Source organism: Vibrio olivae, from assembly GCF_042428525.1.
Taxonomy (GTDB): Bacteria; Pseudomonadota; Gammaproteobacteria; order Enterobacterales; family Vibrionaceae; genus Vibrio; species Vibrio olivae.
This window is the reverse complement of the sequence record NZ_JBHMEP010000005.1, coordinates 1-115,343: the sequence shown is the minus strand read 5'-3', so window position 1 is coordinate 115,343 and position 115,343 is coordinate 1. Positions and strand designations below refer to the sequence as shown.

Here is a 115,343-nt window from a genome sequence, read left to right as displayed (position 1 = left end):
GTTTCCTCGGTAGCGCCGATAAAACGCACTTCATGCTCCAAATGAATTTGATACGTTTCCCACACGGTGTCTCTAACTTTCGCTGCCAGTTGAATCACATCATTGGCACTGGCCTTAGCCACATTCACAATCACTAACGCTTGATTGGGATGAATCTGAGCACCGCCGAGCTTAAGGCCTTTCAATCCACAGTGATCAATCAACCAACCCGCAGCAACTTTCACACCGCCTTCCACCGAGAACCCGACTATGTCTGGAAAACGCGGTTTCAGGGCCTGAAACTGTTGCTCGCTAATTACTGGGTTTTTAAAAAAGCTTCCCGCATTCCCTTGGCGCTCTGGGTCGGGCAATTTCTCACGCCTCACAGAGCACACTTGGTCAAAAATCATATTGGCGGTGAGAGCGTGTTGAGGCAACGCTTTGAGCGGCCCGTATTCAGCCTTTGGCTGCCACTGCTTATCAAGCTTAATGCCAACCGCAGTAATCATTACTCGTTGATACAGCTGATGTTTGAAGATGGAATCTCGATAGCCAAACAGACATTGCTCGCGAGTTAAACGCTGAGTTTGAAACGTGGTTAAATCAAGAAACTCAACGTATTCGCAAACGTCTTTAAATTCCATGCCATAGGCACCGATATTTTGAATCGGTGCAGAACCCGCACAGCCAGGGATTAACGCGAGGTTCTCTAAACCGCTAAACCCTTGTTCCAAGCTCCACGCCACCAATGACGGCCAATCTTCTCCTGCTTGAATATGAAGATGCCAAGCATCCGTAGACTCAGTCACCGTTTTCCCGAGCAGTTGATTCACTAACACTACCCCTTGATAGGGCTGAGTAAACAGCATATTGCTGCCTTTACCAAGAATGAGTTTGGGCAGGGTTTGCCACTCACGATGCTGATAGACATCAATAATTTCTTGAACACTTTGAACGTGAACTAAATGCTGACACGTTTGGTCAATACCAAACGTGTGATAAGCGGATAAATTGGCTTGAGTTTGTGATTGCATCGTCTTGGCTAATGTCATGAAACTGTGGCTTATTCTACAGGATAGCCAAAGCTGCGAACAACATACGCGTGTCAGAGAAACCGGCTATCGACTCAATATCACATCACAAAGCGTCGTTTTAGGGCTGAAAAACACGGCAAGACACTTTATTATCGCCTGCCTGCACCCGTATGAAGGTGTGGTTCGTTCATTTCAATAAGGAAAATACGATGCCAACGCTTACCATTTCTCGTTTAGACCCGATTAAAATGCCGTTGGTTACGCGTTTTTATAAATCTTATTACCCATCGACCAAAGCCAAGCGAGATGAGTTAACCTATGTTGGCTACTATCAGCAGCAACTCGTTTGCGTTGTACGTTTTCGCTCAGTCGACACATTTCGGCTGTTAACCGGCATGGTGACCGCAGAATCGTCTCGAGGGCAGGGCTTTGCGCATCAATTAATGGCCTATTGTCAAAACCAAGTATTAACCACAACCGACTACTGTTTTGCGTATGCCCATTTGAGCAACTTCTATGCCCAGTATGGATTTAAAGCCATAGAAGTCGACCAATTGCCCAATTCGTTAAAAAATTTGTTTCTCCGCTATACAAATAGCGGTAAAAATTTGATTCCGATGCATTACTTGATCGACACTCACTGAATTGATGGGGATTTCTGGTAATCGTCAAATGAGATTTGATACTATGCGGAGTCTGCAATTTTGCACACAGTTAAGGTATACCATCGCACATGATAAGCAATAGGAACTTATTCAATCAGCTACCAACCATTGCCCAAGATCCTGCTCAGTTTGAGACGCTATTTACCGCGCGTGATTTTAGAGAGCGTTTGATCAAAGCAATTCGGGAGGCCAGCAAACGAATCTACCTTGTTGCGCTTTACCTCGAAGACGATGAAGCAGGCCGAGAAATTCTTTCTGAGTTGTACGCAGCAAAGCAGCGTATCCCCGATCTAGAAGTGAAAATTTGCGTTGATTGGCACCGAGCGCAGCGCGGCCTCATTGGCTCAGCTCCGGGCGATACCAATGCCACCATGTACCAAGAGTTCGCCGATAAGCATCAACACAAAATACCGGTTTATGGTGTGCCCGTACGTGGGCGTGAAGTGTTTGGTGTTTTGCACTTAAAAGGCTTTATCATCGATGATAGCGTGATTTATAGCGGCGCAAGCTTAAATAACATCTATCTGAATTATAAAGAACGTTACCGTTTTGACCGCTACCAAGTGATTGGCAATTCAACGCTGGCCGATAGCATGGCTAACTTTGTCGACCAAGAGATGATTGCCCACCAAGCGGTGCACAATCTCGCGAATGCAGAAAAACCAAGCACCAAAGACATTAAACTCGATATCCGGCAGTTTAGAACGTTACTGGGTAAAGCGATGTATCAGTTTGACTCTCAGCCTGTGTCTGACCAGCAAGTCGCCCTGACGCCGATGGTTGGTGTTGGTAAAAAACGCAATCGACTGAATCAGGGTATTAATCACCTATTGTCGATTGCGCGTGATGAGATTTTCATCTGCACGCCATATTTTAATTTCCCACGCAGTGTGGCTAAGGAAGTGCGCCGAGCCCTACGTCGCGGCGTAAAAGTCACCATTGTGGTGGGTGATAAAACCGCGAATGATTTTTATATTCCCCCAACTCAGCCGTTTAAAACCATTGGTGGTCTGCCGTATTTATATGAGCGTAACTTACGTCAATTTGCCAAAAATAATGAAGCGAATATTGCCAGCCGCAAGCTCTCTATTCACCTTTGGAAGCATAATGATAACAGCTTCCATCTCAAGGGGATTTGGGTCGATAAACGCTACATGCTGCTAACGGGGAATAACCTCAACCCTCGAGCTTGGAAGTTGGATCTTGAAAACGCCATTTTGATTCAAGACCATTATCATCACCTTACTCCGCAGTTTGAGAAAGAAGCGGAGAATATTCTTCAGCACACTCAGCTCATTTGTACCTACAAGCAGCTTGAGAAAGTCGAAAATTACCCTGAACCAGTACAAAAACTGATTCGAAAAATTACCAGAGTAAAAGCAGACCGCGTCCTGAAACAGATTCTATAAACGATAAAGGCCAGCATCATGCTGGCCTTTTTACTCACTCACGACGCTATGCTATAAGGTCGTCCCCCTACCAACAAAAAAAGGCGTCTTCCTGCCCACAAAAAAACCATCACCCTTCCCACAAAAACGCCGTCACCCCCGCCTACAAAAAGATCGTCACCCTGAACTCGATTCAGGGTCTACTCAACCATCAACCAGATTCTGAATCTACGCTGCGCTTGTTCAGAATGACGTATCAGCGAAGTCGAATCATGAACAGCCACTAAACACAAAAACATCGTCATCCCATCCCCAAAAAAAGCCATCACCCTTCCCACAAAAACGCCGTCATCCCCGCCTACAAAAAGATCGTCACCCTGAACTTGATTCAGGGTCCATCCAACCATCAACCAGATTCTGAATCTACGCTGCGCTTGTTCAGAATGACCCATTATAGAGATTCGTATAAGTCGTCCCATCGTGGATTCATTGAGACAATCAGTTCATCTTTCCAACTACGACGCCACCTTTTTAACTGCTTTTCTCGCTCTATTGCTTCTTTCATTGAACCGAATAACTCGTAGTATACGAGGTCGCAAACATTATATTTGGCAGTAAAACCAGCACTCACTTTATGTTTATGTTGCCACACTCTTTGTTTCAACTGGCTTGTTACACCAATGTACAAAACCTTTCTATTACGAGAAGTCAGGATATAAACACACGGCTGCTTTTCAAAATTCGTACCGACCATAAATGGCAACTATCCTCTGGCATCACAAAAGAAGACCGTCATCCCACCCCCAAAAAGCCATCACCCTATCCACAAAAACGCCGTCACCCCCGCCTACAAAAAGACCGTCACCCTGAACTTGATTCAGGGTCTATCCAACCATCAACCAGATTCTGAATCTACGCTACGCTTGTTCAGAATGACGTATCAGTGAAGTCGAATCATGAACAGCCACTAAACACAAAAACACCGTCATCCTGCCTACAAAAAGCTATCACCCTACCCACAAAAACGCCGTCATCCCCGCCTACAAAAAGATCGTCACCCTGAACTTGATTCAGGGTCCATCCAACTATCAACCAGATTCTGAATCTACGCTGCGCTTGTTCAGAATGACGGAATACAGACACTACTTAGTAACAGAGAACCCTAACTCCGTCAGTTGCGTATAAAGTGAGCGTTTACTCTCTTGCTCTCCATGGAGCAGGTGAATCTGCCTTGGTTTGTGTTTAATCCCAGTGACAAACCTTATTAAGTCACTTTTATCAGCATGCGCACTATAGCCAGACATCGAGTGAATTTGCGCATTCACTTTTACTGGCTGATCATCAATATCAACCGACCTTGCGCCTTCTTGTAATAACCTACCTAACGTCCCTTCAGCTTGATAACCGGAAAAAATCACATCGGTACGTTTGTCAGGAAGTAGCGCTTGTAAGTAAGCCATCACTCGTCCGCCCTGGCACATACCAGAAGCCGCAACAATAATGCTTGCTTCACCGGTGGATGCTAAACGGTTCACTAACTTCTGATGGCTACGGTAATCTTCAACAGTGATGCACTGCTCAAACTCTAATGGATGCCGATGAGCTTCTAATCGAGCTTTGGCTTCACTCCCCCATAATTGCTTAAACCGTTGATAAGAGCGTGTCACTTCTTGCGCCATTGGGGAATCCAAGATAATCGGAATGTCTCCGTCTAATTGAGAGGCATGGATAAGTTGCTCTATATCAAACAGCAATTCTTGGGTTCGGCCAACGCTAAATGCGGGAATAATAATGCTGCCGCCATCAACTAACGAGCGCTCTATAATTCGCTGTAAGCGCTGGCTACGTTGAGCAATCGATTCATGCTGTTTATTGCCGTAAGTAGATTCAAGAAAAAGGATATCCGCGCGAGGAGGAGAGATGGGGTCTGGAAGAAGCGGTGTATCACAAGAGCCGAGATCGCCAGAAAATACCACGACGTCATGATTAGGAAGCTCGAACTCAATGAAAGCAGAGCCAAGAATGTGCCCAGCGGGACTAAATCGAATACGATAGCTTTGCTCAAACTGAGCAAGCGGATGCCAAACGCCATATTCCAAAGGGACGATTAAGCGGCGAATGGTATTTAGCACCTGTTGACGATAAGCCCGCTGCATTCCTAAGTGCAATCGCAGGCCATCATCTAACATTAACGGCATCAACTCGGCTGTTGCAGCAGTGCAATAAATAGGGCCTTTAAAACCCGCTGCAAGCAGCCAAGGAATGCGCCCGATGTGATCAATATGAGCGTGAGTCACCAATAACGCTTGCACTTGTTCGACAGGGAAATCGATATCTAGCGGCTTTTCATCACGCCCTTGAAACTGGCCACAATCGATTAATAGACTTCCGCCCTCAAAAACCAGTTCATGACACGAACCTGTGACAGTATCCTTACCGCCGTGGTGAATAATATCAACATCCATAATGAGCACCTAAGCTCTTAGAAACCAACAGTAGCTAGATCCAAGCATATTTGAGTGTAGAATTTTATTGCAAGAATGAATAAATGCGATGAAGGGTTAGAAAGAACTCATTGATGAAAATGTTTATTAAATAACTTTGTGAGAAACGTCTGAAATTTTAACTGAGATCACTAACACATGATGAAAACTAAAAAGAACATAAAACAAAGCTTCCTCCTTACTCACAGATCTTCTAAAATACCGTCAGATATAAAGTTAAAAGGCTCTGTTCGTGCTCATTCCTGTTGTTGATCTCGCTTTTCTATTTTTCTTCTCCTTAGCTACCCTATTTTTGATGCGTAAAGTTGCTAAAAAAGTAGGCCTCGTTGATAAACCTAACGAACGTAAACATCATAATGGCGCTATACCACTTGTTGGTGGCATAAGCATTTGCCTAACTATTTTATATTTTCTCTTCAACAATAGAGAAATTATCCATAACACTTTTTTATACGCTGGCTGTATTAGTATTTTAGTTATTATCGGCGCATTAGACGACAAATACGATATTAGTTACAAAATTCGCTTTGCGGTGCAAGCCGTGCTGTCCATCGCTATGATGAGTTTGGGAAATATTGAATTAAAAACAATAGGTGATGTATTTGGTACTGGGGAAGTCATCACATTAGGTTGGTTTGGATATTTCGTTACGGTATTTGCTGTAATTGGAGCAATAAATGCTTTTAATATGGTAGATGGTATTGATGGGTTACTTGGAGGATTATCAGTTGTAACATTTGGTGGCCTTGGGATCATGCTTGCCCACGATGGCCAATATAATATCTCTTACCTATGCTTAGTTATGGTTGTAATTATTGTTCCCTATATATTACTCAACTTAGGTTTTTTTGGAAGAAAACGCAAAGTGTTTATGGGTGACGCAGGTAGTATGCTAATAGGCTTTACCGTTATTTGGTTCTTACTACTTTCTAGTCAAAATGGAAAAACACCACCGTTGCGACCTATAACTGCGTTATGGTTAATTGCTGTACCTTTGATGGATATGGCTGCAATTATGATCCGTCGAATTCAACGAGGTGATTCACCATTCAAACCTGACCGAGAGCATTTACATCATATATTTCAACGAATGGGACTAACTTCTACTCAGACTTTGATAATAATTTGCATAATTTCTGCAATTTTAGCGGGGATAGGGATATATTCAGAAATATTTAACATTCCAGAATATATTATGTTTTACTTATTTTTGTTTATGTTTTTTATATATCTAGCCTTGGTTATTAAGACTAATAATATAAATAAATAAAATAACTTATTTATATTATTTAGCGATTATAGAGCTTTTCGGTTTTACCAAGCCTGATTTAGAAAGTAAAAATCTAAAAACACTAGAAATATGCCAGTAAAAATGTCTAGAAAATAATTTTCTATTAGCATGTTTTGCTAAATGAAGTCCAGTAAAATTAGGATAATAGACAACAGGTTCTCCTTCATTTTTACTTCGATAGCAAATGTCAATATCTTCACAGTACATAAAATATCCTTCATCAAAGCCAGAAAGACTTTTATAATGTTCACTCCTGAATGCCAAAAAAGACCCGGCAGCCCAGTCTACGATGTATTTTTCTTTAATTAAATTTTTATCCAATACTGCATCATTACCAAGACCAAGGAAAGATTTTACAAAATCCATTAAATTAGGAAATTTTCTTATTGAATTATCATAAACTTTCTTTTCTTCATCTTTATACAAGTTAATAGCTGCAATAGAAACATTTTCATCTTCCATTTTAGAAACGAGATTATATATAACGTCACTATCTATATATAGATCAGGGTTAAGAACAATAAAGTAGTCATCATTATTTATCCCTAAATTATCAATACAATATTGATATACTATATTATTATTTTCCCCAAAACCTTTATAATATAGATCATTTATCCATGTAATATTTCTCTTGTCGCTAAAATAATCAAAATTTTCGTTAGGTTTATTACTTTTGACTATTATTTTAAACTGTTCTGAAAAATTATCGACACAACCCATTTCTTTAATTAAATGATCATGCCCATGAGATACTATTGATAAGTATATAGTCATAGTGAAATACTATTCCTCGCAGAAAATAATTCTCCATTTCTATCCTTTTCAGATAGTTCTGGCTGTTGTGATAAAGGCCATATTATATTTAATGACGTATCATCCCATTTTATAGATACTTCCGAATTCGGATTATAATAATCCGTACATTTATATACAAACTCCGCCTCTTCGCTCGTGACGTAAAAACCATGAGCAAACCCTTCCGGAATCCATAACTGCCGCTTATTCTCTGCAGAGAGATATTCTCCAATCCATTGCCCAAATGTTGGTGAGTTTTTCCTTACATCAACAGCTACATCAAATACTTCCCCTGATACAACACGGACCAGTTTCCCTTGTGTGTTCTCAGTTTGATAATGTAGCCCCCTCAAAATACCTTTTTTAGACTTGGAGTGGTTATCTTGTACAAATACTGTTGGTTTTCCTGTTACTAACTCTTCAAAACGTTTATGGTTCCATGTTTCCATAAAAAAGCCACGCTCATCACCAAAAACAGAAGGTTCAATAATTTTTACATCAGGGATCTTGGTCTCAATTACTTTCATAATGTCATTACTTATAAGCTTGAATATTATTTAAGGCTCTCTTCCAATCACTCGGCTTAATACCAAATTGACTTTCTATCTTAGTACAATTTAAACGAGAGTTTTCTGGGCGCTTAGCAGGCGTTGGGTAAGCGGATGTTGGGATAGCAGTAACTGCAGGTTGCTTTTGTAATACATTAGAATCTTCTGCTACTTGAAATATTGCTTTAGCAAAGTCATACCAACTCGCATAGGGCATACCCGAAAAATGATAAACCCCCCACGCTGGCTTATTCCCTGCTTCAATATATTCCACCATAGCGATAAGCGCATCAGCAATGTCTCCTGCATAGGTTGGTCCGCCGAACTGATCACCAACAATCGTTAATTCATCATGAGTTTGCGCAAGTCGAAGCATCGTTTTAACAAAATTATTACCATGCTCACCAAACACCCAAGCAGTACGTAGTATAAGATGCTTAGGGCAATATTCAGCAACAGCGATTTCACCTGCCAGTTTACTATGCCCATAAACACCTTGAGGATTGGTACTATCAATTTCTTGGTAAGGCAATTGCCCCTCACCATCAAAAACATAGTCAGTAGAAATATGAAGGATAACAGCACCACATTCGCTTGCTGCTTGAGCCAAATGCAGCGGACCATCTTGATTTATAGCATAAGAAAGCTCAGCTTCCTGCTCTGCACGATCAACAGCCGTATGCGCGGCGGCGTTAATGATATAATCAGGATTAAAGTCAGCAACAATCTTTTGTACCGCTTTTTTATCCGTTATATCTAACCCCTCGTAGTCTAAGCTTAAAATGGTCGCTTTTTCTTCTAAACGCTGGGTTAAGCAATAGCCTACTTGACCATTCGAGCCAGTAATTAAAATTTTCACATTAACTCCCGACTACTTAAGCAATGAATTTAAATACTGCCCATAAGCATTTTTTAGCATGGGCTGAGCAATATTCGTTAGGGCTTCATCACTTAACCAACCATTCCGCCAAGCGATTTCCTCGAGGCAAGCAACTTTCAAACCTTGCACATTTTCAATGGTTTGAACGAATGAAGAGGCTTCATGCAAACTTTCATGTGTTCCAGTATCTAACCAAGCAAAGCCTCGCCCTAATAACTCAACATTTAGAGAATCATCATTAAGATACATATGGTTTAGAGACGTAATTTCTAGCTCACCACGCTCAGATGGTTGCACTCTTTTCGCCATTTTAACAACACGATTATCATAGAAGTAAAGCCCTGTAACCGCATAGTTAGATTTAGGCCTAACAGGCTTCTCCTCTATAGAAACAGCTTTCATATCTTGGTCAAATTCCACTACACCAAAACGCTCAGGATCTTTGACTTGGTAACCAAAGACGGTTGCGCCATGCTCTCTGGTAGCTGCACTTCGCAATGTTTTACTAAAGGATTGTCCGTAAAAAATATTATCACCCAGTACTAAACAAACACTATCATCGCCAATGAATTCTTCACCGATGATAAAAGCTTGCGCTAAACCATCTGGACTCGGTTGAATGGCATACTCCAACTCGATACCCAAATCACCACCGTCTCCTAATAGGCGTTTAAAACTTTCATTATCTTCTGGTGTAGTAATGATGAGTATTTCGCGAATTCCGGCTAGCATTAGCGTAGACAACGGATAATAGATCATGGGTTTGTCATACACTGGGAGTAATTGCTTAGATACACCACGAGTAATTGGGTATAAGCGTGTACCTGACCCACCTGCGAGAATAATTCCTTTCATTTCAATGCAACCTTAACGCTATTTATTTTTAATACCTATAATCTGTTAACTTACATAGTGATTTAAAACCATTTCATATGCATTAAACGTTTGTTCTGCCGTCTTGTCCCAAGTATATGTATCGAGTACATATTCACTCATTTCTTTTTCAGTACGTTCATTTTCAAGAGCGTTAAATACTGCCTTTTCAATACTTTCAACAGAATCAGGAGAACAATATGTCGCCATTACTCCAAAATATTCTTCAGCAGAACCACGATCTGTACTGACTATATTACAGCCACATGCAGCGGCCTCTAACTGAGATAACCCTGGAGTTTCCAGCCATGAAGGCAGTATATGTAACCTGTACTTTCTATATATATTGGGTAAAGATTCACTTTCAATAAAGCCTTTTAATTTAACATTTTCTTTTTTATTATTCCTAACACTTTCATAATAATCATTGTGCAGTGGAGTTTTACCTCCATAAACATCTAAGTTTATGGGGAGGTTTGCACTGACTAGATTTCTGATATTTTTCCTTGGGTCAATTCGTGCTGCAATTATAGCATCCTTTCGAACATTTCCGTATGACAAAACATTAAACTTATCTTTATCAACAGCATTGTAAACTGGAATGTATTTTGCTGATTTTAATATGCAACTTTTTACTAACTCACCTTCTTTTACAGAATTGGGAAGAAATAAACTGACATCAAGCAAAGTTGTTTTAAAATCACTTAATAAATAATTACAAAATTCAACGTTATTAGAAAATCGCTTACCACGGATGAACTCTTTAATTTTTTCAACTTGAAACTCATTCAACCACTTATGTAAACCAGAGTGGATTCTTGAACCTCTACCGACTTGATTAAACTCACTAAAATCCCAATAAATACTAGAACAAACTATAGGAACCTTGGCCTTTTTGGCTCCCCATATAGCCATTGTTGTCTCAAAAGGGCGCATTAAATTAAAAACATGGACAATATCATAGTTTCGGTAATCTTTTTTTCCATCTAAGCAAACATCAACAATTATACCTTTTTTTTCTAGTGCTTTTTTAGTGTTAAGCATCTGAACAGTATCACCGCCAGGCACCTGCAATGCATCAAATCTATTTTTAAAAAGAACTCTCATACTTTTTCGTCTTAAATATTGTTGAAAATAATGGAATAAGAAACATATAAAAAAGGCTGTAACCACCAACAAAGAAAAAACTTAACAATAGGCAAAGAAAAGATCGGTTAAAATTATAAACCCTCCACAAGATTAATATCATGATACCCATACCAATTAATCCTGACTCTGCCAGCAATTGTACATATAAATTACCAACATTTGCCACCCCTCCATCATATAAACCATTCTGCACTATATATTCCTTCAAGTTCCCCAAGCCGATACCTAAAATTATATTATCAGAGAAAACCTCGATTCCTGAAACTAACAGGGATAACCTTTCATAGGTAGAAGCATCAATACTTCTACTAGCATCAGAAAATAATTTTATATTATCAAAGAAGTAATAAAGCAAAAGCACAGAGGCAAAGACAAAAACAAAAAATAATTTCTTTACAAATCCCTCAGAGAGAAACTTAGCACTTATATCATATATAGAAACAAGAAAAAGAACTACAAAACCACTTCTAATCCCCAATATATATAAGAAAAGTATATTAAAAATCAATATGATATACCTATATTTTTCTTCTCTATCTAAAATAAAAGACATATACATACACAAGAAGAAACCTAGAAATGATGGCTCAGCATAGAAAGCATTGGGCCTAAATGATTCATTCCAACCAGAAACAGGATTATTCAACACTTGCGAATAAATCCCAGAAGTTAAATAAACAAAGTCTGGTATTAACTTAACCCCTCCAAAAAAATAATAATAAAAAACTTGAAATCCACAAATAACTAAAGTGATAATGTAAACCAATAATAGCATTTTACATATTTTATCTTCATTACTAAAAATCAAAAAGCTATAATTATACCTAATAAACAATATAATTAAAATATAAAACAGGATAGAACACACCTGCGTAATTTGACTACCAATAAAAAAAAGATACCAAACAAAAACTACACATGCACACAATTTATAAAAAATCTCTTTTTTTAATTTCTTAGTTTTAAATATTTTAAAAAAAGCAATCGGTAGCAACAAAGTAAAAACAATCTGATATATCGGAGGGATTTTTACATATAAAAATGGTATAGCCATCATCGGAAAAATAATAAAAAAGATAGCTAATTTAATTAGCTTAAATACCACTTACAACTCCTCTTATAAAGGAAAGGAATGGATTTAACTTTCTTATCTTTATAGATAAAAATAATGAATAAAGAAGGCTGCTTCCTAAATAAAATAAAAGATATCTAAAGCTAAACCTATCTTTAAATTTAGCGTGTAATATTTTACTATTTCTGGCGGAAAAGTATATAGCATTAGCTGACCTATCACTAGAATTCGATTTCCTAAAAATATGACTTTTTGTAGTACTTACTAATTTTTTACCATTTAAAATAATTCGGATTGATAAGTCAACTTCTTCCCAATACATAAAGTATCTTTCATCGAATAAACCTATCTGGTCAACTAGCTCCCGTTCAATAATAAAACATGATCCAGCTACGTAATCAGTTTCACAAATTTCTTCGTTACAAGATATATATTTTTGATAAAAACCATTAAGCCTTATTGCATCATATAGCTTATCACCATTATCATTCATAGTTCTAATCATTGCTGCACCAATACTAGAACTTGTATTCAACGCTCGAACTAGACATTCAATAGTATTGGGTCGAACCGTGATATCAGGATTTAATATTAATATATTACCCATTAATTTTTTTTCTAATAAATATTTATATCCCGCATTATTTCCACCTGCATAACCTAAATTAAACTCATTGAATATAATGTGAGTTTCATATTTTTCTTTATATTCAAAATAAATCTCTTCCATACAAGACTTATCATCCGTAGCATTATGAATAAGGAGAAGCCTGAAGTTCTTATATGTAGATGTTTCTATTGATTCTAGTAGTTGCTTAACATCCTCTGCACTATTCCAGTTTAATATAATGATATTCAACTTTTCAATCATTACAATTTCCCTTGCTTAGACCTTAACAAAGACCCTAAAAAGCTTTTGAAATTTTTATACAAACCTATTTCCAATGCGGCAGAAAAACCTCTTTGCCCCGAAAATCGGGGAATTGTATATTGTGTAGCCAGCTTAGCTAAAGCCCTTACCAAAAAAGTCCCTTTTCTGTCGTATTGAGTAGGCTGAACACTTTTAAGACTATCTAAACTATATGGTTTTAAACAAACAGCTTGTTGTTCTTTCATAGATTCAACAAGTAGATTTCCATTATTCGTCCTTGGGAGAACTAAGCCCTCTCCATCACTTTCCTCGAATAATGGATAACCGTTTTCATCAGAATGCCATACATCTGCACTGACTAAATCTGCATTCTCTCCAATACCATCAGCACATATTTTGCATCTATGCTGAATAGTTGGTCCAAGTATATCCCCCCATGATTCACTGTAACTCATTTCTTTCTTATCTTTCAGGGTTTCAACTGTGGTTTTTCCAGGCCAACCATTCCCCCTAAAATCAAACTTTATAATATCTTTGGGCTCTACCTTTAATTTCTTAAGTAGATGGACTACACCATCTCTAGAAGGAGTTCCAGCACAGAAAAAACTCAAAAGATATGGAACTCGTTTAGATATATCTTTCTGTATCTTCATTAAATTCCGCAGGGCAGTGACATCACAGGGTTTACCAATAAAACAAAACTTTTTATTTGGGTACATATTTAGAACTTGTAAGCAATTCTCTAAAGGAGAGGCGGGAGAATATCGAGAACCAGCTCCCGATAAAACTTCGTTAGGAGTAAAACTTACTGACGCTAAATTCATTATAGGATTACTAGGGTCAGCTTTTATATGAATAACACCATCTACCATATGTTTTTCTAATAAATGAATGGCTGTTTGGCTCAATATACCTCCGGAAGAAGCTTTATATCTAATTTTTTCATCATTACTGTAACCAGTATACGAGTTTTTATAATTACCCCAAATAACATGTTGATTTATATATTTAGCTTTTCCCGGTGCACTTTGATTAATGCCAGGACATATGTGAGAGAATACATTCATATCTTTCTTATTAAGATTTTTTTTTATTTTAGGTCTATTAAAAAAGCCATCTTTATTCATCTCTATGTTATCAGGAAACATAGAAGCACATAAACCACAACCGCTACACAATTGCTTTTTTATAACAGATTCAATGCAAATCACTCAAAACTTCCTTTAAGGTTTTTAAATAAACATCCGTCAACTTTTTAATACTTGAAGTACATTTCATAATATTATTTTTTAGTTCTTCACGATTATTGAAATCTGATATAACTTTCTTAACTGCCTCTTCTAAACATAGTTCTTTCGCTTCCAAAATATTTGTGTAGCCTATAGTATTATATAATCCTTTAAATTTCCTACTATAAGCATATGGTGTTACTGCTACTCCCGTAGAAAATGCAGCAACCGTGGCATGCATCCGTCCACCAGTAAAATAATCAAGTTTTGATATATAATTTTTTGCATCAATTGGATTTGTAAACCGACTAGCTAAAACACATTCAGGAAATGATTTTTTAATCTTAACACAGGCTAAATAGTCATCTTCTATTTCATTTTCTGGAACAGTAGCTATTACATGTGGAATCAAGTGAACTTTCACATTGTCATACGCCATAAACTCTTTGATTACTTTATGTATAAACTCTTCATAATTGTGATTTAACCCAAATTGGTTTAGCCTATTATAACCACCACTTAATAATAAACCGGAGACATTGATTCCTACATGGATAGAATTATCTATATCAGAAAATCTACTACTTACTTGGTATGGCATAGAAAAAGCCACGTCAGTAGCTAATTCACATTTACCTAATCTACTTGCCAATTCATAGCTAATAGTATCTCTTGCATATGAAAAGTTAGTCTTTTCTATAATAAACTTTGTTATTTTTTCTGCGAACCTTGATTTAAAAGGCCCTATTGTTTGAGGAGACAATATACTAATCCTAGCAAATTGCGCACTAGCTATCTTAGTAAATACCTGTATGATAAACCTCTTAGAGCCATATATATCAGAAAAACTGTCTCCAGCTCCTATATCTAATACAAGATCTAGAGTTTTAATGAACTTAATAAATTTTATTAATTTTATAGGGTTTATTAGCAACTGCTTGACACTAATACTTATATGAGTAAAGTTATGTGCAATTTGGGATTTTACTTTATCATGGTTACTAGGATCTGAACACTCATAATCTCCTATTGTAAAAAACTCACCTTCCATATTTATACTTTCTAAAGCATCTTTAACTAAAATCATATTACTAATAGAAAGAGCTCCAACACCAAGGTTGCCAGAAGATACATTATGCCACAAAAAACCCACTCTTACTTTTTTCATTACTTTCCTACAAAATTAAAATATACAGAAATGACAAAACGATTAGCTATTAGTTCTTATTTCTAAAGCTAAAAACCAAATTTGATATACTACCATTACACTTTATAGCCACAAAGTAGCTTATAAAAACCACAAGACATGAAAAAATCATTGCTAAAAAGACAGATGAGCTAAACGGCTTTAAGGAACAAAACAACCAAATCAAACTAGTATCAATAATTAAACTACAACTGTTAACTTTGACTCTAAATTTTTGAAATCCAGCTAATGTTAATATACCTCCCAAAATAGCACTATTAAGCTTTATTATAATTAATACTAAGCAAATCCATAAGACATCTAGAAATTTAAAATATTTAGTAGCAAAATCAAAACTATACACTTCAGATAAAACCAAACAAAAAGCTAAAGAAATAGGAATAAAGTTAATAACAGCAACAAACTTATTTATATGTTTTTTTACTTTTTTCTTATGACACCAATCACTTGCAATTCTAGGATAAAAAACATTATTTATCGCAGAGAACATTGTATTAACACCTTGAACTATCTTTAACCCATACCCAAAAACCACGAAATCTGGTGAACTAAGAATTAATTTACATGAATAAGTTTGGATTAAAGGCTGTATATTTAACAGAAGGGAATCTAACACAAACTTAATACTGCTGGAGATCTCTTCATATACATTCACACTGATTCCCTTGTTTTTAAAGTTAGTAAACTTTAAAAACAAGAATATGAATATTAAAAATTTATATGAAGAATATATTAAAAATACACATTCAAGATTATTATTAAAACTAAAAGACACTGCCATGAAAAAAAATGGCATCAAATATAAAGATATAGAAAAAAATAGCTCCAACCAGTATTTATTTTCATATCTCAATTTAAAAGAATAAGATTCTAACCAATGAGAAAAAACAACATTTGTAAATAAAAGCAGTAAAATCCATTCATTTAACATTAATAATGAATATGAGAAAATAAAGGTGGTAATTGGTATAAAAACTAAAAATCTAACAATAAATGAGTCAATAAGAGCTTTTGATATATTTTTTTTTGTAAAATCAAAAGCAATCTTTGAGGAGAAACCCAAGTCAGCTAAAAAACCAAGAAATGTAGCTAAAACAGATATCGATATATAGTGAGAGAAGGTATTTTGGTCATAAAAATAACCTATTAAAAAAAATGTCCCAAAGTTACTTACGGTTTTTGAACCAGTACTGAGTATACTTGGAATAAAAGAACTTCTGCTCATAATCTTCCAGCAAGCTCATCACATATACGTCTTGACGCACTTCCATCACCATAAGGATTGTGTGAGAAACTCATCTTTTCGTATTCAGACTCATTTGTCAATAACAAGCTGATTTCACTTACAATATGTTCTATATTAGTTCCAACTAATTTAACTGTACCTGCCTCGACAGCTTCCGGCCTTTCGGTCGTATCCCTCATAACAAGTACTGGTTTACCAAGACTTGGCGCTTCCTCCTGAATGCCCCCTGAGTCAGTAAGAAGTATACTTGACCGATTCATTATGTATATAAATGGAACGTAATCTAATGGCTCAATTAAAAATACATTATCTAAACCACTAAGTTTTTTATTTACTGGTTCTCGGACATTAGGATTTAAGTGTACAGGATATATGAACTCGACATTAGGAAATGTACCGGATAGTATAGATATAGCCTCGCAAATACGTTCAAATCCACCACCAAAATTTTCTCTACGATGCCCTGTAATTAGAACTGAACGTTTACTATCATCGAGATAATTAAATTTTTCAGCCATCATCTTTGATAGTGAAATATTACTATTAATTTTCCCTATCACATCAAACAGCGAGTCTATAACTGTATTCCCCGTTACTATTATATTTTTTTTATCAATGTTTTCTTTAATAAGGTTTAGCTTAGATGTATCAGTTGGTGCAAAATGTAAATTAGCGAGAGAGCCAGTTATTTTTCTATTTCCTTCTTCAGGCCAAGGAGAGTAAATATTTCCAGTTCTAAGGCCAGCTTCAACGTGAGCTACTTTAATTTTTTGGTAATATGCAGCCAGGGTAGTTGATACAGTAGTAGCAGTATCACCATGAACTAGTACATAATCAGGCTTAAAGTCCTGAAATACTTTTTTCAAAGAACTTAAAATTGCACATGTCACATCTGTAAGGTCCTGACCGGAGCGCATTATATTTAGGTCATAGTCTGGCTTTATATCGAAAAGAGTTAGAACTTGATCAAGCATTTCTCTATGCTGTGCAGTCACACATACTTTTGATTCAAATCTATCATCTCTAGCTAACTCATGTACTAATGGGGCCATTTTTATTGCTTCGGGACGAGTACCAAATACGGTTATAACTTTTAATTTTTCCATTACTTCATAATCTCAATAATTTGTGTATTTCTAAGCCTAGTAAGAATTCCAAAGAGTACAGACTGCTTATTGTAATAACTTAAGTTAATTATTACCTAGTCTTTCAAAATTATATGTCCCATCTAAAACGCGTTGCCACCAGTTTTCATTACGCAAGTACCACTCCACTGTTTTTCGAATACCCGTATCAAACGTTTCTTCAGGTTTCCAACCTAGTTCCTTCTCAATTTTCGCTGCATCTATCGCGTAACGCACATCGTGACCAGGGCGGTCTTTTACATAGGTAATTAAGCTGGCGTAGCCGGTTGCTTGTTGAATGCTTGGGTTAGCTCTTGAATCAAGTTCAGGATGACCTTTAGCTGCAAAGTTCGGGTTAGACGCTGATGGCACGAGTTCATCTAAAATGGCACAAATCGTTTTTACGACGTCAATATTCGCCTTTTCATTATGCCCACCTATATTATAAGTTTCGCCAACTTGTCCCTCAGTGACGACTTTATAAAGCGCTCGAGCATGATCTTCTACATATAACCAATCACGAATTTGCATCCCGTCGCCGTATACAGGCAAAGGCTTACCATCCAATGCATTCAGTACCATAAGAGGAATTAACTTTTCAGGAAAATGATAAGGACCATAGTTATTTGAACAGTTCGTCACGATGGTGGGCAAACCATAAGTCCGTAGCCAAGCGCGAACTAAGTGATCACTTGAAGCTTTAGAAGCGGAATAAGGGCTTGATGGTTCATATGATGTATTTTCAGTAAATAAATCATCCGTTCCTTCCAAATCACCATAAACCTCATCGGTTGAGATATGGTGAAAGCGAAACGCGGCTTTTCCTACTTGATCAAGCTGGTTCCAATAACCACGTGCAACTTCCAATAAGGTATAAGTCCCCACGATATTGGTTTCAATAAACGCAGCCGGGCCATCAATAGAGCGATCAACATGGCTTTCGGCCGCTAGATGCATAACCGCATCTGGTTGATGGGTTGAAAATACTTTTTCTAGTGCCTTTTTATCGCAAATATCGACTTGCTCGAAGCAATAACGCTCATCGGATGATACCTCAGATAGAGATTCTAAGTTGCCAGCATACGTTAGCTTATCGACATTGATAACGCTGTCTGATGTATTTTTAATAATATGACGAATGACAGCAGAGCCAATAAAACCAGCGCCACCTGTAACCAATATTTTCATTTTTAAAGCCTAAGTAATTTTTTAATTTAACTTCATTCCGATCATGACGGGCACCCAATATATTCGCCATTCTCAATTTACACGTACGCTACCGCCCTTGGGTGAAGCTCCCAAAATGCTTGTCTTATCTAGAGGTAACGCACAAAATTCGCTAAAATTCTATCTTAAAACACTAGTGATGGCGAATGCTTCGCGCCATGTTATATTTGCCTCAGATCTAATAATTCAAAGGAATACGTATGATTATCGTCACCGGCGGCGCTGGCATGATTGGCAGCAACATTGTTAAGGCTCTTAACGATAAAGGTATCAATGACATTCTCGTAGTCGACCACTTAAAAAATGGAAGAAAGTTCCAAAACTTGGTAGACCTTGATATCACCGACTACATGGACCGTGATGACTTCCTTACCCAAGTCATGGCGGGTGATAACTTTGGCCCCATTGAAGCGGTTTTTCACGAAGGTGCTTGTTCAGCAACCACTGAATGGGACGGTAAGTATATGATGCTCAATAACTATGAGTATTCAAAAGAGTTACTTCATTACTGTTTAGAGCGTGATATTCCTTTCCTTTATGCCTCTTCAGCGGCAACCTACGGCGAAACTGAAACGTTTATTGAAGAAAAAGAGTATGAAGGCGCACTTAATGTGTATGGCTACTCGAAACAGCAGTTTGACAACTACGTACGCCGCGTTTGGGAAGATGCCAAAGCTCATGGCGAAACCTTATCGCAAATTACGGGCTTTCGTTACTTCAATGTTTATGGTCCTCGTGAGCAGCATAAAGGGTCAATGGCCTCTGTTGCCTTCCACCTCAATAACCAAATGAATGCTGGGGAAAACCCAAAACTGTTTGCTGGTAGTGAAGACTTTAAACGTGATTTCGTTTACGTAGGCGATGTCGCTGCAGTTAACTTATGGTTTATGGAAAATGCGCAATCTGGCATTTTTAACTTAGGGACAGGTCATGCTGAATCATTTAATGAAGTGGCCAAGGCGGTGATTAAGCATCACGGGACAGGCCAAGTCGAAACCATTCCATTCCCAGATCATTTGAAAGGCGCCTACCAAGAGTATACACAGGCTGATCTCACTAAGTTACGTGCGGCAGGCTGCCAACATACGTTTAAAACCGTTGCTCAAGGTGTTGCAGAATACATGGCGATTATCAATAAGTAATCTCGCTCATTCTTAATAACGAGTCACGAGCTTCGAATAAAATCGAGTTAAATTATACAAAAGAGGTTGGCTCGTTATTTATCTTTGATTAACAACGTTGTTCCGAAGCATCAACTGCAAAGTGTGTTTGGTCATTCTGGATTAGAGAGGCCAGGTTGTGGGTTGGTGCTAGAGATCCTGAATCAAGTTCAGGATGACGGCAGCTTAGATTTTGAATGACGACAGTTGATAGTGCTGATGATCATCTCTTGGGTTGAGGTTCATGTTCACGCTGTTTGGCTGTTTGGCTGTTTGGCTGTTTGGCTGTTTAAAAAGCCATCAAAGATAGATAGAAATTAGGGCAACCACTTACCCGTTTTGATAAGAATTTTTAATAGATTGGAGTTTTATTTTGAAAATAGCAGTTGCAGGTACCGGCTATGTCGGCCTATCCAATGCGATGCTTTTAGCCCAGCATCACCAAGTTGTCGCTGTTGATATTATTGAAGAAAAGGTATCAATGCTAAATCAAGGGCAATCTCCGATAGTCGATGCGGAAATTGAAGATTTTCTTGCCAATAAATCTTTGAATTTCACGGCAACATTAGATGCCGTTGCTGCTTATCAAGACGCTGATTTTGTTATTATTGCGACACCAACGGATTACGATCCGCAAACCAATTACTTTAATACCTCCTCTGTTGAAGCGGTAATCAAGCAAGTACAAGAGATTAACCCACAAGCAGTAATGGTGATTAAATCAACTATTCCAGTCGGTTATACTGAAAAAGTAAAACAAGAGCTTGGTAGTGACAACATTATGTTCTCGCCTGAATTCTTGCGCGAAGGGAAAGCTCTGTATGATAACTTGTATCCGTCACGTATTATCGTCGGTGAGCAGTCTGAGCGTGCAGAGAAGTTCGCTAGCCTATTAGTTGAAGGCGCTAAAAAAGAAGACATCGCGGTTTTGTTCACGAACTCAACCGAAGCGGAAGCCGTTAAGCTGTTTTCTAACACCTATCTGGCACTGCGTGTTGCCTACTTTAACGAGCTAGATTCATACGCAGAAACCCATGGCTTGAACAGCCGTCAAATCATTGAAGGCGTTGGTTTAGACCCACGAATTGGCAGCCATTACAACAACCCATCATTTGGTTATGGCGGCTATTGCTTACCCAAAGATACTAAGCAGCTGTTAGCCAACTACAAGAATGTGCCCAACAACATTATTGGTGCCATTGTTGATGCCAATACTACCCGTAAAGACTTCATTGCTGAGTCGATTCTTAAGAAGCAACCGAAAGTCGTCGGTATCTATCGCCTAATCATGAAGGCAGGCTCAGATAACTTCCGTGCCTCTTCGATTCAAGGCATTATGAAACGCCTTAAAGCCAAAGGCATTGAAGTTATCGTTTATGAACCGGTGTTAAAAGAAGAAACCTTCTTTAACTCTCGCGTGATTACCGATTTTGATGCATTCAAACAAGAGTCAGACGTGATCGTTTCTAACCGCATGACCGCCGATCTCAAAGATGTTGAACAAAAAGTTTACACTCGCGATTTGTTCGGTAGCGACTAATCACTACTCATCACATTGAATACTAGAGGGTCAATAGGTAGAGCTTGAGTAAAGCTTTACCTATTTTTTTACCCAAATATTGTTATATTGAGCTCATAACCTACGCTTTCACGCCTTGTATACGCTGTTAACCCTAAATATTCACTGCTATACTTTCTGCCTGATATCTTCGACATTTATAACGGCGTCAAGCCTTTATGCTTTGGTAATTTATGTCTGCTTCCCAACAAAATGATTTTGATCCTCTTGCCTATAATCCCACGTTTCAGTGGCATTTTCTTAAACCCAAATATTGGGGAACATGGCTAACGCTGGTTTTACTGATTCCTGTCGCTTTGTTGCCAATTCGTCTTCGCTACTGGCTATCATCCAAAGTTGCAGGTTGGTTAGCCAAGCAACGTAAGAGCACAGCACTTACCGCTTGGGTTAATCTGGAGTTATGTTTTCCTGAAAAAAGCGAGCAAGAACGCGAAGAGATTTTGAAGCAAACGCTCACCACTGCAGGTGTATTTCTCACTGGCTTTAGCTTGTTAACGCTACGTAGCAAACATTGGTTAACTCAACAGTGTGATATTCGCGGCTTAGAGAATATAGAAAATGTCCTATCGCAAGGGAAAAATGCCATTCTGTTGGTCCCGCACACTTGGGCCATTGATATCCCCGCCATACTTTTGGCATCGAAAGGGATGCCCGTTTCCGCGATGGCAAAAAAGCAGAGCAATGAAGTGATGGATTGGCTCATGCACCGCCAACGCGTTCAATATGGCGGCCGGGTTTATGAGCGTAGCGGCGGTGTGAAGCCGTTTATCAAATCGGTGCGTGATGGCTACCTGGGTTATTACCTCCCCGACCAAGATCATGGCCCCGAACACAGTATTTTTGTCGATTTTTTTGCCACCACAAAGGCCACATTGCCTGGTTTAGGTAAGCTTTCTAAAGTCAGTAAAGCGGTCATTGTCCCAGTTTATTCAATGATCGATGCCAAAACTGGTCGATATGTGGTAGAAATTTTTCCAGCTTTTGAGAATTTTCCGACAGGAACTGAACAGCAAGATGCTCGTAAAATGAACGCTTTTATTGAACAGCAGGCTGGTCAATACCCTGAACAATATATGTGGATTCTCAAACTGCTCAAAACTCAGCAAGACGGCAGTAATGTCTACAAGCTTGCGAAGCAAAAATTAAAGAAGTAACCATAGATGACAGACAACTTATCAATGTTGGGGCAGCAGGAGAATGGCTTAACGAGCTCCTTGACGGGTGTACTTATATCCAATTTGGCCCTAACGCTCAAGCGTCAGCAATTACAGATAATTTTGGCCTAACTGGAGATTTTTGAAATGTGCTTTTCTTTCTTCCGTGGCCACTCTATTCGCAATCTCACGTTATCGCATTGGGTCACATTCCTTAGTGCGGCATTTTTTGCCACGCTGACAGTCACGCCAAACTCTTACAGTTTCGCCGCGATTACATTGAGTCTTTTAGCCATTGTTATGGTGGCAAAAACGTGGCGTGTTTATCTCGTGAATTCGGACATTAGGCTGATAACCTTTGCTTTATGCGGTTATTTTCTTGTCTATGCGCTAGAAATGGTTGTTTACCAACAACCGTTTAGTACGATTGATATGCCCAGCCGGGCTTTACTGGCGGCCTTAGCGCTTGGTTTGTTATATCGATACCCACCTCGCCTAAATACCATTATGGTTGCGATTGCTGTCGGTTCAATTGCCAGCGGGATTATTGCCATTTATTTCTCTGTTGGCCTAAATCGAAGAGCCTTCCTAGGATTTGGTTATATGGTGATTCAAATCGGCGGAATCTGTGCTTGGTTAGGCACACTTAGCCTAATCAGTTTTTTGCATTACGTGCATGAAAAGAAAACACATTATGCCATTATTTGTGGCTGTGGCGCTGCATTCGCTTTGTTAGCAACGCTGCTTTCTGGCGCTCGCGGCGCATGGCTATTGACGCCATTTATTATGGTTCTTAGTTTGTGGGCTTATCGCCACTGCCTAAACAAGAAAAAACTTATGATTGCACTGTGTGCTATTTTCGCCATTTCTTTTATGGCCTACCCACAAATCAAAACTCGCGTTGATTTAGTTATTCAAGACTTAGCTCAGTACGCTAACAACAAAACCAATACCTCCTCTGGTTACCGCCTCGAGATGTGGAAATCGGCGCTGCATACCGGCATAGAACATCCACTATTTGGTGTTGGCCATGACGGCGTCCCCGCAGAAAAACAAAAACAAATAGAGCAAGGGTTAGTAACCCGAGGTGTGCTCAAGTTTAAACGGGCTCACAACCAATATTTAGAGGAGTTGCAAACCAAAGGTCTTATCGGTGTTGCTGTGTTATTCGCTTTATTTCTCGTCCCCTTGCGGTTTTTCTACCGGAAACTAAGAGTGGGATGCCAAGTCGAGAGTTCACAACTCAAAGCGGTAAGTATAATGGGCTGTATGCATATTTTGATGGTAATGGGGTTTAGCTTAACTCAGCATTATCTCGCTCATCATTCCGGCATACTGGTCTTTTCATTTGGTTTGGTTATTTTGGCGGCATTAGCCATTCGTCTGGAAGAAAAGTCGCAACTTAATAAACAGGAGGCATTGTGAAAATATTAATTATCGGCCCATCTTGGGTGGGCGATATGGTGATGTCTCAATCTCTTTATATTACGCTCAAGCAGCAGCACCCAAATTCAACCATCGATGTGATTGCCCCTGCTTGGTGTAAGCCCATTCTTGAGCGTATGCCGGAAGTCAATAAAGCACTAGAAATGCCTATCGGCCACGGTGAGTTTAATTTATGGGGGCGGCGTAAAATCGGCAAGTCGCTACGTAACCAATACGACCATGCGTACATACTACCTAACTCCGCGAAATCAGCGCTGATTCCTTGGTTCGCGAATATTCCAACACGAACGGGCTGGAAAGGAGAAAGTCGGTACATTCTACTCAATGATCTGCGTCCAAATAAGAAAGCCTTTCAATATATGGTTGAGCGTTATGTCGCACTTGCCCATCCACGTACTGAAATGGAAAGTTCACACTCTTTGGGTGGTATACACACTCTACCGAAACCAAAACTGACGATTGATATCCCAGTACAGCAAAAAACACTAGAAAAATTTCAACTGTCTTCAGAAGTTGACGCTATCGGCCTGTGTCCTGGTGCCGAATTTGGCCCTGCGAAAAAGTGGCCAGAAGCTCACTATGCTGAAGTGGCCCAGTTTGCAGTCAACAATGGCAAACAAGTCTGGCTGTTTGGCTCACAAAAAGATGTTGAAACTTGTCAGTCGATCAAATCAAAAGTGTCATTAGAAGGCCAAGAGAACATCCACGTACTCGCTGGGCAAACCTCTCTGATTGAGGCGGTCGACTTACTGGCTGCCTGCTCCACCGTAGTGAGTAACGACTCTGGGCTCATGCACGTCGCCGCAGCCGTTGGGTGCAATGTTGTCGCAGTGTACGGCTCGACATCGCCTAAATACACTCCACCATTGGCCGAGAAAGTGGAAATCGTTCATACCGACATCGAGTGCCGTCCTTGCTTTCAGCGAGAGTGTCGATTTAAGCATTTAAAATGTTTAACCGAACTCTCTCCCCAACAAGTGATTAACGGCATTCAAAAAATGGATCGTATTATTTAACTGTTATGTTGATTGTTCGGCTGCTCTACACCCTACTCTTACTCTTGGCTTCTCCCTTGTTGCTAATGTCCTTGTATAAGAAGAAGCCGGGTAAGCCAAGCATTGGTAAACGCTGGAAAGAACATTTTGGTCTCACACCGGAAATTACATCACAGCGTCCACTGTGGGTTCACGCGGTTTCGGTTGGAGAAGTGATTGCCGCAACGCCATTAATCAAAGCACTGAAGCAGAGCAACCCAAGTTTACCAATTGTGGTCACAACCACAACGTCCACGGGCGCTGAGCAAGTCGAAAAGCTCGGCGACTTAGTCGAACATCGTTATATGCCGATTGATTTCTGCTTCGCTGTCCGCGGGTTTCTTAAAGCGGTGAAGCCACAGAAAATGGTGATCATAGAAACTGAACTGTGGCCCAACACGCTATATTGTGTTGCTAAATCGGGCGTTCCGATTACCGTCGTTAACGCTCGTCTATCAGAGAAATCCCGACAAAATTATCAGCGCGTCCAACCAGTTTTTAATTTGGTGCATCCTTCACTGACTCAGATTTTATGCCAAAGCCAAGCCGATGCTGACCGCTTTTCTCAGCTTGGCGTAGAGCCCAACAAGCTGCATGTAACAGGTTCTATTAAGTTTGATATTCAAGTTGCCGATCAAGTTCGCCAACAAAGCCAGCAATTACGCCAGCAATTAGGCGTGAAGCGACCAATATGGATAGCCGCGAGTACTCATAAGGGCGAGGACGAGCAAGTTCTTGAAGCGCATCAAGCGCTATTAAAGCGCAGCCCCGAGGCACTGCTGATTTTGGTACCCAGGCACCCAGAGCGTTTTGATGCGATGTATCAACTCTGCATAACTCAAGGCTTCAATACTCAACGTCGAACACAAAATGGAGCTCACGACATAAATTCCGATTGCCAAGTGTATCTTGGGGATACGATGGGAGAGATGCTCCTCCTGCTTGGCGCCGCCGATGTATGCTTTATGGGAGGAAGTTTGCTTGGCGATAAAGTGGGTGGGCACAACTTACTTGAACCGACAGCAATCAATATGCCGTCGATTACAGGCCCCAGCTACTATAACTTTAAGCAAATCACCGAGGAACTCCTTGAGCTTGGAGTCGTATCGGTTATCAATAATGCCAATGAGTTAGCTTTGGCGCTGGAAACGCAGTTGGCTGAGCCCCAAGACGATATCATTGCGAAGGCGAAGCAGTTCATGGAGCGTAACTCGGGGGCATTACAACGCACGTTAGAGTGGCTTTAAGGAGCTGAATTAGCGTGTTTGTCATTCTGGACCGATGCCGTTACGGTTTCTCATGGGCTTTTCGAAGAGATCCTGAATCAAGTTCAGGATGACGTCCGGAGTTGTCAGGTCAGGGAAGGCGAATGGAATTATCCAGTTCAGGGCATGCATTAAGGTATCAAATCAGGGATAGCGCCAACAGACGTTATTAGCGCTACACTTTGCGTCATTCTGAACCAGCGAAGCGCAGATTCAGAATCTATGCCTTACTACTCTAGCTCCTGAATCACGTTCAGGATGACGTCTCGAGTTGTCAGGTCAGGGATGACGAATGGAGTTATCGAGTTCAGGGCATGCATTAAGGTATAAAATCAGGGATGGCTCCAACAGACGTTCTTAGCACTACACTTTCCGTCATTCTGAACCAGCGAAGCGCAGATTCAGAATCTCTACTTGGCTTATTGGATAAAGCGTTGAATCGCCGATTTACATCGATGCCGAAAACAGTGCCTTCCAATCGTTTTCATTCCAATGGATACCACGCTTGGCTTTCTCTTTGAGGAATGAGCGCTTTAAACGCGACCAATTGGAGGCCTTCCAATTTTCTCCCTCTTGCTGATAGCACTTATCAAAATCAATAATCCATACACGTTGCTGATCATCGAGTAAGATATTATGAATGTTGAGATCGGTATGGTTGACCTGAGCATCATGCATTTTACGAATTTGCTGCCCAATAGCTTGATACGTTTCTACAGATAGAGGCGCTTGCTGAAGAATGTCCACTAAATCACGAGCATTGGCTACTTTTTCACTTAGAATATCGGCTCGGTAAATTAACCCGCTGCGCACAGCTCTGGCAGCAATCGGCCTAGGCACGTTTACGCCTTGACTTGCTAGCCACTCTAACAGTTGGTATTCCTGATAACTCCGTGTCTTTTGCCACGATTGAAACCCGTATTGATCACTCACCAGCTTACCAAATAGCCCCCCACGACGATAATGACGTAAGGCTGCGGGTAGGGTCTCGGTTTGCACAAACCAAGTGGTTCCCCGCCCTTGAGCGCTACCAATCACTTTTCCATTTTGCTGCCAAAATGCAGGGTCAAAACATTTACTCGGCGGCTCTTTAAGTAAAGTGTCGTTATACCAAATAACTTGATTTGTTTGTTTTAATGTCTTCATCGTACCCAAATCGTAAAAGGTTTGCGGAATACTGTCATAATCTGCGTCCAAGCCTTGCATACAGTGCTCAAAAAAGCGATGTCCATTTTACATTTTCGCGGTCGGTCTGCATAATCGCTGGTAATTTTTGTTACCGAAAAAATTGTAATGGCTCTGTTTACAACTGCACCAAATTCACTTTGCGTTCTTCGACTCTCCGCGATTGGAGATGTTTGTAATACGGTGGCAGCCGTGCAAGCGATTCAACGTGCTTGGCCTTCTACGTCGATTACTTGGATTACTGGAAAACTCGAAGCCAAACTGATCGAGGATTTGCCCGGGATAGACGTGGTCGTGTTTGATAAAAAGCAGGGCTTTAAAGCTTATCGCCAACTTTGGAAACAGTTAGCCAACCACCAGTTTGATGCACTTTTACATATGCAGTATGCCCTTAGAGCGAGCATCGCAACATTGGGCATCAAGGCACGTTACAAGCTTGGCTTTGATGCGAAGCGCAGCCAAGACTTTCAAACCTGGTTTACTAATATAAAAGTGCCTTCTCCTGCCGAGCCCCATGTATTGGATGGTTTACTGGCCTTTGGCCGAACTCTCGGTGTCTCGGATATGACGCCAACTTGGTCTATTCCCTACAGTGATGATGATAATGCGTGGGCGAAGCAGCATTTAAGCCATGAGCAACGCAATTTGGTTGTGGTGCCGGCGGCAAGTAAAGCCTACAAAAACTGGACGTCTACAGGCTACGTCGAGGTCATTGAATACGCCCAAAGCCAAGGCTTTCGCGTTATTTTGGCAGGCAGCCCTGCTCAAGTCGAACTCGACTTAGCCAGTGACATTGAGCGCCAATTAACCACATCCGTACTCAACTTAGTGGGCAAAAGCAGTATTAAACAGATGCTAGCATTACTTGATGCCGCGAGTTTAGTCATCGCGCCAGATACAGGGCCGGCTCACATGGCGAATGCCATGAATACACCAGTGATTGGCTTGTATGCACATCATAACCCAGATCGAACCTGCCCATATCAATATCGCGACTACGTAGTATCCGCTTATCAAGAAGCCATTGAAGCCGAACACAGCAAACCGGTTGAACAGCTAGATTGGCGTACACGTGTCCAAGATAAACATGCTATGCAGCGCATTCAGTCACAAGATGTGATCGCGATGCTGGATAAAGCGATTCAACAATTTTGTTCCAATTAATGAATGGAAATATCACCATTGAATAAACCGACTTTAGCCGTTGCCTTAATTGTCAAAAATGAAGCAAAACACCTACAGGCCTGTTTAGAAAGTGTCTACGAATGGGTCGACGAAATTGTCATTCTTGATTCTGGCAGCAATGATGCAACGGAAGAAATCGCGCGCCAGTTTACGGATAAATTTTATACCAATACTGATTGGCCAGGGTTTGGCAAGCAACGTCAACTAGCACAAAGCTATGTACAGTCTGAATTTGTTCTTTGGTTGGATGCCGATGAGCGAGTAACACCTGAATTAAAAAACAGTATTCAAACCGCTATCGCTTCACATCGTCCACAACACGTTTACAGAATCAATCGGTTGACGACGGCCTTTGGTAAACAAATTAACCACTCCGGATGGTCACCGGATTGGGTTGTTCGCTTATTCAGAACCCAAGAGACTCAATACAACGACGGGCTCGTTCATGAAAGTGTGGTAGTCCCTAAGGGGTTTGAGGTTATTTCTCTACAAGGGCGATTGAAACATTTTACTTATGAGCAACTTAACGAGTACACACGTAAAACTCAGCAGTATATGCAAGCTTGGGCGGATCAACGTGAAGGCAAAAAGTCAGCCTCACTCACAAGCGCCATGCTACACGGGTTATTCCGCTTTCTAAAAATGTATATTGTCAAACGCGGTTTTCTCGATGGTCGCCATGGGTTGCTGCTTGCGATTCTTAGTGCCAATACCACTTTTACCCGCTACGCTGACTTGTGGCTCAGAGAGTACGTGAACAAACCAAAAAAGACTGAAAAAAAATGAACATTTGTCATGTAAATTTAGCGTCGGGTTACCATGGTGGTGAAAACCAAACCTTGCAGTTAATTAAACAGCAAGTCGCGATGGGCTATCAGTTGACGGTTGTTGCTAACCCCAAAAGCCCATTTGCCAAAGCGATTCGTGAATTAGGCTGCAGACTAATACTGGCAAAAACTTATTTTCAAGCGCATCGACACGCCGTCACACGAGGGTGTGATTTGATTCATGTGCATGAAGGAAGAGCCATCTATTGGGCTCTATTGCAGTATAAGTTGTTTGGCGTGCCATATATTGTCACTCGTAGAATCGATAACCCATTGAAAAAGAAATGGTTAGCTAATATCGCCTACCGAAATGCCAAGGCTGCCGTCGGCTTAAGTACAGAGATCGTCAACTGTATTGCTTCCGCATATCCAAGCCTGACAACTTATAAAATTCCTAGCTCTCCGGTCAGTTACCTTGTAGATGACTCTCAAGTAGCGCAAATTCGCTCACAATTTGGTGATAAGTTTTTAGTGATTCATGCAGCAAACATGTTAAAACACAAAGGCTTTAATGTGACGATCGAAGCTGCCCGACAACTTGAAGCTAGTCATACTAATATTCATTTTGCGCTGTTAGGTGATGGCAAAGAAAGAGCAAGCTTAGAGGCCCAAGCCAATGGGCTAAGCAATGTCAGCTTTATGGGAAAGCAAAGCAACATGGGTTGCTGGTTTGAAGCCGCTGATTTAATGGTTCATCCTTCCTATACTGAAGGATTAGGCTCTGTGATTCTGGAAGGGTTGCAGGCAGGCTTACCCGCTATTGGTAGTAACGCTGGTGGCATACCCGATATTATTGAAGATCAAGTTTCCGGGTTACTTATTACTCCTGGCGATGCTCAAGGGCTTGCAAACGCCATCATTGAAGTTCAAACCCATTCAGAGCTAAGAGCGTCACTCATTGATGGGGCACAACAAAAACTAAGAGCGTTTGATATCAAACATACTGCTTTGCTTTATCAAGAGATTTATCAGAAGGTTCGAGTCGCACATGACCAATAAAGTCATTTACCCCGGAACATTTGACCCATTAACCAATGGGCATCTAGACATTATTCAACGCGCAGCTCATATGTTTGATGAGGTCGTGATTGCGGTAGCAGCAAGCCCGTCGAAAAATACTATGTTTACCCTTGAAGAGCGGGTTGAACTTGCTCAGCGAGCAACGAAACAATTTCCTAATGTGTCCACCAAAGGCTTTAGCGGGCTACTGGTTGATTTTGCTCGTGATGAAAAAGCCAATCTACTGGTCCGCGGCCTAAGAACCACGGTTGATTTTGAATATGAGTTTGGGTTAACCAATATGTATCGCCGCCTCCTTCCGGGTCTTGAAAGCATCTTCCTTACTCCGTCTGAAGAGTATGCCTTTCTTTCTTCCACCATCGTGCGCGAAGTCGCCATCCATGGTGGCGATATTAGTAATTTTGTTCCTCAAGTCATCAGTGATGCGGTAAAGAAAAAAGTCGACGTATGATCAAAGCGCGCTATTACTTATATCATGGGTTTATCACCCTTCTCCCGAAATTTTTAATGCGTTGGTATGGAAAAAAGCAGCTCGCTGACTTGCAAGAACATCAAAAAATTGAGCTTCAGGACCGAGTCAACTATTACTGTAAGTTGAACCAACCATGTTCTCTTGATCCTCAAACGGCAACAAAAATCGCCTCATTTAAGCAAACAGGAGGCAGTACCTACTATTTCGATTTATATAAAGTCGTAAAGTGTTTTTCACCCGAGAAACAATTTCATTATATCAATGGCGATGTTATCGAAGTCCCTAAACATCCAAGCTTTGTCAAAAGTCGACCAATCAACGAGGACAACAGTAACTCGGTACTTTTAAAACTCAATGCTATTCGCCATTACCAATTTGCCAACGATACTCTTGATTATCGAAATAAAAAAGACGACGTCGTATGGCGAGGAACGGGCTTTCGCCCTAATCGCCGTTTACTACTTGATAAGTATTTTCACCATCCAAGGTGTAACGTTGGCCGAACAGATACAAAGAAGGGTGAACAACCAGAATTTGTTGTTCCGAGAATGAGTATTGAAGAGCAACTCCAGTATAAGTTTATATTAAGCCTCGAAGGCAAAGATGTGGCGACTAACCTCAAGTGGATCATGTCATCAAACTCATTATGTATAACTCCGAAGCTAAGGTACGAAACTTGGTTTATGGAGGGAAGACTTGAAGCTGGAGTCCATTATGTCGAAATCAAAGATGACTTTTCAGATCTAATTGAAAAGATGGACTATTATTTAGCTCACCCTAATGAAGCAGAGAAAATAATAAAAAATGCTCAAGCGTGGGTTGCTCAATTCCGTAATAACAAACAAGAGAAAATCATTAGCTTCCTGGTCGCACAAAAGTATTTTAAATATGTAAACTAAACCAATTGATATAGCTTAGTACTTATATTTTAATTTATTAACTGCTCGATATAAAAAGTTAATAGGATTGATTGTTTTCTTACCTTTTCTTTTGTTTGCTATACTTTTAAGGTCTTCTTGTCTTTTTGCAAAAACCAGAGGGCTAATATACCCATAGCAGCCACTTAATTTTGGAATAGATAGCCACTTATCTATGGGGAGTGAGTAAGGCGTCTTACGCATATGTTTCAACAAATCATAGGCTCTCATTGGAGTTACGCCATAACAGACCGTAGGGAAAGGCTTTTTCTCCTTAACATCGGAAACTTTAAAAGGTTTTGTTGGATCTAATAGATAGCTGAAACTGGTAAAGTTCACTAATCCATACGTTTGTATATATTCTAACGTATCTTGGCTAGTTAATTTAGAAATATCATCAATAAACTCAACATTATCTTCAATAATAATTGAAGGCTTAGACAATTCTACAGTTTTTTTCCATGCTTTGGAGTGAGTTTTGAAGCATCCTATCTCACCTGCCATAATCGCTTTTTGTCTAAACTTATGTGAATATTTTTTATATTTTCTTTCCAATCCTAAAAGATCTTCATAAGAATCTGAGTACACAAACTCAAAGTCAATTTCTTTTAGGTATTGTTTAATTCTAGAGACTCGCTCTGAATCTCCAGTCGTTATAACAAAAATCTTTAATTGATTCTCAGGAATAATATTCATATTCAACTCATATGTATTATTGATTATACAAAACAACACACTGTATATAGCTTAAATATAACTCTATATTCGCCCCAAATAAAGGTAAATATATTAACCTGAACACATAATAATAATTAATTTTCTTAATTTATTACTTTTGACAATACGAACAAAGGAATGTATTTCGTTGGCCGATTTTCATCTCTTCAATTAAATTTACACATTGTGGGCATGGTTTGCCCGCCTTACCATAAACTTGTAACTCTTGAGCAAAATAGCCGGGCTTGCCATCGGCCTGCGCAAAATCTTTTAAAGTAGTGCCACCTTGCTGAATCGCCTTTGCCAATACGGCTTTAATTTCTGTCACGAGCAGCGTCCATTCACTCGCTTTAACTTGATTAGCAGGACGTCTTGGATCAATCCCCGCACTGAATAACGCTTCGTTGGCGTAAATATTGCCCACGCCCACCACTACGTGGTTGTCCATAATGAAAGACTTTACCGCCACACGCTTGTTTTTTGCGCGTTCGATAAACGTTTGCACCGAAAAGTCATCCGTTAACGGTTCCGGGCCTAATTTGGCAAATACGCTATGCTGCTTATCAACATCGCACCACAACCACGCACCAAAACGACGTGGATCGTTGTAACGTAAAACTTTTCCGTTACTTAATGTCAGATCCACGTGATCGTGTTTACCCGCAGGTAGCGCTGCATCAAGCACTCGTAGGGAGCCAGACATCCCCAAATGAACAATCGCACAACCTTTGTCTGTTTCAATCAACAAATATTTCGCTCGGCGAGAGATACCACGAATAACTTGCCCACTGAGTTGGCGAAGTTCTTCAGGAATCAGCCAACGTAACTTTGGTGTACGCCACGTAATAGATTCAATGGATTGGCCAATAAGATGAGGAGAAATCCCCATACGGCTGACTTCAACTTCTGGTAATTCAGGCATGATGCTCACTAACTGATTCGACGGAGGTATTTAGCATACCATTATTGTTGTTTAGGTATAGGAGGGAACAAATCTGTTCGCTCTGCAGTTACCGCGACCCAACGCTGCTGATCGTTCTTCATCAACCAAAATTGTGGACTGCGATAAATCGTAATTCGCTGTGGCTCTTCTCGATCTCGATACCACGCTTCTATCGATTGTGGGCCCTTTAGATTTGGCTCAAGCTGCTCAAAAGTCTCTTCATCGACAGGAGTTCCAACGAGGGTTTGCCATCGCTGAGCTAGCTGGGGCGGACTATCTTTGACTGTAAAATTCGCTTCCCACTCGCCATCACGCAGCTCTAGAACGCCATAATTAAAGTGCAAAGCTGTTAAGGTAGCGTCATTAATAAGTACCGATGGATAAGGGGTCGCAGGAGGCTCCAATAAATAGCTTTTGATCAATGAAGGCAGATTTATCAACGCAATAAAACCGATGATGCATAGAATAAGAATGTTATTCCAGCGTCGACGGCGAGCGGGAGACACACGCATACATAGTCCTTATCAAATTGGGCTTATGCAGTATATGAAATTGCTATTTATCGCGCTAGTCAGCAAGGCATATTGGTATCAAACACTAGTGGATAAAGGCATTCGTTATTCTGAACCAGCGAAGTGCAGATTCAAGAGGGTGCAATGCCAAGGAATTCCAAGAGTCGCGCTGAATCCTATTTTCGTCATTTTGAACCAGCGCAGCGCAGATTCAGAATCTTAACTTTGTGGCTTTAGATCCTGAATCAAGTTCAGGATGACAAAATGCTCAAGTTCAAGGTGACCTAATGGACAAGTTCAGGAAGACAGAATGGGCAGTTCAGGAAAGAGGAAGGGACAAATTCAAGAGGGTGCAATGCCGAGGAATTCCAAGAGTCGCGCTGAATCCTATTTTCGTCATTCTAAACCAGCGAAGCGAAGATTCAGAATCTTAACTTAGTGGCTTTAGATCCTGAATCGAGTTCAGGATGGCGGAATCACCAAAATTCGAAAAACGGGTGAGAACGAGGAAGTATCGATGAGGATTTATAGGCAATAAAAAACCCAACTCGAAAGTTGGGTTTTATACAAGCTGCAAAGAGTCGCAATCAATTACTTGATTTTTGCTTCTTTGTATACAACGTGCTGGCGAACTACTGGATCAAACTTTTTGATCTCAAATTTGCCTGGCATGTTGCGTTTGTTCTTGTCAGTTGTGTAGAAGTGACCAGTACCTGCAGAAGATACTAGACGGATTTTCTCACGAATGCCTTTAGCCATTGTTTAATTCCTCTTAAACGTTTTCGCCACGTGCACGGATATCAACAAGAACAGCATCGATGCCTTTCTTATCAATAATACGCATGCCTTTAGCAGTTAGACGTAGTTTAACAAAACGTTTTTCGCTCTCTACCCAGAAACGATGAGTTTGTAGGTTCGGCAGAAAACGACGCTTAGTAGCATTTCGTGCGTGTGAACGGTTGTTACCCGTTACTGGACGCTTACCAGTTACTTGGCATACTCGGGACATGAATGTCTTCTCCAAATCGTTTCAGCTCGATATCAACCTTGGTGGCCGAACCTCTCTATTGCTAATGAATAAAATAGAGGTTTAAAACCGTTATGGAAAATCCATACAAGGCTATCAAAGGTCGCGCATTATACTAACTTGACTAGCATTGCTCAAGACCCGCACAGATCCTTTTTCTCGAAATTCGAGATCTTTTTTTAACCGGAGCTGATTATAAGTTAAAAAATGTCGGAGGATTGTATCAGAATTCGGGCTGTGAACAACTAAAATGTCACTACGAACGTAATAAGCTCATATCCTCGGTAGTTGAAGCTATACAAGGCCTCCAAAACCCTTGATATAAACCCACTAACACTAAAACATTAAGATTATGATTTTAATGGAAATAAAATCGTAAATTTATACTTAATCCAAGCTATACCACAAACCAATTATCCGGCCGATAAAAACCAAATTTATTTTGTCTTTTTGAGCTAAAAAATGCTGAGATGAGTAAAAATATGCTCAAAAATAAATCACAAGATATCGCATTCGGTTTGGCTAAAAAATATTCTCACTCGATCCTTAAAAATAAATTTTTTTACCTTCTTATATCCAGCCTCGTTCCGCAAAAGAGACGACGTCTCCATCTCCAACGACAAAATGATCAAGTACGCGAATGTCTACCAGCGCCAAAGCGTCACTAATTCGCCGTGTAATACGCCTATCGGCTTGACTGGGTTCGGCAACCCCTGAGGGGTGATTGTGAGCAAGAATCACCGCTGCGCAGTTATGCTCTAGTGCACGCTTCACCACTTCCCTTGGGTACACTGACGCCGCATCTAGCGTACCTTCAAATAAGATTTCATCATGAATCACACGATGCTGATTATCGAGATAGAGTAAGTAAAAAGCTTCTCGCTGACGGTCACGTAAAATACTCGACAAATAGAGTTTGGTCTGCTGCGGGCTGGTCAGCGCTTCACCGCGATGCAATGTTTCGAGTAAGTAGCGCTGAGTCATTTCCAGTACAGCTTGCAGCTGAACATATTTGGCTTCTCCCAATCCTTTATGCCGACAAAAATCAGCTTTAGAGGCCGTCAATAGCCCACGTAAGGAGCCCGCTTGTTTTAGCAGCTGATCCGCGAGATCTAACACATGCATTCCAGGCGTCCCCGTGCGTAAGAAGATAGCCAGCAGCTCCGCATCACTTAATGCGCTAGGACCGCGAGCCAGTAGCTTTTCCCTTGGCATCGACTCACTGGGTAAATGTTTTATCGCCATTTAATTACGCTCGATTGCATCATGGTGCGCTTATTCCACGCGTTTTGTTTTAAATGTCGAGTGCAATACGAAGATTGTTCGCCGCAGTCATAACTTAACTGCAATCGGTATGTAGAATTACCATCAGAAATTCAGCGCCATACTGCATTAATTTGAACGAACTTGACTACCCGCCAGATATCTTCCTGCTTTTATGAGGAAAAAAGCGCAGCTGACAATCATCATGCTCAAAACACGCTTTGTGTTTGTGGTAAAATCCATTCAGCAATTTGGAGAGCACACATGCAAACATTAGCCGGAAAAAAGATCTTACTCGGAATCAGTGGCGGCATTGCTGCCTATAAATGTGCAGAGCTAACCCGTCGCCTTATTGAGCGAGGAGCACAAGTTCAAGTGGTTATGACCAGCGCAGCAAAGGAATTCATTACCCCATTAACGATGCAAGCAGTATCTGGTCGTCCTGTCGCAGATAGCTTACTTGACCCAAGCGCCGAAGCGTCGATGAGTCATATTGAGTCAGCGAAATGGGCAGATTTAGTGCTTTTAGCGCCAGCGACCGCCGATTTAATTGCACGCGTAGCAGCGGGCATGGGCAACGACCTACTCAGTACCTTGGTCTTAGCGACCGATGCGCCTATTGCCGTTTCTCCAGCCATGAACCAGCAAATGTATCGCAATGCCGCAACCCAAGAGAACGTTGAAACCCTTGCTCGTCGAGGAATGATGATTTGGGGGCCTGGCGCCGGCGAACAAGCATGTGGTGACGTTGGGCCAGGGCGCATGCTCGAGCCCATGGAGCTTGTCAAACATTGTGAAGACTACTTTGGCCCTAAACCTCTGGCGGGGAAGTCAATCGTCATTACCGCAGGGCCAACTCGCGAAGCGATTGATCCTGTACGCTATATCAGCAATCACAGCTCAGGTAAAATGGGCTTTGCTTTGGCCCAGCAGGCTAAGCGTTTAGGCGCCGATGTGACCCTGATCAGTGGCCCCGTAGCCCTAGCCACACCTGCTGGTGTGACGCGAGTCAATGTTGAAAGTGCAGAGCAAATGCATCAACAAGCGATGCATCATGCCACGCAGCATGATGTGTTTATTGGCTGTGCGGCCGTGGCGGATTATCGCCCTGAAGAGGTTGCTGAGCAGAAGATCAAAAAAACCAATGATAGCGACAGTATGACGCTGACCATGGTCAAAAACCCCGATATAGTAGCCTCAGTGGCGGCGTTAAATTCGCAGCGCCCATTCACGGTTGGCTTTGCTGCTGAGACTCAAGATGTGGCGCGCTACGCTAAAAGTAAACTGAGAAACAAACAGCTGGATATGATTTGTGCTAACGATGTCTCGGTTGAAGGTCAAGGCTTTAATAGCAACGACAATATGATCACCGTATACTGGGAGCAAGGTGAGCAATCACTTATACTGGCTTCTAAAGATGAAATCGCACAACAAATTTTATTACTGATTTCACAAAAGCTAAGTACAAATTAACCATTTCATTTGAGTCAATTTATCGTCTATTACTCGGTCCTTCGCCTGAAGGAGGACCGTGTGTTGTAATGTAAAAGGGAAAGGTCATGGTCGGTACAAAAAAATCAAATCGTCGTGAAGAGATTCTGCAAGCATTAGCAGAAATGCTGGAGTCTGCGGAAGGCGCCTCTCGCATCACCACGGCGAAACTGGCTAAACAAGTGGGAGTGTCTGAAGCAGCGCTTTATCGTCATTTCCCAAGTAAAGCGCGTATGTTCGAAGGCTTAATCGAATTCATCGAGGAATCGCTGATGTCACGCATCAATCGCATTTTTGATGAAGAGAAAGATACCCTGACGCGAATTCGTTTAGTATTACAGTTGATTTTGGCGTTTTCCGAGCGTAACCCAGGTCTGACACGCATTCTCTCCGGACATGCTCTAATGTTTGAAAATGAACGACTTCGTGAGAGAATCAACCAGCTTTTTGAACGCATTGAGACCTCACTGCGTCAAATATTAAGAGAGCGTAGGCTGCGTGAGAATAAAGCCTTTCCTGTTGATGAACATATCCTTGCTGCCCAATTACTGGGGCAAGTTGAGGGCAGTCTTAACCGCTTTGTACGCTCTGATTTCAAATATCAACCAACGGAAAACTTTGATGAGTACTGGGCATTGCTGAGCGCTCAAATCAAGTAATCACTATGAGTAAAAGTAAATACGCTGCCCCTGAGTTTCGCTTTTCGATGCTTCATCCTCGTCATTGGGGGGTGTGGCTTGGATTTGGTTTTCTGGCATTATTTGTAAATATTTTGCCTTACGCCCTGCTGCTAAAAATTGGCCGCGGCGTGGGTAAATTTGCAATGCGCTTTGGAAAATCTCGCGTTAAAGTCGCCAACCGTAATTTAGAGCTCGCCTTTCCTGAGATGTCGGAGAGTGAACGCGCACGCTTTGTCGAAGAAAACTTCAAAAATACGGGCATGGCGTTGATTGAAACGGGCATTACTTGGTTTTGGCCAACATGGCGCTTTAAGCGATTGATCATCGATAAAGATACCGAAATCCTTCGTCAACATGATGCCAACGGCAAAGGCGTATTACTGTGCTGCGTGCATGCCCTTAACCTCGAAATTACCGCTCGTGCTTTGGCGGTATTAGGCGTAGGTGGGTATGGGGCGTTCCGCCCTCACGATAATGATGTTTATAATCTGATTCAGCATTGGGGGCGCAGCCATGATGGTAACATCCTGATTGACCGCAAAGATTTAAAACAAATGATTCGTGTGCTACGCCAAGGCGAGCGTCTGTTTTATCTGCCTGATCATGATTATGGACGTAATAAGTCTGTTTTTGTGCCATTTTTTGCTGTGCCTGATGCCTGCACGACGACTGGTACCAGTATTCTGGCTTACACCAGTAAATGCGCAATTGTTCCGGGCTCTGGGTTTCGCAATGAAGACGGCAAATATGAAATCATTGCCAATCAGTCGATAGAGGTCGACTATCCACAAAAAGACGAAAAAGCGGCCGCCGCATACATGAACCAATACGTCGAACAGTTAATTCTTCGCGCTCCAGAACAGTGGATGTGGCTGCATAAACGCTTCAAGACTATGGAAGATGAAACCGCACCAAAAGGTGTACGCTACAAATAATCCATTACTAAAAAGAGCCCATTGGGCTCTTTTTTCGATTAGTCATGACTGAAAGGTATCTCTCGTCATTCTGGACCCGCGAAGCGCAGATTCAGAGTCTAAAATCATCCCCTATCACACTATTTAGTCTGAGACCCTGAATCAAGTTCAGGGTGACCGCTTACAACAGCTAAGCGATTTTTCAATTGACCATGACTTATACATATCTCTCGTCATTCTGAACCAGCGAAGCGCAGATTCAGAATCTAAATCAGCATCTATCACACTATTTAGTCTGAGACCCTGAATCGAGTTCAAAGTGACCACTTACGACCGCTAAGCGATATTGCTAAAAGCCATTAAATCCCATACTGCTCACGATACGCTTTTACTGCGGCAAGATGCTCATCGGCGCCGCCACTTTGTTCCAGGTAAGTAATCAAATCGCCAAGACTGACAATCGAGATCACCGAGCAATTAAAGTCTCGCTCCACTTCTTGAATCGCAGACAACTCACCCTTACCTTTCTCTTGGCGGTCAATCGCAACCAATACACCCGCTAAATCCGCGCCGTTATTTTTGATGATCTCCATCGATTCACGAATCGCAGTTCCTGCGGTAATCACGTCATCCACCAGCATAATGCGCCCCTCAAGCGCGCTCCCCACCAAATTGCCGCCTTCACCGTGATCTTTCGCCTCTTTGCGGTTAAAACAGTAAGGTGTGTCGATATCATGACGGTCGGCAAGAGCAACCGCCGTGGTGGTTGCGATTGGAATCCCTTTATAGGCAGGGCCAAACAGAACATCAAACTTAATACCAGAATCGGCAAGGGCTGACGCGTAAAAGCGGCCTAGCCTTGCTAAATCGCGTCCAGTGTTAAACAGGCCAGCGTTAAAAAAACACGGGCTCTTGCGCCCTGATTTTAAAGTAAACTCACCAAACTTAAGAACCCCTTTCTCAAGTGCAAACTCAATAAATTCACGCTGGTATGCTTTCATCACTTTCTCTCTTTATTACTCATTATCACAAAACGACGTTATTACTGCTGATAACAGCACACTCCCTGCTATTACCCTGCTCATTCTGCCCGGCTTTGCCAGACCGAGACAAAAAAATAGCCCCCTAACTGGGAGCTATTCGATCATTCACTTTCTAATGCCGACTTCTGCACTTCAACGATATCGGCAATGCCTTTTCTCGCCACCGACAGTAAATCCATCAACTCTTCGTGGGTAAACGGTTCGCCTTCAGCCGTGCCTTGGACTTCAATCATTCGACCGTCTTCGGTCATCACAACGTTCATATCGGTATCAGCGGCTGAATCTTCGACGTATTCTAAGTCACATAGAATGTCGTCACCCAGAATACCAACAGAGACTGCGGCTACATGTCCTTTCATCGGATTGGCTTTCAACTTACCTTGCGCCACTAATTGATTGAAAGCATCGGCCATCGCAACACTCGCACCAGTGATTGACGCAGTACGGGTACCGCCATCCGCTTGAATCACATCACAGTCCACTGTGATCATCAGGTCTGGCATAGCTTCAAGATCCACAACCGCACGTAGGCTACGAGCAATCAAACGCTGGATTTCAAGCGTGCGCCCACCTTGTTTACCACTGGATGCTTCACGGCGGTTACGTGTATGCGTCGCACGAGGAAGCATGCCATATTCAGCCGTCACCCAGCCTTTACCTTGGCCTTTCAGCCAACGCGGCACGCTTTCTTCAACAGAGGCATTGCACAATACTTTGGTATTGCCAAACTCCACCAATACAGAGCCTTCGGCATAAGCAGTGTAATGACGGGTGATTTTGATAGGGCGAACTTGATCCGCCTCGCGGTCGTTTGGACGCATGGGCTTTACCTTCTGGTCGAGTGCGACAATTGGAATTGGTTGCGCATTATATAGGAAGTGGCATGCAGTGCCTAGCCCATAGCCGCTTCCTTTCTATAGCCCTAAGCTCCAATCCGCTGACCAACCGGTGACACCAAGATGACACAACATGACTCCCAGTCTCATCAATCGCCTTTGCCCTAGTGCTAGGTTTGTATGTTACTATAAGCTCAGATTTCAATTCACATTCTCAGTGAGAACAAGGACACACAATGATTTACAGTATGACCGCATACGCGCGCAAAGAAGTCAAAAGCGAATGGGGTAGCGCTATCTGGGAAATCCGCTCGGTCAACCAACGTTACCTAGAAACGTACTTTCGTCTGCCAGAGCAATTTCGCGGCATTGAGCCGGTATTGCGTGAACGTTTTCGCAAACGTCTGGCTCGCGGTAAGGTTGAATGTAGCTTGCGCTTTGAAGCCAACCCAGCGGCCAATACCGAACTGTCAATCAACGCGCCTCTTGCTGAGCAAGTCATTAAAGCGGCCAATCAAGTCATGAGCATGACCGGCGAGCTAAGCCGCATCAATCCATTCCAAGTCATGCAATGGCCAGGAGTGATGGAAAGCTCAGAGCAGGACCTCGACACAATTAATAAAGACCTTCTGACCGCATTTGATGATGCACTGAGTGAATTTATCGAAGCTCGTGGCCGCGAAGGCGACAACATGAAAGCGCTGATTGAAGCACGTCTTGAGTCAATCAACCAAGAAGTGGTGAAAGTACGTGCTCGCATGCCAGAAATTCTAGAGTGGCAGCGTGAACGCCTAACCACAAAATTTGAAGACGCGAAAATTGAGCTCGACTCAACGCGAGTAGAACAAGAGCTGATTCTTCTCGCGCAGAAATCTGACGTCGCTGAAGAGTTAGATCGCCTCGATTCACACGTCAAAGAAACGCGTAATATTTTGAATAAAGGCGGCGCTTGCGGACGCCGTTTAGACTTTATGATGCAAGAGTTCAATCGTGAGTCTAACACCTTGGCTTCTAAGTCGATCTCCGCCGATATCACCGCCTCTGGCGTCGAGCTTAAAGTGCTGATTGAACAAATGCGCGAGCAGATCCAGAATATAGAATAGCGTTTAAAGCTGTTTTTATAGGTTCAAAAATCACAACAAAGCCCCTATTTACGGGGCTTTGTTGTTTTTAACAGTTTACATTTGTTTTTCTATGTTTAAAAATAATGGTGACAGAAATGGTGACATAAGATTGGTAGCTAGTCGTATATTTCTCCTTATCTAGTTTCTGTCACCAACATATAGAGGGAAACAATGGCAGCGAGACTAAACGATAAACAAGTAAAGTCATTCTTAAAGAAAGGAACTCCTGGGCGATATGCAGCTGGGAATGGGTTGTATTTTCGGGTAAGTAATGAAGGTTCTGGATTCTGGGTTATACGTTACACAGTGAATGGAAAGAGACGAGAAATTACTCTTGGCAAATACCCGAATCTATCATTAGCGAATGCAGCCGCAGAAACAGCAAAGGTGAAGGCAGAAATCAAACAAGGTATTGATCCATTAGCAGAGAAAAGGCGACCTGATGGGATAAAAATTCAAACCGTCAACGATCTAGCTTCTGATTGGCTTAAAAACGATATTGAAAAACGACTCAAGCACCCTCAAATCCCCCGCCGCATATTCGAAAATGACTTAGCCCCTCATTTTGGTGAACTATCCTTAGAAAGGATAAGTCCACTTGATATTCGCCAAGCAATTGAATCCATAAACCTAAGTGGACGGCCCTCTATTGCCAACGATGCACTAGGGTATTGTAAGCAGCTATTCCGTCACGCTATCCGTCTAGATTTAATGAAAAACAATCCTGCTGAAGCATTTACTGTTCATCATGCGGGTGGTATCGAACACAGTAGAACTCGGGTACTCACACTTGAGGAGTTAGAAATCACCTTTAAAGTTTTTCGGGAGAATATCGAGCAATTTACACGTGAGAATTACTTAGCTACAGCTCTATTATTAATTTTAGGCGTACGAAAAGGAGAGCTAATCGCTGCGCAATGGAACGAATTTGATGCAGAGAGAAAACTATGGAAGATTCCAAAAGAGCGCAGCAAAACAGGTGTTGCCATAACTATTCCTTTACCTTCTTTAGCAATAAGTCATCTTCAAGAACTATATCTACGAGCATGCGGCTCTGAGTATGTATTTCCTGCTCGCAGAGCTAGTAAGCGTAGAGGTTATATCAGCGATGATACTCTAAATCATGCACTTGCTAAGCTCTTTGGTATGAAGGTCCGCTCAGGGGAACCTCCCGCCAATAAACTAGGAGAGGCGGGTATAAAACATTTTACCATTCATGATTTACGCCGAACGTTTCGAAGTCTTCTGGCTAGCATAAGTATACCTGGGCACATAGCAGAGCGCTGCCTAAACCATAAGCTAAAAGGTGTCGAAGGGATTTACGACCGCTATGACTATCTTGAAGAACGCAGAAACGCTTTGGCTCAACTAGCTGAACTACTAAGCCCAATAATCATTCCAGACGATCATAAAAAAGAAAATCAACACTATAAATTCAGGCCCCATTATTGAGTGACCATGGCAAGTAACAGTGACTAATAGAACGTAGCTCTGAACCCTAAAGCCATTCAAAAACTCAGCATATACACGAGGAAGTATATAAATGAAGTTAAACAAAGAGCAGCTTAGAGCAATATTAGATATGATCTTCGGGAAAATGTCGGATGATTATGAGCCTTTTTCAGATGAAGAATTAGAAATCTTATCCAAGTACCCCAATTCACTAGATTTGCTTAAAGAAATGATTCTACAGCAGCAGGAAATCCTAAATCATTCCAATAACGTTGAAAAATATATAAGTGAACTAAAGTCAAAGACTAACAGTGGGATAGGTTTTGAAGACGATCTTACAGTAAAACTATATCCCGAAAATTATCAAAGATTTCTCGATGAACATGAAGCAAACACTCTTGATCTTCTTTCTTGCGAACAATTAAAAGATCCTCAGTTTTCTGAGTTATATGACTCCGCAACAGAAGAAATGAGGAAAATAAGCTCTAACCAGAAAAACATTCAGGATTGGACGAAAATAGATAGTAATAGAAAAATCAATAATATATCAATAAACACATCTAAATTAGAAAATTTTAAGAACTCCTTCAGAGAAAATGGCAAAAAAGGAGGTAAAAAAGTTGTTTATGACGATTACTATAAGTTAGTCGAAAGCTTAATTAAAAACACAGATGACGATCCGTCTAAACGAGGATTTAAAGCACGGATATATCATAAGTCCATTATTGAAATTACTAGGCGCAGTTCCAAAGGACATTTGATAGGAGAGCCATCCAAGACACAAGCAGAAAGAATCATAACGTCTATAACAAAAAGCATATGCTCATAAAAAAGTTTCCCTCATAAGCCCCTCATAGCCTATTAGGTTTTTCTCGCCTCGCTATCATAAGCCCCAACTTAACGAGTTGGAGGCTCTATGTCATTTCTATCAGAATACGAAAAAATCATCTCTCGTGCCGAGTTTAGAACACTCACAGGCATGTCCCGAACAACTGAATGGAAAGCACTGAATAAAGGCCTTCTTCCCGACATAGTCAAACTCGACAACCGTATATTAGGCTACTCCCTATCTAGTTATATGGATTGGATAGCAAAAAATACTTTTTCATGTAAATCAAATTAAGGAAAGAAAACGATGTCAACTTTTACTAGTGAAGAAAGAGCAACGATCATTGAATGGGTAAACAGCTTTGTTGTTATGCCACCAAATGAAGAAAACTTTAATGAGAATCTTGTTAGATACGAGATCTATGTCCGAGATCTGGTTATAGAAGTAGAACAAACAATAATAGAAACAATTGAGATGTTTTCGAGCAATAACCTTCCTCAGGATAAAAAGTTAAGCCTTAACTATACGGACTTTCGTAAAGTGGTTTTATTTATACTTGATTTAGAAAGGCCTATATCAGTATATAGTTTAACGATCTACGAGGTAGTTCTTCTTGCAAAGCTCAACTCTAACAATGCCTTTGCAAAGCACTACTTTAATATTCATGTTCCCGATTCAATAAATGCTCTCTACTTGGAACTAATTAAAGACTCAGACCTGAACGCTTCTGCTTAAGCTTTAGTAAAAACCAGAAAACGCGCTAATTTCAATTAATACAACAAGTTAGCGTGATTTTTATCGTATACAATCACTCTATTTTCTACAAAAAAAATCTAACAAAATCATAGTGATGATATTGAATACACAAAAGAGATAGTTATGCCTAAAGAATCAAAAAATCAAATAAAACAGCAGTTAGTTAGCGTCCGGTTTTCTATGACTAAATATATCGAATTTTTAACCTTTGCGGAAGAATTAAAAATGAACAGATCGGAATTTATAAATCATATATACGATTTGTATAAGAAAAAGAAAGGCCTTGATACAGATATGACAAACTTTTCGAAAAGATTAGAAAATCGGATGTTCGAAATGGTTTCAGCAGTTGCGGGGCTTGATGAACAAGAACGTTTAAAAGCAAAAAATAAATATCTTTCTAACCTAAAGAGAGAGTTCAAATAATGGGTCTGTTTTCATACTTCCATCGGACTGTTGTTTTTATTTTGTCCAGCCTTCTGCTGACGATACCAGTCGCTTTTGCTTTGAAGGGCTTTTACTCACTCCTTTTCAATAACGATGGCCAATCATGGCTAAAGGCTCTGTTTCAAACTAACACTAGAGAAATCCTTCTAGCTGACTTAGTACAAGATGAGAGCAGTACTATTATCTTGGCAATATCTGTGTTTCTAGCGACCTCATTTATAACAATGCTCTTCAAATCTAGGTTCAAATCAAATGAATTAAAGCACATTAGCGGTCCAAAATTATATGAGGGACAAAAAGCTATTCGTCATGCTAAAAACGAACACTTCAAGGAGCTGAAAACTAATAAGTTGACTCGAACTGGTATAAACATTCATCCAAAGTTCAAAATCACAGAAGCAAGGGAACAAAACAATTTTTTGATTTTAGGGACGACTGGCGCCGGCAAATCAACCGCATTCAAACCATTAGTTCATCAAGCGATTGATCGTGGTGATTACTCTGTCATTTACGACGAAAAGGGAGAATATACGGAAAGCTTTTATCACAAATCTAATTCCATCTTAATCGCACCATGGGACAAGCGAAGCGCAAAGTGGAACATCTGCGAAGATATAAGAACAAAACAAGATGCAGAGCTTTTGGCGCTTTGCCTAATTCCTGATTCCAAAACGCCAGACCCAATATGGGACCAAGGAGCAAGAGTCATTCTAGTCAGTATGCTGATGAAATTAATCAACGAGAAAGAAAAAGCCTGGGATTGGTTCGACCTTTATACGTTATTCACAACCAGTATTTATAAAGCTCAATCTGAGTTCATAGTTCACTATCCAATAGTAAAGAGCTTTATTGAAAATGACTCTAAAACCACGCAAGGCTTTTATGTTCATATCATGAGTAAACTGAGCTGGATTGAAGATCTGGCAAAAGCTTGGTCAGGACAAGACAAATCACCATTCAGCTTGAAACGTTGGATTAAAAATAATAGCACAAAGCGCGTCATCATTATTCAGGCCGATAGTAAATACCCAAGCCTTGGTGAGCCACTATGTAATGCAATCATCTCGTTTATGACAAAGAACTATCTGTCTGAATCTCTTCCAACGAAGAGGAAGACATGGTTATTCATTGATGAATTTGCCAACCTTCCTCGAAACCCAAACATCAAGAAATGGCTTGAGTTGGCGCGTGAAAACGGTGCGAGATCAGTTATCTGTACTCAGTCTATTTCACAACTCAGAGAGCTTTATGGAAAAGACGAAACCGATTCAATCATCAACTTGCTATCAAACATCATCGTGTTTCGAATGGGGTCAGCAGGAGATGATGCAAAATACTGCTCCAATATGTTTGGAGAGTACACAGCCGAGGTGCCGAACTACGATAACCCGACACTAATAGGCACGAGAGCTGAAGTCCCAGTGATAAATGCGACAGAACTTACACAGCTCAAACAACCCAGTAAAAAAGGTGTTGAAGGTTATATGATCCTTCCAGGGAGAAATGCTGCTTACAAACTGTGCTGGCCTTTGTTTCAACGCACGAAAAAAGCCAAAAAAAAGATCCCCAAGGAATGGACAAAAAAAACAGAAATTAAAAAAGCCCAACAAAAAAATCGTCTAAATAAGAGGAAGTAGCAATAACCATGCTGTCAATTCATCCGATTAATAACATCGCTTACTACTCTGATTTAGCGCTAGAAGATTACTATTTAGGGCATGGAGAGCCGAAAGGAAATTGGGCAGGATTAGGCAGTCGAGTTCTTGGTCTTCACGGTGAAATCATTAAGGATGATGACTATATAAATTTAATGACAGGATTTTCTCCAGCGGGAGAGAGACTAGTGCAGAACGCAGGAAAAGATAATCGGCGAGTAGGCTGGGACTGCACATTTAGCGCACCAAAAAGCGTAACACTAGCATGGGTTATTTCGTCCGTTGTACTTAAAAAAAAGATCGAGAACGCCCAGAAACTAGCAGTGGATAAAGCTATCAAATTTATGGAGCAATATGCGTCGTTGACTCGCCGTGGATCTTGCTCTTCCGTCAAAGAAAAGCCAGCAGGGCTTGTCATAGCAAAGTTCGAGCATTGTTCAAATAGAAATGAAGACCCTCATCTACATACTCACGCACTGGTTCTTAACCTTGCACCACGTTTCGATGATACTTGGGGTTCATTATTATTTGATAGTCAATATTTTTGGAAAATGGCATCAGGTGCAATCTATCGTGCAGAAATGGCTCATCAGACGCAAAAATTAGGGTTTGAAATTGAGCCTGATGGGGATTCGTTCCATCTAAAAGGCATACCAAAAGAAGCATGCGATGCTTTTTCTAGTAGGGCACAGGAAATAGAAAATGAACTAAAGAAAGCAGGAATTAAAAGCAGTTCTAGTAAGCAAGGTGCTTATTTCAAAACTAAAAACAGAAAGTCAAAAAAAAAGCTGAATAGAAATGAGCTTTTTGAAAAGTGGACTAATGAACTAGCCACCTATGGACTAACAGATTTTTATCTTGAAACGTTAATCAATCAAGAAAGGTCAGAGCTTCCTGTAGAGTTAAACCTTGATGTACTTTTATCAGAGATTACTGAAAAAAAAGCTGTTTTTACAGAGCAGGAAATCTTCAGGACAATTGCTATACAAGCTGCACATCGAGGTATAAATGCTGATCAAGCAGAAGAATTATCACTTTCTCTATTAGACAGTGAAGAACTGATTACTCTACAGCCCAAAAATGTTTTTTCTCGACAGTTTACGAGTGTCGATGTGCTTACCTGCGAAACTCTTATGATTAATGATGCCCAAGTTCTAGCCAATAGATTTACAAAAGAAGTCGGAGTAATTGAAACCGATAACGCGCTAAAACTTGCCGAAGAACAACTTGGCTTCTATTTTGATGATGAGCAAAAAGAAGCTATTTATTACACGTTGTGCTCAGGTGACTTTTCGATTACTCAAGGTAGCGCAGGAGCTGGTAAAACAACATTAATGCTCGCCGCAAAAATTGCTTATGAACAAAAAAACATGAATATCAAAGGGGCATGCATTGCAAAAAAAGCTGCGGATAACCTAATGCAGGAAACTGGTATTCAATCACATACTGTTGCCTCTCTGATTACAAATATCAGCAATAATCGACACCCGCTAAACAGTGTAGATGTACTCGTTGTAGATGAAGCTGGACTACTTCCAAGCACTGATTTACAACTACTTATCAACGAAGCCAAAGTATCTAACTGTAAAATAATACTAACTGGAGAAGATAAGCAGCTTGATGCAATCAACCGTGGTGGTGCTCTGCGTTTTCTATCTCGTTCCGAAATACTAGGAACACAACGGATTGAGACCATCCGCAGACAAAGAGAAACTTGGGCAAAACAAGTTGTCATGGATCTTAGAGATAAACGTTCAGAACCGGCTTTAGCGTTGCTAGAAAAGCACAATTGCATACATTGGACGGACAACCATGACGAAGCCATCGAAGCTCTAATCAATGATTGGCACCACTATCAGAAATCTAATCCTGAAAAGCAATCGCTAGTAATTGCTCGTGAATGGAAAGATGTTAGACAACTGAGCAAGGCGATTCGAAAGATATATATTCGCGAAGGCAAAGTGAGCAACGAAAACGTCAAACTTACATGTAGCGTCGCTGATAAAAAGTTTGAATATGAGTATTCTGTTGGCGATAGAGTCAAGTTCTGTCGAAACGAATATCGGTACCTGCAAGTCTCAAACGGTACCTTGGGTACAATTATAGAGATCGCACGACTAAGCGATAACGATACCGAGCTCTCTATTGCTCTTGATGATAAACGTATCATCACTTTCAGAGCGTCAGAGTATAGTGATGAGATTGGCTTAAACCTATGCCATGCTTACGCTCTAACGATTTTCAGCTCGCAAGGTACCACCATCGATGGTAATACATTCACTCTATACTCGGGGCGAATGGGTCAACGAGAAACGTATGTAGCTCTAAGTCGCCATAAAGACGAATCTCATATCTACATCAACAAAGCTGAAATCAATGAACGAGTGCGCTCCAACCATGGAGACTTGGAGTTAACTGGTGTATTAAGGAAAGAGGCGTTAGCAGAATTGATGAAGCAAGATCATTATTCATCATTAGCTATTGAGCACCTAAAGAAGGACCAACAGTATGAAAAAATGCCTAACCATGATTTTGTCGAAGAGATAACTATTTAGATAAGAGTAAGTATGCTTTAATTCAATGGTTTTCTATCAGCAATTAGAGCATCTGAAGGCGTTACTAGTAGCAAATAAACAGACATAGAATGCTCGTGATCATTGGAGCTAGTTTCATCTTCTTCAATTGCGGTAAGCCAAAACCAGGGATGTCCACAATTGCATTTAGCTTCACTCTCATCACTTAAAGAAAACTTCTTGCCGCAATCCCAACACCAAACATGGAAATCACCACAAACATCACATTTACCAATACAGGAAATAGACACTGGAGAGGAAAGAGCCCCAATCCCCATAGGTGCATCCCACAGAACCAATCCCCTTTTAGATTTTTTGTCGCAATGACTACTCAGACAATCATCCCATAAATCAAGATCAATATCCTCTAGTTCCTCCAAAGATACTATCTTAAGATTAATAAAATCCTGTGCTCTCTTTTTTGCAGCGGCACTATAACCATTGGGACAAACAAGAATTCCTACTTTTGATGAGCAATCGATCATCATACCGTGGAAGCTTTCTACATCTTTAACATTTAAAGGGCGATTATACTTTTTAGCATCGACGATTATTCTTCGATTTCTATCGTCACCAAACCGTGAGTCAATAAGCACATCTACCTGCCGGATAGTTTTACTCAAACAGCCTTTAATCTTTGCATTGGGCATCACAGTTGTGTTTGTAGACTGATAATCCTCAGAACACAGTTCTGCAACAAACCTTTCATATTTCTTCCAACTAGTCATGACTATGTAAGCAAGTATTGATCATCAAAAGTTTCCTTCCGCAACCTGAAAGCAGGTTATCCCTAAGTCACGCCACATTTTTACAACTTTGTCTCGATCATCAAAAACGCAAAGAATATCATTTTTGTAATTTGGATAAAGATCGAGTAGCCAGAAGCGCTTAAGTACTTCATCTGCTGTATATGTATCCATTTCTCTCATAGTTAGTGCGTCATAAAGTACACCATGCAAAGCCAACCACTCGATGGTTTTATCTCTAACTATGTCACCTCTAGCAGAAAAAATATGAACTCGATTTCCTTGTTTCTTAAGAGCATTTATGGCTTCAATCACCGGTGTATGTGGCAAGTCTTTATCGCATGCTTCAAAATAAGATACCCAATCTGGCTTCCTACCATTTTTTTTATCAATAAAATGACTTCGATGCTTGTTAAGGGCCAATGTACCATCAAGATCTACAATAATTGTCTGTTCTGGCATAACTATCCTACTAACTTTTTAATATCTTCATGAGCTTGCAGAATTTGGTTTCTCAATCTCTTAAATTCATCAAAGTTATATTCCTTAGGCTCTCTCCCTTCAACTATCATTTTTCCATCCTCTGTTAACTGACACTTACAGTGAGCGAGAACATTCCTTTCCATTTGAATAGCATGAAGTAGCGAGCCATCTTTAAGAACGTCTTTACCTACCTCTCCAATTAGTTCTTTCAAAGACACCCGAACATTATCAAATGTCGTCAGTATATAATTTCCAATAATTTCTTCTATACTCGTCAGATTTTGTATTTTTTGTTGTTTTTCTTCTAACTTGCGAGTTAAACGATTTTTCAGTTTATTTAATGCACGTTCATTGTCATCAATACCAGCGTTAGTAGACCATGCGATAAGTATTTCTCTGATCGCCAAGTCCATTTTGCTAGTTTCCGACATGACAACGCCACGCATATTATTAATATCGCTCATCTTCTTGATATGGTCTTCAATTATCGGCTCTATATCATCATAAAATGAATCTCTATGAACAATGAATACTCCATCTACTTCGTTATCAAAAAGCATTTTTCTCAACTGTTTTGGTACCTGACCACTATAGAAAACCATATCGGTAAATATTTTGCTTCTCAAATGTGATGCGATGCTTAATCCATTCTCACTTTGCCCTCCTAAGTCGTAATCAAATATTATCAAATCATACGGGTTATATGATGATAGCTGAGATGACAACAGTTCGATCTCATCTTCTGTAACACTAATTTTTTTTGTAATATCAGGTATAAATCCATATTCAGAAACTAACTGACCGACGCGTTCGTAATCACCAGCTACTTCATCAAATTGGTCTTCAAACCATAAAATTTTATATTCGGATTTCATTATTTTCTAAGCCTTATTAGTATCCTAAAACCTTGAGATGGTTGTTTATCTGAAATAGTGATTTCCCCACCCATTTTTTCTATCTGTTTTTTGCAATGGAATAACCCTAAACCAGACCCACGCGTAGTAGTAATCCCTTTTTCAAAAACTCTTTCTTTCTCTAAAATCGACTTGTCTAATCCTTTTCCGTTATCTGTAGCGACTATGTTTAATACACTATTTCCTTCTCGATTTATTTCAAAGTTTATCCATGATGCTCGCGCTTTTTTAGAGTTACTAACAATATTATCAAGAACCATACCTAACTCTATTGGAGTAAACGTTGTAATGAATTTTTTATTATCGGATTCAACTTTAATCTGAATCCTACTGTTGTAGGCTGTAGATATTTTTTCCAAATAATCCTTTACATAAATTGAGGCGTCATCAGTTATTTTTGTAGAATCTAGCTTGAAGTTCGCACTTGTTGCAAACCTTGATGTCGTCATTATTTTCTCTACGGATTCTAGTAAATCACTTAAAGAATTCATTAATTCATCACGGTCGATTTGATTTTGACTATTATGTATTTTTAATAATGTAGACGTGATTTTTTGTTTTGCTGAAGATGTGTATATAACTATCTGATGTAAAAAACTTTCTAGCTGGTCGATATCTTTATTATCATTCGATAAAAGAAATAAATTTCTCTTTTTCTCTTCCTCATATGCTAAGTTGAATTTTTCTGCTTCTTGCTTAGCCTGTTCTTTTAATTCTAACTCTCGATTAGCCTTTTTTTCTGCTTCAAATTTTAACCTAGATTCTGCTTCTGCTCTTTTTTCAGCTTCAGCACGGAGTCCCTTCTCAACTTTCGCTTGTTTCTCAGCCTCTAGACGGGCTTTAAGTTCTCGCGAGGCAATTTTTCTAGCTTCTTCCTCCGACTTTTTCAATTCAGCAAAACGTTTTCTAGCTTGTGATATATTCCACATCAAATCACTGTCATCTGAATTTTCCGCTAATTCGGCTAATTTTTCGACAGAACTTTCAAAGTAAGAAGATTTTTCACTTAAAACATCTATTAAATCTCTACTGTAATCAATTAGTTCAAGATCTTTTGCCCCAGCTAACTTTGTTACTAAATCTATTATATTAGCTCTATTCTCATCCAAACTAAGTCGCTGAGATGTGTCATGATGTTTATCAATACTATCTTTCCATGTTACACCTACTACATACTGTTCTAGCCTTCTCACACACTTTGTAAAAACATAATCAAACAATTGTATAGATGCATCTGTTTCAACAAGCCCTCCATCGCGACTGGAAGTTTCTTTAAATTTTGTTTCTGGACCAGCAATATCAACTCGTCCCATAATATCCCGCGTACCCAAAGTTCTGGAATAGCCTTGTTGGTGTCTCCTATCAATTCCCCAAGAGTCATCAGATTCATCTCCAATCGGCATAACCCTAAAGCCATTCCTAAATAAGAAAAGGGAACCAAATGCCACAGAATGGATACCAGTCCTTCTTTTAAACAAAGCTTTTGCTGATTGATTTAAACTAAAGATTTGACAACTAAAATCCGAATCTGCGAGTAAATGATATTGGTTTGTACTTTCTTTGACTTGATATATCAATTCACCTCTATCGATAAGAGTGGTAACAAAATGACCGCTATTATCAAGTTCAACATTTAGTGAGGTCGTTTTATCTTTGAGTATATGAAATATATCGTTAGTGATTCGGCCATTAACTAATGTGGGTGGTTCGATTGTGTTATCAGGGTCCAAAGAAATTTGCTCAATGTATTTGCGTTCTAGATTTTCATCTTGAGACACTTCTCTCTGGCAAAAGATTTTTAATGCAATTGGTGAAACAGAGCTTCCAAAAGGATTAATTAATTTTGCTAAACTACTTCTAAGCCTCTTTAACTTGGTCCTGTCCCAAGAATCTGGTTCTCTAAGAGCTGATATTTCTAACACAACTCCCGACTGTTTTAAATTCTCTGCCTTATACGGTAGTGAAAAGTCACTAGCTAATTTATGTTTTACGGCTATATTTTCAAACTTTGTTTTTGCATCAACTTCAAACTCTCCCCAATCGACATCCAAAATATGTACACTATTATCTGATACTGATTTTGATTGGAGCTTGAGCTTTCCTCCGATTCTATCGCAAGAAAATCGACCTACACCTTTATTTCCAGCATAAATTCTATTTGCATTATTATCTTCTGAACCATCTTTTTTAGCTGAATAGGCAACAAACAGCCATTTATTCACAAGATCTTGATAACTCATGCCTTTACCATCATCAATGATAAATATTCTTTCAATTTTGCCGTTAATATCTTCAAAAATGATATCTACATTTTTTGCATGTGCATCGAATGAGTTTTTAACCAACTCGAATATTGCCACAAAGTCATTAGTAATTAAGTCCTGACCGATGACTGATTTTAATGCAGAGCTTATTTCGAAATGTAACGGTTGTTCTTCCTTAAGCCTATTCATATATTATTCCATATTGAATTTATTTATTAACAAACCTAAAGCTTCACCAAGAAAAGGAGGTACCGCATTCCCTATTTGCGTATATCTAGGACACTCTTGAGTTCTTCTCTCACCGCCAGTAGTATATTTTCCCAATATGTCAAAGTTGTCTGGGAAAGATTGAATTCTAGCCATCTCTCTAACTGTTAAAATTCTAGGTTCAGAGTAATGAAGTAAATCATCAGGCAATGTAGTAAGTGTCTTCGATGGTTCACTCGCACTTAAAACCGTAATTGCTTGTTTCTTGGTTCCAATCTCCAAGCGCATCTCATTACTTAAACTAATACCTGGCTTACAAATTCTCTGGATGTTTAAAAACTTTTCGATTGTACTCGGTTTATGCCTAGCTAAACGTAAACTGTTTGGTTTGGAGCAACCCGAACCTTTCCTCATAACTTTTAAATATTTTGAAAGCTTTAATGGAACTTTATAGTCAATCTGTTTGAATCCAGTTTTATCACTGCCCGAATGATAAATTACTCCGTTTTTTTCAACGTGTAAGTCACCGATAGCGTCACTGACTTTCACGGGACGCAACGGTAAATTCTTACTAATCAAAAAATCCCTTCTATTTTCTGCAATTAATTCAAAAGGATTAAGAAAAGCATCATCAATTAACTCTTTTTTTACGCCAATCATTATGAATCGAGTTCTCTTCTGTGGCACTCCAAAATCAGCACTACATAAAAAACCTGTAAAAACCTTATAACCAAGTTTCTCAAGCTTACCCTTAACTATCATGGAATGAGGCTTGCGAGCTTTTTTGCCTTCAGGAGCTTTGAAAGATGCATTAAAGCCACGAACATTCTCTAGTAATAGATACTTAGGAGAAACAATCTCTACCATTTTAATGTATTCATCAGAGAGCTTGTTTCGTGGGTCTTTAGCATTCCTCCGCCCGGCAAGTGAGAATCCCTGACACGGTGGACCTCCTGCGATTAAATCAACGTTGCCTTCTAAAGCAGCGAGCTGTTCAGGGTATTTTTCAAGAAGGTTTTGAATAGTAGTGGCTTCCCTTGGTAACCACTGAGGCCAATCAAAGTGGGCGTATTTTCCGTCGATTAAGTTGTGTTTAAAAGTCGAAAATGCCATAGGATCCTTTTCTACGGCAAACAACCCCTTCCATCCAGCATTACCTAAACCTAGAGATAACCCCCCACAACCAGAAAAGAGGTCGATATAAGTACCACTTTTGAAAGCGTCAAGATTGATTGACATTTAGATTAGACTCTTAAAACTTTATTAGATGCATATAGTATTATTCTATTCTCATTCTGGCAAAATACCAGGAATAAAATTGTTCAGCTTTGTGAGATGTAGGTACTCTATCGCCGTTAAATGCTATCGTTAAAAAGTAAAATAACTAGAATAAAGCCTCATTTCATCACTCACATCAATTGGTGACAGAAAAGGTGACAGATAGTCAACAAAATAAAAATAAAACCTTTAAAATCAAAATAATATAATAATAATTAGCATTCAGATCCAAAATATTGAATAAGTGGATGAATGTTTATTAATGAAACCTCGCTTTGGCGGGGTTTTTTATTGTCAGTTTTTTCGCTAAGGGACGGCTTTGACGGCGATTAGACTTGCGCTGGGTATCGAGTCTAAGGTCTAATGTTACCGTAACATTATGTCGTCAGTTCAAGGCTCTTATGCAAAGAAAATCTCGTCCAACCTTGCAAGATATCGCAGATCGAGTTGGCATTACCAAAATGACTGTCTCTCGCTATATGCGTGATCCAAGCTCCGTCGCTCAAGCCACTCAACAAAAAATCGCTGCCGTGGTGGAAGAGCTTGGTTACATTCAAAATCGCGTGCCTGCGATGCTCTCGAAATCATCGAGTAAAGCCATTGGCATTATTCTACCTTCGCTCTCGAATCAAGTGTTTGCTAATTTGGTTCAAGGGATTGAACAAGTGACCAAAGCCCACGGCTACGACACCTTGATTGCTCATACTGGCTACAACCAAGCCGAAGAAGAGGATAAAATTGCAGCGCTGCTTTCCTATCAAGTGGATGGACTGATTCTTACTGAAACCAATCACACGCCACGCACACTGCAAATGCTCAAACAAGCGGGAATACCTGTGGTGGAAACCATGGAATTGCCCAGCGAACCTATCGATATGGCCGTCGGCTTAGATCACGAGCAGACCGCCTTTGAAGTTGTCTCAAAGATGATTGCTGCTGGAAAAACCAATGTGGCTTATCTGGGGGCACGTTTGGATACGCGAACCCAATTAAGGATGCAAGGGTATGATCGCGCCATGCAGGCTGCAGGGCTTGAGTCGATGCACATTACAACCAAGCAACACTCCAGTTTTACTATGGGCGGCGAACTGCTTGAGCAAGCCTTGACGCAATATCCGAATCTCGATGGTATTTTTTGTACCAACGACGATATCGCGATCGGTGCGATGATGTACTGCTCACATCATCAAATTGCAATTCCAAAACAGATCAGTGTTGTTGGCTACAACGCGTTGGATATTGGCCAAGCCATTATTCCTAAACTGACCAGTGTCGAGACGCCGCGATTTGAAATCGGCCAGAAAAGTGCCGAGCTGCTACTCGATGTACTAACGGGCACTGTCCCTGAGCAAAAGGTTTACGATTTAGGTTACCAATTAACTCAAGGACAGACACTGTAAATCGTTAAATTGATTGACCAAACAGGTAGCTGGCCCCTTGATCCGCACGGCTCACATTCTGACGCATCAACCCAAATAGTTCGCGTCCCCAATCTTGCTGGGCTAGTTCGCTATCTGGGTGCTCAATTTGACGCCCAGTTAGGTCGGCAAGGCATTCCAGTGTACCGGAGACAGCATCAACGCGAATCATATCGTCATTTTGAATCAAACCAATAGCGCCGCCATGTAGCGCTTCTGGTGAAACATGAATAGCGGCAGGAATCTTGCCGGATGCACCAGAAAGCCGTCCGTCAGTGACTAACGCCACATGAAAACCGGATTTTTGCAGGTTCCCTAAAATCGGCATCAGTTTGTGTAACTCCGGCATGCCATTGGCGGCCGGCCCGGTATAGCGCACAACCACCACACAATCCTGATTCAGTAATCCGGCTTGGTACGCGCGTTCGACATCATGCTGAGAATGAAAGACTTTTGCTGGCGCCTCAACCACGCGATGTTCACTTTTCACCGCTGATACTTTGATCACCGCGCGGCCTAAGTTGCCGTTCAGTACCTTTAGACCACCAGTAACCTGAAAGCTCTCACCGCGTGCAGCAATCACACTTGAGTCCAACGTCTGCTCACTTTCAATCCACTCAAGTCGACCGTCAATTAACTGTGGACGCTTTAGCATATCCGAGAATTCACCACTGACTGGCATCACATCGCTATGCAGTAACCCTCGCTCATGAAGGCGAGTCATCAGCATTGGTACACCACCAGCGGCTTCAAATTGGTTGATGTCGGCACTGCCATTAGGATAAACATTGGCGAGCAGAGGCACATGATCGGATAAATCACTGATATCTTGCCAAGTGAGTTCGATTCCCGCTGCGCGCGCTAAAGCCACCAAATGAATCGAATGGTTGGTGCTGCCACCAGAAGCCAGCAGAGCGACTAAACCGTTGACCAAACTTTTTTCGGTCACCACTTGGCTCAAAGGACGATAGTTTGGTGATCCTGGCGCCATTGCCGCAACATCAACCGTGATTTTTTCAGTCAGAGCCTGGCGTAATCGACTGTCTGGATGGACAAACGCAGAACCGGGCAGCATCAGCCCCATTGCTTCAAACACCAATTGATTGGTATTGGCCGTACCGTAAAAGGTGCAAGTACCCGGGGAATGATAAGAACGGCACTCCATATCCAATAACGCCTCACGCCCAAGCTCACCAGCGGCGTATTTTTGCCTTACGTCGACTTTTTCATCATTACTGATGCCTGTCGACATCGGTCCAGCTGGTATGAATGCGGTTGGCAAATGCGCATAACTTAACGCGCCCATCAATTGTCCAGGTGCTATTTTGTCACAAATACCAAGTAGCAGCGTGCCATCAAACATGTTATGGCTGAGTGATAGCGCGGTTGTTTGCGCGATTAAATCCCTTGAAAACAGTGACATATCCATACCCGCTTGACCTTGGGTCACGCCATCACACATCGCCGGTACACCACCTGCAATTTGCGCAGTATGCCCAAGCGGTGCGAGTGTGGCTTTGATATGGTCGGGGTAGTCTTTATACACTTGATGCGCACTGAGCATGTCATTGTAGGCGGTGATGATGGCGAGATTGGCCCGCGTTAAATCAAGGACATGACCTTTTTCGTGGCTGGAACACGCGGCAATCGCATGCGCCAGATTGCCACATGACAGCGATCCTTTCCCTTTCCCGAGCGCCGCTTGTTGCTCGCTCCGCTGAAGAAACGCTGCGCGCAGCGACTGGCTGCGCTCAATAATACGCTGAGTAATGGTCAGAATCGCTTGCGTGGTCATGCTTGCGCTCCTTGGCGCTGTTTCAGCGCTTGAACCGCTTGACTCACGACGCCATCAATATCTTGGTCAATATTGATGTTAATCACGTCAACTTCGTTATCATCAGGGCGCTCCAGAGTCGCAAATTGGCTTTCCACCATATTCACTTTCATAAAGTGACCTTTACGCTGACGCATGCGCTCGACAATCAAATCGAAGTCCCCATCAAGGAATAGAAAATTGACACCTTGGTTCCCATCGCGAATTTGGTCACGGTAACTTTTCTTAAGCGCCGAGCAGACAATCACACCTTGTTCGTTTTTGTGCTCTAAACTGAATGCCGCATCGCGAATGCGCTCAAGCCACGGCATGCGGTCATCATCATTCAGTGGTTCACCACGACCCATTTTTTCAATATTGGCGCGCGGATGGAGGTCGTCCCCATCAATAAATTTTGCGCCAAGTTCAGCGGCCACCAAAGCACCTACGGTACTTTTTCCGGACCCACTGACTCCCATTACGACAATACTGCTACCACTCATACAGACTCCTTAAAGCGACTAAGAGCTGGATCTCATTTTTTAACTTTGCTAGCGAAATTGACTTTATCTTAGTGATGTTATCAGTAACATGTTACCCGTAACTCGAAGATTTGTGAACTAATACACAAACATTATCCTGAAATAAGGTGAACAACATGGAACAACTTACCCACGCTACTGATCCTACACATTTGTTGATCATTGCTGCCTGTGCAATCGTCGCTTTATTGATATTAATCATGAAGTTAAAGATACACGCCTTTGCATCATTAACCCTTGTCAGCCTAGGTACGGCCATCGCCACGGGCGTTCCCAGTGACCAAGTCGTGCCAACAATGATGTCCGGTTTCGGTGGCACCTTAGCCTCAGTGGCGCTGCTGGTTGGCCTTGGGGCGATGATCGGCAAAATTCTTGAAGTGACTGGTGGTGCGAAAGTACTGGCGGATACATTAATTAATCGTTTTGGTGAAAAACGCGCACCGTTTGCACTCGGTGTCGCATCACTGCTCTTTGGTTTCCCGATCTTTTTTGATGCGGGGCTTATCGTGATGATGCCGATTCTATTCAGTGTCGCGAAACGTTTTGGTGGCTCACCACTCAAATACGCATTACCTGTTGGCGGCGCATTTGCGGTCATGCATGCTTTTGTCCCTCCGCACCCTGGCCCTGTCGCAGCGTCTGATTTATTGGGCGCCGACTTAGGCTTACTGCTGGTTGTCGGTCTACTGGTGGCAATGCCTACCTGGTACTTTGGCGGTTATCTATTTGGCCTATACTCTGGCAGCAAATTTAACCTACCCTTATCTAAAGCGTTCTTAAACACTGAAGTGATGTTTAAGGAGAAAAAGGATCTGCCGAAATTCTCCACCGTTCTGATGATTTTAATTCTGCCGGTGATTCTGATCTTTATGGATACCGGTCTAAACACCTTATCTGTCGCCGGCGTAGTTGATGGTTCATCCACCTGGGTTGAAACATTGCGCATGCTGGGGAAAACCCCGGTTGCACTCTTGATTACACTATTGGTCAGCCTATGTGTATTTGGCAAACAAGTCGGTATGAGCAAACTTGAAAAGCTATGTACTGACTCTCTCGCCCCCATTTGTGCGGTGATTTTAGTGACTGGCGCAGGGGGAATGTTTGGCGGCGTATTACGCTCAAGCGGTATTGGCCAAGCGCTGGCTGATGCTTTATCCGATACCGGTATGCCAGTGATTGTAGCGGCCTTTGTGATTTCAACCTGTTTACGTGTTGCCCAAGGTTCAGCGACCGTGGCGTTGACCACAACCGCTGCACTTATGGCGCCAATTGTGTCACAGACCACTGGTCTGTCTGAACTTGATCTGTGCTTTATCGTGATCGCAATTGCTGGCGGTGCCACCGTGCTCTCACATTTCAACGACTCTGGCTTCTGGTTGGTATCTCGCCTACTTGAAATGGATGAAAAGACCACACTGAAAACGTGGACCGTCATGGAAACCTTGCTTGGCACGATCGCCTTTACGATTGTCGCCGTGCTCAGCATCTTCTTATAAGGTAAAAACACAACATGCTAACGCTCGAACAAAAACTTCAAGCCATTAAAGTGGTGCCGGTGATCGCTTTAAATCATGTCGACCAAGCTTTGCCTTTGGCAAAAGTATTAATGGAAAATGGCCTGCCATGTGCAGAGGTGACATTTCGCACCGATGCCGCGGCAGAGTCGATGCGTATTATGCGCCAAGCTTACCCCGACATGCTGATTGGTGCCGGGACCATTTTGACAACGGAACAGGTGGATCAAGCGATCGAAGCCGGTGCCGACTTTATTGTCAGCCCAGGCCTAAACCCAACCACCGTCAAATACTGCCAGCAGCGCGGAATTGCGATTGTTCCTGGTGTTAACAATCCGAGCTTAGTTGAACAAGCGATGACACTGGGTCTTAAAACACTGAAATTTTTCCCTGCCGAACCTTCTGGTGGCGTCGCCATGCTTAAGTCACTGAGTGCCGTTTACCCTATAAGTTTTATGCCAACGGGTGGCATCAGCCCAAATAACATTAGTGATTACTTAGCACTGCCGAGTGTTATTGCGTGTGGCGGTACATGGATGGTGCCAACCGCCTTACTTGATACGCACGATTGGTCAGCGATTGGCGAACTGATCCAACAGCTGTAAATCCCCCTTCTCTTTGTCTCATCTATCCTAGACAGGCAGTACCGATATTGGTGCTGCCTTTTTTCTGTTATTTCAACACGCTACTTAAGACTCACTTGGCAGGTTCACGCCGTATAGGGTACGCCATTTAAGCTATTCACCTCACTGATAGAATTCACGTCAATTTGTTATTTCTTTTACATCTTTCTGCTAGCTTCTTGACGTTAGACCTTCGTTAAATCAGTACGATTGTTATTCACTCTCTGCCTCATTAGTCACGTGGGAGAGACGAAAGTTTGGCCGTTCAACATCAAGCGTCTCATTGCGTTAACTCGCTGGACGATAAGGGTATTTAGGTCTTATATGAAGAAAATGATTTCTGTTGTCATTCCATGCTTCAACGAAAGTGAGGTCATTGACTTTACTGTTGAAGAATTGTTGTCTGTCACTAATGGATTAAGTGATTACCGCTTCGAATTGATTTTCGTTAACGACGGCAGCTCAGATGATACGGAAGCCAAACTCCTGAGCTACAGCAAGCAACACGCGAATGTTCACACCCTCTCTTTTTCTCGCAATTTTGGGCATCAGCAAGCCGTCAGTGCAGGTATCGACGCCAGTCGTGGCGATGCGGTGGTATTAATTGACGCGGATTTACAAGATCCACCGCAAGTCATCGAGCAGATGATTGAAAAGTGGCAAGCCGGCTATGATGTCGTTTACGGTACTCGTCTGCATCGCGACGGTGAATCCACGTTTAAACGCGCCTCCGCCAAGCTGTTTTACAAGGTCCTCAATCGACTGTCTGAAATTCCTATTCCGCTCGACACTGGGGATTTTCGCCTCATGGATCGCCAAGTGGTGGAACAACTCAAAGAGATGCCAGAAAAAACACGCTTTATTCGTGGCATGGTGAGCTGGATCGGGTTTAACCAAACGTATGTGGAGTATGAACGTTCAGCGCGCTTTGCTGGGGAATCGAAATACCCACTGCGTAAAATGATTCGCTTTGCGCTTGATGGCATTTTGTCGTTCTCGGTAAAACCACTCAAGATTTCTATCTTAATGGGCTTTATCTCATCGGGCGTCGCGTTCCTTTTACTCATCTATTCGATTTATGTTCGCTTGGCCACCGATGAGTGGGTATCGGGTTGGACATCCTTGGTCGACTCAATCCTATTTATGGGCGGTGTTCAACTGATTGCGATTGGTATTTTAGGCGAATATGTCGCGCGAATTTACAACGAAGCCAAACACCGACCACTGTATATTCTTAAGAAAGGACTGGATGGTGAGCACAGTGAAACCCGCCAAGAAAGCGAGTAGTTGGATAAGCCCCTCTCTGTGGCAAAAAATCCGTTTTGCCATGGTGGGCGTCATCAATACGCTGACCGCGTATGTGGCTTTTATCGCTTTATACCAAATCACTCATCGCCATATTTTAGCGTCAGTCCTGGCCTATTTCATTGGCATGATGGTGAGCTATGTGCTTAATCGCAGTTTTGTGTTTAAACAACCGAAACGCTCTGGTCAATTTGTCCCATTCTGTGTGGTCAATTTGACCTCTTTAGCCTGCAGTACTGGCATTTTATATCTGCTTGTCGACCACCTTGGAATGTACGTCTACTTAGCGCAAGTATTTGCTATCGGCGCTTCCATGGTGATTAATTATCTCGGTTATCGGACCATTTTTACTCGTGGGGTGTATCAATGAATACGCTGTTATCGTCACAACGCAGTGACAAAATCCAGCTAGACTGGCTACGTATTGCCCAATGGGCTTTAGTCGCCATTCTTGCGCTGGTCACGCTTTATAACGTCTACTATTCAATGCTTGAGAATGTCGCTCATGATGCCATGCCTTACATGGACGATTATGTCGGCAAATTTGTCTCAGAAGGGCGCTGGATTAACTTTGCACTATTTCACGCGCTACAAGCGGTTCCGCAGTTTATTGCCGTCAGTTTATGCAGCTTGTTTGTGTTTATCTTTGGTTACCAAGTGGCCAATGGCATGCGCAAAGCACCTTGGCTTGCGGTTGCTTTTGCTCTGTTAATGGTCAATGTGCCGTACTTTACCATGCTGTTTAAATGGCCAATGACCTTAGTACCGGGGATGGCATTGTTAGCGCTATTTTCATGCATCACCAATAGGTTATCGCGCAACACGTTTTTACTGCTGTCAGGTATTCTGCTGTTCGCCACGTACCCCGCATTTTACTTCCTGATGCCGCTGCTCTTCATTCGTGACATCAGCCGTTCCAGCTTTAAAGAGTTTGTACTCTTTATGGTGGTCTGGATGGCCGGTTATGTATTGGGCTATGTCGTCGCGAATATCAGCGTCTACATCTATACCTATTTATTTACCGATCACCCAAGCTTCATTGAGTTTGTGAGTTGGCGAAAATCAACGCCCACCAGCGATATGGACTCCCTGATCAGTAATATCCTTAAAAGTGCAGGTAACTTTGAACGCAATGCACTCTATCTTGCAGATCTCAGCCCGTGGCTATTTGTGCCAGTGGCGTTAACCACTTTGTGGGCGTTGAAAAATCACTTTAAATACACGCTTGTCGTATTCATGGTGGTGTTCTCGATCTATGCCAGTGTGGTTGCTATGGGCGTCAAAGTTCCTTTGCGCTCAGGGATTACCTTGCCGATAGGCTTAGCGATGATGATGTTACTGGTCGAGAATCGAACTTGGCGAATCGTATTGCTACTGAGTTTGTTTATTCCATTTGCGTATAAAATGCATCACTACAATCACAGCTATAACGAGAAGCGTATTCTCACCGAAGCGATGCTGGTTGAGCGTGATACGCAAGGCTATTTACAGCAACCAGAACGTTTCGACAAAATTGTCATCAGTGCCGACAATGTCAAAACCAGTGAGTACTTTTACCAATTGACGAAATCTGATGCTTATAAAAACCTTACTAACCTTGAGCTGCATTATTTAAGACCGTACCTCTATCAATTTGGCTGGAAAGATCAAAATATCGACTTCCTTGACCAGCCACGAGATAAGGTCACAGGTGAGGCCTACATCGAAGCCAAAGGGCGAACGTTGTACGTCGATATCGAATAAGCACCGCTCACGCCGCTTTCCGCAAGTAAAGCGGCGTGTTTGTCCTAATCAATAACAATCATCAAAAGGGGAGAATCATCACACACCTCTTGAGAAGATCCTTAGGATCGTGCTACTCTTCGCCTCCATTTTTCTGACCTAAATTTCGCCATTGACCACTGCGAAAACCATCAGGTCAGTGCTATCTTTAAGTAATGTTGAGCAGTGAGTTCGGCATTCTATCCAACCCAAATTGGAACCGAATAATGGGCAAAGGTACGTTATATATTGTCTCTGCACCGAGTGGCGCAGGGAAGTCGAGCTTAATTTCAGCTTTGATAGAGAAAAACCCGACTTACGCAATGAAAGTTTCGGTTTCTCATACCACACGCGGCATGCGTCCTGGTGAACAAGATGGTATTCACTACCACTTCGTTGAAAAAGAGCAGTTTGAAGACTTAATCAAGCAAGACGCCTTTTTAGAATACGCTGAAGTGTTTGGTAACTATTACGGAACCTCTCGTCCGTGGATTGAAAAAAATCTTGAAAAAGGTATCGATGTTTTTCTCGATATTGACTGGCAAGGCGCGCGTCAAATACGCGAACAAATGCCAGAAGCCAAAAGCATCTTTATTCTGCCACCATCGAATGGTGAGCTTGAACGCCGCTTAAACGCGCGCGGTCAAGACAGCGAAGCGGTCATCGCGAAGCGTATGGCAGAAGCAAAATCGGAAATTTCGCACTACCACGAATACGATTATGTCATCATCAATGATGACTTTGATGGCGCACTGGTGGACTTTAAAGCCATCTTACGCGCAGAAAGATTGAAGCAAGATAAGCAAGCTGCTAAATATAAAGGTATGCTTGACGCCTTACTTGCTTAATAATGTAAAAAATAGCAATCGTGCGCGTGGCTAGAATCCACTCGCATTAGGTTGTATAATTTCTCGTCATTCAAAATTTTAGTTAACTATTTGGAGTTCTCATGGCACGCGTAACTGTTCAAGACGCTGTTGAAAAAGTTGGCAACCGTTTCGACCTTGTTCTAATTGCGGCTCGCCGCGCACGTCAAATGCAAACTGGCGGCAAAGATTCTCTAGTGCCTGAAGAGAACGATAAGCCAACCGTGATTGCACTTCGTGAAATCGAAGATGGGCTTATCACGAAAGAAGTACTTGATGCACGTGAGCGTCAAGAACAACAGGAACAGGAAGCCGCTGAGCTTGCTGCCGTAAGCAGCATCGCACACAGCCGTTAATTCCTGCATCGACTACATCTACGTTCAGGCCTGAAGTTTGTATCTATTTGATAGCCTCAAAGACGTTGCCCAAGAATACCTAACAGAGCCTCAAATTGAGGCTCTGCGTCAATCTTATGTGGTAGCGAAAGATGCCCATGAAGGGCAAACCCGCTCTAGCGGTGAACCGTATATCATCCACCCGGTGGCGGTGTCTCGTATTTTGGCCGAAATGCGTCTGGATATCGAAACCCTGCAAGCCGCACTGCTTCACGATGTGATTGAAGATTGTGATGTCACCAAAGAAGAACTCGAACACAAATTCGGTTCGACGGTGGCTGAGTTGGTGGATGGCGTTTCAAAACTCGACAAGCTCAAATTTCGAGATCGCAAGGAAGCCCAAGCAGAAAACTTTCGTAAAATGGTTCTTGCCATGGTGCAAGACATTCGCGTTATTCTGATCAAACTGGCCGACCGTACACACAATATGCGCACTTTAGGGGCTCTACGCCCTGATAAGAAGCGCCGCATTGCTCGTGAAACTCTCGAAATCTACGCACCGCTTGCTCACCGTCTTGGTATTCACAATATTAAAGTCGAACTCGAAGAGTTAGGCTTTGAAGCCTTGTACCCCAACCGTTATCGCGTGTTGAAAGAGGTACTAAAAACGGCTCGCGGCAATCGTAAAGAGATGATTCAGCGGATTCACAGCGAAATAGAAGGTCGCTTAGAAGAAGTGGGAATCAAAGCTCGCGTATTAGGACGTGAGAAAAACCTCTATTCGATCTACAACAAGATGAAAACCAAGGAACAGCGTTTCCATACCATTATGGACATTTACGCGTTCCGGGTGATTGTTGAAGATGCCGATACTTGCTATCGCGTACTGGGTCAAGTTCACGGTCTGTATAAACCTCGTCCTGGACGGATGAAAGATTATATCGCGGTGCCAAAGGCCAACGGATATCAATCGATTCATACCTCGATGGTTGGTCCACATGGGGTGCCTGTTGAAGTACAGATTCGTACCGAAGACATGGACCAAATGGCGGATAAAGGGGTTGCAGCGCACTGGTCATACAAAGATCGAAGTGACACTTCTGGCACCACAGCCCAGATCAAAGCCCAACGTTGGATGCAAAGCTTGCTTGAACTCCAGCAAAGCGCAGGTAACTCGTTCGAGTTCATTGAAAACGTGAAATCTGATCTGTTCCCAGATGAAATTTACGTCTTCACACCAAAAGGGCGCATTGTCGAACTTCCTGCGGGCGCAACCGCGGTTGACTTTGCTTATGCGGTACATACTGACGTAGGTAACACCTGTGTCGGTGCGCGCGTGGACCGAAATCCGTATCCACTCAGTAAAGCGCTGAAAAGCGGTCAAACCGTTGAGATCATTAGTGCGCCGGGTGCACGTCCAAATGCAGCATGGCTCAACTATGTCGTGACGTCACGGGCACGAACCAAGATTCGTCAAGTGCTGAAAACCATGCGCCGTGAAGAGTCAGTGACTCTTGGTCGTCGCCTACTCAATCACGCCTTAGGCGATCTCTCACTGACAGATATCAGTGAAGAAAACGTCAACCATGTGCTCAACGACCTGAAAATTCCAAGTGTCGATGAACTGCTGGCGGCGATTGGCTTAGGTGAATTGATGAGTATTGTGATCGCTCGACGCTTACTTGGAGATGCGGACGAATTAACGGAAGTGCAAAACGAAGGCAAACCACGCAAGAAACTGCCAATTCGTGGCGCTGAAGGTATTTTGCTGACGTTCGCTAACTGTTGTCATCCTATACCCGATGATCACATCATTGCCCACGTCTCGCCGGGTCGTGGCTTAGTGGTTCACCGTGAAACCTGTCCAAACGTGCGTGGTTACCAGCGCGAACCGGATAAATACATGGCTGTGGAATGGTCTGATGATTATCAGCAAGAGTTTATTACCGAGTTGAAAGTCGATCTGCAAAACCGTCAGGGTGCGCTGGCTGAACTCACCAACGTGATTTCGCAAACCGGCTCCAATATTCACGGCCTTTCGACCGAAGAACGAGACGGACGCTTGTATACCGTGACCGTGCTGCTGACGACCAAAGATCGCGTGCATTTAGCGGGCATTATGCGCAAACTCAAAGCCATGCAACAAACGCTGCGGGTGCGTCGCAGAAAGAACTGATCATCCTATACTCAATAGCAAATGCCCTTACTTAAGGGCATTTTCATTTTCACTCCTTACCTTTATTAGTTAGAACGTTGTTATGAATCCTGAACGTTATCAACGCATTCAACAGGTGCTCAAAGCGCGCCAAGTCGACTTAACCCTGTGCCTAGAAGAAGTCCACAAGCCAAATAATGTCTCTGCAGTCATTCGCAGTGCAGATGCCACAGGCCTACACAAGGTCCATGCTGTATGGCCTAATGATCAAATGCGCACTCTTAGCCATACCTCCGCAGGCGCGCGAAATTGGGTTGAAGTCGAGCCCCATGACACGATTATTGACGCGGTTACCGAGCTGAAATCTCAAGGTATGCAGATTCTCGTCACCAACTTATCAGCAACTGCCATCGACTTTCGCGAAGTCGATTACACCAAGCCGACAGCGATTATTCTTGGTAGCGAAAAACGAGGGATTTCTCAGGCAGCACTTGACCTTGCAGACCAAGATATCGTGATTCCAATGGTCGGCATGGTTCAGTCATTGAATGTCTCGGTGGCGAGTGCGGTCATTTTGTATGAAGCGCAGCGCCAGCGACAAGCCGCTGGCATGTATGATCGTGATATCAGCCAACTGCCGGCAGAGACCATCCATCGCATTCTGTTTGAACGTGGACACCCTGTCTTGGCTAAAGTCGCCAAACGTAAAGGGTTAGCTTATCCAGCACTTGATGAACAAGGTCAAATCCTCGCAGAACCGGAATGGTGGCAAGAGATGCAACGCGGCTAAATTCACGCTTTCAGCCGCGATATGTGTTTCATGCTATTGAAATTACGCGACCTTATTCGCTCTCCATCACTTTTCCCTGTACAAAAACACAGCTCAATGGTTAACTAAACATAATTATATTGTGAGTGATGAGAGCCCTATGTCCCAATTACTGTCCGCCATTCCTCTAACTTCTTTATCTGGCGTTGGTGCCAAAGTCGCAGAGAAACTGGCAAAAGTGGGGCTCAATAGCGTCCAAGATCTGCTTTTTCATCTCCCGTTACGTTACGAAGACCGTACGCGTATCTATCCGATGGTCAAACTTCATGCTGGGCTTTGGGCTGCGGTACAAGGTAAAGTGATGAGCGTCGATACCTTATTTGGGCGGCGTAAGATGTTAACGGTCAAAATCAGCGATGGTAACGGTACCGTCACCCTACGGTTTTTCAACTTTACCGCAGCGATGAAAAATAACTTCGCTGAAGGCAAAGCCGTGCATGCGTACGGGGAGATAAAACGAGGAAACACCGGGTTAGAAATCATTCATCCTGACTACAAATTTTATGCGCCGCAACAACAACCTGATGTTGAAGCGCATCTGACGCCTGTTTATCCCACCACGGAAGGGTTGCGCCAAGCAACGCTACGCAACTTGACAGACCAAGCGCTGGAACTGCTTGATAAATCAGCCGTTCAAGAGTTACTGCCTAGCGGCTTATATGACCATCAACTCTCACTCGGTGAAGCGCTGCACATAATTCACCGTCCTTCGCCAGATATCGCCCTCGATCTATTTGATGAAGGAAAACATCCGGCGCAACTGCGATTAATTATCGAAGAACTTCTCGCCCAAAATTTATCCATGCTCGCGGTACGCAGTCAGGGGCAAAAAGATAACGCGCTTCCCCTTGCCGAAATCCATCAGTTAAAAGACAAATTACTTGCCAAACTGCCCTTTTCACCGACCAATGCTCAAGCAAGAGTCGTCAAGGAAATCGAACACGACTTGGCTCAACCACATCCAATGATGCGTTTGGTTCAAGGCGATGTAGGCTCGGGGAAAACCTTAGTCGCTGCACTGGCGGCGGTGCGTGCGATTGAGCACGGGTATCAAGTCGCATTAATGGCGCCGACCGAACTTCTGGCAGAGCAGCACGCGATCAATTTTTCCAATTGGTTGGCAGAAATGGGTATAGAGGTGGCTTGGTTAGCCGGAAAACTCAAAGGCAAAGCAAAACAAGCAGAACTGGAAAAAATCGCGTCTGGGCAAGCAAAAATGGTGGTCGGTACTCACGCATTGTTCCAAGAACATGTGACGTTTTCTCACCTTGCGCTGGTTATCATTGATGAACAACACCGCTTCGGAGTTCACCAGCGACTAGAGCTGCGTGAGAAAGGCGTAAAACAAGGCGCTTTTCCGCATCAATTAATCATGACCGCGACACCGATTCCGCGCACATTAGCCATGACTGCCTACGCCGATCTCGAGACCTCAATCATTGATGAGTTGCCGCCAGGACGCACGCCCATTCAGACCGTCGCCATTCCCGACACCAAGCGCGACGATATTGTTGAGCGTGTGCGCCATGCCTGCGTCAATGAAGGTAAGCAAGCCTATTGGGTATGCACGCTGATTGATGAATCGGAAGTATTAGAAGCACAAGCCGCTGCCGATACCGCCGAAGAACTGCAAGCCAAATTACCGGATGTCAAAATTGGTTTAGTCCACGGGCGAATGAAGCCCGCAGAGAAACAAGCTGTAATGCAGGATTTCAAAGATAACAAACTGCATCTTTTGGTTGCCACCACAGTGATTGAAGTCGGCGTAGATGTACCGAACTCAAGCCTGATGATCATCGAAAACCCTGAACGCTTAGGCTTAGCACAGCTCCATCAGTTACGAGGACGAGTCGGACGGGGTTCTGTCGCCAGTCACTGCGTTCTGCTTTACCATGCTCCGTTGTCGAAAACCGCGCAGAAACGCCTTGGTGTGCTGCGTGAAAGTAACGATGGTTTTGTGATTGCTCAGCGAGATTTAGAAATTCGTGGCCCTGGTGAGCTGCTGGGCACGAAACAAACTGGCCTTGCTGATTTTAAGATTGCAGACCTGATTCGAGATCAGCGTTTAATTCCAGAAGTTCAGCGGATCGCAAGGCACATTCATGATCACTACCCTGACAACGCCCAAGCTATTATTGACCGCTGGCTCGATAATCGTAATGTTTACGCCAAAGCTTAAGCTTGAAAATGTACAGCGATTAGAGCTTTAGGGTTACCATGATCCAAATGCTTGCATTGCTGTTTACTCAAAAAAGCAAACGTTTGCCTTTTTGAGTAAAACCTCTATAATTCCCGCCTAAATAATCGGCAGCTCGCTGCTCATCTCGATTTGAGTGAATTCTGATTAACAGCAATCACAGATGATGTATTCACTCGCCCCCAACTCCCCATTCAGCGGAGTTTGGTTAGCACAGGAATAAACTATGAAATCCACACCCGCGCCTAAATCGGAGCTCGTTTATCAATTAAATGATCGTCCACCTTTGCCTCAAACCGTTTTTGCTGCCTTACAGCACTTACTGGCGATGTTTGTGGCGGTGATTACACCTTCTTTAATCATTTGCCAAACCCTTGGCGTTCCAAGCGATCAAACCAACACCATTATCAGCATGTCGCTGTTTGCTTCTGGTATTTCTTCGTTTATTCAAATTCGAACCATCGGTCCTATTGGCTCCGGATTGCTCTCGATTCAAGGCACAAGCTTTAACTTCCTTGGTCCAATCATTGGCGCAGGTATGGCACTGCAAGCCGGTGGTGCGGACGTACCTACGATGATGGCGGCGATCTTTGGCACCATCCTCGTCGCCTCTTTTGCCGAAATTTTATTGTCGCAAGTCCTTGAATATGCACGCCGCGTTATCACGCCTCTAGTATCCGGCATCGTCGTCACCTTGATTGGCTTAACTTTGATTCAAGTTGGGCTCATTTCTATGGGCGGCGGCTATGCGGCAATGGGCAATGGTAGTTTTGGACAGTTGGATAACCTCGCATTAGCAGGCGTGGTATTGGCATTGATCGTAGTTCTTAACCGTGCCAAGAGCCCCTATATTCGTGTGGCGTCAATCGTCATTGCGATGCTGGTCGGCTGCTTACTGGCCTATGCCCTTGATATGATTGATACGAGTTCCGATGAGTCAACGAGTCCATTGATGGCTTTACCTATTCCAATGCAATTTGGCCTTGGCTTTGATTGGTCCCTGTTTATTCCACTCGTGCTGATTTTCTTTATTACGGCATTGGAAGCCATTGGTGATATCACTGCGACCTCAGAAGTCTCAGGTGAACCCGTCAAAGGCCCCGTCTATATGAAACGCATTAAAGGCGGGGTGCTCGCAGATGGTTTGAATTCGGCTTTAGCTGCCGTATTTAACAGCTTCCCCAATTCAACATTCAGCCAAAACAACGGCGTCATCATGCTAACCGGTGTCGCCAGCCGCTATGTGGGTTATTTTATCTCGGCTATGCTGGTCATTCTTGGGCTATTTCCTGGCGTCGCGACGATGGTACAGCTTATTCCTGAACCCGTTCTTGGTGGAGCAACCATCGTTATGTTTGGCACCATTGCCGCCGCAGGCATTCGTATTATCTCTCGCGTAGAGCTTGATCGTCGCGCCATACTGATTATGGCGCTGTCGTTTTCAATGGGACTAGGTATCGCTCAAAAGCCAGAAATATTGCAGTTTATGCCTGAGTTTATTAAAAACATTCTCTCTTCGGGTGTCGCAGCAGGCGGTTTAACAGCCATCATCCTCAACCTGATTTTGCCTGAGACAGAGACAAGCCAAGAGGCTCAAAAAGAGGTCAACACATCGACGCAATCAAAAGCTTAATCTTGGTTTATAACATCAAAAAAGGTGGCATTATCGCCACCTTTTTTTATACCACTGACTCTTGATTAATCTTTACGCTGCAGAATATCCTGCCAAGGTAGGGACTCATCGCCCAGCACAATAAAGTTTGGATTCTCTAAGGTATCGCGCTGGTTGTAAGAGAGCGGCTCCAGCACAGTACTTAATATGCGGCCACCCGCTTCTTCAACAATGCACTGCGTCGCGGCGGTATCCCATTCCCCTGTGGGGCCCAAACGCAGATAACAGTCAACCGCACCTTCCGCGACCAAGCATGCTTTTAAAGCCGCCGAGCCCAATGGCACTAAATCGTAATTCCAAGCACTGTTCATGCGGCTGGTAATACGGTTGATATCTTGACGACGACTGATTGCCATCGCAATAGGAAAGCCCGAACCCGCATGTTTATGGGTCTCAATCGCGACACTTTCGTCCATATCAGGAATTTTCCATGCCCCTTTGCCGTGATAGGCGTAATAGGTGACACCAGAAATGGGTCCATAAACAACGCCCATCACAGGACGGTTGTTCTCGATTAAGGCGATAATTGTGGCAAAGTCACCACTGCGTGCAATGAACTCTTGTGTGCCATCCAGAGGGTCGACTAACCAGTAACGCGCCCATTGAGCTCGCTGAGCTAAGCTAATGTCCGCGGCTTCTTCGGATAACACCGGAATGTCCGGCGTTAACTCAGAAAGCTTTTCAGTAATCAATTTATGCGCTGCGATATCCGCGCTAGTGACCGGTGTATCATCGCTCTTGATGAACTCTTGATACTGCTTCTTTTGATAAATATCGAGAATTACTTGCCCGGCCGAACGTGCAATTTCAATCACATTCGGTAGCAGATGGGAGAGATCTTTGGTCGTCGGCATCAACAACATCCTTAGCGCGATTACGGGGTCAAAATACGCAACGCTAACATCAACGCAGTGATGCAGCGTGCTTCACAAAAATCGAGGTGAGTCAGTAACTCTTCCGCTTGCGCTAATGGCCAGCGCACAATTTCTAACGGTTCGGGCTCATCCCCTTCTAACTTTTCTGAGTATAGATCTTGAGCAACAAATAACGTCATTTTGCTGGAAAAATAGGACGGTGCGAGAACCACCTCTTTCAACGGCGTAAGCTGATTGGCGCCCATACCAATTTCTTCTTTGAGTTCTCGGACTGCCGCTTGTTCTGCGGTTTCGCCTAAATCAATCAGTCCTTTGGGAAAGCCTAATTCATAACGTTCAGTGCCCGCACCGTATTCGCGAACCAACAGCAGATCCCCTTGTTCAGTCACAGGCACCATCATGACAGCATTGCGACCACTTGGACGCATTCGTTCATAAGTTCGTTCCACGCCATTACTAAAACGTAAATCCAGTGATTCAACAGCAAAAAGACGAGATTGAGCCACTGTTTGCTTGGCGAGTATTTGTGGCAGAGTCCGTTTACTCACGTGCCCGCTCCTTCGATTTAACAAGTGTTGTTAATATATGAGAAAAAACTATGGCTTGAAAAGGTCAAAGCAGAGAAATTGCCGCTTTGCTGACCTTACGCTAAAAAATAAAAGGGTTGGCAATGCCAACCCTTTGAATTTCATGTGCAACTTACTTAGTAGTAAGAGTGTTCACCACGATCATGCTCTGTCGCATCACGAACGGCAGTGAGTTCTCCTTCAAACTGTTGAAGAAGTTCTTTTTCAATGCCTTCTTTCAACGTCACATCGACCATTGAACAGCCGTTGCAACCGCCACCAAATGACACAATGGCAACACCATCATCGGTGATTTCAACCAAACTCACATGACCACCGTGACCGGCAAGCTGTGGGTTCACTTGGGTTTGAATCGCGTACTCCACACGCTCAATCAGAGGTGCGTCATCAGACACTTTGCGCATTTTGGCGTTGGGCGCTTTTAGTGTCAGTTGTGATCCCATTTTATCGGTCACAAAGTCAATTTCAGCGTCTTCAAGGAATGGCAAGCTGAGTTCATCCACGTAAGCAGAAAAATCACTAAACGCCAATTCAGTATCGGTACCTTCGACCGCTTCAGGTGGGCAGTAAGAAACGCCACATTCCGCATTTTGTGTTCCAGGATTAACCACAAACACACGAATGTTAGTGCCTTCTGGTTGCTGAGCCAGCAGCTTAGCAAAGTGGGACTGGGCGGATTCAGTAATAATGATTGTATTTGACACGACGAATACCTGAGTAAATTTGTAGGCTATTTACTGACCATTCTACTCCTGTGAAATTTGAGATCTAGCCCTTTTCTCCAAATCACTGATGCCAATCTTAATCTTTGGGCTCCGGAGTACGACATAAACAGTAAATATCGATGCTTTTGACACCGCTCGCAAGCAGTAATTGCGACAAATGATACACCGTGCTTCCAGTGGTCATTACGTCATCAACAATGGCAACATGGGGATAACTTGGCGGTTTATCAATAGTAAAAGCGTGGCGTAAGTTACGTTTGCGCTGGGCTTTATTCATACCTTGTTGCGGTAAGGTATGTTTCTGTCGCCGAAAAAGGCGGGGCTCAAACTGGCAATCCAGTTGCTGAGCCAAATGCATAGCAAGCAGTTCACTTTGATTGAACCCCCGCCACCAATGCCGACGCCAATGCAAAGGCACACAAGTGATGATTGGTGGCGGATGATCAACCCGTACTGCCAACAACTGCGCGAGCCATGGCGCAAGCCAAAACTGCCGCTGATATTTCAGTTGTTGAACAAAAGCGGCAAGTGGCGGCTGATAATCTCCAACACACACAACGCGTTGCCATGGCGGTGGATGGCGTAAACACTGCCCACACATTGCAACCGATTGTAGCGTGGGTAGCCCGCAACGAGCGCAACGCGGCTGTGTCAAAAAGTAGCGCTGACAATACTGGCAAATCGGTTGATGATTGTCCGTAGGATCAATCGCCAAACGGCAGATTTCACACCAACGAGGAATGCAGCTCGCCAGCGTGCTCAACATGGCTTTTCGCCGCCAATTGGTTAACATAGATGAAAATAGATTCCGGCTCATCGCTTTACTGTGCATGCGCCAACATCCAGAAAGGACTGAAAAAAGTGCATACTTTCGCGAGCGACTCAGCAAGTTTATATTGGCATACGCAAGGGCAAGGCCCGGATCTGGTTCTTATCCACGGGTGGGGCATGAATGGTGCGGTATGGCAACCCACCATCGACATTCTCAGCCAGCACTTTACTGTGCATGTCGTTGACTTGCCAGGTTTTGGTCACAGTGCTTTACGCCATGCATCGTCCCTAAAGGAGATGGCGACTCAGGTACTTGAACAGGCACCACCGCACGCAATTTGGCTCGGTTGGTCACTGGGCGGTTTAGTTGCCAGTCATATCGCGATTCATCAACCTCAACGAGTAGTAAAACTGATCACTGTCGCCAGTTCACCTAAGTTTGCGGCGGAAAAACCGTGGCGTGGCATTCAACCGCAAGTGCTCACTAACTTCACTCAGCAGTTAATGGAAGATTTCCGCCTAACCATAGAACGCTTTATGGCACTGCAAGCCATGGGCAGCCCTTCTGCGCGCCAAGACGTTAAACAGATAAAACAAGCGGTCTTATCCCGCCCAGAACCCAATCCTCACACATTACTGAGCGGGTTAACCATGTTAGCGGAGGTCGATTTACGCCAGCAATTAGCATCGATTCAAGCACCCGTCTTACGACTTTACGGACGATTAGACGGATTGGTGCCAGTCAAAGTCGCTAGCGATATGGACACTTGGCTGCCAAAGAGCGAAAGTCATATATTCCAAAGCTCTTCACACGCCCCCTTCATTACAGAGACGGAAGCCTTCTGCCAGAAAGTTGTCGCCTTTTCTGGACAATGATAAGTACTTACTTACGTCAAGAGTCACATTATTTAGGAAACAAGTCACCAAACGTAAAAAAAGTCGCCAAAACGCTAAATTTTTGACCAATTAGGCCGATAACAGACTAACCAACAACAAGAGCACTTGGGTTGGGAAGGGCGATGCTCGGGAGGTCTCGACTATGATCGTGTCACCAACGAACATTAGTGTGCCACTTATCGCCCCATCAGTGAATGTGCAGACCGAGCAGGTCTCTCGAGACAATAAAGTTCGTGAGCCAATTGCTCCCACTTTTGCAATGTCGAAATCCAATGCAGAACGTGGCGTAAAAGCTGATGACAAGCGGCGCAAGCAGTCTTCTTGGGATCCTTCGGAACATCCAAGTTATGACTCAGAATATGAGCCAACTGTCCGAGAGCGCTACTCTGAAGATCCACGTGATACTTTAGAGCGCCTATTCCGATTACTGTCACTCGATAACTATAGCGAGGAGCAAGGAAAAGGTTATGCCATGCGCTTTCGTTTGCCAAAGCACATCATTGATGCAGCGATAACCGAAGGGAAAATGGAGCGGCGGCGTACCGTGATAAAATACCATTACGGCCATGCCATCGTCCCTAACACTCCCTCGGAGGTAATCGCGGTACTGTAGTCTTTTCACTAAAAGAGAGTACCGTTTTTAAATGCCCACGGCGCGCAAGCAAAGTGGGTATTTTTTTGAGCTAATTGTGAGCGTAGCCGAACAAAAAAAGCCAGCATCACGCTGGCTTTTCATTTCAAGACGAAAGCAACAAGGTTAACGGCGTTTGGCGTTTGCAAAAGCCTCGGCAAATGCGCCACCTAAATCGCCACCACCCGAATTGTTGTCTCGGCTGCGCTGCGGTTTGCGCGTCTGTCCTTTTGGAGCCTGAGCACGAGGCTGACTGCGATTATCTTGCCCTGGCTGATCATTAAGACGCATCGACAAGCCAATACGTTTACGCCCAGCGTCAACTTCCATGACTTTGACTTTCACAATGTCACCCGCTTTGACCACTTCTCGTGGATCAGAAACATAGCGATCAGTCAGCGCTGAAATATGCACTAAGCCATCTTGGTGGACACCAATATCCACAAATGCGCCAAAATTAGCCACGTTGGATACGACGCCTTCAAGTACCATTCCCGGCTCAAGGTCTGAAATTTCATTGACACCATCAGCAAAGGTCGCGGTTTTAAACTCAGGACGCGGGTCACGCCCCGGTTTGTCCAGCTCTTTGATAATATCGCTAACGGTTGGCACCCCAAAGGTATCATTCGTGTAATCCACCGCTTTTAAACCACGTAGAAACTCACTATCGCCAATCAAACCCGCCACCGGTTTATGATTCTTTTCGGCAATCGTTTTAACTACGGGATAAGCTTCAGGGTGAACGGCGGAGGCGTCGAGTGGATTTTTTCCACCCATAATACGCAAGAATCCGGCACACTGCTCAAAGGCTTTCGGCCCCAAACGGGCCACTTTCTTGAGTGTACTTCGCGATTCAAAACGGCCATTATCATTCCGGTAATCAACAATATTCTGAGCCAGCGTACTCGATAAACCCGCAACACGAGTCAATAACGCTGGCGAGGCGGTATTCACATCCACCCCCACTGCGTTTACACAGTCCTCAACTACTGCGTCCAAACGTTTCGCTAGCATCGCCTGGCTCACATCATGTTGATACTGACCAACACCAATCGATTTCGGGTCAATCTTGACCAATTCAGCCAGAGGATCTTGTAAGCGACGAGCAATGGAAACCGCGCCGCGCAGCGAGACATCCATATCTGGAAACTCTTTGGCTGCCAGTTCAGAAGCCGAATACACCGAGGCGCCGGCTTCACTGACCATGATTTTTTGTACTTTTAAATTGCCGCGTTTAATTAAGTCCGCTGCAAAGGCGTCGGTTTCACGTGAAGCCGTACCATTACCGATCGCAATTAAATCGACATTGTATTTACGCACCAAGCTCTCGACCACATGCATCGCTTTGTCGTACTGTTTCTGTGGTGGGTGCGGATAGATAGTATCGGTCGCCAACACTTTACCGGTTGAATCCACAACAGCAATTTTAGACCCAGTACGTAGCCCCGGGTCAAGACCAAGCGTGGCGCGAGGCCCTGCGGGCGCGGCCATCAATAAGTCTTTTAAGTTGGTCGCGAAGACCTCAATGGCTTCAATTTCCGAACGCTCTTTCAACGCCCCCATTAATTCGGTTTCCATGTGCATGGAAACCTTGATGCGCCATGCCCAGCTGATCACTTGCTTACGCCATCCATCGGCGGGCGCATCACTGAGATCAATTCCATAATGCTGAGCAATCAACGTTTCACAATACGATTGACGTACCCCCTCGTCCTGATCGGGGTCAGCATTGATAGCCAAACTCAGGAAGCCTTCATTGCGTCCGCGTAACATGGCGAGCGCACGATGCGATGGGACACGGCTGAGCAATTCATTATGCTCAAAGTAATCTTTAAACTTCTCGCCCTCTTGCTGCTTGCCATCAATCACGCGAGAGACCAATTCCGCATTACGGTTGAGGTAGTGACGGACTTTTTCAAGCAAATTCGCATCTTCTGCGATGCGCTCCATGAGTATCGCTCGCGCACCATCAAGGGCCGCTTTGGTATCCGCGACACCTTTATCAGCGTCGATAAACGACTGAGCGAAAGCCTCTGGCTCATGCTGAGGCTCATTCCATAACGTATCCGCCAGCGGCTCAAGCCCTGCTTCAATCGCAATTTGACCTTTGGTGCGACGTTTAGGTTTATAAGGCAGATAAAGGTCTTCAAGACGCGTTTTGCTGTCCGCTTGACGGATTTCTTGCTCGAGATCCGGCGTTAATTTGCCTTGTTCTTGAATCGATTTGAGAATCGTTTGACGACGCTCGTCAAGTTCTCGTAGATAGGATAAACGGCTATCAAGGGTACGTAGTTGGGTATCATCCAACCCGCCAGTGACTTCTTTACGGTAACGGGCAATAAATGGCACGGTGTTACCGTCATCAATTAAGGTCACTGCCGCGTTGACTTGCTCAGGGCGAACGTTCAGTTCGTCAGCAATCAGTTTACAGATAGCTTGGCTCATCCGTGGAATCTCTTGGTTGTTCTAACTATGTCAGTCTATATGAGGATTAACGAGCGCCGTTTCTAGTCTTAGCCGTCGTCACTCGTTATTTTTATGATGCTTTTGCCGCACAGTACTCAATTTGGTTGATGAACCACTCTTTTTCGCCTTCCGGCGTTCGAACCGTAAATTCATCATCGACCTCTTTTTTGAGTAAAGCTCGCGCCATTGGCGAATCAATCGAGATATAATCTTTAGCATCGCCATAGATTTCGTCGGGGCCAACAATGCGAAAACGCTTAATGCTGCCCTCTTGGTTTTCAATTTCAACCCACGCACCAAAGAAGACTTTACCTTCTTGTTGTGGGGAATAATCGACAACCGTTACCTGCTCAAGACGTTTGCGCAGATAACGCACTCGACGATCAATCTCGCGTAAGCGCTTTTTATTGTATTGGTAGTCGGCGTTTTCACTGCGATCACCAAGGCTCGCTGCCCAAGTTACTTTCTTGGTAACTTCAGGGCGCTCTTCACGCCATAAAAAGTCTAATTCTTTTTTTAAACGATCATAGCCTTCGCGGGTGATTAGGTTAGTTTTCATAATCTTGACGCTCTTTAATTGCAACGACCCAATACATTAGCTAAAAAGGAAATAAACGTTAACAATTCTTTGCGCCACTTGGGTCAGAACAGTGTTACATTTTGAGATCCCTCAAGGGGTTAGTCGTTGAAATAGGTGGAACCAGTATATGCAAGACAATTATAAGATTCTCGTCGTGGATGATGATGCTCGGCTACGTTCACTACTAGAACGCTATCTGTCCGAACAAGGCTTTCAAGTACGCAGTGTCGCCAATGGCGAACAAATGGATCGCCTCCTGACGCGTGAAAACTTTCACCTAATGGTCCTCGACCTGATGTTACCAGGCGAAGATGGCTTGTCCATCTGTCGACGTTTGCGCAGTGCAAACAGCACTCTACCGATTTTAATGCTCACCGCCAAAGGCGATGAGATTGACCGTATCGTTGGTTTGGAAGTCGGTGCCGATGACTACCTACCTAAACCGTTCAACCCACGTGAGTTGATGGCGCGTATCAAAGCGGTACTGCGTCGCCAAAATGTTGAATTACCCGGTGCGCCAAGTTCGGAAGAAGCGATCGTTGAATTTGGCGAATTTCGTTTGAATCTGGGCACGCGAGAAATGTTTCGGGGTGACGAACCAATGCCTTTAACCTCAGGTGAGTTCGCAGTGCTCAAAACCTTAGTAACGAATGCCCGTGAGCCGATGTCGCGCGATAAATTAATGAACATGGCGCGAGGCCGTGAATACTCGGCGATGGAACGTTCTATCGACGTGCAAATCTCACGTTTACGTCGTATGTTGGAAGTAGACCCCAGCAAGCCTCGCTACATTCAAACCGTGTGGGGACTCGGTTACGTTTTTGTTCCCGACGGCAAACAGATGTAAAGTATTTTTTGCTTAAGCCCGGCAAACCTGCCGGGTTTATTGTTGATGGTAAGGACTCTCTATGCGTTTTCGCAGTTCATTTACTCAATCGATTCTTCTGTTTCTCACCCTGCTCATTGGCAGCCAGATTTACTCGTATTACGCTGTTTTTAACTATGCGCTGCTGCCAAGCTTGCAGCAGTTCAATAAGATTCTAAGCCACGAAATTAACCTCATCCTTAAGGAACCACTGGACCAAGATGGGGATTTAAATATGAACGCGCTGCAGCGTCGGCGGGTCTTGGAACAACTCGGTGTCACGGTACACAGTGAAGACAGTGATGTGGAAGCGCGCTACCAGCATGCGATGAAAATCGATTTGATGAGCGAAGAAATGAGCAAAGAGTTTGCCTCGCCGACTGAAGTGCGCATGAGCCAAGGGGAAAACAGTTATATCTTGTGGATGAAGACCGATATGTTGCCCGGCTTTATCATGCGCGTACCGCTCTCGGAACTGCAAGAAGAGGACTTTGCGCCACTATTTCGCAACAGCATTATCATGGCGCTGCTGATCATTGTTGGTGGCTGGTTGTTTATTCGTTGGCAAAATCGCCCACTGATCGCCCTAGAAAAAGCCGCTCAACAAGTCGGACGTGGCGAGTTTCCACCCCCACTACCGGAAAAAGGCGCACTTGAGATACGTTCTGTTACGCGGGCGTTTAATAAGATGTCAGAAGGCATTCAAGCGCTGGAAGAGGATAGAAACTTGCTGATGGCAGGCATCAGTCACGATATTCGCACTCCGCTCACACGCATTCGCTTAGCGACCGAAATGATGTCACCGGAAGACGGTTATCTCGCGGAAGGCATTATCAGCGATACCGAAGAATGTAATGAGATCATCGGCCAATTTATGGATTACTTAAAACCGGTTAATCAGCAATCATTTAGTGCGGTTGATGTCAATGAAGTCGCTAGCGATGTAGCAACCGCTCAAGGTGGCTATGAACTGCAAATAGAAACGGCATTATGCACTAAAATCAAGCCTGCGACTGGCAGCGAGATCGCCATTAAACGTGCGGTCACCAACTTGGTAGTCAATGCGATTCGCTACGGTAATGGCTGGGTAAAGGTTTCGACCGGCATGACCGCCGACAACAAACTGGTGTGGGTGTGTGTCGAAGATAATGGCCCAGGCATTGAGCCACACCAAGTCGACAAGTTGTTTAATCCATTTACCCGCGGAGATACCGCTCGTGGCAGCGAAGGCACCGGGCTTGGCTTGGCCATCGTTAAGCGTATTGCCAGCCAGCACCAAGGTGCGGTGGCGGTGAGTAATCGCAGTGATGGTGGGCTTAAAGTTCAATTAAGCTTTCCAGCCCATTCAAGCTAAACACTTGAATAACATGATTATAAATAGGGAGCCAAATGGCTCCCTATTTATTTTCTTCTCAGTGTCGATGACCGGTTAAAACCGCCCATTGTAATCAAACTGGTATTGACCATTGCGACTTGGCCGTAAGTACTTGAGTTGCTCACTCAACTGCTGAGGGAACTCCTCCTCTGGCTTAAACCAAGCGTTCGTTTTATAACGACGGTTTTGCTGCATCGTGGCACTAAACCCACTGCTCACTTGCGCGCTCTGCTGCGAGCCTTTAACGTCGATAACATTATCATGGCAGCTGATATCGGCAATGATTGGGCCCGTTGTTAACTCGCCAAGCGGGGAGCCAATCTGTTGAGTATTCCACACCAAAGTGCCTTCACCTTGGTGACAATACGGCGCCGCATATTGCAGCGACTGAATTGTCAGTTCTAACTGGCCTTCTAAGGTCAGTGGTACCGGAAGACGTGGTAAATAGGGCAGCGCATTGGCGACGGGAATCGACGCGACGACATTTTCAGCATACGGCCCAGACAATCGATAACCGACTACGCCACGCCCAATCATATCGACATCGCTACCACGTCCAAAACGAACTTTGGCTTGGAGATCAGCGGTCAACAGCTGCCAAGCATTCACATTCCACTGCAACTGCCCATAATTCTGACCTTGCCAGGCGACATTCTGTGCTTGACCATTCCAGACAGTACCTGAAACGCCTTCAATACTGAGCTCGCGAGGTAATGGCAACCAATTCACTACCTTCGCTGGCATATGAGCCACGGCACTTGCCACGAAGATCACCACCAAACCCAGCCCAAGTAATAGGTATTTTTTCACGGCATCATCCTTTAATAAACTGCAGACGCTTCACTTCAACCATCCCTTCGGTATCCGCTTTATCTACGTCAACAAACATAGCGTTTACCCCTTGCTGCTGACGCAGATAGGCAATCCAATCGACCAGTCGATTAAACGGCATGGGCTGCACCCACACTTGCATCATGTCGCCTCGAGGTTGGACTCGAACTAACTCAATATCAAAACGACGCGCCGAGGAGGAGATAATTTGGTTGAGCGGCTGATCTGAGAAGGTTTTTCCTCCCTGCTGGCGCAATTGAGTAATGGTATTCGCTTTATCTTTGACCCACGATAGTAGCTGCTTCTCGCTGGCTAAACGCTGCTCAGCCTGCTGCGCTTGTTCGGCCAATGGCTGCCACATTCCCCAATAGATGATACCAAGGAGCAGCAAGGCACCGCCGCCCATCAACAAGCGTTGTTCACGCTGCGTGATGCTCGACCACCATTTCTGAGCCAAAGCAATCCAGTTTTTCATCCATCTGCTCCTGTGCGGCGCTTGAGTACAAAGGTGCCGTTGACCAATTCTCCCGAGCGATTGAGCTGCCCTTGTTCTACAACGAATTGATTGGCTAGCGCTTCACGTGCACTCTCAAAGGTTTCAAAATCTTTGCTGCTGGCTTCCAAATGCAGCTCTTGACGATCACTATCATAGCGTAAGCTATTGATTGACAAACTCTTCACTGAGCTCAACGCCTGAGGCAATTTATTCCACCAAGTCAACACGGTATCACTTTGGGACCCACCGGAGAGAAGATTAATCTCACTGTCCATTTCACGACGTAAGTAACTCACCGTCGGAATGCGGCGCTTGCCAGTGACCGAACGGAAAATACGCTCACTCTCTTGGCGATATTCGTCAGCCTGAGCTTGTAGATTGCGTTGCACTAACCAATTATGCCCCATCGAGACCACCAACAAGACCGCCGCAGCCACCGCCACTTTTTGCCATATTTTCCAGTAACGTCCCAACGAAGATTTGGCTTTAAACTCACCGCTCAATAGGTTGATTTTGCTCTGCAATGCTCCCTGAGCCAGCAACTCCATCACTAAACTTGGCTCGCCATTTCGCCACTCTTGTTCAGGGGCGAGCGACAGAGCAGGTAACGGCGAGTACGCTACCAGCGGCAAAAATTGCTCATCTTGCTTCACCCAATCTGAAGCGGCGATCATCGATAACCATTGGCCATCAACGCCAATCGCTTGATAAGCCGATTTTTTGAGTAACCATTGATCCGCGATTTCGACCGCGCTGATTTGCCCATCCTCCGTGGGCAAAGCAAACGCGTCAGGCAACACCTGCTTAACGCTTAAGCCACAGCTGGCCAGATAGGTTAAGCAGTCACGAAACCAACTTTTTTCAATCGCACAGACTGTCGCAACCCCTGCTTGTTTACTGATGATCGAAAAATGCAGCTCATCCACATCTTGTGCCAATTCATCTTCCAACAAGTACGGCAGCATGCTTTCAAACTGTCGCGCACCACCGGGTGGAATCTCTACAGTATGGTTAATCACATCTTGGCTTGAGACCAACAAAATCACGTTACGCAGCTCAGCATAAGGCGTCAATTCTGGAATCGCATCCCAGTTGGCGACTTCACCACTCGCAATCACTGCCTTCTGTAGCTCAGACCACGCGAGCCACTGAACGGGTGATGCCTTATTGCTGCTCAGTCGAACGATTAGAAACTCGTTCACCGATTCCTCCAAAGCGACGACGAACCACCGTCGCAGTTTCTCGATTATCACTAAATAATAAACTGCGGATACGAATTCTTGATTCGCTGACCTTCACTTGAGCATCAAGCTCAAAATAGGCACTATCAACAGTGACATGTTGTTTTAGGTCGTCGAGCTGACTATCGCTCAACTCTGTCAATTCGGGACTAGCAAGAAAATCATCAATCTGCCCCCAACCATCGTAAGGTCGCCCTTGTAGTAAGCTTTGCATGCGTGACTCATTGGCCTGAGGCCCCATAAAGGCCGCCAATAGCACTGCTTGCTCCGGCAATAGCGTGTTGACGTTTAGCTTCAACTCATCACTAGGAAGCGCGCAAACGTATGGAGCGAGCTTTTGCATAACATCCCCAGTCACCTGATAAACAGCGCGCAATTCACTGCTATCCGCCACCCAGTTATTGGCGGCAAGGTAAGGCGGCGACATCGACTCGTACGTACTGTCTTCAACACCAGAGATGGTATCGACGCTATCATTGCGGTCGACAAACTCTTGCATGGAATGAGCAATAGTTTCCGCTCGGTACGCTTCAATATCCAGCAGCTGAAGCAGCCGCTGCAGAACTTGTGTCGCGTAAGCGGTTTGTTGGCTTGACGTTTGCTCAACACTGCCTAGCGCATTGAGGTTAAAACACGCCTGCTTATCATAAATTCGCCCACGTAACTCACCAAACTCCAGCGGATAGGTTTGCTCTTGCATCGCCCAAGGCTGAGAAAGGTTAATCGTATCGTTGTCGGTGTAGCTCTGTTCTATCGCCACTTTAGCTAGCGCTTCGGCACCAATCGCATACCAATACGCTTGCTGGTAGTTAACCTGATTTTCAGCGCGATGAAATTGACTAAACAAGCGCTCTGACATAGTGGCCGCAATAGTCGCCATCATCGCCACGATCAACAAGACAACAATCAAAGCGACGCCGCGCTGACGAGAAGAATTAACTGTCATTAGACGAAGACTCCTCACCACTATTAGTGCGCGGCGCACTGCCATTAGTAAGGTAGATACGCTCAATTTCCCCATAGTCTTCAAGCGTGAATGTCAACGCAACCGCCACGGGGATTTGATTGGTTTGCTGCCACTCTTCAAGCCACGCTTGCCCATCATAAAAGCGCATCGACCAAGACTCGACTTGGCTAAGTAGCGGGCGAGACAAGCTTTCCTGCCCAGCTGGCGTATCTGGGTAGCGCCACCAAACACGCTCTAGCACACCGTCTTTAATTCGATAGCCAACCTTGGTCACTTCACCACGCGGAAATTGCTGCTGTGGATTCTGCCATCCACCACGTACGAACAGCAGGCCTTTGAAGTCAGAGTCCAATAGATTGTCTTGCCATAACAGCATTTCAGCACTCGGCTCATCGCCTTCACTGCGCATCGTACGCGCCGTCATCTGACGAAAATCGTTGTCCATCACGATCACCGCGCGTTGTATTTCTTTAAGCCGCTGAGACTTTTCCGCCGAGAGTTCATTACTTCGGCTAACTTGGTTGAGCACCTGATATGCGCCGACACTTAAGCTCGCAAAAATGGCAATCGCCACCAGCACTTCGATTAACGTAAACCCTTGATGAAGTTGTCGATTACGGCTCAACATAACTGCTCACTGTAATAATCGGCGTGCCTTTTTCACTACTGGCGACACTCACCGTAAATGCTTGCAATAAGTCACTGGCGGTTTTTACTGGCGTCTCTTGCCAGTACCACTCTTGCCCGGCTAGCGATTGCTTGCCTTTTTGCGCCGTCACCTTGCCATCACTTAACATCACAAGAGCCATGCGGTTATCGGCAACCATCGATGCAAAGGTTTTTTCTTCTAAGTAGCTGAGCGTATTGACATGCTGGCTGACGGAACGAATGATCGCAATCGCCGCGGTGGCGAAAATCGCCAGCGCCACCAAGACTTCAAGTAATGTCATCCCGCGCGAGGACAAAAGCGGTCGCTGATTATTGCAGATCATCATCACGCTCTCCCGGAGCTAACAACACAATAGCGCCATTTTCTTTCGCTACCACTCGCCAGCCTTCATCAACGCCCACTTCAGGGGGATGGAATGAGATTAAAAATGCCGTGACTTCGCCACTTGAGGTGATCAACACCTCGGGCGCGGGCAGTGCTTTCTTATCGCCCTGCTCTTGCTCAGCGAACATGTTTTCATCAAACAGTGAACTGTTCGGGTCAAACAAGCGGTCTTTATCCTGCCAAGCACTGCTGCCCAGCTCAAAATGCACCGCAACACCGTCTTCAACTTGGGTTTGGTAGGGAATATCACGCAGCGTCAGCTCCTGCCAACCTTGATCGCCTAGTTGCATCAGATCATAACGCGACTTTTGCTCATCAACATGCAACCCAAACTCCTTCCCGCTCAACAATGCTTCATCATTAAGAACTTGAATGCGCTGAAAAAACCGCTCTGCCTGCTGTTTAGCAATATCGGTTGAGCTGGAGGGAAACGTTGAGATCACCGCTACCGATGCCACCGAAAGCAGCACCAGTACCAGCAAAATCTCAAGAAGCGTAAATCCATTTCGACGCGGCATACAGGCTAAACGGGCAGGAAAATCCTGCCCACACTCATTACTGATAATCTTGCAAGTTCCAGTTACCGATATCAGCATTAACGCCTTCACCGCCTTCTTGACCATCGGCACCCAAGGTAAAGACATCGATACGGCCTTTATCGCCTGGGCTCAAATATTGGTAATCGTTGCCCCAAGGGTCAGTGGGTAGACGTTTAATGTATCCGCCATCACGGTAATTACGTGGCTCTGGGTTATTGGGTTTATTGACCAATCCTTCTAAGCCTTGGTCTGTGGTTGGGTACACGCTGTTATCCAGTTTGTACATATCGAGCGCGTTTTCCAACGCTACAATATCGGTAATCGCTTTTTGCTGGTCAGCTTTTTCTTTGTTACCTAATAAGTTAGGCACAACAAAGCTGGCTAAAATACCCAAAATGACCACGACAACCATGACTTCTAATAAGGTAAAGCCAGACTGCTTCTTATTCATGCGTTTCATTTTTTTCTCCAATTGATAGCGCACACGGGTGCTAGCCACTCATTAAATTATTCATTTCTAAAATCGGCATCATGGTTGCCATGACAATAAACAAAACTAAGCCTGCCATTAAGGCAATCAGTGCCGGTGTGAAAATACCCAAAGCGATATTCACTGTCGATTCAAAGTTGGTGTCTTGGTTATCTGCTGCGCGTGTCAGCATGCTTTCCAGTTCACCACTCTGCTCACCACTGGCTATCATATGCAGCATCATGGGAGGGAAGAGTTTAGTTTGCTCCAGAGCGCGACGTAAGCTCGCCCCTTCACGAACGTTGTCGGTGGCGATCAGCACTTGCTGCTTCACATAGTGATTCGACATCACATCCACCGCGACTTTCATGCCATCCAAAATTGGCACCGCACTTGAGGTACAAATCGACAAAGTGCGGGCAAATCGTGACGTATTTAAACCACGCGAAATTTTACCGATCAACGGCATTGAAATGATTTTACGATCCCACTTCAAACGTAAATTGGGTTTACTCAGGGCCCACTTCCCCACATAAATCGCGATACATACCACAATCAGCACCAAAAGCCCCCAGTTCTTGATAAAGTCACTGGAAGAGAGCAAAAACTGAGTGGATTTTGGAAGTTCTTGGCCCATCTGAACAAACTGCCCGACGATTTTCGGCACGACCGCAGCCAGCAAAAAGGCGACAATACCAATGGCAAACACCACCAGCACGACAGGGTAGATCATCGCCTGTTGCAGCTTGGAACGCATTTTTTGGCGGTTTTCTGCGTAATCAGCCAAGCGTTCAAGCACAGCATCAAGGTGACCCGATTTCTCGCCCGCTGACACCATTGAACGAAACAGTTCATCAAAGATATGCGGATAATCACCAAGGCTATCCGCTAAGGTATAGCCCTCGGTAACTTTAGATCGCACCGCGAGCAACATGTTACGAATACGCGGCTTTTCTGATTGCTCGGACACCGCACGCAAACACTCTTCCAATGGCATACCAGATTGAACCAGTGTCGAGAGCTGGCGAGTAATCAGCGCTAAATCCGGCGTACTTATCCCGCGCTTGAGGCCAACAGAGCTTGCCCCAGTTTGCTGCCCGCCAGCTCGCTGAGGTTTTCGCCCACAGGTGGTTGAAACCTCCACCGGCACCAAGCCTTGCTCTTTTAAACGCGCACGTACCTGGCGCGCATTATCGCCCTCAATGACACCTTTTTTGGTTTTGCCCTTGGCATCCAAGGCTCGATATTCAAACGCCGCCATTATACTTCCTTGGTCACACGCATGACTTCTTCAAGCGAGGTAATGCCAAGACGGACTTTCGACAAGCCATCCCCACGAATACTTGGTGTATGAGCACGAATGGCTTTTTCAATCGCCTGCTCACCCGCTTCGCTGTGGATCAACGCCTGGACTTGGTCATCGACGAGCAACAGTTCGTGAATCCCGGTACGACCTCGATAACCTTTATGGTTACATCGTTCACAGCCATGCGGCTTATACAACGTCAGCTCTTGGTCTTCATCGAGATCAAACAGGCGCTTTTGTTCTGCATTCGCCATATAGGGCTGCTTACAATCGCCACATAAGGTGCGCACCAAACGTTGTGCGAGCACCCCCAAAAGCGATGATGAAATCAAAAATGGTTCAATGCCCATATCTCGCAAACGAGTAATCGCGCCGATTGCCGTGTTGGTGTGCAATGTTGAAAGAACCAAGTGACCCGTTAAAGAGGCTTGTACGGCAATTTGCGCCGTTTCAAGGTCACGAATCTCACCGATCATCACCACATCCGGATCTTGACGCAAAATAGCACGTAAGCCGCGGGCAAAGGTCATATCGACTTTCGGGTTAACCTGAGTTTGGCCAATGCCATCGATATCAAATTCAATAGGGTCTTCTACCGTGAGAATATTGCGCTCGTTGCTATTCAGCTCTTGCAAGCCAGCGTACAAGGTGGTCGATTTACCCGACCCAGTTGGACCTGTCACCAACAAAATGCCATGTGGGCGTTCAATAATGTGGCGGAATTGGTCATGGGTTGCAGGCGTCATACCTAAACTGTGTAAATCGAGACGAGTTGCGTTTTTATCCAGCAAACGCATGACCACACGTTCACCATGTGATGATGGCATGGTTGATACCCGAACATCGACGGCTCGACCACCAATTCTAAGCGAGATACGACCATCTTGCGGTACCCGCTTTTCGGCAATATCCAGTTTCGCCATGACTTTAATCCGCGATACCACCAGCGGAGCAAGCTTACGGCTCGGGCTTAAGACTTCACGCAAGACGCCATCCACCCGAAAACGGATCGATAACGTCTTTTCAAAGGTCTCGATATGAATATCCGACGCGCCTTCTTTGATCGCTTCACCAAGCATGGCGTTGATCAATTTTATGATCGGCGCATCATCTTCAGATTCGAGCAAGTCTTCGTCTTGCGGAAGCTCTTCGGCCAGTGAGAAAAAATCTTCTTTATCGGCCCCCAAATCTTCCATGAGCTGACGAGCTTCCGACGAGTCACGCTGATAAGCGATGGTCAGTTTGAGCTCAAACGCCTCACGACTGACTTCTTCGAGCTCAAACGGCTCTGCGGCCACGCGGCGTACTTCAAGTAAGGATTCAATATTTAGCGGCGCAACATAATAGAGCACCAATTGCTGCGCATCATTAGGCTCTAACACCATCTTAAAGCGATTGGCGAAACTGAACGGCAATCGGCGATAAACGGCGGCGGCCGAGAGAGTTTCACTCATCGTTGTTGGATTTCCATTTGATCAATAAATGCTTGAATTTCTGCAGGATGACCGAGTTCTCGCCCAAATTTAGGCAATACTGGAATGTTGTTGTCATCCATTAACGTCAGCCCTTTATCTGCTTTATAAAGCTGTTCCGCGCGAATAAAGTTATATTTACGCTGAGTGATACCATCAGCGGTCACGCCATCGCGAATGATGGTCGGCTTAATAAACACCATCAAATTACGTTTTTGTACTTCGGTGTTCGTCGACTTAAACAAATACCCAAGCACTGGAATATCGCCAAGCAGCGGCACTTTAGACTCACTTTCCACAGCACGCTCATCAATTAAGCCACCCAGCACAATCATCTGCCCGTCATTGACCATCACTGACGTATTGAGTTGGCGTTTAGCAAAGCGCACGTCTACCGCGCCATTAGCGCCTAACACGTTAGACACTTCTTGCTCAATATTCAGTTGAACCGAGTCCCCTTCGTTAATCTGCGGCACCACTTTGAGTTTGATACCGACCTCTTTACGGTCGACGGTTTGGAATGGGTTGTCATTGTTCGACCCCGCCGCTGAGCCAGTGATCACCGGCACTTCTTCACCGACAATAAAAGACGCTTCGCCATTGTCCATCACGGTGATACTCGGTGATGACAAGATATTTGAATTCGATTGGTTAGATACCGCTTGAATCAGCGCGGTCCAGTCACCCATTAGCACACTGACTGCCGCACCATTGACGCCGGACAGCGCCGAAGCGAGCGTGGAGTAATCCCCTTCTTCCACCGATTGACGCGTTTGCCAAGAACCACTGTCTGAATCCCAATAGCTCTCTTCGGTGGTGGTGTCTTTCGCCTCTTCAAGACCGACCATCACTTGACCAATTTGCGCATTACTGTTGCCGTATTGAATCACAGAGCCACTTTCCAAAGAGCCCCATTGAATCCCTAGGTTAATCCCGTCACCTTCTGACATCTCCACAATCAAGGCTTCAATCAAGACTTGAGCACGGCGAATATCCAACTGAGCAATCACATCTTGCAGTGCAATCATGATATCGGGCGGAGCAGTCAAAACTAATGAGTTAGTGCCCTCATGCGCTGCAATCATCACTTGGTCACGGTTATTACCGGATGTGGTCGAGCCTTTCGCCCCCGTTGCTTTTTCTGCTTGCAGATTATCAGAGACCCCTTTGAGCACCTCGACTAAGTCTTCGGCTTTGGCGTATTTGAGGTAGACAACTTTATTATTGCCCTTGGTTGCCATCTCGACATCAAGCTGTTTAATCAAACGCTTAAGACGAGCACGAACTTGAGGTTCACCAGAGATAAGAATCGAATTGGTACGATCATCCGCCACCAATTTGGGTTCCAAAAAAGCGGGCGTATTTTTCGAATCTTGAGTTTTATTCAGCGCATCGACAATCCGCACCATTTCAGCCGCCGAAGCGTTCGCCAGTTCAACCACTTCAATGTCTTTGTTACCGGCTTGATCGACACGTTTGATGATGTCGGCTAGGCGATTCACCACCGCAGCTCGGCCAGTAATCAAAATAATATTCGCCGGATCGTAATGCACCACATTACCGGCGCCCGCGTTATCGTTCAGTTGGCGCAGCAAAGGGGATAATTCACGTACTGAGACATTACGCACCGCAACCACACGAGTGATCACGTTATCGCCACGAACGCTATCGTCACCAACAACCGGAATGGCAGAGGTTTTGGCATCCTTGGCTTTAATGACCTTGATGACCCCATTTTCCATCTCAACCACGGCGTAGCCATACACTTCCAAAACATTCAAAAAGAAACTGTAGTATTGGTCTTCCGAAAGCATATCGTAGCTGCGCACGTCAATTTTACCGCGCACCGATGGATCAACAATGATGGTTTTCTCTAGGTTGCGTCCGACGATATTAATGAATTCTTGAATATCCGTTCCTTTGAAACTCGCACTATATTCATTGGCGACGGTCATTGGCGAGACCAACAGGCTCCCGAGTAATAACCATGCACTTTTATTGAGCCAATGCTTCACTGTGTTCTCCTTTAAGAGCGACTTAAGCCACGCTTATAATGAAATATAAATATCGTAAGGTTGACCGTCGCGCTCAACCGTTAAATTCAGTTCGGTTAAATCGGAAATTGACTCAAAAATTTCAGTCATCACCTCTGGGTCCGATAAATCCTTTCCATTGAGTTGCACAGCGATATCGCCTTGTTGCAAACCCACTTCGTTAAATAATGCCGCGCTACTGCCCGGGCTCAATCGATAGCCGATAACATCATTATCACGCTTCACTTGAGACATTCGAATGTACTGGAAGATCTGCTGAGGGTTTTCTTGAATATCCGCACGCACATCATCAAGGTTTAATGTTCGTTTTGGTCGCGAAGCATTGCTTGCTTCTTCACGCTCACGCGGCGCACCACGTTCGCTATCTCGTGGTTGCTCAGTAGAACGCTTGCTGTAATCAATGCCTTGAAGCATAACGGTTTCATCACGCCCGGCATTATTGACAATCACACGGTCACTGTGAACCGCGACAATTTTCGCTCGCGTTCCTTCAATCATCTCATTGATGCCATAGGTCGATTGCTGGCCACGATTGGCAAGCACTGCCAAGCTCAATTCGGGTTGAGAACTGGTCACCACGCCCACCAGCGTGACATTAAGCCGACTTTTAGGGGCATCTTGTACCACTTTGGGCTGCGGCTTAGTTTCCGTTTGATAACGGCCAAACAGGTTACCGCGCTGTATCGCTGAGACATCAAGCTGCTGATTTGGTTTCGTCTGGTTCGAAACTTGTTGTGTAGGGGACCATGGAACAAGCGCGGTTGTTGGTAAGAATAACCATACCATCTGCCCCAAAAGCCACGCCGTCGCAACCGCAAATATACAGGCCACTATGCGGCTAATTCGTGTTTGATTGGTAAGAAGGGGTTTAAAAAACGCTGCTGGGTTGGTTGTGATATCGCGAAAACTCACGCTTATTCCTTTGTGATCAATTCAGCCCATAGAGACCCTATAGACGGGAACTTGTTCAATTCCTTTGACTCAAGCTTTATTAAGGATGTTCAAGTTGTGCATATCCTACTAAGTTCGTAGCCAATCTACAAAATAAAATATCTCACACAATATACCACTACGAGCATATTGTTTGAGACATGAATAGATTTTTAGATCTCGCTTGAAAAATGCGAACATTGTCACCATTGTTTACACATCTATCAAAGCAAGGACTCTACATCCTTAGAGGTAAAATATCCTAATGGGTTCCAACACAGAAGCCGTTCGCCTAGATAAATGGCTGTGGGCCGCACGTTTTTACAAAACTCGATCCATAGCTCGTAACATGGTTGATGGCGGCAAAGTTCATTATAATGGGCAGCGCAGTAAACCAAGTAAAGTGGTTGAACTCGGTGCTGTGATCACGCTACGTCAGGGTAACGAAGAAAAAACCGTGACGATAGAAAAAATTTCTGACCAACGACGCGGTGCGCCAGAAGCACAAACCTTGTATAGCGAAACCGCCGATAGTATCGCTAAACGTGAAGATAATGCGCTGCGCCGTAAACTTCATGCGGTCAACCCGGCGCCAGATCGTCGTCCGGACAAAAAACAGCGTCGTGACATCATTAAATTTAAACATCAATAAGCTGAGCACTCTTGAGAGGAAATCGCCACATGGCAAACAATGCACTACATCGCTACCTATTTGAAAACTTATCTGTTCGTGGCGAGTTGGTACAATTGGACGAAACATACCAACAGATCATTTCAAGCAAGGAGTATCCAGCAGCGATTAAAACGTTGTTAGGAGAGCTATTGGTGTCAACGACACTGTTAACTGCCACACTGAAATTTGAAGGTTCTATCACCATCCAATTGCAAGGTGATGGCCCGGTTTCACTGGCCGTAATTAACGGTGATCACGACCAAAAAGTACGCGGTGTTGCGCGCTGGGAAGGCGATATTGCCGATGATGCAACGCTGCATCAACTGATGGGTAAAGGCCACATGGTGATTACCATCGACCCTAAACAAGGCGAACGCTACCAAGGCGTGGTTGGCTTGGAAGGAGATACGCTAACAGACGTGATTGAAGGTTACTTCGCCAACTCAGAACAGCTTAAGACTCGTTTATGGATCCGTACTGACGCGCAGCACGCTGCAGGAATGCTATTGCAAGTCATGCCTGATGGCACTGGCAGCGCTGACGATTTCGAGCACTTAGAGCAGCTCACCGATACTATTAAGTCTGAAGAGCTATTTACGCTCCCAGCGAATGAATTGCTATATCGCTTATATAACCAAGAAACCGTGCGCCTGTTCGACCCTCAACCTGTCGAGTTCCATTGCGGTTGTTCACGCGAACGCAGTGCTGCAGCGATTACAACGCTGCCAAAAGCTGAGGTTTATGAAATGCTTGCGGAAGCTGGCAACATCTCCCTGCACTGTGATTACTGTGGAACCACTTACGTCATCGATGAAGCGGAAGTGGGTGAGTTGTTTGCTAACCATGGTCAAGACTCCCAAACGTTGCATTAATTCACTGCTTTTATCAAGCACGATAATTCCCCTAAAAAGCCAGCGATCTGCTGGCTTTTTTTGTGATCGACCTCCCCTCAAAGCCCGCCATGACTGCGTTATTCGCAATACTTATTTTTTTGGAATTAATAATCAACTAGGGCTAGCACTAGACTTAAAGCCCACGATAAACTGATAGAGCCAATATGTGACGAGACGCCTAATACCCCATCAAAACTGTGGTTATTTTTTGAACTATATCCCTGTTTTGGCTTAGGCCCGTTGCTAGCATGGTGAGCAAACAAAAAATTAGAACATTATTACAATATAAATATTCCCTACAAAAATTCCGATAAGGAGCACCTATGACCGTTATGGAACATACTAAGGCTGCAACAATAGACCTTTCCCAATACGGGCTTCAAAACGTAAAGGAAATCGTACGCAATCCCAGCTACGAAATGCTTTACGAAGAAGAGACTCTCCCTCAACTCGAGGGGTATGAAAAAGGGGTCGTCACTGAACTCGGCGCAATCGCGGTTGACACTGGTATTTTTACTGGCCGCTCACCGAAAGATAAATACATTGTCAAAGACGCTACCACTCAGGAACACATGTGGTGGACTTCCGATGCAGTGAAAAATGATAATAAACCGATTAGCCAAGAAATTTGGAACGATTTAAAAACAACGGTCACTGACCAGCTTTCCGGCAAACGTCTGTTTGTGATTGATGGTTACTGTGGTGCCAACCCAGATACTCGTCTCAGTATTCGTGTCATTACTGAAGTGGCATGGCAGGCTCATTTCGTTAAAAACATGTTCATTCGTCCAAGCGATGAAGAACTGGTAGGTTTTGAGCCAGACTTCGTCGTAATGAACGGTGCAAAATGCACGAATCCAAACTGGGAAAAACAAGGTCTGAACTCTGAAAACTTCACGGTTTTCAACCTCACTGAACGCATGCAATTGATTGGCGGAACTTGGTACGGCGGCGAGATGAAAAAAGGTATGTTCGCGATGATGAACTACTTCTTGCCTTTGCAAGGTATCGCTTCAATGCACTGTAGCGCCAACATGGGTGAAAAAGGCGATGTTGCTGTCTTCTTTGGTCTTTCAGGTACAGGTAAAACAACGCTTTCAACCGACCCTAAACGCGCGTTGATTGGTGATGACGAGCACGGTTGGGATGACGATGGCGTGTTTAACTTCGAAGGTGGCTGCTACGCAAAAACCATCAAGCTATCAAAAGAAGCAGAGCCCGATATCTACAACGCGATTCGCCGCGATGCGCTGCTCGAAAACGTCACCGTTCGTCCTGATGGTTCAGTCGACTTTGATGATGGCTCAAAAACCGAAAATACCCGTGTGTCTTACCCGATTTACCATATCGACAACATTGTTAAGCCGGTATCTAAGGGTGGGCATGCAAATAAAGTCATCTTCTTATCTGCAGATGCGTTCGGCGTATTGCCTCCGGTATCAAAACTGACACCAGAGCAAACGAAGTATCATTTCCTCTCTGGCTTTACAGCCAAACTGGCGGGTACTGAGCGAGGAATTACCGAACCAACCCCGACCTTCTCTGCCTGTTTTGGCGCGGCGTTTTTAACCTTGCATCCAACCAAATACGCAGAAGTATTGGTGAAACGCATGGAAGCCGCTGGCGCAGAGGCATACTTGGTAAATACCGGTTGGAATGGAACTGGTAAGCGAATCTCGATTCAAGATACGCGCGGCATCATTGATGCGATCCTCGATGGCTCAATTGAACAAGCCAACACCAAGCATATTCCAATCTTTAACTTGGAAACGCCAACGTCACTACCGGGTGTTGACCCTGCAATTCTTGACCCTCGTGACACCTATGTGGACCCACTGCAGTGGGAAAGCAAGGCTAAAGATCTCGCAGAGCGCTTTATCAATAACTTCGAGAAATACACCGATAACGCCGAAGGTCAATCTTTGGTCAGCGCAGGTCCGCAGTTGGATTAAGTGACATCAACGGAAAATTAGCATTAAAGCCCCTCTTTTGAGGGGCTTTTTTATTGAAGCCGCACTCGAAATGTTTCAATCTAGATCATCATCGCTGACGAGGTACAACAAAAGAATGAAAAAAGCAGGATTCGGGTTACTGTGGTTATTGTTGCTGCTGGCTGTTGTGCTTAGCGCAGCTTTTGGCGCGCTTTACACCCCTTATGCCACACCACTGGTTAACCGACTGCTGCAATATGCGCCGATCACCATTCACGCCCAGCGGATTGAATACCAATATCCTGCCCACTTCACGCTCAACCACGTTCAATTGGAAAAATCCACGATTCAAGTTGACCAAGTTCAGGCATGGCTATCTGTGCCGAAGTGGCTTGATGGTGAGTGGCAATTCGACAGTATTCTACTTGACGGATTGGATCTCACCACCGAGCAGCTATCCGATATAGCACAAGACGCTCGTCATATTGATACTCAGCAGTTGGCGATCAAAAACCTCAAGCTCACCGCACAAAACTGGCAGATTCATGAACTGAGTATTCAAGTGCAAAAACCGCAATGGTTGAGCACTCAGCAAACTCTGCCTTATGGCAATCTACAAATTTCGGCTGGGGTATGGAGAATCCATGACCAAACACTGAGTGATATTCTTATTGACGCAGAATATCGCCAACAAAATAGCACTATCTATGGCGCGTCTTTTCATTGGCGTGACGCGATGATTTCCGGCCAAGCAGAGCAGTATTCTCAAGGCTGGTCTCTGGTTAACGCCACCATCAATCAATTACAACTTGCCGACAATCAACCGCTGTTAGATCTATTGGATTTATGGTCACCGTATACTCATCACCTATTTCACATCAATAGCTTAGACCTACTCAATAGTTCTTTTACGCTGCAAGGCTACCGCTTTAATAACGCCGATATCTCGCTAGAGGATATCGACCTCAACCACTCTCTGTATCAGCAGCCAAAAGCGAGCATCTCCTTTAATGCCGAAAGCCTAGATGGCGAACAATGGCGCTTTATCGAACCAAGCGCCAATATCGCTTTTGCCAATCAGCGTATTGAGATTGAAGATTTTGATACTGAGTTTGAACAGGGCCGCTTACAATTAGCCGCTACCATCACGCCAGAAGAACTGATTTTTCATCATCTCAATCTGAGCGATGTCAAAATCCTTGAGCGAAGTGAGCACTACGTACAGCACGTTCGTCAATGGTTAAAGCGCTTTAGCTACGTCAAACTCGATCAACTCAACGTACAACGCGGACAGATCATCCAAACCGATCTCGCACCGTATTGGCAATTAACCGGGATTAACGCCTCAGGCTCGCAACTGAGTTTGGTTGAACACCACCAGCTCGGGCTATGGAGTGGACAAGCTGAGCTGTCTGCGAATAACCTAAGTTACGACCAAGTCTATGGCTCGCAGGGGATTGTAGAGCTTTCAGCGGATCAAGGTCGCTGGCAGATCGATCGGTTATTTGTACCGCTAAGACAAGGATATGTGGATCTCGTGGCGAGTGGTGACCTCAATGCCATCAGCCAACCTTGGACCCTAACCGCGACCGGAGATGGCCTTCCACTGAGTTTGGGGCAGCGCTACTTTTCAACCCCAGTCGAGCTGAGTGGATTTGCTGAGTTTAATGCGACACTACGCGGCTTAGCGGGCGATGACTCGATGTTAGCTCACTCTTTATCCGGTGACATCGCTGGCTCGATTCGCGAAGGGCAAATTCAAATGCCTGTCACGGTTGAAGCCACTCCGGCGCGCAGTCAATTTGAGTTTAGTACCATCAACCTCCACGCCGATCGCGGACGAATGACAGTGCGTTCAGAGGCCTCTGAGGGTGCGTCATTGCTTGGGGAGCTAGACTTAGTAAATCAGCAATCGAGCACCCTCGCATTAACCATTGACGGTGAGTGCGGTAAATTTCATGCCAATCTCGCTACGGGTACCCTAAAGGCCATCTCCAAATCGTGTCCCAGTGTGTTACCTGATCCCGCACCGAGCGCCAAATTACAGCAAAGCTCAGCAGCGGAAGATCACACCTCTGACGCCGCAATCATCGATTGATAGTTAGGAAGTAGCATATAGGTGCCAGTAAATTCAACCGCTGGCACATCATCGCTATATATCACGACATGAATGACGATACGTGCTTTACGTCCAGACTCGAGACGATCTAAATCGCCACTAATGCCATCCAGAGTGGTGGATGCAACTGGGCTGTGCTCAACGGGGTGGCTATAACGTATGCGGCTGTCAGCCAATACGATATCGGCGCTCAGTCCACGCTCTTTCATCAATAGCCAGGTCATTCCCCAGCCTGTTAAGGTTGCGAGGGTAAACGCTGATCCCGCAAACATGGTGTTGTGCGGATTGAGGTTCGGGTTGAGCTGCGCGCTACACTCAAATTGATAGCCGTTGTATTGATTGATTTTAATGCCCATTTTGTCGCTGATCGGGATTTGTGTCTCCCAGCGCGCTTGCAGTTCTGCGCACCATTCAGGATTGCGCAATACATTGGACATTGGATTAAGCGGCTTGACCATCTGCTGATGGCGCACCGGACCACGCTCATCGTTGAGCTCACCTCTGCGTTCAAAGCCATTTTTTTCATAAAAAGCGATCGCATCTTCGCGAGCGCTACATACCAATCGCTTCGCACCTTCTTTGAGCGCCAGAGACTCCAGCGCCACCAAAAGCAGCGATCCCATCCCTTTATTACGGCGATTCCCTTTGACCGCCATATAGCGCACTTGGGCGTCGTTATCTGGGGTGATGTATAAGCGTCCAATGGCGATTGGGCGACCACGGCTGTCCGTAATCATACGGTGATGGCTGGTGGCATCGTATTCATCACGCTCAGAGCCAATCGGCATACGCCACGGCTCACGTAGCATTTGCCAGCGAAAATGGTAGTACTTATTGAGCTGGTTATCCGTTTTGGGGGTAATCAGTTTAAACATAGTTATCCCTTAAATTATTCAGCCTGGCACTGTTGCAACGCAGGCTGTCATCCCTGAACTTATATTAGACTTGTAACCAAAAAGTGACAGGACCGTCATTCACTAAAGAGACTTTCATTTCGGCTGCGAATCGGCCGCGCTCTGTAGGCAGCACACTTTGGCACTGATCGGCAAAGTAATCATATAGACGCTGCGCATCTGCGGGGTGAGCACCACGCGAAAATCCGGCACGCGTGCCTTTTTTGGTGTCGGCTGGTAGCGTAAATTGCGACACCACCAACACCTGACCATTCACTTGCTGGACGTTGAGGTTCATTTTTCCCGCCTCATCTTCGAATACGCGATAGGTGGCAACCCGCTCAACCAAGCGCTTCGCTTTGGCTTCATCATCCTCTTTTTCGACCCCGAGCAAGACCAACAAGCCTTGGTCAATGGCACCGACAATCTCGCCATCTACCTTGACGGCAGCTTCGCTCACACGCTGAATCAAAGCGATCATCATTACTCCTAGGTTGTGCTTATTGTGATTGTTCGCTGTCTGAGTCTACCACGAGTTGAGGTTTCGCCCATTGCTCGTGTTCACCCAAACTGGCCGTCACTTCTGCACCAATTAACACAATAAACCAGCATAAGTAGACCCAAACGAACAAAATCGGAATGGCAGCCAACGTGCCGTAAATCAACTGATAAGATGGAAATTGAGTAATGTAAAATGCAAAACCATTTTTGATCAGTTCAAATAAAATGGCCGAAGTGGCCGAGCCGATCACCGCATGGACAAAGCGCACAGTTTTATTGGGCACCAATAGATACAGCCCCATAAACGCGCAGAACGACAGAAATACAGGGAGCCATGGTAATAATCCACTGTATAAGCCAGACAAGGTTTCGTTCTCGATCAACTTCAGTGACGTAATGTAAGAGGTGACCGCAATGCTGGTTCCAACCAAAATCGGGCCCAGCGTGATCACCATCCAATACATAGCAAAAGAAAACATAATTTGTCGCTGACCACGCGCACGCCAAATATAATTTAAGTTCTTATCGATATTAGAAATCAGCATTAAGGCAGTGATAAACAAAAACAAACTGCCTACCGCGGTCATTTTCCCGGTATTCTGAATAAATTCACTCAGCGCGGTACTGACGGCTTCTCCCGCGGCTGGCACGAAATGAGTGATCACAAACTCTTGAATGACATCTGCGCTATTCGCAAACAATTCAAATGTCGATAGGACCGAGAACAGAACCGTTAACATCGGCACTAGTGACAACAATGTTATATAGGCCATATAACCGGCACTGACGCTCACTCGATCATGCATTACCCTCGCAAATAGGTGGCGAAAGAATCGCACGCTGAGTCTTGCGAACGCGGCAGTTTTCATCTTGTAACTGCTGAGTCTGTGGTTCATGCTATTACCTAACAATCTGTGCCTCAAAGCTCTAGTGTAGCCCGAGGCTGGTTTGACTATTCACTTAAAAACGGAAAGAAATTCATCATGCCTTACTTGTTAGCCATCCTCATCTCTCTCGTCACACTGACGGGTTGCCAATCTGCCTACTACTCTGCCATGGAACAAGTGGGTTACCACAAGCGCGATATTATGGTTGATCGCGTCGAAGATGCCAAAGAGTCTCAACAAGATGCTCAAGAAGAGTTTTCCAGCGCACTTGAAGCGCTTTCAGCACTCACCAATTACGATGGTGGTGAACTCGAAGCTATGTACAACAAAATCAATGCAGAATACGAAGACAGTGAAGCGGCCGCGCAGGACGTCCGTGACCGTATTGCCGCTATTGAAGATGTCTCTAGCGCCCTATTTGAAGAGTGGCAAGAAGAGCTTGAGCTGTACTCTAACGCCTCTTTACGCAGCAAGAGCCAAGCCAAAATGCGCAACACCCAATCATCTTACCAAAGTATGATTAGTGCCATGAAACGCGCTGAGCAAAAAATGAATCCAGTTCTCGACACACTACGCGATAATACGCTGTATCTAAAGCATAACCTTAACGCCAGTGCGATTGGTTCATTACAAGGTGAGTTCTCAAATCTAGAACTTGATATTCAAAATGCGATTAAACAAATGAATGCGGCGATTGCTGAATCCGATAAGTTCATTGCACATTTAAATGATAAATAATCCAACGTTGGACTAAACATCAAAGCATGGTTTCGGCCATGCTTTTTTATTATTGCACGTAGCTCAGTATAAATTCACTGCGTTGCTCGACACTCGCCCAAGGCACCTCAACCACTTCATACCCTAACACCTGATAGCTTTGTACCAGTTGTCGATGAATGTCTAGGGCCTGTTCAAACGGATATGGACGAATCTCATCTTGTACATAGATAGCCGCCTGCGGGCGACAAACAAAGACTTGCGGATAGTAGTCTTGGCTGGCTTGAAGATACGCCTCATCGGGTGTAAAGCCGCCCAGAGTCAGGTAGCCACAAATATCACCAATCGCGCGATCAAAAAATGCCAGAGGCAGGGCCTCCGCCTGCTGCTTATGTTGACACATAGCATCTAGGCACAATTGAGCAAAGGCCGGTAAATCATGCCAAGGGAGAATGCCATCCACACGCTGGCTTTGGACTTCGATAAGCTGGCGGGGCACCTCAGAAAACGTATGAAAGCCCCTATGAGCCAAGTACTCAATTAAAGTGGTTTTCCCTGCGCCAGGCCCACCACTAATGATCACCTTTTTCATGCTTCATTTGCCTATTAACCAATAGAAAAAGCCCCGAATTGCTCACAATCCGGGGCCTAACAATAACGGCTTACTTGGCGAAGTTACTTCGCACCACGTCCAGCACGTTTACGGTCATTTTCCGTCAAGTAACGCTTACGAATACGGATGTTTTCTGGCGTCACTTCAACCAATTCATCGTCATCGATAAACTCTAGAGCTTGCTCTAGTGTGTACTTAATCGCCGGAGACAGAACTTGTGCGTCATCGGTACCTGAAGCACGAACGTTCGTTAGCTGCTTACCTTTCAAACAGTTAACTGTTAGGTCGTTTGAACGGTTGTGAATACCGATAACTTGGCCTTCATACACTTCGTCAGCGTGTTCAGCGAACAAACGGCCGCGCTCTTGAAGGTTAAACAGTGCGTAAGTCAGTGCTTTACCAGTGGCGTTAGAAATCAGTACACCATTGTTACGTTGACCAATAGTACCGCCTTTGTGAGGACCGTAGTGATCAAACGTATGGTACAGTAGGCCTGAACCAGAGGTGAGTGTCATGAACTCGGTTTGGAAACCAATCAGACCACGAGATGGCATGATGAAGTCCATGCGTACACGGCCTTTGCCATCTGGCGCCATGTCTTTCAGTTCACCTTTACGCAGACCGATGTTTTCCATGATGCCACCTTGGTGCTCTTCAAGCACGTCGATAGTCACGGTTTCAAACGGTTCCATTTTTTGACCATCTTCTTCTTTGATGATCACTTCAGGACGAGAAACAGCAAGCTCGAAGCCTTCACGGCGCATGTTTTCGATCAGGATAGAAAGGTGAAGCTCACCACGGCCTGATACACGGAATTTATCTGGATCGTCAGTTTGCTCAACACGCAGCGCTACGTTGTGCACCAATTCTTTCTCAAGACGCTCAAGAATATTACGCGAAGTGACGAACTTACCTTCTTTACCTGCAAATGGCGACGTGTTGACCTGGAAGGTCATGGTAACGGTCGGTTCATCAACTGACAGCGGTGTCATCGCTTCAACTGCGTTTGGATCACAGATGGTGTCAGAAATTTTGAGCTCACCAAGACCGGTAATCGCAATAATGTCACCCGCGTTAGCCTGGTCAACTTCATGACGCTCAAGGCCCAAATAACCCAAAACCGTACCCACTTTACCGTTACGTTTTTTGCCATCTGCGCCAACGATTGTTACTTGTTGGTTTGGTTTAACAGTACCGCGAGTCACACGAGCAACACCAATAACCCCAACATAAGAGCTGTAGTCGAGCTGAGAGATCTGCATCTGCAGTGGGCTTTCTAGGTCAACATTTGGCGCATCAACGTTCTCAACGATCGCTTCAAACAACGGCTCCATGTTTTCGCCCGTTTCGCCTTCTTCTAAACTCGCCCAACCATTTAGCGCTGAAGCATAAACGACTTGGAAATCAAGCTGCTCATCACTGGCACCTAGGTTATCAAACAGGTCAAACACTTGGTCCATTACCCAGTCAGGGCGTGCGCCCGGACGATCGATTTTGTTGATAACGACAATCGGCTTCAAGCCATGAGCAAACGCTTTTTGCGTTACGAAACGAGTTTGTGGCATTGGGCCATCAACGGCATCAACAATCAGCAGAACACTATCAACCATTGACATGATACGCTCAACTTCACCACCGAAGTCCGCGTGTCCAGGGGTATCAACGATGTTAATGCGGTAATCATTCCAGTTGATCGCCGTATTTTTCGCCAAGATGGTGATACCACGTTCTTTTTCGATGTCGTTCGAGTCCATGACTCGCTCTTCGATTTCACCGCGAGACTCTAGGGTACCGGATTGCTGAAGTAGTTTGTCTACCAGCGTGGTTTTACCGTGGTCAACGTGCGCGATGATCGCGATATTTCTTAATTTATCAATCTGTGGAGTAGTCATGGAATTCGATTCACTCGGTATAAGAAGCACATCTTCTAATTGTAACCGTTAAAAGGCATGCTCACTTGATTAAAAAAACGTCCGTAATGTACCAGATTTTAGAGAAAAGCCTAGAAATATGTGATCTAACCCTGTGCTTTTTGCTGAGTGTTGCCAGCATTGCGATAAATATGCATCAAATTCGGTTTTTTCCGACCTTGTCCACATTGACAAAGCGGTTATTAAAAGGCTCAATGATTTTTCAAAATGTCACATCATGGTGCACACAACACATAAAACGCACACAAATGGTGCATAAAAGGATCATTGTGGTGCACGCATTTGCCCGAAAATGGGCATAAATTTCACAACATGCTGATTTATATGAAAATTGTTTTCTGGCATGGAATTAGCTTTACGGAAAATAGCATCGATTAATTAAATTGAGATGAAATTAATCAATGCTGGATTCAAAAGGAATTCGGCTTTCACCGCTTTAATAACACTGGAGGTTATCCAAGATGTCAGTAGAAAATGTTTTATCGCTGATCCAAGAAAACGAAGTTAAGTTTATTGACCTGCGTTTTACCGACACGAAAGGTAAAGAGCAACACGTCTCTATCCCTGCGCATCAAGTTGACGCAGACTTCTTCGAAGAAGGTAAGATGTTTGACGGCTCATCTGTTGCAGGTTGGAAAGGTATCAACGAATCTGACATGGTGATGATGCCGGATGCAACCACAGCCGTTCTAGACCCATTTACAGAAGAAGCAACGCTAAATATCCGTTGTGACATTCTTGAGCCTTCAACAATGCAAGGTTACGACCGTGACCCACGCTCTATCGCACACCGTGCAGAAGAGTACATGCGTTCAACCGGTATCGCTGACACTGTATTGGTGGGCCCAGAACCAGAATTCTTCCTATTTGATGATGTGAAGTTCAAATCAGATATGTCTGGTTCTTACTACAAAATCGACGATGTCGAAGCAAGCTGGAACTCTGATACCGACTACGAAGAAGGCAACAAAGGTCACCGTCCTGGCGTGAAAGGTGGTTACTTCCCAGTACAACCTGTTGATTCATCACAAGATATCCGTTCTGCTATGTGTCTGATCATGGAAGAAATGGGTCTTGTTGTAGAAGCACACCACCACGAAGTAGCAACTGCGGGTCAAAACGAAATCGCAACTCGCTTCAACACGCTAACCAGCAAAGCTGACGAAATCCAAATCTACAAATACGTTGTTCATAACGTTGCTCACGCATTTGGTAAAACAGCAACCTTTATGCCTAAACCACTTGTAGGCGATAACGGTAGCGGCATGCACGTTCACCAATCTCTAGCGAAAGACGGTGTTAACCTATTCGCTGGCGACAAGTACGGCGGTCTATCTGAAACAGCACTGTACTACATCGGTGGTGTTATCAAACACGCTCGCGCAATCAACGCATTTGCAAACGCATCAACCAACTCTTACAAGCGTTTGGTTCCTGGATTCGAAGCACCTGTTATGCTTGCTTACTCTGCACGTAACCGCTCTGCATCAATCCGTATCCCAGTGGTACCAAGCCCTAAAGCTCGTCGTATCGAAGTTCGTTTCCCAGATCCAACAGCAAACCCATACCTAGCGTTCTCTGCGCTACTTATGGCTGGTCTTGACGGTATTAAGAACAAGATCCACCCTGGTGATGCAATGGATAAAGATTTGTACGATCTACCAGCAGAAGAAGCCGCAGAAATCCCAACTGTTGCTGAATCTTTCAAAGGCGCTCTAGACGCACTTGATGCAGACCGTGAGTTCCTAACTGCTGGCGGCGTATTCTCTGACGACTTTATCGACTCTTACATCGCTCTAAAATCTGGCGACGTAGAGAAAGTAAACATGACAACTCACCCAGTTGAGTTTGAACTTTACTACTCTGTATAAGCGTTAAGTGATTTGAAAAGCTCGCCAATGGCGAGCTTTTTTTTACCTCAAAGCACCATGACGGTAAACTGGCGAAGCACTCCTCACCAAAAAAGAACACCATATAATGATTCAGCACTAACCACTGCGTGGTGATGTATTGACCCACCAAAGTGGCGCATTTTTATGCCACAAAATGCTTAATAACGTCATATCACTCTCAAATCGTATTTGTCTTCAATAACCATCGTTATTGGCAAAAATGTCAACCAATTGTATTAATTTCAGATCGTTAGATACGGCAAGCTTATTGCATCATTGAGGGGAATCACGGTGCATATGCAGACCCTGATTTTTGCATGTTGTCTAAGGTCTTAAATTAACAAGGCTTATTGGAATTAAGCTTCAGCTTAAACAGGTTATGCGCCATACTTGGGAAAATACAGTGCACCATATTAGGGCAGTGCACCCTAATGATACATTGACAAGGATATCAACTGTGAGTCCAAAGCTAAGTGACATCATTCTAGACAACTTAGTGACCGCCACATTAATCATGGAAGAGTCACTATTGGTGCGTTACGCCAACCCTGCCGCAGAGCAGCTTTTTTCTCAAAGTGCGAAACGTATTGTTGACCAGCCGTTATCGAATCTTATTCAACACGCCTCGCTTGATCTCGCGCTTCTTTCCCAGCCTCTACAAAGTGGGCAAAGCATTACCGATAGCGATGTGACGTTTGTCGTCGATGGGAAACCATTAATGCTGGAGGTGACCGTCAGCCCTATCTCTTGGGAAAAAGAGCTGATGTTGCTGATTGAGATGCGCAAAATTGGCCAGCAGCGCCGCCTAACGCAGGAGCTCAACCAACATGCGCAACAGCAAGCCGCCAAACTATTAGTGCGAGGACTGGCTCATGAAATTAAAAACCCGCTTGGTGGCTTACGTGGCGCAGCGCAGCTCTTAGAACGCACTTTGCCCGATGAATCACTGACCGAATATACCCAAATTATTATTGAACAGGCCGATCGCCTGCGTTCGCTGGTTGATCGTCTACTTGGCCCTCAAAAACCGGGGAAAAAGAAACCGATCAACTTGCACTTACTGATCGAGAAAGTTCGCCAACTGGTGGAGTTGGATATTGGTAAATCCGTCGTCATTGAACGTGACTACGACCCGAGTCTGCCCGATATATTGATGGATCCGGATCAGATAGAACAAGCACTGCTTAATATCGTCAGCAACGCGGCAGAGATTCTCTCCAAGCAAGAACACGGAGAAATCCGCATTCGCACCAGAACAGTGCATCAAGCCAATATCCATGGTCAGCGCTGTAAACTGGCGGCGCGCATTGAAATTATTGATAACGGGCCAGGTATACCCACAGAGCTTCAAGACACCTTGTTCTATCCGATGGTCAGTGGCCGCGAAGGCGGTACCGGGTTAGGACTTTCAATTGCACAGAACTTAATTGACCAGCACAACGGCAAGATTGACGTTGAAAGCTGGCCAGGAAGAACCATTTTTACGATTTATTTGCCGATTTAAAGGCATCGCATTGCTGTAAGGAATTCAATTATGAGTAAGGGATATGTCTGGGTCGTAGACGATGACAGCTCAATCCGCTGGGTAATGGAGAAAACATTATCCTCGGCCGATATCAAATGTGAGACCTTTTCCGATGCGGAAAGCGTATTACTGGCGTTAGAACGTGAAACGCCAGATGTACTGATCTCCGATATTCGCATGCCAGGCATCGATGGCATCGAGTTACTGGCACAAGTGAACAACAGCTATCCGGAGCTACCGGTTATCATTATGACCGCGCACTCCGATCTCGATGCAGCGGTCAACGCGTATCAAAAAGGGGCATTTGAGTACTTACCTAAGCCCTTTGATGTCGACGAAACCCTGACCTTGGTGGAGCGTGCCGTCACTCACAGTCACGAGCAAAAGCAAGAACAAGCGAAAGAAGAAACGCATACTTATGCAGCACCAGAAATCATTGGTGAAGCGCCTGCGATGCAAGAGGTGTTTCGCGCTATCGGCCGCCTATCTCGCTCATCGATTTCCGTATTGATTAACGGTGAATCCGGTACTGGTAAAGAGCTAGTTGCACAAGCACTGCATCGCCACAGTCCCCGTGCGCAAAAGCCATTTATTGCCCTCAATATGGCCGCCATTCCTAAAGACCTGATTGAATCAGAGCTGTTCGGCCACGAAAAAGGCGCGTTCACGGGTGCCAATAATATTCGTCAAGGTCGCTTCGAGCAAGCCAACGGCGGGACACTGTTTCTTGATGAAATCGGTGATATGCCACTCGATATTCAAACTCGCTTGTTACGTGTCTTGGCCGATGGACAATTTTATCGTGTGGGTGGTCATTCTGCGATTAAAGTCGACGTTCGTATCGTCGCAGCAACCCACCAAAATCTTGAAAAGCTGGTCCATGAAGGGGATTTTCGTGAAGACCTTTTCCACCGTCTTAATGTCATTCGTATCCATATTCCATCGCTGCGCGAACGTCGCCAAGATATTGAAAAGCTGACGCTGCATTTCTTGGCTCTGGCTTCAGAGGAGTTAGGGGTCGATGTCAAAACACTTCATCCATCGACCGTAGAGATTCTTAACCAGCTCGATTGGCCAGGTAACGTGCGCCAACTGGAAAATATCTGTCGCTGGCTAACCGTAATGGCAAGTGGTAGTGAAATTCTCCCGAGTGACTTGCCTTCGGAGCTTCTTGAAGAAAAATCACTGCACCATTTCTCTGATGAAGTCAGCTGGCAGCAACAATTAGCCAATTGGGCGAAAAAAGCCCTTTCCCAAGGGGAAACGGAACTGTTAGCATTTGCACTCCCTGAGTTTGAGCGCATTTTGTTAGAAGTGGCCTTAGAACATACTAAAGGACACAAGCAAGATGCCGCTAAAGTATTGGGGTGGGGTAGAAATACACTGACAAGAAAACTAAAAGAGCTTTATTAAAGGTTGCTCCCACGAATTCGTGTTGTACCTTGTAAGTACCAAGTTACTCGTCACATAATGAAAAAGTTGTAAATCTCTCCCTACTATTCATTATTACATGTGGTACAACACGAATACATACGCTTCTTAAGAGCTTTTTTATGCGCACAATAAATCAAATAACGTTAAAAACAGCGGTGGTTTTTCCTTTTGTCCTGATTTTTTTATTCGCCATTGGCATCATCGTTATTGTGCAAAAAAATAACTACGAAACCATGGTATCGGATGTCAGTACTAAACAGCTGTCGACCATGACCTCAAACGTTAACCTTGAGCTGCGTAATTTCCTTAATCGTCCATTTCAAGCCAGTTTACAACTCAGCCACACGTTAGGTTTCAATCAGTTTTACCGCAAAGATAATACTCAAGATATTGAAAAATACCTAATCAGCGGTTTTCGCAATCTCTACCGAGAAATTCCGCAAATAGACGCCATCGGTTTTGGTGGTATCAATGGTGAATACGTCGGTTTTCGTAAAGAACTCAATGACCGATACACCTTAATGCTTCAGGATGACCGTACTCGCAATCAACTGGTTATCTATCGTGGCGATGAAGTCAACGATGATATTCGTTCGCTGGTGCCTGAGTATGACCCACGAACTCGCCCTTGGTATGTGCCTGTCGCCCAAACAGAGCGCCCTATGTGGTCATCCATCTATGCAAATGTTGATGAACGACAAGATATCACCTTGTCGGCCTTAAACCCTGTTTTTCAAGATCAGCGCTTTGTCGGGGTAATGGTCACCGATGTTAAAATAGATACCTTTAGTGCTTTTCTGCGTGAAAAGCAGAAAGAAACCAACGCGCTTATTTATCTCTTTGATCCCAAACATCGCCTGATCGCTCAATCTTCTACCGGAAGTATTGTCTCTTGGGGAACACAGTACAGTGATAAAGGTGAGCGTTTACTTCTGACAGAAAACAGTAATCCTGTGATTCGTAAAAGCGCTCAACAAATCATGCAAACCGACCTCCCTAAACCTGGCGATGTCGACCAGTTTACCTTTTTGCTTGATGAAGAGCGTTACTTCAACCGAGTGACCCCTTATATCGATCAATATGGCCTGAAATGGTACATCGGCGTCGTAATTCCTGAAGGAGACCTACTCGGCGAATTGGCGCGCAGCCAGCGAGACAGTTGGGTGATTGGCTTATGCGTCAGTCTTCTTGGCATTTTGGTGGGGCTGATTGCTTTTAACAAAGTGACGGCGCCTATCACTTCCACCGCTACCGCGGCGAGAAACCTTGCCAAAGGCGACTGGGAAAGCCAAATGCCAAAGCCGGGGCACATTTATGAAACGACCATGCTGGTTCACGCGTTTACAGAAATGGCCAACAACCTAAAAGCCACCTTTAAAGCACTGCGTTCACAGCTGCTGTATGACTCACTCACCAAGCTTTATAGCCGCGAGGGGCTAATCGATACCTGTGATAATTTACGCAAGCTCAATGGCTGTTTATTCCTGATTGGTATCAATAAGTTCCGTGATATTAACGACAGCCTCGGTCATTACAAAGGTGACCAACTGTTGGTTATCATCTCCGAACGCCTGAAAGCACTGTTTGAAAAAGATGCATACATCGCTCGTATTGGCGGCGATGAATTCGCTATTTATGTCGATAACCCCGCAATTAAGATTGAGGCGTCCCTCATGGCGAACCGCATCCAAAAGATGTTTGCTTCGCCTTTCAGCATGCAGCAAGAAAATGTCGTGGTAAACGTGTCCGTGGGTATTGTTGCTGAGGGATCACCGTCCAATATGACCTTGTGGTTGCGTAACGGCAGTATTGCGCTTAGCAATGCCAAACAAGAGCCGACAAAAATCAGCTATTACAAACCAGAAATGGCCGACCTCTCGCGACGCAAAACACAAATGCAGGCAAAAATTAAAGACGCGTTGGAAAACGAAGAGTTTGTTCCTTATTACCAGCCAATAGTCGACTTGAAAACTGGCCGTGTCGTTGGCGCGGAAGCGCTTGCACGCTGGCACTCTAATCAAGGCGTCATTCCACCGCTTGAGTTTATTTCCATTGCTGAAGAAAGCGGATTAATCGCTCCAATCGGCAAACAAATCCTGACAAAAGCCTGTTCCGATACCGTAAAAGGGATGCAGCAAGGTAAATGGGAAAGCGACTTTAATCTCCACGTCAACTTATCCGTCGATCAATTATCGATGCCCGACTTTATCGATACGCTCAAACACGTTTTGACACGCACAGGTCTACAACCAGAAAATTTAACACTGGAAATTACTGAGTCACGTATCGTCGATAATGACCCTATTATTGTCAAAAACATGCAGTCGATTCGCGAGCTCAATGTGCATATCGCGATCGATGATTTTGGTACCGGTTATAGCTCCCTTGCTTACCTGCATAAATTGCCATTCAACTGCTTGAAGATAGACCGAACGTTCGTCAACAAACTGAACGATAAAGAGCTCGACAATTCGGTGGTGGCCGCGATTATCAATATGACCAAAGGCATGAATGTCAATTTAGTTGCCGAAGGGATCGAGACGGAAAAACAAGCCGAGATGCTGGTTGAACTCAATTGTCCTCTAGGCCAAGGTTTCCTTTACAGTCGCCCTATGCCCTATGAAGAGTGGCCAACACAATTCGTAAACACTGATTAAAATCCAAGCACAAAAGGAACTTTTGCCAGCCCTCGCTACTGACAGCGAGGGCTCGGGTTTTTATACTTATCAATATCACCTTTAATTGGAATAATCATAATGATAACCAAATCTCTCCCCGTCACTGATTTGCATCGCCACCTTGATGGCAATATTCGCACCCAAACCATTTTGGAATTGGGGCAAAAATTTGGGATTGCTCTTCCTGCAAATAATATTAAAGACTTAACCCCACATGTGCAGATTGTCGAAGCTGAGCCTTCATTAGTTGCGTTTCTTTCAAAGCTCGATTGGGGTGTCGCCGTTCTTGGCGATCTGGATGCCTGCCGCCGCGTCGCTTATGAAAATGTTGAAGACGCGCTCAACGCGCAGATCGATTATGCGGAATTGCGCTTTTCTCCGTATTACATGGCGATGAGACATCAACTGCCTGTTGAGGGTGTGGTTGAGGCTGTCATCGACGGTGTACAGGCGGGTAGCAAAGATTTTGGTATCAAAGCGAATCTTATCGGTATTATGAGCCGTACCTTTGGCACCGAAGCATGCCAGCAGGAGCTTGATGCGATTCTAAGCCACAAAGACAAGATTGTTGCAGTTGACCTTGCAGGTGATGAACTTGGCCAGCCTGGAGAGCGCTTCGTTAAGCATTTTTCGCAAGTAAAAGATGCCGGGCTCAGCGTGACCGTTCATGCGGGTGAAGCCGCAGGTGCACAAAGCATGTGGCAAGCGATTGAAGAATTAGGCGCGACCCGCATTGGCCACGGCGTTAAAGCGCTTGAGGATCCAAAGCTGATGGATTATCTCGCCAAGCACCGTATCGGTATCGAATCTTGTCTTACCTCCAATATTCAAACCAGCACGGTTGCTTCGCTTAGCCAACACCCGCTTAAAACTTTCTTGGACAACGGTGTATTAGCTTGTCTAAATACTGATGACCCTGCTGTTGAAGGTATTGAACTACCTTATGAATATGAAGTAGCAGCGCCAAAAGCAGGCTTAAGTGCTGAGCAAATTCGCCAAGCTCAAATCAATGGCTTGGAGTTAGCCTTCTTGTCTCAACAAGAAAAACAAGCGCTAAAAGAAATGGCAAGCAAGCGCGCTTAAATTTCAATTTATTACGCCTGGCCGATGCTTAGCATCGGCTTTTTATTGTCTGCAACTCGCTCGGCGAGTAACACGAATAGCGATAGCGAAGTAGAGTAGGGTAGAGAAATCATCTTGCCGCAAAGGTCGCTGGTTGTTTATTTACGATAGACGTAAAAAAGCCCGCTGATTTCTCAGCGGGCTTTCTCAATAGTGGCGGAGAGATAGGGATTTGAACCCTAGATACGCTATTAACGTATGCCGGTTTTCAAGACCGGTGCTTTCAACCACTCAGCCATCTCTCCACAAATTGTTATCTAAACAAAGTCTTATAAAGATTTGCTTTATTTAGATTATCTTGCGTTATGTGCTGTAGATTTTGAGCTGAGACACGCAGCATACAAATGTATGTGAGTATCGCAAGCATCAAAAGATGCAAACTATAACCAAGATAAGCAAATAAAGCCTGGCGATGTCCTACTCTCACATGGGGAAGCCCCACACTACCATCGGCGCTAATTCGTTTCACTTCTGAGTTCGGCATGGAAATCAGGTGGGTCCAAATCGCTATGGTCGCCAAGCAAATTCTTTTTAAACCCGCTCATTCAAGCAAGTTTATCTGTTTTACTTTCACTTTTTCTAAAAAAGTGAAAACAAAAAGTTTGGAAAGCTGGTTTCGTTCTGTTTCTTACACATTCAATTCTGTTCTTGCTTTGAGCCCACAAAACCCCTTGGGTGTTGTATGGTTAAGCCTCACGGGCAATTAGTACAGGTTAGCTCAACGCCTCACAACGCTTACACACCCTGCCTATCAACGTCGTAGTCTACGACAACCCTTTAGGACGCTTAAAGCGCCAGGGAGAACTCATCTCAAGGCTTGCTTCCCGCTTAGATGCTTTCAGCGGTTATCAATTCCGAACTTAGCTACCGGGCAATGCGTCTGGCGACAC

The 115,343-nt window shown here is 44.0% G+C and carries 107 protein-coding genes, 1 tRNA gene and 2 rRNA genes (1 of these 110 running past the window's edge); 52 read left to right on the top strand and 58 right to left on the bottom strand.

From position 1 onward, the window contains the following. Window positions 1–1,013: the 5' portion of a UDP-N-acetylmuramate dehydrogenase gene (gene murB / locus ACFFUV_RS15715; RefSeq protein WP_390194705.1), read on the bottom strand. The gene continues 34 nt to the left of window position 1, outside the view; only the first 1,013 of its 1,047 coding nucleotides appear in the window; it begins with the start codon at window positions 1,011–1,013; its stop codon lies off the left edge, out of view. A 16-nt stretch (window positions 1,014–1,029) separates the two neighbouring features. Between murB and ACFFUV_RS15710 the strand changes: the two genes are divergently transcribed. The 3 genes from ACFFUV_RS15710 (at window position 1,030) to pssA (ending at window position 3,087) form a co-directional block, all read left to right on the top strand. Next, window positions 1,030–1,212, top strand: a complete 183-nt coding sequence (locus ACFFUV_RS15710; protein ID WP_390194530.1) for a hypothetical protein — start codon at window positions 1,030–1,032, stop codon at window positions 1,210–1,212. A gap of 10 nt (window positions 1,213–1,222) precedes the next feature. Then, window positions 1,223–1,657, top strand: a complete 435-nt coding sequence (locus ACFFUV_RS15705) for a GNAT family N-acetyltransferase (protein ID WP_390194529.1) — start codon at window positions 1,223–1,225, stop codon at window positions 1,655–1,657. A gap of 89 nt (window positions 1,658–1,746) precedes the next feature. Beyond that, on the top strand, window positions 1,747–3,087 hold the full coding sequence (gene pssA, locus ACFFUV_RS15700; protein WP_390194528.1) for a CDP-diacylglycerol--serine O-phosphatidyltransferase: 1,341 nt from the start codon (window positions 1,747–1,749) through the stop codon (window positions 3,085–3,087). A gap of 179 nt (window positions 3,088–3,266) precedes the next feature. Here pssA and ACFFUV_RS15695 read toward each other — a convergent pair whose 3' ends face one another. From ACFFUV_RS15695 to ACFFUV_RS15685, 3 genes are all read right to left on the bottom strand, one after another. Next, window positions 3,267–3,518 (bottom strand): hypothetical protein, encoded by a 252-nt coding sequence (locus ACFFUV_RS15695; RefSeq protein ID WP_390194527.1) that lies wholly within the window; start codon window positions 3,516–3,518, stop codon window positions 3,267–3,269. Beyond that, entirely contained in the window at window positions 3,518–3,820 is a 303-nt protein-coding gene (locus tag ACFFUV_RS15690; protein WP_390194526.1) for a GIY-YIG nuclease family protein, read from the bottom strand. The genes ACFFUV_RS15695 and ACFFUV_RS15690 overlap by 1 nt, the downstream gene beginning before the upstream one ends. Before the next feature lie 388 nt (window positions 3,821–4,208). Beyond that, window positions 4,209–5,531: an MBL fold metallo-hydrolase gene (locus tag ACFFUV_RS15685; RefSeq protein WP_390194525.1), complete on the bottom strand. Its 1,323-nt coding sequence runs from the start codon at window positions 5,529–5,531 to the stop codon at window positions 4,209–4,211. A 271-nt stretch (window positions 5,532–5,802) separates the two neighbouring features. Between ACFFUV_RS15685 and wecA the strand changes: the two genes are divergently transcribed. Further along, window positions 5,803–6,840 carry a UDP-N-acetylglucosamine--undecaprenyl-phosphate N-acetylglucosaminephosphotransferase gene (gene wecA / locus ACFFUV_RS15680; protein WP_390194524.1) on the top strand — a complete coding sequence of 346 codons (1,038 nt, stop codon included), beginning with the start codon at window positions 5,803–5,805 and terminating at the stop codon, window positions 6,838–6,840. A gap of 15 nt (window positions 6,841–6,855) precedes the next feature. Here wecA and ACFFUV_RS15675 read toward each other — a convergent pair whose 3' ends face one another. The 12 genes from ACFFUV_RS15675 to rfbB all read right to left on the bottom strand — a co-directional run bounded on the left by ACFFUV_RS15675 (window position 6,856) and on the right by rfbB (window position 19,046). Further along, window positions 6,856–7,638, bottom strand: a complete 783-nt coding sequence (locus tag ACFFUV_RS15675) for a glycosyltransferase family protein (RefSeq protein ID WP_390194523.1) — start codon at window positions 7,636–7,638, stop codon at window positions 6,856–6,858. Further along, window positions 7,635–8,186 (bottom strand): dTDP-4-dehydrorhamnose 3,5-epimerase, encoded by a 552-nt coding sequence (rfbC, locus tag ACFFUV_RS15670; RefSeq protein ID WP_390194522.1) that lies wholly within the window; start codon window positions 8,184–8,186, stop codon window positions 7,635–7,637. The genes ACFFUV_RS15675 and rfbC overlap by 4 nt, the downstream gene beginning before the upstream one ends. Before the next feature lie 7 nt (window positions 8,187–8,193). Further along, window positions 8,194–9,066, bottom strand: coding sequence for a dTDP-4-dehydrorhamnose reductase (gene rfbD, locus ACFFUV_RS15665; RefSeq protein WP_390194521.1), 873 nt, complete (start codon window positions 9,064–9,066; stop codon window positions 8,194–8,196). Between the two features lie 12 nt (window positions 9,067–9,078). Beyond that, window positions 9,079–9,942 carry a glucose-1-phosphate thymidylyltransferase RfbA gene (gene rfbA / locus ACFFUV_RS15660; protein ID WP_390194520.1) on the bottom strand — a complete coding sequence of 288 codons (864 nt, stop codon included), beginning with the start codon at window positions 9,940–9,942 and terminating at the stop codon, window positions 9,079–9,081. 45 nt (window positions 9,943–9,987) lie between these two features. Beyond that, a complete protein-coding gene (locus ACFFUV_RS15655) occupies window positions 9,988–11,067 on the bottom strand; it encodes a glycosyltransferase (protein ID WP_390194519.1) in 1,080 nt (359 codons plus the stop codon). Continuing rightward, window positions 11,051–12,214, bottom strand: coding sequence for an O-antigen ligase family protein (locus ACFFUV_RS15650; protein ID WP_390194518.1), 1,164 nt, complete (start codon window positions 12,212–12,214; stop codon window positions 11,051–11,053). Before ACFFUV_RS15650 ends, ACFFUV_RS15655 begins: the two co-directional genes overlap by 17 nt. Beyond that, a complete protein-coding gene (locus ACFFUV_RS15645; RefSeq protein ID WP_390194517.1) occupies window positions 12,204–13,052 on the bottom strand; it encodes a glycosyltransferase family 2 protein in 849 nt (282 codons plus the stop codon). Before ACFFUV_RS15645 ends, ACFFUV_RS15650 begins: the two co-directional genes overlap by 11 nt. Continuing rightward, window positions 13,052–14,263: a Coenzyme F420 hydrogenase/dehydrogenase, beta subunit C-terminal domain gene (locus ACFFUV_RS15640; RefSeq protein ID WP_390194516.1), complete on the bottom strand. Its 1,212-nt coding sequence runs from the start codon at window positions 14,261–14,263 to the stop codon at window positions 13,052–13,054. The genes ACFFUV_RS15645 and ACFFUV_RS15640 overlap by 1 nt, the downstream gene beginning before the upstream one ends. After that, window positions 14,250–15,449, bottom strand: a complete 1,200-nt coding sequence (locus ACFFUV_RS15635; RefSeq protein WP_390194515.1) for a polysaccharide pyruvyl transferase family protein — start codon at window positions 15,447–15,449, stop codon at window positions 14,250–14,252. The genes ACFFUV_RS15640 and ACFFUV_RS15635 overlap by 14 nt, the downstream gene beginning before the upstream one ends. 49 nt (window positions 15,450–15,498) lie before the next feature. Beyond that, entirely contained in the window at window positions 15,499–16,713 is a 1,215-nt protein-coding gene (locus ACFFUV_RS15630) for a polysaccharide biosynthesis protein (RefSeq protein ID WP_390194514.1), read from the bottom strand. Next, entirely contained in the window at window positions 16,710–17,840 is a 1,131-nt protein-coding gene (gene wecB, locus ACFFUV_RS15625; RefSeq protein WP_390194513.1) for a non-hydrolyzing UDP-N-acetylglucosamine 2-epimerase, read from the bottom strand. Before wecB ends, ACFFUV_RS15630 begins: the two co-directional genes overlap by 4 nt. An 84-nt stretch (window positions 17,841–17,924) precedes the next feature. Further along, the gene (gene rfbB, locus ACFFUV_RS15620; RefSeq protein WP_390194512.1) at window positions 17,925–19,046 is read right to left on the bottom strand and encodes a dTDP-glucose 4,6-dehydratase; all 1,122 of its coding nucleotides are present in this window, start codon (window positions 19,044–19,046) and stop codon (window positions 17,925–17,927) included. Between the two features lie 239 nt (window positions 19,047–19,285). On the opposite strand from rfbB, the gene rfaD reads away from it, so the two are divergent. The 6 genes from rfaD to waaA all read left to right on the top strand — a co-directional run bounded on the left by rfaD (window position 19,286) and on the right by waaA (window position 26,705). Continuing rightward, window positions 19,286–20,227, top strand: a complete 942-nt coding sequence (gene rfaD, locus ACFFUV_RS15615; protein ID WP_390194511.1) for an ADP-glyceromanno-heptose 6-epimerase — start codon at window positions 19,286–19,288, stop codon at window positions 20,225–20,227. 391 nt (window positions 20,228–20,618) lie between these two features. Next, window positions 20,619–21,785 carry a nucleotide sugar dehydrogenase gene (locus ACFFUV_RS15610; protein WP_390194510.1) on the top strand — a complete coding sequence of 389 codons (1,167 nt, stop codon included), beginning with the start codon at window positions 20,619–20,621 and terminating at the stop codon, window positions 21,783–21,785. Window positions 21,786–21,997: 212 nt separating this feature from the next. Further along, the gene (lpxM, locus tag ACFFUV_RS15605) at window positions 21,998–22,978 is read left to right on the top strand and encodes a lauroyl-Kdo(2)-lipid IV(A) myristoyltransferase (RefSeq protein ID WP_390194509.1); all 981 of its coding nucleotides are present in this window, start codon (window positions 21,998–22,000) and stop codon (window positions 22,976–22,978) included. A gap of 147 nt (window positions 22,979–23,125) precedes the next feature. Next, window positions 23,126–24,403 (top strand): O-antigen ligase family protein, encoded by a 1,278-nt coding sequence (locus ACFFUV_RS15600; protein ID WP_390194508.1) that lies wholly within the window; start codon window positions 23,126–23,128, stop codon window positions 24,401–24,403. Then, window positions 24,397–25,440 (top strand): lipopolysaccharide heptosyltransferase II, encoded by a 1,044-nt coding sequence (gene waaF / locus ACFFUV_RS15595; RefSeq protein WP_390194703.1) that lies wholly within the window; start codon window positions 24,397–24,399, stop codon window positions 25,438–25,440. The genes ACFFUV_RS15600 and waaF overlap by 7 nt, the downstream gene beginning before the upstream one ends. Before the next feature lie 8 nt (window positions 25,441–25,448). After that, on the top strand, window positions 25,449–26,705 hold the full coding sequence (waaA, locus tag ACFFUV_RS15590) for a lipid IV(A) 3-deoxy-D-manno-octulosonic acid transferase (protein ID WP_390194701.1): 1,257 nt from the start codon (window positions 25,449–25,451) through the stop codon (window positions 26,703–26,705). 465 nt (window positions 26,706–27,170) lie between these two features. On the opposite strand, the gene ACFFUV_RS15585 is transcribed toward waaA, so the two are convergent. Next, window positions 27,171–27,869, bottom strand: coding sequence for a 3-deoxy-D-manno-octulosonic acid kinase (locus ACFFUV_RS15585; protein ID WP_390194699.1), 699 nt, complete (start codon window positions 27,867–27,869; stop codon window positions 27,171–27,173). 147 nt (window positions 27,870–28,016) lie between these two features. Here ACFFUV_RS15585 and ACFFUV_RS15580 point away from each other — a divergent pair, with 147 nt between their 5' ends. The 5 genes from ACFFUV_RS15580 to ACFFUV_RS15560 are packed head-to-tail and all read left to right on the top strand — an operon-like array spanning window position 28,017 to window position 32,311. Further along, window positions 28,017–29,072, top strand: a complete 1,056-nt coding sequence (locus ACFFUV_RS15580; RefSeq protein WP_390194507.1) for a glycosyltransferase family 9 protein — start codon at window positions 28,017–28,019, stop codon at window positions 29,070–29,072. An 18-nt stretch (window positions 29,073–29,090) separates the two neighbouring features. Continuing rightward, entirely contained in the window at window positions 29,091–29,879 is a 789-nt protein-coding gene (locus tag ACFFUV_RS15575) for a glycosyltransferase family 2 protein (RefSeq protein WP_390194506.1), read from the top strand. Continuing rightward, window positions 29,876–30,919, top strand: coding sequence for a glycosyltransferase family 4 protein (locus tag ACFFUV_RS15570; protein WP_390194505.1), 1,044 nt, complete (start codon window positions 29,876–29,878; stop codon window positions 30,917–30,919). Before ACFFUV_RS15575 ends, ACFFUV_RS15570 begins: the two co-directional genes overlap by 4 nt. Further along, window positions 30,909–31,391, top strand: coding sequence for a pantetheine-phosphate adenylyltransferase (gene coaD / locus ACFFUV_RS15565; RefSeq protein ID WP_390194504.1), 483 nt, complete (start codon window positions 30,909–30,911; stop codon window positions 31,389–31,391). Before ACFFUV_RS15570 ends, coaD begins: the two co-directional genes overlap by 11 nt. After that, window positions 31,388–32,311, top strand: coding sequence for a glycosyl transferase family 90 (locus ACFFUV_RS15560; protein ID WP_390194503.1), 924 nt, complete (start codon window positions 31,388–31,390; stop codon window positions 32,309–32,311). Before coaD ends, ACFFUV_RS15560 begins: the two co-directional genes overlap by 4 nt. Before the next feature lie 15 nt (window positions 32,312–32,326). Here ACFFUV_RS15560 and ACFFUV_RS15555 read toward each other — a convergent pair whose 3' ends face one another. The 6 genes from ACFFUV_RS15555 to radC all read right to left on the bottom strand — a co-directional run bounded on the left by ACFFUV_RS15555 (window position 32,327) and on the right by radC (window position 36,773). Then, entirely contained in the window at window positions 32,327–33,025 is a 699-nt protein-coding gene (locus ACFFUV_RS15555) for a glycosyltransferase family 25 protein (protein WP_390194502.1), read from the bottom strand. Between the two features lie 133 nt (window positions 33,026–33,158). Continuing rightward, window positions 33,159–33,968, bottom strand: coding sequence for a bifunctional DNA-formamidopyrimidine glycosylase/DNA-(apurinic or apyrimidinic site) lyase (mutM, locus tag ACFFUV_RS15550; RefSeq protein ID WP_390194501.1), 810 nt, complete (start codon window positions 33,966–33,968; stop codon window positions 33,159–33,161). A gap of 41 nt (window positions 33,969–34,009) precedes the next feature. Next, complete coding sequence (locus ACFFUV_RS15545; protein WP_390194500.1) at window positions 34,010–34,501, bottom strand: hypothetical protein; 492 nt, start codon at window positions 34,499–34,501, stop codon at window positions 34,010–34,012. 591 nt (window positions 34,502–35,092) lie between these two features. Beyond that, window positions 35,093–35,260, bottom strand: coding sequence for a 50S ribosomal protein L33 (gene rpmG / locus ACFFUV_RS15540; protein WP_004728408.1), 168 nt, complete (start codon window positions 35,258–35,260; stop codon window positions 35,093–35,095). Window positions 35,261–35,273: 13 nt separating this feature from the next. Beyond that, the gene (gene rpmB / locus ACFFUV_RS15535; protein ID WP_004728407.1) at window positions 35,274–35,510 is read right to left on the bottom strand and encodes a 50S ribosomal protein L28; all 237 of its coding nucleotides are present in this window, start codon (window positions 35,508–35,510) and stop codon (window positions 35,274–35,276) included. Between the two features lie 588 nt (window positions 35,511–36,098). Then, on the bottom strand, window positions 36,099–36,773 hold the full coding sequence (gene radC, locus ACFFUV_RS15530; RefSeq protein ID WP_390194499.1) for a RadC family protein: 675 nt from the start codon (window positions 36,771–36,773) through the stop codon (window positions 36,099–36,101). Between the two features lie 282 nt (window positions 36,774–37,055). Between radC and coaBC the strand changes: the two genes are divergently transcribed. From coaBC to ACFFUV_RS15515, 3 genes are all read left to right on the top strand, one after another. Then, window positions 37,056–38,264, top strand: a complete 1,209-nt coding sequence (gene coaBC, locus ACFFUV_RS15525) for a bifunctional phosphopantothenoylcysteine decarboxylase/phosphopantothenate--cysteine ligase CoaBC (protein ID WP_390194498.1) — start codon at window positions 37,056–37,058, stop codon at window positions 38,262–38,264. A gap of 86 nt (window positions 38,265–38,350) precedes the next feature. Next, on the top strand, window positions 38,351–38,941 hold the full coding sequence (gene slmA, locus ACFFUV_RS15520; protein ID WP_390194497.1) for a nucleoid occlusion factor SlmA: 591 nt from the start codon (window positions 38,351–38,353) through the stop codon (window positions 38,939–38,941). Between the two features lie 5 nt (window positions 38,942–38,946). Beyond that, a complete protein-coding gene (locus ACFFUV_RS15515) occupies window positions 38,947–39,897 on the top strand; it encodes a Kdo(2)-lipid IV(A) acyltransferase (RefSeq protein WP_390194496.1) in 951 nt (316 codons plus the stop codon). Between the two features lie 338 nt (window positions 39,898–40,235). On the opposite strand, the gene pyrE is transcribed toward ACFFUV_RS15515, so the two are convergent. Together pyrE and rph are read right to left on the bottom strand one after the other, a co-directional pair. Further along, window positions 40,236–40,877 (bottom strand): orotate phosphoribosyltransferase, encoded by a 642-nt coding sequence (pyrE, locus tag ACFFUV_RS15510; RefSeq protein WP_390194495.1) that lies wholly within the window; start codon window positions 40,875–40,877, stop codon window positions 40,236–40,238. Window positions 40,878–41,020: 143 nt separating this feature from the next. Further along, window positions 41,021–41,740 (bottom strand): ribonuclease PH, encoded by a 720-nt coding sequence (rph, locus tag ACFFUV_RS15505; protein ID WP_390194494.1) that lies wholly within the window; start codon window positions 41,738–41,740, stop codon window positions 41,021–41,023. Window positions 41,741–41,991: 251 nt separating this feature from the next. Here rph and ACFFUV_RS15500 point away from each other — a divergent pair, with 251 nt between their 5' ends. The 8 genes from ACFFUV_RS15500 to mobF all read left to right on the top strand — a co-directional run bounded on the left by ACFFUV_RS15500 (window position 41,992) and on the right by mobF (window position 50,573). Beyond that, the gene (locus ACFFUV_RS15500; RefSeq protein ID WP_390194493.1) at window positions 41,992–42,858 is read left to right on the top strand and encodes a YicC/YloC family endoribonuclease; all 867 of its coding nucleotides are present in this window, start codon (window positions 41,992–41,994) and stop codon (window positions 42,856–42,858) included. A 192-nt stretch (window positions 42,859–43,050) separates the two neighbouring features. Then, window positions 43,051–44,331, top strand: a complete 1,281-nt coding sequence (locus tag ACFFUV_RS15495) for a tyrosine-type recombinase/integrase (RefSeq protein ID WP_390194492.1) — start codon at window positions 43,051–43,053, stop codon at window positions 44,329–44,331. Between the two features lie 91 nt (window positions 44,332–44,422). Further along, window positions 44,423–45,160, top strand: coding sequence for a hypothetical protein (locus tag ACFFUV_RS15490; protein WP_390194491.1), 738 nt, complete (start codon window positions 44,423–44,425; stop codon window positions 45,158–45,160). A gap of 87 nt (window positions 45,161–45,247) precedes the next feature. Next, a complete protein-coding gene (locus ACFFUV_RS15485) occupies window positions 45,248–45,454 on the top strand; it encodes a helix-turn-helix transcriptional regulator (protein WP_390194490.1) in 207 nt (68 codons plus the stop codon). A 12-nt stretch (window positions 45,455–45,466) separates the two neighbouring features. Further along, window positions 45,467–45,895, top strand: coding sequence for a hypothetical protein (locus tag ACFFUV_RS15480; protein ID WP_390194489.1), 429 nt, complete (start codon window positions 45,467–45,469; stop codon window positions 45,893–45,895). 144 nt (window positions 45,896–46,039) lie between these two features. Next, window positions 46,040–46,342 (top strand): hypothetical protein, encoded by a 303-nt coding sequence (locus ACFFUV_RS15475; RefSeq protein WP_390194488.1) that lies wholly within the window; start codon window positions 46,040–46,042, stop codon window positions 46,340–46,342. Then, on the top strand, window positions 46,342–48,000 hold the full coding sequence (locus ACFFUV_RS15470; protein WP_390194487.1) for a type IV secretion system DNA-binding domain-containing protein: 1,659 nt from the start codon (window positions 46,342–46,344) through the stop codon (window positions 47,998–48,000). The genes ACFFUV_RS15475 and ACFFUV_RS15470 overlap by 1 nt, the downstream gene beginning before the upstream one ends. Window positions 48,001–48,008: 8 nt before the next feature. Beyond that, window positions 48,009–50,573, top strand: coding sequence for a MobF family relaxase (mobF, locus tag ACFFUV_RS15465; protein WP_390194486.1), 2,565 nt, complete (start codon window positions 48,009–48,011; stop codon window positions 50,571–50,573). Between the two features lie 17 nt (window positions 50,574–50,590). On the opposite strand, the gene ACFFUV_RS15460 is transcribed toward mobF, so the two are convergent. From ACFFUV_RS15460 to ACFFUV_RS15440, 5 genes are read right to left on the bottom strand one after another with little or no spacing between them, the layout of a single operon-like run. After that, on the bottom strand, window positions 50,591–51,319 hold the full coding sequence (locus tag ACFFUV_RS15460; protein ID WP_390194485.1) for a restriction endonuclease: 729 nt from the start codon (window positions 51,317–51,319) through the stop codon (window positions 50,591–50,593). Between the two features lie 24 nt (window positions 51,320–51,343). Continuing rightward, complete coding sequence (locus ACFFUV_RS15455; RefSeq protein WP_390194484.1) at window positions 51,344–51,799, bottom strand: phosphatase domain-containing protein; 456 nt, start codon at window positions 51,797–51,799, stop codon at window positions 51,344–51,346. 2 nt (window positions 51,800–51,801) lie between these two features. Then, a complete protein-coding gene (locus ACFFUV_RS15450) occupies window positions 51,802–52,695 on the bottom strand; it encodes a hypothetical protein (protein ID WP_390194483.1) in 894 nt (297 codons plus the stop codon). After that, a complete protein-coding gene (locus tag ACFFUV_RS15445) occupies window positions 52,695–55,187 on the bottom strand; it encodes an ATP-binding protein (protein WP_390194482.1) in 2,493 nt (830 codons plus the stop codon). Before ACFFUV_RS15445 ends, ACFFUV_RS15450 begins: the two co-directional genes overlap by 1 nt. Window positions 55,188–55,190: 3 nt before the next feature. Further along, the gene (locus tag ACFFUV_RS15440) at window positions 55,191–56,444 is read right to left on the bottom strand and encodes a DNA cytosine methyltransferase (protein ID WP_390194481.1); all 1,254 of its coding nucleotides are present in this window, start codon (window positions 56,442–56,444) and stop codon (window positions 55,191–55,193) included. A 440-nt stretch (window positions 56,445–56,884) separates the two neighbouring features. Here ACFFUV_RS15440 and ACFFUV_RS15435 point away from each other — a divergent pair, with 440 nt between their 5' ends. Beyond that, a complete protein-coding gene (locus tag ACFFUV_RS15435; RefSeq protein ID WP_390194480.1) occupies window positions 56,885–57,883 on the top strand; it encodes a LacI family DNA-binding transcriptional regulator in 999 nt (332 codons plus the stop codon). Between the two features lie 4 nt (window positions 57,884–57,887). Here ACFFUV_RS15435 and edd read toward each other — a convergent pair whose 3' ends face one another. Together edd and ACFFUV_RS15425 are read right to left on the bottom strand one after the other, a co-directional pair. After that, a complete protein-coding gene (edd, locus tag ACFFUV_RS15430) occupies window positions 57,888–59,696 on the bottom strand; it encodes a phosphogluconate dehydratase (protein WP_390194479.1) in 1,809 nt (602 codons plus the stop codon). Continuing rightward, a complete protein-coding gene (locus tag ACFFUV_RS15425) occupies window positions 59,693–60,217 on the bottom strand; it encodes a gluconokinase (protein ID WP_390194478.1) in 525 nt (174 codons plus the stop codon). Before ACFFUV_RS15425 ends, edd begins: the two co-directional genes overlap by 4 nt. Window positions 60,218–60,372: 155 nt before the next feature. On the opposite strand from ACFFUV_RS15425, the gene ACFFUV_RS15420 reads away from it, so the two are divergent. From ACFFUV_RS15420 to ACFFUV_RS15370, 11 genes are all read left to right on the top strand, one after another. Then, window positions 60,373–61,752 carry a GntP family permease gene (locus ACFFUV_RS15420; protein WP_390194477.1) on the top strand — a complete coding sequence of 460 codons (1,380 nt, stop codon included), beginning with the start codon at window positions 60,373–60,375 and terminating at the stop codon, window positions 61,750–61,752. A gap of 14 nt (window positions 61,753–61,766) precedes the next feature. Beyond that, window positions 61,767–62,375, top strand: coding sequence for a bifunctional 4-hydroxy-2-oxoglutarate aldolase/2-dehydro-3-deoxy-phosphogluconate aldolase (locus ACFFUV_RS15415; protein WP_390194476.1), 609 nt, complete (start codon window positions 61,767–61,769; stop codon window positions 62,373–62,375). A 342-nt stretch (window positions 62,376–62,717) separates the two neighbouring features. Beyond that, window positions 62,718–63,680 (top strand): glycosyltransferase family 2 protein, encoded by a 963-nt coding sequence (locus ACFFUV_RS15410; protein ID WP_390194475.1) that lies wholly within the window; start codon window positions 62,718–62,720, stop codon window positions 63,678–63,680. After that, complete coding sequence (locus ACFFUV_RS15405; protein WP_390194474.1) at window positions 63,655–64,068, top strand: GtrA family protein; 414 nt, start codon at window positions 63,655–63,657, stop codon at window positions 64,066–64,068. Before ACFFUV_RS15410 ends, ACFFUV_RS15405 begins: the two co-directional genes overlap by 26 nt. After that, window positions 64,065–65,441, top strand: a complete 1,377-nt coding sequence (locus ACFFUV_RS15400; protein ID WP_390194473.1) for a GtrA family protein — start codon at window positions 64,065–64,067, stop codon at window positions 65,439–65,441. Before ACFFUV_RS15405 ends, ACFFUV_RS15400 begins: the two co-directional genes overlap by 4 nt. Window positions 65,442–65,686: 245 nt before the next feature. Further along, the gene (gene gmk / locus ACFFUV_RS15395) at window positions 65,687–66,307 is read left to right on the top strand and encodes a guanylate kinase (protein ID WP_390194472.1); all 621 of its coding nucleotides are present in this window, start codon (window positions 65,687–65,689) and stop codon (window positions 66,305–66,307) included. A 101-nt stretch (window positions 66,308–66,408) separates the two neighbouring features. Further along, window positions 66,409–66,681 carry a DNA-directed RNA polymerase subunit omega gene (rpoZ, locus tag ACFFUV_RS15390; RefSeq protein ID WP_093277863.1) on the top strand — a complete coding sequence of 91 codons (273 nt, stop codon included), beginning with the start codon at window positions 66,409–66,411 and terminating at the stop codon, window positions 66,679–66,681. Window positions 66,682–66,718: 37 nt separating this feature from the next. Then, window positions 66,719–68,836, top strand: a complete 2,118-nt coding sequence (gene spoT, locus ACFFUV_RS15385; protein ID WP_390194471.1) for a bifunctional GTP diphosphokinase/guanosine-3',5'-bis pyrophosphate 3'-pyrophosphohydrolase — start codon at window positions 66,719–66,721, stop codon at window positions 68,834–68,836. Between the two features lie 82 nt (window positions 68,837–68,918). Next, entirely contained in the window at window positions 68,919–69,605 is a 687-nt protein-coding gene (gene trmH / locus ACFFUV_RS15380; protein ID WP_390194470.1) for a tRNA (guanosine(18)-2'-O)-methyltransferase TrmH, read from the top strand. Window positions 69,606–69,744: 139 nt separating this feature from the next. Continuing rightward, window positions 69,745–71,823 carry an ATP-dependent DNA helicase RecG gene (gene recG / locus ACFFUV_RS15375; protein WP_390194469.1) on the top strand — a complete coding sequence of 693 codons (2,079 nt, stop codon included), beginning with the start codon at window positions 69,745–69,747 and terminating at the stop codon, window positions 71,821–71,823. 244 nt (window positions 71,824–72,067) lie between these two features. Further along, entirely contained in the window at window positions 72,068–73,474 is a 1,407-nt protein-coding gene (locus ACFFUV_RS15370; RefSeq protein ID WP_390194468.1) for a uracil-xanthine permease family protein, read from the top strand. Window positions 73,475–73,539: 65 nt separating this feature from the next. On the opposite strand, the gene cysQ is transcribed toward ACFFUV_RS15370, so the two are convergent. The 4 genes from cysQ to ACFFUV_RS15350 form a co-directional block, all read right to left on the bottom strand. Next, on the bottom strand, window positions 73,540–74,367 hold the full coding sequence (gene cysQ, locus ACFFUV_RS15365) for a 3'(2'),5'-bisphosphate nucleotidase CysQ (RefSeq protein ID WP_390194467.1): 828 nt from the start codon (window positions 74,365–74,367) through the stop codon (window positions 73,540–73,542). 20 nt (window positions 74,368–74,387) lie between these two features. Then, window positions 74,388–74,936: an ADP compounds hydrolase NudE gene (nudE, locus tag ACFFUV_RS15360; protein ID WP_390194466.1), complete on the bottom strand. Its 549-nt coding sequence runs from the start codon at window positions 74,934–74,936 to the stop codon at window positions 74,388–74,390. A gap of 155 nt (window positions 74,937–75,091) precedes the next feature. Next, window positions 75,092–75,679: a Fe-S biogenesis protein NfuA gene (gene nfuA / locus ACFFUV_RS15355; protein WP_390194465.1), complete on the bottom strand. Its 588-nt coding sequence runs from the start codon at window positions 75,677–75,679 to the stop codon at window positions 75,092–75,094. Window positions 75,680–75,776: 97 nt separating this feature from the next. Then, entirely contained in the window at window positions 75,777–76,466 is a 690-nt protein-coding gene (locus ACFFUV_RS15350; RefSeq protein WP_390194464.1) for a phosphoribosyltransferase family protein, read from the bottom strand. 86 nt (window positions 76,467–76,552) lie between these two features. Between ACFFUV_RS15350 and bioH the strand changes: the two genes are divergently transcribed. Together bioH and ACFFUV_RS15340 are read left to right on the top strand one after the other, a co-directional pair. After that, the gene (gene bioH / locus ACFFUV_RS15345) at window positions 76,553–77,347 is read left to right on the top strand and encodes a pimeloyl-ACP methyl ester esterase BioH (RefSeq protein WP_390194696.1); all 795 of its coding nucleotides are present in this window, start codon (window positions 76,553–76,555) and stop codon (window positions 77,345–77,347) included. A gap of 163 nt (window positions 77,348–77,510) precedes the next feature. Then, window positions 77,511–77,981: an ATP-dependent Lon protease gene (locus ACFFUV_RS15340; RefSeq protein WP_390194463.1), complete on the top strand. Its 471-nt coding sequence runs from the start codon at window positions 77,511–77,513 to the stop codon at window positions 77,979–77,981. Window positions 77,982–78,125: 144 nt separating this feature from the next. On the opposite strand, the gene ACFFUV_RS15335 is transcribed toward ACFFUV_RS15340, so the two are convergent. Both ACFFUV_RS15335 and greB read right to left on the bottom strand, forming a co-directional pair. Beyond that, the gene (locus ACFFUV_RS15335; RefSeq protein WP_390194462.1) at window positions 78,126–80,444 is read right to left on the bottom strand and encodes a Tex family protein; all 2,319 of its coding nucleotides are present in this window, start codon (window positions 80,442–80,444) and stop codon (window positions 78,126–78,128) included. Window positions 80,445–80,535: 91 nt separating this feature from the next. Further along, entirely contained in the window at window positions 80,536–81,024 is a 489-nt protein-coding gene (gene greB, locus ACFFUV_RS15330) for a transcription elongation factor GreB (protein ID WP_390194461.1), read from the bottom strand. Window positions 81,025–81,172: 148 nt separating this feature from the next. Between greB and ompR the strand changes: the two genes are divergently transcribed. Continuing rightward, window positions 81,173–81,892 (top strand): osmolarity response regulator transcription factor OmpR, encoded by a 720-nt coding sequence (gene ompR / locus ACFFUV_RS15325; RefSeq protein ID WP_390194460.1) that lies wholly within the window; start codon window positions 81,173–81,175, stop codon window positions 81,890–81,892. A gap of 61 nt (window positions 81,893–81,953) precedes the next feature. Then, a complete protein-coding gene (gene envZ / locus ACFFUV_RS15320) occupies window positions 81,954–83,264 on the top strand; it encodes a two-component system sensor histidine kinase EnvZ (protein WP_390194459.1) in 1,311 nt (436 codons plus the stop codon). 75 nt (window positions 83,265–83,339) lie between these two features. On the opposite strand, the gene ACFFUV_RS15315 is transcribed toward envZ, so the two are convergent. The 12 genes from ACFFUV_RS15315 to gspC are packed head-to-tail and all read right to left on the bottom strand — an operon-like array spanning window position 83,340 to window position 94,626. Beyond that, the gene (locus ACFFUV_RS15315) at window positions 83,340–84,095 is read right to left on the bottom strand and encodes a type II secretion system protein N (protein WP_390194458.1); all 756 of its coding nucleotides are present in this window, start codon (window positions 84,093–84,095) and stop codon (window positions 83,340–83,342) included. A 4-nt stretch (window positions 84,096–84,099) separates the two neighbouring features. Continuing rightward, on the bottom strand, window positions 84,100–84,591 hold the full coding sequence (locus ACFFUV_RS15310; RefSeq protein ID WP_390194457.1) for a type II secretion system protein M: 492 nt from the start codon (window positions 84,589–84,591) through the stop codon (window positions 84,100–84,102). Beyond that, on the bottom strand, window positions 84,588–85,814 hold the full coding sequence (gene gspL, locus ACFFUV_RS15305) for a type II secretion system protein GspL (protein WP_390194456.1): 1,227 nt from the start codon (window positions 85,812–85,814) through the stop codon (window positions 84,588–84,590). Before gspL ends, ACFFUV_RS15310 begins: the two co-directional genes overlap by 4 nt. Beyond that, entirely contained in the window at window positions 85,777–86,799 is a 1,023-nt protein-coding gene (gspK, locus tag ACFFUV_RS15300) for a type II secretion system minor pseudopilin GspK (RefSeq protein ID WP_390194455.1), read from the bottom strand. The genes gspL and gspK overlap by 38 nt, the downstream gene beginning before the upstream one ends. After that, entirely contained in the window at window positions 86,789–87,445 is a 657-nt protein-coding gene (gene gspJ, locus ACFFUV_RS15295) for a type II secretion system minor pseudopilin GspJ (protein ID WP_390194694.1), read from the bottom strand. The genes gspK and gspJ overlap by 11 nt, the downstream gene beginning before the upstream one ends. Then, on the bottom strand, window positions 87,435–87,815 hold the full coding sequence (gene gspI / locus ACFFUV_RS15290) for a type II secretion system minor pseudopilin GspI (RefSeq protein WP_390194454.1): 381 nt from the start codon (window positions 87,813–87,815) through the stop codon (window positions 87,435–87,437). Before gspI ends, gspJ begins: the two co-directional genes overlap by 11 nt. Continuing rightward, window positions 87,799–88,392, bottom strand: a complete 594-nt coding sequence (gene gspH, locus ACFFUV_RS15285) for a type II secretion system minor pseudopilin GspH (protein WP_390194691.1) — start codon at window positions 88,390–88,392, stop codon at window positions 87,799–87,801. Before gspH ends, gspI begins: the two co-directional genes overlap by 17 nt. A gap of 37 nt (window positions 88,393–88,429) precedes the next feature. Then, window positions 88,430–88,873 (bottom strand): type II secretion system major pseudopilin GspG, encoded by a 444-nt coding sequence (gene gspG, locus ACFFUV_RS15280; RefSeq protein WP_390194453.1) that lies wholly within the window; start codon window positions 88,871–88,873, stop codon window positions 88,430–88,432. A gap of 31 nt (window positions 88,874–88,904) precedes the next feature. Then, a complete protein-coding gene (gene gspF, locus ACFFUV_RS15275; protein WP_390194452.1) occupies window positions 88,905–90,143 on the bottom strand; it encodes a type II secretion system inner membrane protein GspF in 1,239 nt (412 codons plus the stop codon). Beyond that, the gene (gene gspE, locus ACFFUV_RS15270; RefSeq protein ID WP_390194451.1) at window positions 90,143–91,642 is read right to left on the bottom strand and encodes a type II secretion system ATPase GspE; all 1,500 of its coding nucleotides are present in this window, start codon (window positions 91,640–91,642) and stop codon (window positions 90,143–90,145) included. The genes gspF and gspE overlap by 1 nt, the downstream gene beginning before the upstream one ends. After that, a complete protein-coding gene (gene gspD / locus ACFFUV_RS15265) occupies window positions 91,639–93,675 on the bottom strand; it encodes a type II secretion system secretin GspD (RefSeq protein ID WP_390194450.1) in 2,037 nt (678 codons plus the stop codon). The genes gspE and gspD overlap by 4 nt, the downstream gene beginning before the upstream one ends. Window positions 93,676–93,708: 33 nt before the next feature. Next, window positions 93,709–94,626 carry a type II secretion system protein GspC gene (gspC, locus tag ACFFUV_RS15260; protein WP_390194449.1) on the bottom strand — a complete coding sequence of 306 codons (918 nt, stop codon included), beginning with the start codon at window positions 94,624–94,626 and terminating at the stop codon, window positions 93,709–93,711. Window positions 94,627–94,909: 283 nt separating this feature from the next. Between gspC and hslR the strand changes: the two genes are divergently transcribed. The 4 genes from hslR (at window position 94,910) to ACFFUV_RS15240 (ending at window position 100,239) form a co-directional block, all read left to right on the top strand. Next, window positions 94,910–95,296: a ribosome-associated heat shock protein Hsp15 gene (gene hslR, locus ACFFUV_RS15255; protein WP_390194448.1), complete on the top strand. Its 387-nt coding sequence runs from the start codon at window positions 94,910–94,912 to the stop codon at window positions 95,294–95,296. Window positions 95,297–95,325: 29 nt separating this feature from the next. Next, a complete protein-coding gene (gene hslO, locus ACFFUV_RS15250; RefSeq protein ID WP_390194447.1) occupies window positions 95,326–96,189 on the top strand; it encodes an Hsp33 family molecular chaperone HslO in 864 nt (287 codons plus the stop codon). Window positions 96,190–96,533: 344 nt separating this feature from the next. Beyond that, entirely contained in the window at window positions 96,534–98,162 is a 1,629-nt protein-coding gene (pckA, locus tag ACFFUV_RS15245; protein WP_390194446.1) for a phosphoenolpyruvate carboxykinase (ATP), read from the top strand. A 115-nt stretch (window positions 98,163–98,277) separates the two neighbouring features. Then, window positions 98,278–100,239 carry an AsmA family protein gene (locus tag ACFFUV_RS15240; RefSeq protein ID WP_390194445.1) on the top strand — a complete coding sequence of 654 codons (1,962 nt, stop codon included), beginning with the start codon at window positions 98,278–98,280 and terminating at the stop codon, window positions 100,237–100,239. Here the strand turns inward: ACFFUV_RS15240 and ACFFUV_RS15235 are convergent. From ACFFUV_RS15235 to ACFFUV_RS15225, 3 genes are all read right to left on the bottom strand, one after another. Beyond that, entirely contained in the window at window positions 100,209–101,135 is a 927-nt protein-coding gene (locus tag ACFFUV_RS15235) for a bifunctional GNAT family N-acetyltransferase/hotdog fold thioesterase (RefSeq protein WP_390194444.1), read from the bottom strand. The genes ACFFUV_RS15240 and ACFFUV_RS15235 overlap by 31 nt on opposite strands. Window positions 101,136–101,199: 64 nt before the next feature. Further along, window positions 101,200–101,634, bottom strand: coding sequence for a D-aminoacyl-tRNA deacylase (dtd, locus tag ACFFUV_RS15230; protein ID WP_390194688.1), 435 nt, complete (start codon window positions 101,632–101,634; stop codon window positions 101,200–101,202). Between the two features lie 19 nt (window positions 101,635–101,653). Further along, window positions 101,654–102,550 carry a virulence factor BrkB family protein gene (locus ACFFUV_RS15225; RefSeq protein WP_390194443.1) on the bottom strand — a complete coding sequence of 299 codons (897 nt, stop codon included), beginning with the start codon at window positions 102,548–102,550 and terminating at the stop codon, window positions 101,654–101,656. Window positions 102,551–102,637: 87 nt separating this feature from the next. On the opposite strand from ACFFUV_RS15225, the gene ACFFUV_RS15220 reads away from it, so the two are divergent. After that, window positions 102,638–103,279, top strand: a complete 642-nt coding sequence (locus tag ACFFUV_RS15220; protein WP_390194441.1) for a DUF2959 domain-containing protein — start codon at window positions 102,638–102,640, stop codon at window positions 103,277–103,279. 49 nt (window positions 103,280–103,328) lie between these two features. Here the strand turns inward: ACFFUV_RS15220 and ACFFUV_RS15215 are convergent, their stop codons facing one another. Then, complete coding sequence (locus ACFFUV_RS15215; RefSeq protein WP_390194439.1) at window positions 103,329–103,850, bottom strand: AAA family ATPase; 522 nt, start codon at window positions 103,848–103,850, stop codon at window positions 103,329–103,331. Between the two features lie 83 nt (window positions 103,851–103,933). Beyond that, window positions 103,934–105,763: a translational GTPase TypA gene (typA, locus tag ACFFUV_RS15210; RefSeq protein WP_390194437.1), complete on the bottom strand. Its 1,830-nt coding sequence runs from the start codon at window positions 105,761–105,763 to the stop codon at window positions 103,934–103,936. A 500-nt stretch (window positions 105,764–106,263) separates the two neighbouring features. Here typA and glnA point away from each other — a divergent pair, with 500 nt between their 5' ends. The 5 genes from glnA (at window position 106,264) to add (ending at window position 114,414) form a co-directional block, all read left to right on the top strand. Further along, window positions 106,264–107,673 (top strand): glutamate--ammonia ligase, encoded by a 1,410-nt coding sequence (gene glnA, locus ACFFUV_RS15205; protein ID WP_390194435.1) that lies wholly within the window; start codon window positions 106,264–106,266, stop codon window positions 107,671–107,673. Window positions 107,674–108,151: 478 nt separating this feature from the next. Beyond that, window positions 108,152–109,198: a nitrogen regulation protein NR(II) gene (gene glnL / locus ACFFUV_RS15200; RefSeq protein ID WP_390194434.1), complete on the top strand. Its 1,047-nt coding sequence runs from the start codon at window positions 108,152–108,154 to the stop codon at window positions 109,196–109,198. Between the two features lie 30 nt (window positions 109,199–109,228). After that, window positions 109,229–110,632, top strand: a complete 1,404-nt coding sequence (gene glnG / locus ACFFUV_RS15195) for a nitrogen regulation protein NR(I) (RefSeq protein WP_390194432.1) — start codon at window positions 109,229–109,231, stop codon at window positions 110,630–110,632. A gap of 140 nt (window positions 110,633–110,772) precedes the next feature. Continuing rightward, the gene (gene gepA / locus ACFFUV_RS15190; protein WP_390194430.1) at window positions 110,773–113,310 is read left to right on the top strand and encodes a phosphodiesterase GepA; all 2,538 of its coding nucleotides are present in this window, start codon (window positions 110,773–110,775) and stop codon (window positions 113,308–113,310) included. Window positions 113,311–113,409: 99 nt separating this feature from the next. Beyond that, a complete protein-coding gene (gene add, locus ACFFUV_RS15185; protein ID WP_390194428.1) occupies window positions 113,410–114,414 on the top strand; it encodes an adenosine deaminase in 1,005 nt (334 codons plus the stop codon). Window positions 114,415–114,607: 193 nt separating this feature from the next. Here add and ACFFUV_RS15180 read toward each other — a convergent pair. The 3 genes from ACFFUV_RS15180 to ACFFUV_RS15170 form a co-directional block, all read right to left on the bottom strand. After that, a tRNA-Ser gene (locus tag ACFFUV_RS15180) sits at window positions 114,608–114,698 on the bottom strand. Between the two features lie 159 nt (window positions 114,699–114,857). Then, window positions 114,858–114,974: ribosomal RNA gene (gene rrf / locus ACFFUV_RS15175) — 5S ribosomal RNA — on the bottom strand. A 161-nt stretch (window positions 114,975–115,135) separates the two neighbouring features. After that, window positions 115,136–115,343 (bottom strand): 23S ribosomal RNA (locus tag ACFFUV_RS15170); the annotation flags it as partial.

What these genes read in the sequence shown, in the direction of transcription:
- ACFFUV_RS15215 (WP_390194439.1), bottom strand. Translation starts at nt 103,850, where the DNA reads ATGAAAAAGGTGATCATTAGTGGTGGGCCTGGCGCAGGGAAAACCACT.
- recG (WP_390194469.1), top strand. Translation starts at nt 69,745, where the DNA reads ATGTCCCAATTACTGTCCGCCATTCCTCTAACTTCTTTATCTGGCGTT.
- envZ (WP_390194459.1), top strand. Translation starts at nt 81,954, where the DNA reads ATGCGTTTTCGCAGTTCATTTACTCAATCGATTCTTCTGTTTCTCACC.
- rfbA (WP_390194520.1), bottom strand. Translation starts at nt 9,942, where the DNA reads ATGAAAGGAATTATTCTCGCAGGTGGGTCAGGTACACGCTTATACCCA.
- gepA (WP_390194430.1), top strand. Translation starts at nt 110,773, where the DNA reads ATGCGCACAATAAATCAAATAACGTTAAAAACAGCGGTGGTTTTTCCT.
- trmH (WP_390194470.1), top strand. Translation starts at nt 68,919, where the DNA reads ATGAATCCTGAACGTTATCAACGCATTCAACAGGTGCTCAAAGCGCGC.
- ACFFUV_RS15445 (WP_390194482.1), bottom strand. Translation starts at nt 55,187, where the DNA reads ATGAATAGGCTTAAGGAAGAACAACCGTTACATTTCGAAATAAGCTCT.
- ACFFUV_RS15410 (WP_390194475.1), top strand. Translation starts at nt 62,718, where the DNA reads ATGAAGAAAATGATTTCTGTTGTCATTCCATGCTTCAACGAAAGTGAG.
- slmA (WP_390194497.1), top strand. Translation starts at nt 38,351, where the DNA reads ATGGTCGGTACAAAAAAATCAAATCGTCGTGAAGAGATTCTGCAAGCA.
- ACFFUV_RS15415 (WP_390194476.1), top strand. Translation starts at nt 61,767, where the DNA reads ATGCTAACGCTCGAACAAAAACTTCAAGCCATTAAAGTGGTGCCGGTG.
- ACFFUV_RS15555 (WP_390194502.1), bottom strand. Translation starts at nt 33,025, where the DNA reads ATGAATATTATTCCTGAGAATCAATTAAAGATTTTTGTTATAACGACT.
- ACFFUV_RS15695 (WP_390194527.1), bottom strand. Translation starts at nt 3,518, where the DNA reads ATGGGTCATTCTGAACAAGCGCAGCGTAGATTCAGAATCTGGTTGATG.
- ACFFUV_RS15420 (WP_390194477.1), top strand. Translation starts at nt 60,373, where the DNA reads ATGGAACAACTTACCCACGCTACTGATCCTACACATTTGTTGATCATT.
- hslO (WP_390194447.1), top strand. Translation starts at nt 95,326, where the DNA reads ATGGCAAACAATGCACTACATCGCTACCTATTTGAAAACTTATCTGTT.
- coaD (WP_390194504.1), top strand. Translation starts at nt 30,909, where the DNA reads ATGACCAATAAAGTCATTTACCCCGGAACATTTGACCCATTAACCAAT.
- ACFFUV_RS15580 (WP_390194507.1), top strand. Translation starts at nt 28,017, where the DNA reads ATGGCTCTGTTTACAACTGCACCAAATTCACTTTGCGTTCTTCGACTC.
- ACFFUV_RS15485 (WP_390194490.1), top strand. Translation starts at nt 45,248, where the DNA reads ATGTCATTTCTATCAGAATACGAAAAAATCATCTCTCGTGCCGAGTTT.
- ACFFUV_RS15450 (WP_390194483.1), bottom strand. Translation starts at nt 52,695, where the DNA reads ATGAAATCCGAATATAAAATTTTATGGTTTGAAGACCAATTTGATGAA.
- ACFFUV_RS15225 (WP_390194443.1), bottom strand. Translation starts at nt 102,550, where the DNA reads ATGAACCACAGACTCAGCAGTTACAAGATGAAAACTGCCGCGTTCGCA.
- ACFFUV_RS15310 (WP_390194457.1), bottom strand. Translation starts at nt 84,591, where the DNA reads ATGAAAAACTGGATTGCTTTGGCTCAGAAATGGTGGTCGAGCATCACG.
- ompR (WP_390194460.1), top strand. Translation starts at nt 81,173, where the DNA reads ATGCAAGACAATTATAAGATTCTCGTCGTGGATGATGATGCTCGGCTA.
- ACFFUV_RS15240 (WP_390194445.1), top strand. Translation starts at nt 98,278, where the DNA reads ATGAAAAAAGCAGGATTCGGGTTACTGTGGTTATTGTTGCTGCTGGCT.
- ACFFUV_RS15645 (WP_390194517.1), bottom strand. Translation starts at nt 13,052, where the DNA reads ATGATTGAAAAGTTGAATATCATTATATTAAACTGGAATAGTGCAGAG.
- gspK (WP_390194455.1), bottom strand. Translation starts at nt 86,799, where the DNA reads ATGACAGTTAATTCTTCTCGTCAGCGCGGCGTCGCTTTGATTGTTGTC.
- gspE (WP_390194451.1), bottom strand. Translation starts at nt 91,642, where the DNA reads ATGAGTGAAACTCTCTCGGCCGCCGCCGTTTATCGCCGATTGCCGTTC.
- lpxM (WP_390194509.1), top strand. Translation starts at nt 21,998, where the DNA reads ATGTCTGCTTCCCAACAAAATGATTTTGATCCTCTTGCCTATAATCCC.
- ACFFUV_RS15435 (WP_390194480.1), top strand. Translation starts at nt 56,885, where the DNA reads ATGCAAAGAAAATCTCGTCCAACCTTGCAAGATATCGCAGATCGAGTT.
- ACFFUV_RS15440 (WP_390194481.1), bottom strand. Translation starts at nt 56,444, where the DNA reads ATGTCAATCAATCTTGACGCTTTCAAAAGTGGTACTTATATCGACCTC.
- glnG (WP_390194432.1), top strand. Translation starts at nt 109,229, where the DNA reads ATGAGTAAGGGATATGTCTGGGTCGTAGACGATGACAGCTCAATCCGC.
- pckA (WP_390194446.1), top strand. Translation starts at nt 96,534, where the DNA reads ATGACCGTTATGGAACATACTAAGGCTGCAACAATAGACCTTTCCCAA.
- wecB (WP_390194513.1), bottom strand. Translation starts at nt 17,840, where the DNA reads ATGGAAAAATTAAAAGTTATAACCGTATTTGGTACTCGTCCCGAAGCA.
- rpmG (WP_004728408.1), bottom strand. Translation starts at nt 35,260, where the DNA reads ATGGCTAAAGGCATTCGTGAGAAAATCCGTCTAGTATCTTCTGCAGGT.
- ACFFUV_RS15655 (WP_390194519.1), bottom strand. Translation starts at nt 11,067, where the DNA reads ATGAGAGTTCTTTTTAAAAATAGATTTGATGCATTGCAGGTGCCTGGC.
- ACFFUV_RS15635 (WP_390194515.1), bottom strand. Translation starts at nt 15,449, where the DNA reads ATGAAAAAAGTAAGAGTGGGTTTTTTGTGGCATAATGTATCTTCTGGC.
- rpmB (WP_004728407.1), bottom strand. Translation starts at nt 35,510, where the DNA reads ATGTCCCGAGTATGCCAAGTAACTGGTAAGCGTCCAGTAACGGGTAAC.
- ACFFUV_RS15515 (WP_390194496.1), top strand. Translation starts at nt 38,947, where the DNA reads ATGAGTAAAAGTAAATACGCTGCCCCTGAGTTTCGCTTTTCGATGCTT.
- ACFFUV_RS15350 (WP_390194464.1), bottom strand. Translation starts at nt 76,466, where the DNA reads ATGTTGAGCACGCTGGCGAGCTGCATTCCTCGTTGGTGTGAAATCTGC.
- ACFFUV_RS15495 (WP_390194492.1), top strand. Translation starts at nt 43,051, where the DNA reads ATGGCAGCGAGACTAAACGATAAACAAGTAAAGTCATTCTTAAAGAAA.
- gspG (WP_390194453.1), bottom strand. Translation starts at nt 88,873, where the DNA reads ATGAAACGCATGAATAAGAAGCAGTCTGGCTTTACCTTATTAGAAGTC.
- gmk (WP_390194472.1), top strand. Translation starts at nt 65,687, where the DNA reads ATGGGCAAAGGTACGTTATATATTGTCTCTGCACCGAGTGGCGCAGGG.
- cysQ (WP_390194467.1), bottom strand. Translation starts at nt 74,367, where the DNA reads ATGCCGACGACCAAAGATCTCTCCCATCTGCTACCGAATGTGATTGAA.
- ACFFUV_RS15480 (WP_390194489.1), top strand. Translation starts at nt 45,467, where the DNA reads ATGTCAACTTTTACTAGTGAAGAAAGAGCAACGATCATTGAATGGGTA.
- ACFFUV_RS15400 (WP_390194473.1), top strand. Translation starts at nt 64,065, where the DNA reads ATGAATACGCTGTTATCGTCACAACGCAGTGACAAAATCCAGCTAGAC.
- ACFFUV_RS15470 (WP_390194487.1), top strand. Translation starts at nt 46,342, where the DNA reads ATGGGTCTGTTTTCATACTTCCATCGGACTGTTGTTTTTATTTTGTCC.
- rph (WP_390194494.1), bottom strand. Translation starts at nt 41,740, where the DNA reads ATGCGTCCAAACGACCGCGAGGCGGATCAAGTTCGCCCTATCAAAATC.
- rfaD (WP_390194511.1), top strand. Translation starts at nt 19,286, where the DNA reads ATGATTATCGTCACCGGCGGCGCTGGCATGATTGGCAGCAACATTGTT.
- mobF (WP_390194486.1), top strand. Translation starts at nt 48,009, where the DNA reads ATGCTGTCAATTCATCCGATTAATAACATCGCTTACTACTCTGATTTA.
- add (WP_390194428.1), top strand. Translation starts at nt 113,410, where the DNA reads ATGATAACCAAATCTCTCCCCGTCACTGATTTGCATCGCCACCTTGAT.
- ACFFUV_RS15235 (WP_390194444.1), bottom strand. Translation starts at nt 101,135, where the DNA reads ATGTTTAAACTGATTACCCCCAAAACGGATAACCAGCTCAATAAGTAC.
- ACFFUV_RS15425 (WP_390194478.1), bottom strand. Translation starts at nt 60,217, where the DNA reads ATGAGTGGTAGCAGTATTGTCGTAATGGGAGTCAGTGGGTCCGGAAAA.
- ACFFUV_RS15710 (WP_390194530.1), top strand. Translation starts at nt 1,030, where the DNA reads ATGAAACTGTGGCTTATTCTACAGGATAGCCAAAGCTGCGAACAACAT.
- pyrE (WP_390194495.1), bottom strand. Translation starts at nt 40,877, where the DNA reads ATGAAAGCATACCAGCGTGAATTTATTGAGTTTGCACTTGAGAAAGGG.
- glnA (WP_390194435.1), top strand. Translation starts at nt 106,264, where the DNA reads ATGTCAGTAGAAAATGTTTTATCGCTGATCCAAGAAAACGAAGTTAAG.
- ACFFUV_RS15335 (WP_390194462.1), bottom strand. Translation starts at nt 80,444, where the DNA reads ATGAGCCAAGCTATCTGTAAACTGATTGCTGACGAACTGAACGTTCGC.
- pssA (WP_390194528.1), top strand. Translation starts at nt 1,747, where the DNA reads ATGATAAGCAATAGGAACTTATTCAATCAGCTACCAACCATTGCCCAA.
- ACFFUV_RS15545 (WP_390194500.1), bottom strand. Translation starts at nt 34,501, where the DNA reads ATGCGTGTGTCTCCCGCTCGCCGTCGACGCTGGAATAACATTCTTATT.
- gspI (WP_390194454.1), bottom strand. Translation starts at nt 87,815, where the DNA reads ATGATGATCTGCAATAATCAGCGACCGCTTTTGTCCTCGCGCGGGATG.
- ACFFUV_RS15490 (WP_390194491.1), top strand. Translation starts at nt 44,423, where the DNA reads ATGAAGTTAAACAAAGAGCAGCTTAGAGCAATATTAGATATGATCTTC.
- ACFFUV_RS15585 (WP_390194699.1), bottom strand. Translation starts at nt 27,869, where the DNA reads ATGAAGACATTAAAACAAACAAATCAAGTTATTTGGTATAACGACACT.
- ACFFUV_RS15460 (WP_390194485.1), bottom strand. Translation starts at nt 51,319, where the DNA reads ATGACTAGTTGGAAGAAATATGAAAGGTTTGTTGCAGAACTGTGTTCT.
- ACFFUV_RS15370 (WP_390194468.1), top strand. Translation starts at nt 72,068, where the DNA reads ATGAAATCCACACCCGCGCCTAAATCGGAGCTCGTTTATCAATTAAAT.
- ACFFUV_RS15340 (WP_390194463.1), top strand. Translation starts at nt 77,511, where the DNA reads ATGATCGTGTCACCAACGAACATTAGTGTGCCACTTATCGCCCCATCA.
- ACFFUV_RS15220 (WP_390194441.1), top strand. Translation starts at nt 102,638, where the DNA reads ATGCCTTACTTGTTAGCCATCCTCATCTCTCTCGTCACACTGACGGGT.
- ACFFUV_RS15690 (WP_390194526.1), bottom strand. Translation starts at nt 3,820, where the DNA reads ATGGTCGGTACGAATTTTGAAAAGCAGCCGTGTGTTTATATCCTGACT.
- ACFFUV_RS15475 (WP_390194488.1), top strand. Translation starts at nt 46,040, where the DNA reads ATGCCTAAAGAATCAAAAAATCAAATAAAACAGCAGTTAGTTAGCGTC.
- ACFFUV_RS15455 (WP_390194484.1), bottom strand. Translation starts at nt 51,799, where the DNA reads ATGCCAGAACAGACAATTATTGTAGATCTTGATGGTACATTGGCCCTT.
- dtd (WP_390194688.1), bottom strand. Translation starts at nt 101,634, where the DNA reads ATGATCGCTTTGATTCAGCGTGTGAGCGAAGCTGCCGTCAAGGTAGAT.
- ACFFUV_RS15630 (WP_390194514.1), bottom strand. Translation starts at nt 16,713, where the DNA reads ATGAGCAGAAGTTCTTTTATTCCAAGTATACTCAGTACTGGTTCAAAA.
- rfbB (WP_390194512.1), bottom strand. Translation starts at nt 19,046, where the DNA reads ATGAAAATATTGGTTACAGGTGGCGCTGGTTTTATTGGCTCTGCTGTC.
- greB (WP_390194461.1), bottom strand. Translation starts at nt 81,024, where the DNA reads ATGAAAACTAACCTAATCACCCGCGAAGGCTATGATCGTTTAAAAAAA.
- hslR (WP_390194448.1), top strand. Translation starts at nt 94,910, where the DNA reads ATGGGTTCCAACACAGAAGCCGTTCGCCTAGATAAATGGCTGTGGGCC.
- radC (WP_390194499.1), bottom strand. Translation starts at nt 36,773, where the DNA reads ATGGCGATAAAACATTTACCCAGTGAGTCGATGCCAAGGGAAAAGCTA.
- ACFFUV_RS15685 (WP_390194525.1), bottom strand. Translation starts at nt 5,531, where the DNA reads ATGGATGTTGATATTATTCACCACGGCGGTAAGGATACTGTCACAGGT.
- typA (WP_390194437.1), bottom strand. Translation starts at nt 105,763, where the DNA reads ATGACTACTCCACAGATTGATAAATTAAGAAATATCGCGATCATCGCG.
- ACFFUV_RS15705 (WP_390194529.1), top strand. Translation starts at nt 1,223, where the DNA reads ATGCCAACGCTTACCATTTCTCGTTTAGACCCGATTAAAATGCCGTTG.
- ACFFUV_RS15500 (WP_390194493.1), top strand. Translation starts at nt 41,992, where the DNA reads ATGATTTACAGTATGACCGCATACGCGCGCAAAGAAGTCAAAAGCGAA.
- coaBC (WP_390194498.1), top strand. Translation starts at nt 37,056, where the DNA reads ATGCAAACATTAGCCGGAAAAAAGATCTTACTCGGAATCAGTGGCGGC.
- mutM (WP_390194501.1), bottom strand. Translation starts at nt 33,968, where the DNA reads ATGCCTGAATTACCAGAAGTTGAAGTCAGCCGTATGGGGATTTCTCCT.
- ACFFUV_RS15560 (WP_390194503.1), top strand. Translation starts at nt 31,388, where the DNA reads ATGATCAAAGCGCGCTATTACTTATATCATGGGTTTATCACCCTTCTC.
- rpoZ (WP_093277863.1), top strand. Translation starts at nt 66,409, where the DNA reads ATGGCACGCGTAACTGTTCAAGACGCTGTTGAAAAAGTTGGCAACCGT.
- ACFFUV_RS15675 (WP_390194523.1), bottom strand. Translation starts at nt 7,638, where the DNA reads ATGACTATATACTTATCAATAGTATCTCATGGGCATGATCATTTAATT.
- gspF (WP_390194452.1), bottom strand. Translation starts at nt 90,143, where the DNA reads ATGGCGGCGTTTGAATATCGAGCCTTGGATGCCAAGGGCAAAACCAAA.
- ACFFUV_RS15600 (WP_390194508.1), top strand. Translation starts at nt 23,126, where the DNA reads ATGTGCTTTTCTTTCTTCCGTGGCCACTCTATTCGCAATCTCACGTTA.
- rfbC (WP_390194522.1), bottom strand. Translation starts at nt 8,186, where the DNA reads ATGAAAGTAATTGAGACCAAGATCCCTGATGTAAAAATTATTGAACCT.
- edd (WP_390194479.1), bottom strand. Translation starts at nt 59,696, where the DNA reads ATGACCACGCAAGCGATTCTGACCATTACTCAGCGTATTATTGAGCGC.
- ACFFUV_RS15570 (WP_390194505.1), top strand. Translation starts at nt 29,876, where the DNA reads ATGAACATTTGTCATGTAAATTTAGCGTCGGGTTACCATGGTGGTGAA.
- gspH (WP_390194691.1), bottom strand. Translation starts at nt 88,392, where the DNA reads ATGCCGCGTCGAAATGGATTTACGCTTCTTGAGATTTTGCTGGTACTG.